Source organism: Fontimonas sp. FW305-C-3 (assembly GCF_058783185.1).
Genome location: NZ_JBYSYK010000001.1, coordinates 112,784 through 225,681 on the forward strand (window position 1 = coordinate 112,784; position 112,898 = coordinate 225,681).

General features: G+C 65.6%; 109 protein-coding genes (2 of these 109 running past the window's edge). 57 read left to right on the top strand and 52 right to left on the bottom strand.

What is annotated here, in order from left to right; all coding sequences use genetic code 11:
• Both AC3WUF_RS00540 and AC3WUF_RS00545 read right to left on the bottom strand, forming a co-directional pair.
• On the bottom strand, positions 1-51 hold the 5' portion of the coding sequence (locus AC3WUF_RS00540) for a hypothetical protein (protein WP_492421337.1). It extends 540 nt beyond the left edge of the window; 51 of the gene's 591 nt are visible here — the first part of the coding sequence; the start codon lies at positions 49-51; the stop codon falls past the left edge of the window.
• A gap of 8 nt (positions 52-59) precedes the next feature.
• Positions 60-2,450, bottom strand: coding sequence for a penicillin-binding protein 1A (locus AC3WUF_RS00545; RefSeq protein ID WP_492421339.1), 2,391 nt, complete (start codon positions 2,448-2,450; stop codon positions 60-62).
• 180 nt (positions 2,451-2,630) lie between these two features.
• Between AC3WUF_RS00545 and AC3WUF_RS00550 the strand changes: the two genes are divergently transcribed.
• The 8 genes from AC3WUF_RS00550 (at position 2,631) to AC3WUF_RS00585 (ending at position 10,562) form a co-directional block, all read left to right on the top strand.
• Positions 2,631-3,710 carry a pilus assembly protein PilM gene (locus AC3WUF_RS00550; RefSeq protein ID WP_492423509.1) on the top strand — a complete coding sequence of 360 codons (1,080 nt, stop codon included), beginning with the start codon at positions 2,631-2,633 and terminating at the stop codon, positions 3,708-3,710.
• A gap of 31 nt (positions 3,711-3,741) precedes the next feature.
• The gene (locus AC3WUF_RS00555) at positions 3,742-4,350 is read left to right on the top strand and encodes a PilN domain-containing protein (RefSeq protein ID WP_492421341.1); all 609 of its coding nucleotides are present in this window, start codon (positions 3,742-3,744) and stop codon (positions 4,348-4,350) included.
• Positions 4,347-5,030 (top strand): type IV pilus inner membrane component PilO, encoded by a 684-nt coding sequence (locus AC3WUF_RS00560; protein WP_492421343.1) that lies wholly within the window; start codon positions 4,347-4,349, stop codon positions 5,028-5,030. Before AC3WUF_RS00555 ends, AC3WUF_RS00560 begins: the two co-directional genes overlap by 4 nt.
• On the top strand, positions 5,030-5,533 hold the full coding sequence (locus tag AC3WUF_RS00565; protein ID WP_492421345.1) for a pilus assembly protein PilP: 504 nt from the start codon (positions 5,030-5,032) through the stop codon (positions 5,531-5,533). The genes AC3WUF_RS00560 and AC3WUF_RS00565 overlap by 1 nt, the downstream gene beginning before the upstream one ends.
• A 35-nt stretch (positions 5,534-5,568) precedes the next feature.
• Positions 5,569-7,656 (top strand): type IV pilus secretin PilQ, encoded by a 2,088-nt coding sequence (locus AC3WUF_RS00570; RefSeq protein WP_492421347.1) that lies wholly within the window; start codon positions 5,569-5,571, stop codon positions 7,654-7,656.
• A gap of 103 nt (positions 7,657-7,759) precedes the next feature.
• Complete coding sequence (gene aroK / locus AC3WUF_RS00575; RefSeq protein ID WP_492421349.1) at positions 7,760-8,290, top strand: shikimate kinase AroK; 531 nt, start codon at positions 7,760-7,762, stop codon at positions 8,288-8,290.
• 27 nt (positions 8,291-8,317) lie between these two features.
• Positions 8,318-9,394 carry a 3-dehydroquinate synthase gene (aroB, locus tag AC3WUF_RS00580; RefSeq protein WP_492421351.1) on the top strand — a complete coding sequence of 359 codons (1,077 nt, stop codon included), beginning with the start codon at positions 8,318-8,320 and terminating at the stop codon, positions 9,392-9,394.
• Positions 9,378-10,562 carry a deoxyguanosinetriphosphate triphosphohydrolase gene (locus AC3WUF_RS00585; protein WP_492423511.1) on the top strand — a complete coding sequence of 395 codons (1,185 nt, stop codon included), beginning with the start codon at positions 9,378-9,380 and terminating at the stop codon, positions 10,560-10,562. Before aroB ends, AC3WUF_RS00585 begins: the two co-directional genes overlap by 17 nt.
• Here AC3WUF_RS00585 and AC3WUF_RS00590 read toward each other — a convergent pair.
• Positions 10,559-10,984 carry a PIN domain-containing protein gene (locus AC3WUF_RS00590; RefSeq protein ID WP_492421353.1) on the bottom strand — a complete coding sequence of 142 codons (426 nt, stop codon included), beginning with the start codon at positions 10,982-10,984 and terminating at the stop codon, positions 10,559-10,561. The two genes, AC3WUF_RS00585 and AC3WUF_RS00590, sit on opposite strands and share 4 nt — an antisense overlap.
• Entirely contained in the window at positions 10,984-11,328 is a 345-nt protein-coding gene (locus tag AC3WUF_RS00595) for a type II toxin-antitoxin system Phd/YefM family antitoxin (RefSeq protein WP_492421355.1), read from the bottom strand. The genes AC3WUF_RS00590 and AC3WUF_RS00595 overlap by 1 nt, the downstream gene beginning before the upstream one ends.
• Before the next feature lie 123 nt (positions 11,329-11,451).
• On the opposite strand from AC3WUF_RS00595, the gene gltB reads away from it, so the two are divergent.
• From gltB to hrpA, 8 genes are all read left to right on the top strand, one after another.
• The gene (gene gltB / locus AC3WUF_RS00600; protein ID WP_492421357.1) at positions 11,452-16,014 is read left to right on the top strand and encodes a glutamate synthase large subunit; all 4,563 of its coding nucleotides are present in this window, start codon (positions 11,452-11,454) and stop codon (positions 16,012-16,014) included.
• A gap of 38 nt (positions 16,015-16,052) precedes the next feature.
• Positions 16,053-17,495 carry an FAD-dependent oxidoreductase gene (locus tag AC3WUF_RS00605; RefSeq protein ID WP_492421359.1) on the top strand — a complete coding sequence of 481 codons (1,443 nt, stop codon included), beginning with the start codon at positions 16,053-16,055 and terminating at the stop codon, positions 17,493-17,495.
• 21 nt (positions 17,496-17,516) lie between these two features.
• Positions 17,517-17,891 carry a group II truncated hemoglobin gene (locus AC3WUF_RS00610; RefSeq protein ID WP_492423513.1) on the top strand — a complete coding sequence of 125 codons (375 nt, stop codon included), beginning with the start codon at positions 17,517-17,519 and terminating at the stop codon, positions 17,889-17,891.
• Between the two features lie 152 nt (positions 17,892-18,043).
• Complete coding sequence (locus AC3WUF_RS00615; protein WP_492421361.1) at positions 18,044-19,435, top strand: ethanolamine ammonia-lyase subunit EutB; 1,392 nt, start codon at positions 18,044-18,046, stop codon at positions 19,433-19,435.
• Entirely contained in the window at positions 19,432-20,187 is a 756-nt protein-coding gene (gene eutC, locus AC3WUF_RS00620; protein ID WP_492421363.1) for an ethanolamine ammonia-lyase subunit EutC, read from the top strand. Before AC3WUF_RS00615 ends, eutC begins: the two co-directional genes overlap by 4 nt.
• 37 nt (positions 20,188-20,224) lie before the next feature.
• Positions 20,225-21,358 carry a PQQ-dependent sugar dehydrogenase gene (locus AC3WUF_RS00625; protein WP_492421365.1) on the top strand — a complete coding sequence of 378 codons (1,134 nt, stop codon included), beginning with the start codon at positions 20,225-20,227 and terminating at the stop codon, positions 21,356-21,358.
• Between the two features lie 32 nt (positions 21,359-21,390).
• Positions 21,391-22,044, top strand: coding sequence for a YceH family protein (locus tag AC3WUF_RS00630; RefSeq protein WP_492421367.1), 654 nt, complete (start codon positions 21,391-21,393; stop codon positions 22,042-22,044).
• 54 nt (positions 22,045-22,098) lie between these two features.
• Entirely contained in the window at positions 22,099-25,914 is a 3,816-nt protein-coding gene (gene hrpA, locus AC3WUF_RS00635) for an ATP-dependent RNA helicase HrpA (protein WP_492421369.1), read from the top strand.
• Here the strand turns inward: hrpA and AC3WUF_RS00640 are convergent.
• Positions 25,858-26,913, bottom strand: a complete 1,056-nt coding sequence (locus tag AC3WUF_RS00640) for a DUF6492 family protein (RefSeq protein WP_492421371.1) — start codon at positions 26,911-26,913, stop codon at positions 25,858-25,860. The two genes, hrpA and AC3WUF_RS00640, sit on opposite strands and share 57 nt — an antisense overlap.
• Positions 26,914-27,058: 145 nt before the next feature.
• Between AC3WUF_RS00640 and AC3WUF_RS00645 the strand changes: the two genes are divergently transcribed.
• Genes AC3WUF_RS00645 through yihG form a run of 5 tightly spaced genes read left to right on the top strand, consistent with a single transcriptional unit; the run spans position 27,059 to position 30,395 of the window.
• Positions 27,059-27,331, top strand: a complete 273-nt coding sequence (locus tag AC3WUF_RS00645) for a type II toxin-antitoxin system CcdA family antitoxin (RefSeq protein WP_492421373.1) — start codon at positions 27,059-27,061, stop codon at positions 27,329-27,331.
• A complete protein-coding gene (locus AC3WUF_RS00650) occupies positions 27,331-27,642 on the top strand; it encodes a CcdB family protein (protein WP_492421375.1) in 312 nt (103 codons plus the stop codon). The genes AC3WUF_RS00645 and AC3WUF_RS00650 overlap by 1 nt, the downstream gene beginning before the upstream one ends.
• A complete protein-coding gene (gene pyrF / locus AC3WUF_RS00655; protein WP_492421377.1) occupies positions 27,599-28,363 on the top strand; it encodes an orotidine-5'-phosphate decarboxylase in 765 nt (254 codons plus the stop codon). Before AC3WUF_RS00650 ends, pyrF begins: the two co-directional genes overlap by 44 nt.
• A gap of 16 nt (positions 28,364-28,379) precedes the next feature.
• Complete coding sequence (hemE, locus tag AC3WUF_RS00660) at positions 28,380-29,435, top strand: uroporphyrinogen decarboxylase (protein ID WP_492421379.1); 1,056 nt, start codon at positions 28,380-28,382, stop codon at positions 29,433-29,435.
• Positions 29,436-29,462: 27 nt separating this feature from the next.
• Positions 29,463-30,395, top strand: coding sequence for a 1-acylglycerol-3-phosphate O-acyltransferase, YihG family (gene yihG / locus AC3WUF_RS00665; RefSeq protein WP_492421381.1), 933 nt, complete (start codon positions 29,463-29,465; stop codon positions 30,393-30,395).
• Here the strand turns inward: yihG and AC3WUF_RS00670 are convergent.
• The 3 genes from AC3WUF_RS00670 to AC3WUF_RS00680 form a co-directional block, all read right to left on the bottom strand.
• On the bottom strand, positions 30,304-31,497 hold the full coding sequence (locus tag AC3WUF_RS00670) for an energy transducer TonB (protein WP_492421383.1): 1,194 nt from the start codon (positions 31,495-31,497) through the stop codon (positions 30,304-30,306). The genes yihG and AC3WUF_RS00670 overlap by 92 nt on opposite strands.
• A 97-nt stretch (positions 31,498-31,594) precedes the next feature.
• Positions 31,595-32,512 (bottom strand): bile acid:sodium symporter family protein, encoded by a 918-nt coding sequence (locus AC3WUF_RS00675; protein ID WP_492421385.1) that lies wholly within the window; start codon positions 32,510-32,512, stop codon positions 31,595-31,597.
• The gene (locus AC3WUF_RS00680; protein WP_492421387.1) at positions 32,509-33,240 is read right to left on the bottom strand and encodes a sulfite exporter TauE/SafE family protein; all 732 of its coding nucleotides are present in this window, start codon (positions 33,238-33,240) and stop codon (positions 32,509-32,511) included. The genes AC3WUF_RS00675 and AC3WUF_RS00680 overlap by 4 nt, the downstream gene beginning before the upstream one ends.
• Positions 33,241-33,387: 147 nt before the next feature.
• Between AC3WUF_RS00680 and AC3WUF_RS00685 the strand changes: the two genes are divergently transcribed.
• Both AC3WUF_RS00685 and AC3WUF_RS00690 read left to right on the top strand, forming a co-directional pair.
• Positions 33,388-34,392: a chorismate transformation FkbO/Hyg5 family protein gene (locus AC3WUF_RS00685; RefSeq protein ID WP_492421389.1), complete on the top strand. Its 1,005-nt coding sequence runs from the start codon at positions 33,388-33,390 to the stop codon at positions 34,390-34,392.
• Between the two features lie 79 nt (positions 34,393-34,471).
• Positions 34,472-35,011 (top strand): hypothetical protein, encoded by a 540-nt coding sequence (locus AC3WUF_RS00690; protein WP_492421391.1) that lies wholly within the window; start codon positions 34,472-34,474, stop codon positions 35,009-35,011.
• Here AC3WUF_RS00690 and glpK read toward each other — a convergent pair whose 3' ends face one another.
• A complete protein-coding gene (glpK, locus tag AC3WUF_RS00695) occupies positions 35,012-36,481 on the bottom strand; it encodes a glycerol kinase GlpK (protein ID WP_492421393.1) in 1,470 nt (489 codons plus the stop codon).
• A gap of 88 nt (positions 36,482-36,569) precedes the next feature.
• Between glpK and AC3WUF_RS00700 the strand changes: the two genes are divergently transcribed.
• Complete coding sequence (locus AC3WUF_RS00700; RefSeq protein ID WP_492421395.1) at positions 36,570-37,499, top strand: alpha/beta fold hydrolase; 930 nt, start codon at positions 36,570-36,572, stop codon at positions 37,497-37,499.
• Here AC3WUF_RS00700 and AC3WUF_RS00705 read toward each other — a convergent pair.
• Positions 37,489-40,062, bottom strand: a complete 2,574-nt coding sequence (locus AC3WUF_RS00705; protein WP_492421397.1) for a TonB-dependent receptor — start codon at positions 40,060-40,062, stop codon at positions 37,489-37,491. The genes AC3WUF_RS00700 and AC3WUF_RS00705 overlap by 11 nt on opposite strands.
• A gap of 202 nt (positions 40,063-40,264) precedes the next feature.
• On the opposite strand from AC3WUF_RS00705, the gene AC3WUF_RS00710 reads away from it, so the two are divergent.
• The 4 genes from AC3WUF_RS00710 to AC3WUF_RS00725 all read left to right on the top strand — a co-directional run bounded on the left by AC3WUF_RS00710 (position 40,265) and on the right by AC3WUF_RS00725 (position 44,585).
• Complete coding sequence (locus AC3WUF_RS00710; RefSeq protein WP_492421399.1) at positions 40,265-40,621, top strand: c-type cytochrome; 357 nt, start codon at positions 40,265-40,267, stop codon at positions 40,619-40,621.
• A 7-nt stretch (positions 40,622-40,628) separates the two neighbouring features.
• Entirely contained in the window at positions 40,629-42,044 is a 1,416-nt protein-coding gene (locus AC3WUF_RS00715) for a D-arabinono-1,4-lactone oxidase (RefSeq protein ID WP_492421401.1), read from the top strand.
• A 5-nt stretch (positions 42,045-42,049) separates the two neighbouring features.
• Positions 42,050-43,345, top strand: a complete 1,296-nt coding sequence (locus AC3WUF_RS00720) for a DSD1 family PLP-dependent enzyme (protein ID WP_492421403.1) — start codon at positions 42,050-42,052, stop codon at positions 43,343-43,345.
• A 244-nt stretch (positions 43,346-43,589) separates the two neighbouring features.
• Positions 43,590-44,585, top strand: coding sequence for a sensor domain-containing diguanylate cyclase (locus tag AC3WUF_RS00725; RefSeq protein WP_492421405.1), 996 nt, complete (start codon positions 43,590-43,592; stop codon positions 44,583-44,585).
• Positions 44,586-44,615: 30 nt separating this feature from the next.
• Here AC3WUF_RS00725 and AC3WUF_RS00730 read toward each other — a convergent pair whose 3' ends face one another.
• Positions 44,616-45,365, bottom strand: a complete 750-nt coding sequence (locus tag AC3WUF_RS00730; RefSeq protein ID WP_492421407.1) for an anti-sigma factor — start codon at positions 45,363-45,365, stop codon at positions 44,616-44,618.
• Positions 45,362-45,922, bottom strand: a complete 561-nt coding sequence (locus tag AC3WUF_RS00735; RefSeq protein WP_492421409.1) for a sigma-70 family RNA polymerase sigma factor — start codon at positions 45,920-45,922, stop codon at positions 45,362-45,364. Before AC3WUF_RS00735 ends, AC3WUF_RS00730 begins: the two co-directional genes overlap by 4 nt.
• A 235-nt stretch (positions 45,923-46,157) precedes the next feature.
• Here AC3WUF_RS00735 and hemB point away from each other — a divergent pair, with 235 nt between their 5' ends.
• Both hemB and aroE read left to right on the top strand, forming a co-directional pair.
• Positions 46,158-47,165 (top strand): porphobilinogen synthase, encoded by a 1,008-nt coding sequence (gene hemB / locus AC3WUF_RS00740; protein ID WP_492421411.1) that lies wholly within the window; start codon positions 46,158-46,160, stop codon positions 47,163-47,165.
• The gene (gene aroE / locus AC3WUF_RS00745) at positions 47,162-47,971 is read left to right on the top strand and encodes a shikimate dehydrogenase (RefSeq protein ID WP_492421413.1); all 810 of its coding nucleotides are present in this window, start codon (positions 47,162-47,164) and stop codon (positions 47,969-47,971) included. The genes hemB and aroE overlap by 4 nt, the downstream gene beginning before the upstream one ends.
• A 150-nt stretch (positions 47,972-48,121) precedes the next feature.
• Here aroE and AC3WUF_RS00750 read toward each other — a convergent pair whose 3' ends face one another.
• The 13 genes from AC3WUF_RS00750 to dtd all read right to left on the bottom strand — a co-directional run bounded on the left by AC3WUF_RS00750 (position 48,122) and on the right by dtd (position 57,574).
• Positions 48,122-49,552 carry a M20 family metallopeptidase gene (locus tag AC3WUF_RS00750; protein WP_492421415.1) on the bottom strand — a complete coding sequence of 477 codons (1,431 nt, stop codon included), beginning with the start codon at positions 49,550-49,552 and terminating at the stop codon, positions 48,122-48,124.
• Between the two features lie 42 nt (positions 49,553-49,594).
• Positions 49,595-50,410, bottom strand: coding sequence for an SDR family NAD(P)-dependent oxidoreductase (locus tag AC3WUF_RS00755; RefSeq protein ID WP_492421417.1), 816 nt, complete (start codon positions 50,408-50,410; stop codon positions 49,595-49,597).
• Positions 50,411-50,471: 61 nt separating this feature from the next.
• Entirely contained in the window at positions 50,472-51,836 is a 1,365-nt protein-coding gene (locus tag AC3WUF_RS00760) for a lysyl oxidase family protein (RefSeq protein ID WP_492421419.1), read from the bottom strand.
• 30 nt (positions 51,837-51,866) lie between these two features.
• Positions 51,867-52,034: a hypothetical protein gene (locus AC3WUF_RS00765; RefSeq protein ID WP_492421421.1), complete on the bottom strand. Its 168-nt coding sequence runs from the start codon at positions 52,032-52,034 to the stop codon at positions 51,867-51,869.
• Positions 52,035-52,097: 63 nt separating this feature from the next.
• Positions 52,098-52,901 (bottom strand): twin-arginine translocase subunit TatC, encoded by an 804-nt coding sequence (gene tatC / locus AC3WUF_RS00770; protein ID WP_492421423.1) that lies wholly within the window; start codon positions 52,899-52,901, stop codon positions 52,098-52,100.
• Positions 52,898-53,206, bottom strand: coding sequence for a Sec-independent protein translocase protein TatB (gene tatB, locus AC3WUF_RS00775; RefSeq protein WP_492421425.1), 309 nt, complete (start codon positions 53,204-53,206; stop codon positions 52,898-52,900). Before tatB ends, tatC begins: the two co-directional genes overlap by 4 nt.
• Positions 53,207-53,250: 44 nt before the next feature.
• Entirely contained in the window at positions 53,251-53,454 is a 204-nt protein-coding gene (tatA, locus tag AC3WUF_RS00780; RefSeq protein WP_492421427.1) for a Sec-independent protein translocase subunit TatA, read from the bottom strand.
• A gap of 9 nt (positions 53,455-53,463) precedes the next feature.
• On the bottom strand, positions 53,464-53,796 hold the full coding sequence (locus tag AC3WUF_RS00785) for a phosphoribosyl-ATP diphosphatase (RefSeq protein ID WP_492421429.1): 333 nt from the start codon (positions 53,794-53,796) through the stop codon (positions 53,464-53,466).
• A 55-nt stretch (positions 53,797-53,851) separates the two neighbouring features.
• On the bottom strand, positions 53,852-54,649 hold the full coding sequence (gene hisF, locus AC3WUF_RS00790) for an imidazole glycerol phosphate synthase subunit HisF (protein ID WP_492421431.1): 798 nt from the start codon (positions 54,647-54,649) through the stop codon (positions 53,852-53,854).
• Positions 54,650-54,715: 66 nt separating this feature from the next.
• Positions 54,716-55,441 (bottom strand): 1-(5-phosphoribosyl)-5-[(5-phosphoribosylamino)methylideneamino]imidazole-4-carboxamide isomerase, encoded by a 726-nt coding sequence (gene hisA, locus AC3WUF_RS00795; RefSeq protein WP_492421433.1) that lies wholly within the window; start codon positions 55,439-55,441, stop codon positions 54,716-54,718.
• A gap of 138 nt (positions 55,442-55,579) precedes the next feature.
• Positions 55,580-56,227 (bottom strand): imidazole glycerol phosphate synthase subunit HisH, encoded by a 648-nt coding sequence (hisH, locus tag AC3WUF_RS00800; RefSeq protein WP_492421435.1) that lies wholly within the window; start codon positions 56,225-56,227, stop codon positions 55,580-55,582.
• A gap of 123 nt (positions 56,228-56,350) precedes the next feature.
• Positions 56,351-56,944 (bottom strand): imidazoleglycerol-phosphate dehydratase HisB, encoded by a 594-nt coding sequence (hisB, locus tag AC3WUF_RS00805; protein WP_492421437.1) that lies wholly within the window; start codon positions 56,942-56,944, stop codon positions 56,351-56,353.
• Between the two features lie 189 nt (positions 56,945-57,133).
• Positions 57,134-57,574, bottom strand: coding sequence for a D-aminoacyl-tRNA deacylase (dtd, locus tag AC3WUF_RS00810; RefSeq protein WP_492421439.1), 441 nt, complete (start codon positions 57,572-57,574; stop codon positions 57,134-57,136).
• A gap of 260 nt (positions 57,575-57,834) precedes the next feature.
• Between dtd and AC3WUF_RS00815 the strand changes: the two genes are divergently transcribed.
• The 9 genes from AC3WUF_RS00815 to AC3WUF_RS00855 all read left to right on the top strand — a co-directional run bounded on the left by AC3WUF_RS00815 (position 57,835) and on the right by AC3WUF_RS00855 (position 66,311).
• A complete protein-coding gene (locus AC3WUF_RS00815) occupies positions 57,835-58,698 on the top strand; it encodes a lysophospholipid acyltransferase family protein (RefSeq protein ID WP_492421441.1) in 864 nt (287 codons plus the stop codon).
• Between the two features lie 104 nt (positions 58,699-58,802).
• On the top strand, positions 58,803-59,744 hold the full coding sequence (locus tag AC3WUF_RS00820; RefSeq protein ID WP_492421443.1) for an ABC transporter ATP-binding protein: 942 nt from the start codon (positions 58,803-58,805) through the stop codon (positions 59,742-59,744).
• Positions 59,741-60,484 (top strand): ABC transporter permease, encoded by a 744-nt coding sequence (locus tag AC3WUF_RS00825; protein ID WP_492421445.1) that lies wholly within the window; start codon positions 59,741-59,743, stop codon positions 60,482-60,484. The genes AC3WUF_RS00820 and AC3WUF_RS00825 overlap by 4 nt, the downstream gene beginning before the upstream one ends.
• Positions 60,485-60,487: 3 nt before the next feature.
• Positions 60,488-61,876, top strand: a complete 1,389-nt coding sequence (locus AC3WUF_RS00830) for a GldG family protein (RefSeq protein WP_492421447.1) — start codon at positions 60,488-60,490, stop codon at positions 61,874-61,876.
• Between the two features lie 10 nt (positions 61,877-61,886).
• Positions 61,887-62,783, top strand: coding sequence for a DUF4340 domain-containing protein (locus AC3WUF_RS00835; RefSeq protein WP_492421449.1), 897 nt, complete (start codon positions 61,887-61,889; stop codon positions 62,781-62,783).
• Between the two features lie 28 nt (positions 62,784-62,811).
• Positions 62,812-63,630 (top strand): bifunctional DNA-formamidopyrimidine glycosylase/DNA-(apurinic or apyrimidinic site) lyase, encoded by an 819-nt coding sequence (mutM, locus tag AC3WUF_RS00840; RefSeq protein WP_492421451.1) that lies wholly within the window; start codon positions 62,812-62,814, stop codon positions 63,628-63,630.
• Between the two features lie 3 nt (positions 63,631-63,633).
• On the top strand, positions 63,634-64,026 hold the full coding sequence (locus tag AC3WUF_RS00845; protein ID WP_492421453.1) for a hypothetical protein: 393 nt from the start codon (positions 63,634-63,636) through the stop codon (positions 64,024-64,026).
• A 2-nt stretch (positions 64,027-64,028) separates the two neighbouring features.
• Positions 64,029-64,832 carry a DODA-type extradiol aromatic ring-opening family dioxygenase gene (locus AC3WUF_RS00850; protein ID WP_492423515.1) on the top strand — a complete coding sequence of 268 codons (804 nt, stop codon included), beginning with the start codon at positions 64,029-64,031 and terminating at the stop codon, positions 64,830-64,832.
• Positions 64,833-64,967: 135 nt separating this feature from the next.
• Positions 64,968-66,311 (top strand): NADH:flavin oxidoreductase/NADH oxidase family protein, encoded by a 1,344-nt coding sequence (locus tag AC3WUF_RS00855; RefSeq protein ID WP_492421455.1) that lies wholly within the window; start codon positions 64,968-64,970, stop codon positions 66,309-66,311.
• Positions 66,312-66,440: 129 nt separating this feature from the next.
• On the opposite strand, the gene AC3WUF_RS00860 is transcribed toward AC3WUF_RS00855, so the two are convergent.
• From AC3WUF_RS00860 to sufT, 9 genes are all read right to left on the bottom strand, one after another.
• Positions 66,441-67,748, bottom strand: a complete 1,308-nt coding sequence (locus tag AC3WUF_RS00860; RefSeq protein ID WP_492421457.1) for a sensor histidine kinase — start codon at positions 67,746-67,748, stop codon at positions 66,441-66,443.
• 27 nt (positions 67,749-67,775) lie between these two features.
• Positions 67,776-69,116, bottom strand: a complete 1,341-nt coding sequence (locus tag AC3WUF_RS00865; protein WP_492421459.1) for a sigma-54-dependent transcriptional regulator — start codon at positions 69,114-69,116, stop codon at positions 67,776-67,778.
• A gap of 65 nt (positions 69,117-69,181) precedes the next feature.
• Entirely contained in the window at positions 69,182-70,396 is a 1,215-nt protein-coding gene (locus AC3WUF_RS00870; protein WP_492421461.1) for an ABC transporter permease, read from the bottom strand.
• A gap of 10 nt (positions 70,397-70,406) precedes the next feature.
• Positions 70,407-71,702, bottom strand: coding sequence for an ABC transporter permease (locus tag AC3WUF_RS00875; RefSeq protein WP_492421463.1), 1,296 nt, complete (start codon positions 71,700-71,702; stop codon positions 70,407-70,409).
• Positions 71,703-71,719: 17 nt separating this feature from the next.
• Entirely contained in the window at positions 71,720-72,430 is a 711-nt protein-coding gene (locus AC3WUF_RS00880) for an ABC transporter ATP-binding protein (protein WP_492421465.1), read from the bottom strand.
• Positions 72,431-72,453: 23 nt separating this feature from the next.
• Positions 72,454-73,755 carry an efflux RND transporter periplasmic adaptor subunit gene (locus AC3WUF_RS00885; RefSeq protein ID WP_492421467.1) on the bottom strand — a complete coding sequence of 434 codons (1,302 nt, stop codon included), beginning with the start codon at positions 73,753-73,755 and terminating at the stop codon, positions 72,454-72,456.
• Positions 73,752-75,125: a TolC family outer membrane protein gene (locus AC3WUF_RS00890; protein WP_492421469.1), complete on the bottom strand. Its 1,374-nt coding sequence runs from the start codon at positions 75,123-75,125 to the stop codon at positions 73,752-73,754. Before AC3WUF_RS00890 ends, AC3WUF_RS00885 begins: the two co-directional genes overlap by 4 nt.
• A 133-nt stretch (positions 75,126-75,258) precedes the next feature.
• Complete coding sequence (apaG, locus tag AC3WUF_RS00895) at positions 75,259-75,645, bottom strand: Co2+/Mg2+ efflux protein ApaG (RefSeq protein ID WP_492421471.1); 387 nt, start codon at positions 75,643-75,645, stop codon at positions 75,259-75,261.
• A complete protein-coding gene (gene sufT, locus AC3WUF_RS00900) occupies positions 75,645-76,193 on the bottom strand; it encodes a putative Fe-S cluster assembly protein SufT (protein WP_492421473.1) in 549 nt (182 codons plus the stop codon). Before sufT ends, apaG begins: the two co-directional genes overlap by 1 nt.
• 196 nt (positions 76,194-76,389) lie before the next feature.
• Between sufT and AC3WUF_RS00905 the strand changes: the two genes are divergently transcribed.
• The 5 genes from AC3WUF_RS00905 (at position 76,390) to AC3WUF_RS00925 (ending at position 83,156) form a co-directional block, all read left to right on the top strand.
• Positions 76,390-79,488 (top strand): efflux RND transporter permease subunit, encoded by a 3,099-nt coding sequence (locus AC3WUF_RS00905; RefSeq protein WP_492421475.1) that lies wholly within the window; start codon positions 76,390-76,392, stop codon positions 79,486-79,488.
• A gap of 32 nt (positions 79,489-79,520) precedes the next feature.
• Complete coding sequence (locus AC3WUF_RS00910) at positions 79,521-80,576, top strand: efflux RND transporter periplasmic adaptor subunit (protein ID WP_492421477.1); 1,056 nt, start codon at positions 79,521-79,523, stop codon at positions 80,574-80,576.
• Positions 80,573-81,304 (top strand): SIMPL domain-containing protein, encoded by a 732-nt coding sequence (locus AC3WUF_RS00915; RefSeq protein WP_492421479.1) that lies wholly within the window; start codon positions 80,573-80,575, stop codon positions 81,302-81,304. Before AC3WUF_RS00910 ends, AC3WUF_RS00915 begins: the two co-directional genes overlap by 4 nt.
• A 233-nt stretch (positions 81,305-81,537) precedes the next feature.
• Positions 81,538-82,041: a 5-(carboxyamino)imidazole ribonucleotide mutase gene (gene purE / locus AC3WUF_RS00920; RefSeq protein WP_492421481.1), complete on the top strand. Its 504-nt coding sequence runs from the start codon at positions 81,538-81,540 to the stop codon at positions 82,039-82,041.
• Complete coding sequence (locus AC3WUF_RS00925; RefSeq protein WP_492421483.1) at positions 82,038-83,156, top strand: 5-(carboxyamino)imidazole ribonucleotide synthase; 1,119 nt, start codon at positions 82,038-82,040, stop codon at positions 83,154-83,156. Before purE ends, AC3WUF_RS00925 begins: the two co-directional genes overlap by 4 nt.
• A gap of 23 nt (positions 83,157-83,179) precedes the next feature.
• On the opposite strand, the gene AC3WUF_RS00930 is transcribed toward AC3WUF_RS00925, so the two are convergent.
• The 8 genes from AC3WUF_RS00930 to dnaA all read right to left on the bottom strand — a co-directional run bounded on the left by AC3WUF_RS00930 (position 83,180) and on the right by dnaA (position 93,154).
• Complete coding sequence (locus tag AC3WUF_RS00930) at positions 83,180-83,926, bottom strand: ParA family protein (protein ID WP_492421485.1); 747 nt, start codon at positions 83,924-83,926, stop codon at positions 83,180-83,182.
• Between the two features lie 39 nt (positions 83,927-83,965).
• Complete coding sequence (locus AC3WUF_RS00935; RefSeq protein ID WP_492421487.1) at positions 83,966-84,919, bottom strand: DegV family protein; 954 nt, start codon at positions 84,917-84,919, stop codon at positions 83,966-83,968.
• A 57-nt stretch (positions 84,920-84,976) separates the two neighbouring features.
• Entirely contained in the window at positions 84,977-85,807 is an 831-nt protein-coding gene (locus AC3WUF_RS00940) for an SDR family oxidoreductase (RefSeq protein WP_492421489.1), read from the bottom strand.
• A 4-nt stretch (positions 85,808-85,811) separates the two neighbouring features.
• Complete coding sequence (locus AC3WUF_RS00945) at positions 85,812-86,672, bottom strand: phytanoyl-CoA dioxygenase family protein (RefSeq protein WP_492421491.1); 861 nt, start codon at positions 86,670-86,672, stop codon at positions 85,812-85,814.
• 78 nt (positions 86,673-86,750) lie between these two features.
• Positions 86,751-89,228 carry a DNA topoisomerase (ATP-hydrolyzing) subunit B gene (gene gyrB, locus AC3WUF_RS00950; protein ID WP_492421493.1) on the bottom strand — a complete coding sequence of 826 codons (2,478 nt, stop codon included), beginning with the start codon at positions 89,226-89,228 and terminating at the stop codon, positions 86,751-86,753.
• 105 nt (positions 89,229-89,333) lie between these two features.
• Positions 89,334-90,407 (bottom strand): DNA replication/repair protein RecF, encoded by a 1,074-nt coding sequence (recF, locus tag AC3WUF_RS00955; RefSeq protein WP_492421495.1) that lies wholly within the window; start codon positions 90,405-90,407, stop codon positions 89,334-89,336.
• A 23-nt stretch (positions 90,408-90,430) separates the two neighbouring features.
• Entirely contained in the window at positions 90,431-91,531 is a 1,101-nt protein-coding gene (gene dnaN, locus AC3WUF_RS00960; RefSeq protein WP_492421497.1) for a DNA polymerase III subunit beta, read from the bottom strand.
• 273 nt (positions 91,532-91,804) lie between these two features.
• Entirely contained in the window at positions 91,805-93,154 is a 1,350-nt protein-coding gene (dnaA, locus tag AC3WUF_RS00965) for a chromosomal replication initiator protein DnaA (RefSeq protein WP_492421499.1), read from the bottom strand.
• Positions 93,155-93,365: 211 nt separating this feature from the next.
• Here dnaA and rpmH point away from each other — a divergent pair, with 211 nt between their 5' ends.
• The 8 genes from rpmH to AC3WUF_RS01005 all read left to right on the top strand — a co-directional run bounded on the left by rpmH (position 93,366) and on the right by AC3WUF_RS01005 (position 98,716).
• Positions 93,366-93,503, top strand: coding sequence for a 50S ribosomal protein L34 (gene rpmH / locus AC3WUF_RS00970; RefSeq protein WP_492421501.1), 138 nt, complete (start codon positions 93,366-93,368; stop codon positions 93,501-93,503).
• A 19-nt stretch (positions 93,504-93,522) separates the two neighbouring features.
• The gene (gene rnpA, locus AC3WUF_RS00975; protein WP_492421503.1) at positions 93,523-93,909 is read left to right on the top strand and encodes a ribonuclease P protein component; all 387 of its coding nucleotides are present in this window, start codon (positions 93,523-93,525) and stop codon (positions 93,907-93,909) included.
• Positions 93,858-94,163, top strand: coding sequence for a membrane protein insertion efficiency factor YidD (gene yidD, locus AC3WUF_RS00980; RefSeq protein WP_492423517.1), 306 nt, complete (start codon positions 93,858-93,860; stop codon positions 94,161-94,163). The genes rnpA and yidD overlap by 52 nt, the downstream gene beginning before the upstream one ends.
• Positions 94,164-94,165: 2 nt before the next feature.
• Positions 94,166-95,869 (top strand): membrane protein insertase YidC, encoded by a 1,704-nt coding sequence (gene yidC, locus AC3WUF_RS00985; RefSeq protein WP_492421505.1) that lies wholly within the window; start codon positions 94,166-94,168, stop codon positions 95,867-95,869.
• Between the two features lie 43 nt (positions 95,870-95,912).
• Positions 95,913-97,262, top strand: coding sequence for a tRNA uridine-5-carboxymethylaminomethyl(34) synthesis GTPase MnmE (gene mnmE, locus AC3WUF_RS00990; RefSeq protein WP_492421507.1), 1,350 nt, complete (start codon positions 95,913-95,915; stop codon positions 97,260-97,262).
• A gap of 8 nt (positions 97,263-97,270) precedes the next feature.
• Positions 97,271-97,729, top strand: a complete 459-nt coding sequence (locus AC3WUF_RS00995; protein ID WP_492421508.1) for a YiiD C-terminal domain-containing protein — start codon at positions 97,271-97,273, stop codon at positions 97,727-97,729.
• A 60-nt stretch (positions 97,730-97,789) separates the two neighbouring features.
• Positions 97,790-98,320 (top strand): NUDIX domain-containing protein, encoded by a 531-nt coding sequence (locus tag AC3WUF_RS01000; protein WP_492421510.1) that lies wholly within the window; start codon positions 97,790-97,792, stop codon positions 98,318-98,320.
• Between the two features lie 81 nt (positions 98,321-98,401).
• Positions 98,402-98,716, top strand: coding sequence for a DMT family transporter (locus AC3WUF_RS01005; RefSeq protein WP_492421512.1), 315 nt, complete (start codon positions 98,402-98,404; stop codon positions 98,714-98,716).
• 45 nt (positions 98,717-98,761) lie between these two features.
• Here AC3WUF_RS01005 and AC3WUF_RS01010 read toward each other — a convergent pair whose 3' ends face one another.
• From AC3WUF_RS01010 to AC3WUF_RS01025, 4 genes are all read right to left on the bottom strand, one after another.
• The gene (locus tag AC3WUF_RS01010; protein ID WP_492421514.1) at positions 98,762-100,924 is read right to left on the bottom strand and encodes a beta-propeller domain-containing protein; all 2,163 of its coding nucleotides are present in this window, start codon (positions 100,922-100,924) and stop codon (positions 98,762-98,764) included.
• A gap of 99 nt (positions 100,925-101,023) precedes the next feature.
• Positions 101,024-101,392 (bottom strand): MGMT family protein, encoded by a 369-nt coding sequence (locus AC3WUF_RS01015; RefSeq protein WP_492421516.1) that lies wholly within the window; start codon positions 101,390-101,392, stop codon positions 101,024-101,026.
• 6 nt (positions 101,393-101,398) lie between these two features.
• Positions 101,399-102,295, bottom strand: a complete 897-nt coding sequence (locus AC3WUF_RS01020) for a PhzF family phenazine biosynthesis protein (protein ID WP_492421518.1) — start codon at positions 102,293-102,295, stop codon at positions 101,399-101,401.
• A 25-nt stretch (positions 102,296-102,320) separates the two neighbouring features.
• Complete coding sequence (locus AC3WUF_RS01025) at positions 102,321-103,646, bottom strand: hypothetical protein (protein ID WP_492421520.1); 1,326 nt, start codon at positions 103,644-103,646, stop codon at positions 102,321-102,323.
• A 175-nt stretch (positions 103,647-103,821) separates the two neighbouring features.
• On the opposite strand from AC3WUF_RS01025, the gene AC3WUF_RS01030 reads away from it, so the two are divergent.
• The 3 genes from AC3WUF_RS01030 to AC3WUF_RS01040 are packed head-to-tail and all read left to right on the top strand — an operon-like array spanning position 103,822 to position 105,590.
• Complete coding sequence (locus AC3WUF_RS01030) at positions 103,822-104,403, top strand: cytochrome b (protein WP_492421522.1); 582 nt, start codon at positions 103,822-103,824, stop codon at positions 104,401-104,403.
• A complete protein-coding gene (locus AC3WUF_RS01035; protein WP_492421524.1) occupies positions 104,400-104,966 on the top strand; it encodes a YceI family protein in 567 nt (188 codons plus the stop codon). Before AC3WUF_RS01030 ends, AC3WUF_RS01035 begins: the two co-directional genes overlap by 4 nt.
• 54 nt (positions 104,967-105,020) lie before the next feature.
• On the top strand, positions 105,021-105,590 hold the full coding sequence (locus tag AC3WUF_RS01040; RefSeq protein WP_492421526.1) for a YceI family protein: 570 nt from the start codon (positions 105,021-105,023) through the stop codon (positions 105,588-105,590).
• Positions 105,591-105,682: 92 nt separating this feature from the next.
• On the opposite strand, the gene AC3WUF_RS01045 is transcribed toward AC3WUF_RS01040, so the two are convergent.
• The gene (locus AC3WUF_RS01045; protein WP_492421528.1) at positions 105,683-105,910 is read right to left on the bottom strand and encodes a hypothetical protein; all 228 of its coding nucleotides are present in this window, start codon (positions 105,908-105,910) and stop codon (positions 105,683-105,685) included.
• Positions 105,911-106,132: 222 nt separating this feature from the next.
• On the opposite strand from AC3WUF_RS01045, the gene AC3WUF_RS01050 reads away from it, so the two are divergent.
• Positions 106,133-108,031: a M1 family metallopeptidase gene (locus AC3WUF_RS01050; RefSeq protein WP_492421530.1), complete on the top strand. Its 1,899-nt coding sequence runs from the start codon at positions 106,133-106,135 to the stop codon at positions 108,029-108,031.
• A gap of 113 nt (positions 108,032-108,144) precedes the next feature.
• Entirely contained in the window at positions 108,145-108,639 is a 495-nt protein-coding gene (locus AC3WUF_RS01055; RefSeq protein ID WP_492421532.1) for a hypothetical protein, read from the top strand.
• On the opposite strand, the gene AC3WUF_RS01060 is transcribed toward AC3WUF_RS01055, so the two are convergent.
• The 5 genes from AC3WUF_RS01060 to aceE all read right to left on the bottom strand — a co-directional run.
• Positions 108,631-109,620 (bottom strand): MBL fold metallo-hydrolase, encoded by a 990-nt coding sequence (locus tag AC3WUF_RS01060; RefSeq protein WP_492421534.1) that lies wholly within the window; start codon positions 109,618-109,620, stop codon positions 108,631-108,633. The genes AC3WUF_RS01055 and AC3WUF_RS01060 overlap by 9 nt on opposite strands.
• A 27-nt stretch (positions 109,621-109,647) precedes the next feature.
• Positions 109,648-110,238, bottom strand: coding sequence for a TIGR04211 family SH3 domain-containing protein (locus tag AC3WUF_RS01065; RefSeq protein WP_492421536.1), 591 nt, complete (start codon positions 110,236-110,238; stop codon positions 109,648-109,650).
• Between the two features lie 138 nt (positions 110,239-110,376).
• Positions 110,377-111,102: a hypothetical protein gene (locus tag AC3WUF_RS01070; RefSeq protein ID WP_492421538.1), complete on the bottom strand. Its 726-nt coding sequence runs from the start codon at positions 111,100-111,102 to the stop codon at positions 110,377-110,379.
• A gap of 43 nt (positions 111,103-111,145) precedes the next feature.
• On the bottom strand, positions 111,146-112,831 hold the full coding sequence (gene aceF, locus AC3WUF_RS01075) for a dihydrolipoyllysine-residue acetyltransferase (protein WP_492421540.1): 1,686 nt from the start codon (positions 112,829-112,831) through the stop codon (positions 111,146-111,148).
• A gap of 3 nt (positions 112,832-112,834) precedes the next feature.
• On the bottom strand, positions 112,835-112,898 hold the 3' end of the coding sequence (gene aceE / locus AC3WUF_RS01080) for a pyruvate dehydrogenase (acetyl-transferring), homodimeric type (protein ID WP_492421542.1). Its footprint extends 2,606 nt past the window's final position; 64 of the gene's 2,670 nt are visible here — the last part of the coding sequence; its start codon lies off the right edge, out of view; it ends in the stop codon at positions 112,835-112,837.

Genomic DNA, 112,898 nt, shown 5'->3' on the forward strand with positions numbered 1-112,898 from the left:
GCAGACGATGCGGGCGATTTCCTGCACTACCGCGGGGTCGCGATTCGACACGGTCTTCTCTAGAAGAGATCCTGCAGCCCGGTGTTCTGGTCGCGCTGCTGCTGCAACTGCGTATCTTCCGCCTCGGGGATGTGTTCCTGCGCCACCGATTCGAAGATCGCATCCGGATCACCGACCGCTGCGAGCTTGCCGGTCTCCGGATTGATGCGCACGCTAACCAGGCCCTGCGGCCGCGGCAACACTTCGCTGGCGACATCCTTCAGCGAGTAGCGCATGTAGTCCATCCAGATCGGCAACGCGGCGCGGCCGCCGACTTCGCCGCGGCCGAGCGGCGCCGGCTGATCGAAGCCGACCCAGGCCACCGCGACGAGATGGCGCTGGAATCCGTTGAACCAGGCGTCGGTTTCGTCGTTGGTCGTGCCGGTCTTGCCGCGCAGATCGTTGCGGCCGAGTTCGGCCACCTTGGCGGCCGTGCCGCGCACCGTCACGTCGTGAAGAATGTCGGTGATCATCCAGATCGTCCGCGGATCGATCGCGCGCGGCGCCGGCACCCAGTCACGCTGTGCGGCGTCCGGCGGCGGCAGCTCTGAGCCCTCGGCTTCGCGCAGGCTCTGTTCGAGACATTCGGCGCAGGCCCGTTTCGGGCGCGCCTTGAACAGTACCGCGCCGCTGGCGTCGCGGATCTCCGAGATCACGTACGGATCGACGAGGAAGCCGCCGTTGGCGATCGTTGCATAACCGCGCGCCATTTCCAGCGGCGTGTACGAGGCGCTTCCCAGCGCCATCGTCAGATCTCGCGGCAGGCGGTCCTGCGCAAGGCCGAAGCGCGGAATGAACTCGCGCGCGTAGTCGACGCCGATCGCCTGCAGCAGGCGGATCGACACCAGGTTGCGCGACTGCACGAGCGCTTCGCGCAGGCGCATCGGCCCTTTGAAATCGCCGCCGTAGTTTTCCGGCCGCCAGGTCGATTCGAGCTTGTCGTCGTCGAACACGACCGGCGCGTCGAGGATGATCGATGCCGGCGTGAATCCCGAATCCAGCGCGGCCGAGTACAGGAAGGGCTTGAAGCCGGAACCGGCCTGACGCCGGCCCTGCGTTGCGCGGTTGAACTTGCCGGCGAAGAAATCGAAGCCGCCGACCAGCGATTCGATCGCACCGTCGTCCGGCGCGATCGCCACCAGCGCGGCCTGCGCCAGCGGAATCTGCGCGAGCTGATAACCGCCTTTCTCCAGCGGCCGCAGGCGGATCACGTCGCCTGGCTTGAGCGCGGTCTTGCCGCCCAGCTTGGCCCACTCGAAGGCCGGCTTTTCGAGCGTCACGTTGCCGGACAGGGCCAGCACGACCAACTTGTCCGCGGCAAAACTGACGACCACTGCCGGCAGCAGCCCGCCGACAACCGGATGCGTTGCGAACACCTGCTCTAGCGCGCCATCCCCGCCTTCCTTGAGCAGGGCTTCTTCGACCACCGCTTCCGGCCCGCGCCAACCGTGCCGCTGGTCGTATTCGTGCAGCGCATCGCGCAGGGCGGCATTGGCGGCGGCCTGTCGACCCGAGTCGATCGTCGTGATGACCGTCAGACCGCGGCTGTAGGCATCTTCGCCGTACTCGGCAACCAGCTCGGCGCGCGCCATTTCGGCGACATAGTCGGCCTCGGCTTCGACCTTGGCCCGATAGGGATGGACGATCACCGGCTCGGCCAGTGCGGCTTCGTATTCCAGTTCGGAGATGAAATCGAGGTCGCGCATCCGGTGCAGCACGTAATCGCGCCGTTCCTTGGCCCGCTGCGGATTGGATACCGGGTTGTCGCGCGACGGCGCCTTCGGCAGGCCGGCAATGACGGCGATCTCGCCCATGCTCAGCTCGCCAACGTCCTTGTCGAAATACACCCTTGCGGCCGCGCCGACCCCGTAGGCACGCTCGCCAAGGAAAATCTTGTTCAGATAGGTCTCGAGAATCTCTTCCTTGCTCAGCTCGCGCTCCATGCGCAGCGCCAGCAGGATTTCCTTGAACTTGCGGTCGAAAGTCCGCTCGCTCGAAAGGAACACATTGCGCGCCAGCTGCATGGTGATCGTGCTGCCGCCCTGCGCCTTTTCGCCGGTGGCGGCGAACTTCAGGCTGGCGCGGACCAGACCCTGCCAGTCGACCCCGGGATGTTCGAAAAAGCGGTCGTCCTCGGCCGCCAGGAAGGCGTGCACGAGCTGCGGCGGCAGGTCCTTGTAGGCGAGCAGCGCCCTGCGCTCCGCTCCGTATTCGCCGATGAGCTTGCTGTCTCGGCTATAAATCCTCAGCGGAACAGAGAGTTGCAGCTGTCGCAGGCTGTCCACCGAAGGCAGGCCGCGGCTGTAGTAGTGGGCAACACCGTAGACCGTCGCGACGCCAGCTGCGGCAAGCACCAACAGGGCCCCCAGCAGCCACCACAGCACCCGCCCACCCTGCTTTTTTTGTGTCATCTGGGATCGTCGCGGTGGGAGATAAGTAACTTGAATGTTTGCAGCTTGATCAGTTAGTTGCCGCATTTACTTCCAGTTGCGTAGCAGCAGTATTAAGTTATAGTACGAAGCGACGTGGGAAAGAGTCTTGATGTCCCGCGGGGGAATGTCAACGAGGCGGCCTGGGGCGCTATGTCCATACTGCAATCGCTGTTAGGCAAGGAGAGTCCGCAACTGATCGGACTGGACATCAGTTCCAGTTCGGTAAAGCTGCTGGAGCTCTCGCGCAAGGGCACGCGCTATCACGTAGAAGCCTATTCAATTGAGCCGTTGCCGCCCAATGCGGTGACCGACAAGCAAATTACGGATCCGAAGGCCGTCGGTGAGGCCATTGGCCGCGCCGTGAGCAAGGCCGGCACGCGCACGCGCCAGGCAGCCGTGGCGGTCTCCGGGGCGTCCGTCATCACCAAGATCGTCGATTTTCCCGGCTCGATCGCGGGAGACGCGCTCGAGGAGCAGATTCGCGCCGAAGCGGATCAGTACATTCCCTATCCGATCGATGAAGTCAGTCTCGACTTCGAAGTCATCGGGCCCAGCGCCAAGGGCGGAGATGCCGTCGACGTGATTCTCGCCGCATGCCGGCGCGAGCAGGTTGAGCAGATCTGCGCAGCGGTGGAACTCGCCGGCCTGACGCCGAAAGTCGTCGACGTCGAATCCTATGCGCTCGAAAACGCCTGCCAGTTTCTTCAGCACCAGATGCCCGATGGGGGCCGCGGCAAGGTCATCGCGCTCGTCGACGTCGGCGCCACGACCACGTCGGTGATGGTGCTGCACGACGGCAAGACCGTATACACCCGCGAACAAAGCTTCGGCGGACGTCAGCTCACCGAAGACATCATGCGCACCTACGGCATGTCAATGGAAGAGGCGGCGGCGGCGAAGAAGTCGCGCAAGCTGCCGGATGGTTATGAATCGGAGGTGCTCTCGCACTTCATCTCCGACATGGCGCAGCAGATCGATCGATCGCTGCAGTTCTTCTTCTCCGCAGTGACTCAGTACAACTCGATCGACCAGATCATCCTTGCCGGCGGCTGCGCGCAGATCGCCGGGATCGAGCACACGATTCAGGATCGCCTGCAGATCCCCACCGTCGTCGCGCGGCCCTTCGCCAACATGGGCGTCGCCACGCGTGCCAAGCCGTCGAGCCTGGCGCAGGAAGAGGCCGCGCTGCTGATCGCCTGCGGCCTGGCGTTCCGGGCCTTCGACGGAGAGAAAGCATGATCGCAGCCAAGCTCTCCGTGCGGAGGTCGCCTTGACTATCCACATCAACCTGCTCGACTGGCGCAAAGCCCGTCGCGAGCGGCTCAAGAAAGAATTCACCTCCAAGCTGGGTCTGGGCATGGTCGCTGCCGGCGGTGTCATTGTCGCCGGCTGGCTGGTGGTCAACGGTCAGCTCGAGCATCAGAAGTCGCGCAACCAGTATCTCCAGACGCAGATCAAGGAGATGGAGGTCAAGATCACCGAGATCGACGAGCTTGAGCGCGTGCGCACCAACCTGCTCGCGCGCATGCAGGTCATCGAAGATCTTCAGGCCAGCCGCACTGCGTCGGTTCATTTCTTCGACGAGCTAGTCAATACGCTCCCCGAGGGAGTCAATCTCACCGGACTCAAGCAGGCGGGCGCACAGGTCACTCTGGATGGCGTTGCCGAGTCCAACGGCCGCATCTCGACCTACATGAAGAATCTGGACGCCTCGCCTTGGTTCGCCGAGCCCAAGCTCGTCGTGATCAAGACGGTCGACAAGGGCGCGCGCCGCAAGGCGGAGTTCCAGTTGCAGGTCAAGAAGCTCATTCAACCGAAGCAGCCACGCCCCGCGGATGCACCCGCCAGTGAGACTGAGAGCGGCGAGGTGATGGAATGAACGTGCAGGAAGCTTTTGCACAGCTGCAAACACTGGACATGCAGAACCCGGGAGCCTGGCCTCCCTGGGTGCGGACAGCGGCTGTCATCTTCGTCGCCATCGCCTTGGTCGCAGCCGGAACCTGGTTCCTGCTGAAGCCGATCTACGAAGAGGTCGGCCAGGCGGAGGCGCAGGAACAGACCCTGCGCAAGGATTTCGAGGACAAGCAAAGGAAGGTCGCTTCGCTGGATGCGTATCGCGAGCAGCTGGCGGAAATGGAGCGCTCATTCGGCGCGATGCTCAAGCAGCTGCCGAGCAAGGCCGAGGTCGCGAACCTGCTGAACGACATTTCGCAGACTCGTGTCGCCGCGAGCCTTGAAGAAGAGCTGTTTCAGCCGCAGGCCGAAATACCGAAGGACTTCTATGCCGCGATTCCGAACCGGCTGATCCTGCTGGGTTCGTATCACGAGATGGGCGACTTCGCGAGCCAGATCGCCGCACTGCCGCGCATCGTCACGATCGAAAATGTCGAGATCAAGCCGGCCGGCGCTGGCGGCAAGGGCGCAAAGACCACCGCAACTCGCCTGCGCATGACCGCCAATGCGCAGACTTATCGCTATCTGGACGACGACGAGATCGCCGCGACCAAGCCGAAGAAGGACGCGAAAGGTGGCAAGGGCAAGAAGGGGGCCAAGAAGTGATGAAACCCGCCCATCTAGTTTTCGCCACATTGGCGCTGGCACTGAGCGCCTGCGGCAGCGGCATGTCCGATCTCGAGCAATATGCCGCCGAGGTCAAGGCGCGCAAGTCGACGGCGATTCCACCGATTCCGCAGCTCAAGCAGTTCGAAAGTTTCGCTTACATCCCCGGCGATCGCCGCGATCCCTTCGTCGAACCGCAGCCGCAATCGGCAAGCGCCGCGACCGGACCGCGTCCGGACCTGAATCGCAATCGCGAACCTCTCGAAGAGTTTCCGCTCGACGGCCTGCGCATGGCTGGAACGATCAAGACGCCTGCCGGTTTGTTCGCGCTGATCAAGGCGCCTGATGGCGTCATCCATCGCGTCTCGACAAGAAACTACATGGGGCAGAACTACGGGCAGATTGTTGCGATCAGCAGTTCTGAGATCAAGCTGCAGGAGCTGGTCCCCGATGGGTTCGGTGGCTGGACACAACGCGACGCCAGTCTGACCTTGTCCGATTAACGGACGACTGACCAGGCTCCAGGGAGTTACACAACATGTACACGCGCATGGCCAAAAACAACATCAAGGTCCTCTGGGGCCTGCTGCTCGCTGCGGTCGCGACAACGGCGGTTGCTCAGGATTCGGGTCGCTCGCTGGATGGGCTGGATCTCGTCTCGCTGGACGGCGGCCGGATACTGATGACCCTGCAGCTGTCGGGCGACGCCCCGCAGCCTTCGGTTTTCTCCGTCGACAAGCCAGCCCGCCTGTCGCTGGACCTTCCCGATACGCGGATGAATCTCACGGAACGCTATCGGCGCGTCGATATCGGCAATGTTCTCGCCGTCGCTGCGGGTGAGTCTCGCGGTCGCACGCGTCTGGTGGTCGAACTCAACAAGTCGGCGCCCTACACCGTTCGCGTCGACGGCAACAAGATTCTGCTGCAGATCGATGGCGCCGCTTCGGCGGCTCGTGCGGCCAGCGCAGCCAGCGTGTCGCCGCGCTCTTCGCTCAGCGCGGGCAGTATCAGCAGCGTCGACTTCCGCCGTGGCGAAAAGGGCGAAGGACGCATATTGGTCAAGCTCAGCGACCCGAAAACCATCGTCGACGTCAAGGAAGAAGGCGGCAAGGTCGTTGCACGCTTCCGCAATACGCGCCTGCAGCCGGAACTGGCCAAGCGCCTCGATGTACTCGATTTCGCAACGCCGGCGAAGTTCGTCGATATCGCCAGCGATGGCGGTGACAGCGTCGTCACGGTGATCCCGATCTCCGGCAAGGATTTCGAGCAGGCCGCCTATCAGTCCGGCGAACTGTTCACGCTGGAACTGCAGCCTTTGACGGTCGCCGAAGTCGAAGAACTGAAAAAGTCGCAGCCGCAGTTCTCCGGCGAGCGCATTAGCCTGTCGTTCCAGAACGTGGAAGTCCGTTCTCTGCTGCAGATCATTGCCGATGTCGCCGGCACCAACATGGTGATCAGCGATTCGGTCAAGGGCCAGATGGCAATGCGCCTGGAGAATGTGCCTTGGGATCAGGCACTGGACATCATTCTGCGTTCGAAAGGCCTTGGCATGCGCCAGGTTGGCAATGTGATGCAGATTGCGCCGGTTGAGGAAATCTCGACGCGGGAGAAGCTCGAGTTGGAGGCCGAGAAGCAGAAGACGGAACTGTCCCCGCTGCGCTCGGAGATCGTCCAGGTCAATTATGCGAAGGCGTCGGATATGAAGGCGCTGTTGTCCACTGGCGACAACTCGCTGCTCAGCGAACGTGGCCGCGTCACCGTCGACGACCGAACCAACACGCTGCTGGTGCTTGAAACTCGCGACAAGCTGGACGAGATCCGCTCGCTGATCACGCGCCTGGATATCCCGGTGCGGCAGGTTCTGATCGAATCGCGCATCGTCATTGCAAACGACGATTTTGCCCGCGACCTCGGCACTCGCTTCGGTGTCAGTTCGGTGGGCTCGATCAACGGCCGGCCTGTCGGTCAATCGGGCTCCAATGGCGGTTCGCGCAATGTCCTGAACGGCACGATCCCGAGCGCCTCCGATGGGTATCTGGTGAACCTGCCCGCCGCAGGCAATGCCAGTCGCATCGCTTGGACGATCCTCGGCGCCGATTTCCTCGTCGATCTCGAGCTGAGCGCGCTGCAGACCGAGAATCGCGGCGAAGTGATTTCGACGCCGCGCGTCGTGACTGCCAACGGCAAGCAGGCTGTCATCGAGCAAGGTCGCGAAATTCCCTACTTGTCCTCCAGTGGCAATACCGGTGCACAGACCCAGTTCAAGAAAGCAGTGCTTTCGCTGACGGTCTCCCCGCAGATCACACCGGACAATCGGGTCGTCATGGACCTGGCGGTGACCAACGACTCTCAGGGCGAAGACGTCAACACCGGTCAAGGTGGCTCTGCGCCGGCCATCGACACCCGCCGTCTGGAGACCCAGGTTCTGATCAAGAGCGGCGAAACCATCGTGCTGGGCGGCGTCTTCCAGGAAGAGTCGTCCAAGTCGGCATCGAAGGTTCCGCTGCTCGGCGACATCCCGCTGCTCGGTTCGCTGTTCCGCAGCGACTCGATTTCGCGCAATAAGCGCGAGCTGCTGATCTTCGTCACCCCGCGGGTGCTGCAGGAAGGCCTGGCCGTCAATTGATGGGCTTCCGTCAGGGCCGTTCCCCGCGGAACGGCCCTGACGGGGCTCTCCTGCCGGATCGGTATACTGCGCGGACGCCGGTTGACGGCTTGACGCGGTAGCGATGGCACAGCAATCCAATATTTTCCTGGTTGGCCCCATGGGGGCCGGCAAGACGACGGTGGGGCGGCGCTTGGCCGAGACCCGGGGGTTGGGCTTTGTCGATTCCGACCACGAAATCGAGCAGCGCACCGGCGTCGATATTCCTTTCATTTTCGAGAAGGAAGGCGAAGACGGCTTCCGCAAGCGCGAGAAGCAGGTCATCGAGTCGTTGACCCAGCAGAGCGGCATTGTCCTCGCCACAGGCGGCGGCGCGATTCTCGACCGCGACAACCGCCTCTGGCTGTCTTCGCGCGGACTGGTCGTTTATCTGCATGCCAGTATCGAGCAGCAGGTCATGCGCACCGAGCGTGCCGACAACCGCCCGCTGCTGAAGGCGGTGGACGATCGCCAGGCCGTGCTGGAAAACCTCTTCAGCATCCGCGATCCGCTGTATCGGGAAATCGCCGACCTGGTCGTCGTCACCGATCGCCGCAACGCGCGGGCCGTCGTTCGCGACATCGAAGATTTTCTGGACCGGCCAATGACGGCGTAACGCACGCCTCCATCTCCCTCACGCGCCATGCCTTCACTTGATGTCTCCCTCGGAGACCGTAGCTATCCCATTCATATCGGCCCCGGCCTGATCGGCGACGCCGCGCATTGGCGCGCCTATAAGTCCCGCCCGCTGCGCCTGATCACCGACAGCATCGTGGCGCCGCACTACCTGAAAACCGTGCAGAGCGTCCTCGGGCTCGGTGACGACGCCGTATATATCTTCAAGGCCGGCGAATCGCAGAAGAGCTGGGACAGCGCCGCGGAAATCCTCGGCTGGCTGTTGCAGACCCGCCTGCCGCGCGATGGCTGCCTCATCGCACTCGGCGGTGGCGTGGTCGGCGATCTGGTCGGTTTCTGCGCGGCCATCTACCAGCGCGGCGTGGACTTCGTTCAGGTGCCGACGACCTTGCTGTCGCAGGTCGATTCCTCGGTCGGCGGCAAGACCGGCATCAACCATGCGCTCGGCAAGAACATGATCGGCGCGTTTCATCAGCCGCAGCTCGTGCTCGCCGATACCGACACCCTCCGCACCTTGCCGAAGCGCGAGCTGCTCGCCGGTCTCGCCGAAGTCATCAAGTACGGGATGCTCGGCGATGTCGCGTTTCTGGGCTGGATCGAAAGTCATCTCGATCAGCTGCTGGCACTCGACGACGGCGTCGTCGCGCAAACCATCCTGCGCTGCTGCGAGATGAAGGCCGATATCGTCGCCCGCGACGAGCGCGAGGGCGGTCCGCGCGCGCTGCTCAATCTTGGCCACACCTTCGCGCACGCAATCGAAACCCATGCCGGCTACGGCGAGTGGCTGCATGGCGAGGCCGTTGCGACCGGCCTGTGCATGGCGGCCGATCTGTCGAACCGGCTGGGCTGGATCAACTCGGCTGACGCGGAACGCTGCATTGCGCTGATCGCACGCAGCGGTCTGCCGACGCGTCCGCCCGCGGCGATGACGCCGGCGGATTTCCGCAAGCTGATGGCGCTCGACAAGAAGGTGGCCTCGGGTCAGCTGCGCCTGATTCTGCTGCGCGCGCTGGGCGACGCCGTCGTCACCGGCGACTTCGCGCCGCAAGCCCTGCAGGCTACGCTGGATCACTACTGCAGCTGACACCGATCCCGCCGTGGCCAACGATCTCGCTCCCTACGCCGCACATGACCGCCGCTCGAAGGGGCGGCGTCATCCCGAGCCGGGGCCGGGGCATCGCAGCGAGTACCAGCGCGATCGCGACCGCATCATTCATTCCGGCGCGTTCCGCCGTCTCGAGTACAAGACCCAGGTTTTCGTCAATCACGAAGGCGATCTGTTCCGCACGCGGCTGACCCATTCGATCGAGGTCGCGCAGATTGCGCGGACCATGGCGCGCACGCTGCGGCTCAACGAAGAGCTCTGCGAAGCAGTGTCGCTGGCGCACGACCTCGGCCATACGCCGTTCGGCCACGCCGGCCAGGAAGCCCTCAACGATTGCATGAAGCCTTACGGCGGCTTCGAGCACAACGCGCAATCGCTGCGCGTCGTCGATGAGCTGGAGGACAAGTACGCCGAGTTCCGCGGCTTGAACCTGATGTTCGATACCCGCGAAGGCATTCTCAAGCACTGCTCGGCCACACGTGCGCGCACCTTGGGCGACATCGGCGAACGCTTCCTCCACCGTCAGCAGCCGAGCCTGGAAGCCCAGCTCGCCAACCGCGCCGACGAGATCGCCTACAACAATCACGACATCGACGACGGCCTGCGCGCGCGCCTGTTGATGATCGAACAGCTGCGCGAGGTCGGTCTGTTCCGCCGCCATCACGATGAGGTGATCGCGCGCTACGGCGCGATCAGCGAGAAGCAGCAGCGCCATGAAACGACCCGCCGCATCATCAACACGCTGGTCGTCGATCTGACCCAGGCCTCGCAGCGCGCGCTCGATGCCGCCAGGCTGACGAGCATCGAGGATGTCCGCGCGCGGCCCGCGCCGCTGATCAGCTTCAGCGACGAGATCGAAGCGGAAAATCTGGAGCTGAAGCGCTTCCTGCGCGACCAGCTGTATCACCATCACCAGGTCTACCGGATCATGGTCAAGGCCAAGCGTGTCGTGCGCGAGCTGTTTGGCGCCCTGTTCGAAGACCCGCGCCTGCTGCCGCCGGACTTTCACGCCGCGGCGAAACAGATGGAGGCGCAGGACGGCGTCGAGGGCCGCGCCCGCGCGGTGTCCGACTACATCGCCGGCATGACTGACCGCTTCGCGCTGGACGAGTACGAGCGCTTGTTCGATCCGCGCCGCTTGCGCTAAGGCCTGAACCAGTCTTCCGTCTTCAAGCCGCTCGCCCCCGCATAGATCGTCGGCGAACGGGTCACCAGTGTCATCTCCTGCACCGACGCAATCGCCGCCTGCTCGCCTTCGAGGCTGGTCCAGGCTCTGCCCTGACGCTGCCGCCGGGGAGCGGCGCGAGCGAGCCAGATGGCGGCTTCCCGATCAAATGCGAGAACTTGAGGCCCACTTCGCAGAAGTTCCTGCACGAAGCCGCTCAAACGAGTTCGACGCGGACCTTCCGGCAGGGTCTCCACGCCCCGCAGCAGCGCGCTCATGACCGAGGCGGCGATCGCGCTGCTGTGCTGATGCTGGCTGAAGCGGGTCAGCACCTGGCGGTTCGCACCGGGCCGGGTCAGTTCGGCCAGAACTGGAAGATCCAGCAAATAGATCGGCCGGGCCATCAGTGCTCCCCCGACCAGCGCGCGGCTTCGTCGGCGCTGATGCCTTCAAATTCGGGATCAAGCCGGCCGCGCCAGGTCTGCAGCCAGGCGGCGAAATCGGCGGCCGCCCCGGCGGCCTTCAAACGCTCGTACTCGGCCTCCGACAGCAGCACGGCGACACTCTGACCACGGCGGGAAATGCGGATCGGCCGGCCGCTTTCGACCTCCCGCAACAGCTCGGTCAGCGTGTTTTTCGCCTCGGCAACGGAAACCGCTTTCATGGAGCGCTGGGCGCGAGTCTGCGCGAGATGGCCATTTAGATGGCCATTTGTAGCAAATCCAAGTGCTTGAATCAATTGCTGCATTGCGGTCGCACCTCGATCCGGGCGAATAGCGATTTGCGGCCCCCCAGGGCCCGGCACACACTCTGCGGCCGCCGATCTCGGTGTGCTGCGCGCGTGAGTGCGCAGATATAAGGAGCCCGCAAGATGTCAGACCGCCAGCCCGACCAGACCCCCGTCCCGGTCATGGACGCCGCCCCCGCCGCCAGCTCGACCGCCCTGTCCAACAGCGGCCCGACGAACTACGGTTACAAGGAAGTCGGCCTGTATCGCGAATCCTTCGAGCGCGACAGCTGCGGTTTCGGCCTGATTGCGCACATGGACGACCAGCCCAGCCACAAGCTGGTGCAGACCGCCGTGACCGCCCTGCATCGCATGACCCACCGCGGCGCCGTGGCGGCCGACGGCAAGACCGGCGACGGCTGCGGCCTGTTGATGAAGAAGCCGGACGCCTTCCTGCGCCGCGAGGCCGAGAAGCTCGGTTTCGACATCGGCGAGCTGTACTGCGTCGGCAACATCTTCTTCTCGCCGGACGAAAAGCTCCGCGCGCGCGCCAAGGTCGTGCTGGCGGAAAGCCTCGCGCTGCACGAACTGATCCTCGCCGGTTACCGCGAAGTGCCGACCGACGAGTCGGCGCTCGGCGAAGAGGCGCACAAGACCCTGCCGAAGATCGAACAGGCGTTCATCGCCGCGCCCAAGGGCATGCACAAGTTCGCGTTCGAACTGAAGCTGTTCCGCGCGCGCCGTCGCACCGAGAAGATTCTGGAAACCGAGAAGGATCCGGACTTCTACATCACGCATCTGTCCTGCCGCGTCATCGTCTACAAGGGCCTGGTGATGCCGGAGCTGCTGCCGGTGTTCTATCCGGACCTCGCGGATCCGATGCTGGAATCGTCGATGTGCGTGTTCCACCAGCGCTTCTCGACCAACACCCTGCCGCGCTGGCGCCTCTGCCATCCTTTCCGCTACTTGGCGCACAACGGCGAGATCAACACGATCTCCGGCAACCGCAAGTGGGCACTGGCACGCGCGAAGAAGTTCGTCACGCCGGAAATTCCCGACATCGAAGAGATCGCGCCGCTGGTCGGCATGACCGGCTCGGACTCGCAGTCGCTCGACAACATGCTCGAAGTGCTGCTCGCCGGCGGCATGGACGTGTTTGCCTCACTGCGCGCGCTGATCCCGCCGGCCTGGCAGAACGCCGAAGACCTCGACCCCGATGTCCGCGCGTTCTACGAATACAACTCGGTGAACATGGAGCCCTGGGACGGTCCGGCCGGCGTCGTCGTCACCGACGGCCGCTATGCGGCCTGCTGCCTCGACCGCAACGGCCTGCGTCCGGCGCGCTACGTCATCACCGCCGATCGTCACATCGTGCTCGCGTCGGAAATCGGCGTGCATGATTTCCGCCAGATGGATGTCGTCGAGAAGGGCCGCCTGCGTCCGGGCGAGATCCTCGCGGTCGACACCGAGACCGGCGCGCTGCTGCGTCCGGAAGACATCGACCGCATGCTCGCCGCGCGCAAGCCGTACAAGCAGTGGTTGAAGAGCAACATGAAGCGGCTTGAGGCTTCGCTGTCGGACGATCCGCACACGCTCGAAGTGATGCCGCCGGACACGGTCGCGACCTATCACAAGATGTTCCAGCTGACCTTCGAAGAGCGCGACCAGGTGCTGCGTCCGCTGTCGGAGTCCGGCCAGGAAGCGGTCGGCTCGATGGGCGACGACACGCCGTTCGCGGTGCTGTCGGAACAGCCGCGCTCGGTCTACGACTTCTTCCGCCAGATGTTCGCGCAGGTCACCAACCCGCCGATCGATCCGCTGCGCGAGCAGATCGTCATGTCGCTCGAATGCCAGCTCGGCGCCGAGAAGAACATGTTCGAGGAAACGCCGGAGCGCGCCGCGCGCCTGCTGATCGACTCGCCGGTGCTGTCGGAGGCCAAGTTCAAGAAGCTGATGGCGATCGGCGGGACCGATCCGGGCTACGCGCACCAGCTCGTCGATCTCAACTACGACCCGGAGCAGTTCACGCTCGCGGCGGCGCTTGAACACGCCTGCGACGAAGCGGTCGCGGCGGTGCGCAGCGGCAAGGTCGTCATCGTCCTCACCGACCGTGCGATTGAGCGCGGCAAGCTGCCGATCCACGCGCTGCTCGCGGTTGGCGCGGTCAACGATCGCTTGATCCGCGAAGGCGTGCGCTGCGATTGCAACATCGTCGTCGAGACCGCGACCGCGCGCGATCCGCATCATTTCGCCTGCCTCGTCGGCTACGGGGCTTCGGCAATCTACCCGTACCTGGCCTACGCCACGCTGTATGAAATGGTCCGCTCGGGCCAGATCAAGAACAAGGCGCCGGAGCAGCTCGCGCAGTCGTATCGCAAGGGCATCAACAAGGGCCTGTACAAGATCATCTCGAAGATGGGCATCGCGACGATCTCGTCGTACCGCGCCGCGCAGCTGTTCGAGATCGTCGGCCTGCACGACGAAGTCGTCGACACCTGCTTCGAAGGCACCGTGTCGCGCATCGGCGGCGCGAAGTTCCAGCAGATCCAGGACGACCAGGAACGCCTGGCCGACATGGCCTGGAGCATGCGCAAGCCGATCGAGCAGGGCGGTCTGTACAAGTACATCCACGGCGGCGAATACCACGCCTACAACCCGGACGTCATCGGCACGCTGCAGCGCGCCGTGAAGAGCGGCCAGTACGAGGACTACCAGCTGTTCGCCGAGATGGTGAACCAGCGGCCGGTCGCGACGATCCGCGATCTGTTCAAGCTGAAGGCCTCCGAGGCGATTCCGGTCGAGGAAGTCGAGTCGGTCGAATCCATCCTCAAACGCTTCGACTCCGCCGGCATGTCGCTCGGCGCGCTGTCGCCGGAGGCGCACGAAGCGCTGGCGATCGCGATGAACCGTCTCGGCGGCCGCAGCAACTCGGGCGAGGGCGGTGAAGATCCGGCGCGCTACGGCACCGAGAAGATGTCGAAGATCAAGCAGGTCGCGTCCGGCCGCTTCGGCGTCACGCCGCATTACCTGGTCAATGCCGAAGTGCTGCAGATCAAGGTCGCGCAGGGCGCCAAGCCCGGCGAAGGCGGCCAGCTGCCCGGCGACAAGGTCAACGACATGATCGCGCGGCTGCGTTACTCGAAGCCGGGCGTCGCACTGATCTCGCCGCCGCCGCATCACGACATCTATTCGATCGAGGATCTTGCGCAGCTGATCTTCGACTTGAAGCAGGTCAATCCGCAGGCGCTGGTGTCGGTCAAGCTGGTGTCCGGTCCGGGCGTCGGCACGATCGCGGCCGGCGTTGCGAAGGCTTACGCGGATCTCATCACGATCTCCGGCTACGACGGCGGCACGGGCGCTTCGCCGCTGACTTCGGTCAAGTACGCCGGCACGCCGTGGGAACTGGGCCTGTCGGAAACCCACCAGACCCTGCGCATGAACAATCTGCGCGACAAGGTTCGCGTGCAGACCGACGGCGGCCTCAAGACCGGCCTCGACGTCATCAAGGCCGCGATCCTCGGCGCCGAGTCCTTCGGCTTCGGCACCGCGCCGATGGTGGCGCTGGGCTGCAAGTACCTGCGCATCTGCCATCTGAACAACTGCGCGACCGGCGTCGCGACGCAGAACCATGTGCTGCGCCTCGAGCACTTCGTCGGCCTGCCGGAAATGGTCATGAACTATTTCCGCTTCGTCGCGATCGAGACGCGCGAATGGATGGCGACGCTGGGCATCCGCACGATTGCCGAACTGATCGGCCGCACCGATCTGCTCGAGATCGAGGAGCAGCGCAGCGCCAAGGCGCAGAACCTCGACCTCACGCCGATTCTCGAATCCTCGGGCATGGTGCTGCCGAGCGCGCAGTACTGCATGTTCAACAACGAACCCTTCGACAAGGGCGAGTTGGCGGAGGCGATGCTCGAGGACTGCCTGCCGGCGATCGGCCACAAGACCGGCGGCATCTTCCACTACACCGTCAGCAACCGTCACCGTTCGATCGGCGCGCGCCTGTCGGGCGAGATCGCCCGCCGTCACGGCAATCTCGGCATGAGCGACAAGCCGATCACGGTGAAGCTGAAGGGCACCGCGGGTCAGTCGCTCGGCGTCTGGAACGCCGGCGGCCTGCATCTCGAGCTCGAGGGTGATGCCAACGACTACGTCGGCAAGGGCATGGCCGGCGGCCGCATCGTCGTCAAGCCGCCGAAGAACGTCCGTTACGAAACCCGTGACGCAGCAATCATCGGCAACACCTGCCTGTACGGCGCGACCGGCGGTCTGCTGTACGCCGCAGGCATGGCCGGCGAACGTTTCGCGGTACGCAACTCCGGCGCGCATGCGGTCGTCGAAGGCTGCGGCGATCACGGCTGCGAGTACATGACCGGCGGTGTCGTCGTTGTGCTGGGCCGCACGGGCGTCAACTTCGGTGCCGGCATGACCGGCGGTTTCGCCTACGTGCTCGACGAGAAGCGCAGCTTCGTCGATCGCTATAACCATGAGCTGATCGACATCCATCGCGTCGTGTCGGAATCGATGGAGGCGCACGAAAACTACCTGCGCACCCTGATCGCCGACTACGCGACAGTGACCGGTTCGCGCTGGGCGCAGCAGATCCTCGCCGACTGGGCCGACTTCGTCGGCAAGTTCTGGCTGGTCAAGCCGCGCGCCGCCGAGATCGGTTCGCTGATCGACTCCGTCCGCGCAGCCGCTTAAGCCCCCCTTCCAGCATTCAGTAAGCACCGAGCCAGAACATGGGCGCCAAGAACGCAAACCAGTTTCTCGACCTGCCGCGCCACGATCCGGCGAAGAAGGCCGTCGAGGTCCGCATCCACGACTTCCGCGAAATCTACGGTCAGTTCCAGCCGGAGCAGGCCAAGGCGCAGTCCGGCCGCTGCCTCGCCTGCGGCAATCCGTACTGCGAATGGAAGTGCCCGGTGCACAACTTCATCCCGAACTGGCTGAAGCTGATCGAGGAGGGCAACCTGTTTGCCGCTGCCGAGCTGTCGCACCGCACGAACTCGCTGCCGGAAGTCTGCGGCCGCGTCTGCCCGCAGGATCGTCTCTGCGAAGGTGCCTGCACGCTCAATGAAGGCTTTGGCGCCGTCACGATCGGCAGCATCGAGAAATACATCACCGACGAAGCCGTCAAGCAGGGCTGGCGTCCGGACATGTCGAAGGTCAAGTGGACGCGCAAGCGTGTCGCGATCGTCGGCGCCGGCCCGGCCGGCCTGGGTTGCGCCGACATCCTCGCACGCAACGGCGTCAAGCCGATCGTGTTCGACAAGTACAACGAGATCGGCGGCCTGCTGACCTACGGCATCCCGCCGTTCAAGCTGGAAAAGGACGTCGTCAAGACGCGCCGCATGCTGCTTGAAGGCATGGGTGTCGAGTTCCGCCTCGGCGTCGAGATTGGCAAGGACATCAGCGTCGACCAGCTGCTCAAGGACTATGACGCTGTATTCCTCGGCATGGGCACCTACAACTACATGAAGGGCGGCTTCCCCGGCGAAGATCTGCCGGGCGTGTTCGAAGCGCTGCCGTTCCTGATCGCCAACATCAATCCGCTGCTCGGCGAAGCCAAGCCCGGCGATGCCGCCTATCACGCCAAGGACCAGCGCGTCGTCGTGCTCGGCGGCGGCGACACGGCGATGGACTGCGTGCGCACCTCGATCCGCCAGGGCGCGGAAAGCGTGCACTGCGCTTATCGCCGCGATGAAGAAAACATGCCGGGTTCGCGCCGCGAAGTTGCCAACGCCAAGGAAGAGGGCGTCGAGTTCCTGTGGAACCGTCAGCCGGTCGCCATCGTCGGCAACGGCAAGGTCGAGGGCGTCAAGCTCGTCACGACCCAGCTCGGCAAGCCCGATGCGAAGGGCCGCCGCAAGCCGGAGATCGTCGAAGGTTCGGAAGAGATCATCGAGTGCGATCGTGTCATCGTCGCCTTCGGCTTCCGCCCGAGTCCGGCGCCCTGGTTCGGCGAGCACAACCTGCAGCTGCACGACGATGGCCGCATGATCGTCCACGGCGGCCTCGGCAAGAGCGGCAAGGTCGAAGCGTTTGCCAAGCACAAGTTCCAGACCTCGAACCCGAAGATCTTTGCCGGCGGCGACATGGTGCGCGGTTCGGATCTCGTCGTCACGGCGGTGTTCGAAGGTCGCGAAGCGGCCGAAGGCATCCTCGACTACCTCGGCGTTTAAGCCGAAGTGAGCGCAGCGACGATGTTCGAGGCGCTCGGCGGCGAGCCGGGCGTGCGCGGACTGGTCGATGCGTTCTACGACCGCATGGACGCGGAGCCGGCCTACGCCGGCATCCGCGCACTGCATCCGCCGAGTCTCGCCGGCTCGCGCGACAAGCTGTTCTGGTATCTGTGCGGCTGGAGCGGCGGCCCGCAGCATTTCGTCGAGCGCTTCGGTCATCCGCGCCTGCGCGCCCGCCATCTGCCATTCACCATCGGCGAATCCGAACGCGATCAGTGGTTGCACTGCATGAACGCGGCGATCAGGGAACGCGCGCTCGCACCGCCGCTGGTGCAAGCCCTGCTGGAAGCGCTGGTGCCGCTGGCTGATTGGATGCGCAACCAGACAGGTCCCTGATGTAGCCCGGGTGCAACCCGGAATTGCTCTCTCCACAAGCTGCCGCCCCGGATTTCATCCGGGCTACGCGACTGGAGCAATCAGGCCGGTTGAGCCGAACTGGCAAGGACCGTGCTTGAATAACCGGGCGCTCACCCGGTTGCATCCCAGGCATGAACTACCGTTGTCGGCTTGGCGTCCGTGAATACCGCTTCGACACGCTCGCGGCATTGCTTGCCTGCGCATCGCCACGTCGCTCCGGCGACGAGCTGGCCGGCCTCGCGGCCACCAGCGACGAGGAGCGCATCGCCGCCCGATATGTGCTGGCGGATTTGCCGCTGCGGCATTTCCTCGACGTTGCGCTGATCCCCTATGAAGACGACGAAATCAGTCGTCTGATTCTCGACAGGCACGATGAATCCGCGTTCGCCACAGTGGCATCGCTGAGCGTTGGCGAGTTCCGCGACTGGTTGCTGTCGTACGCGGCGACGCCCGATGCGCTGCGCCTGCTCGCACCGGGGCTGACGCCCGAAATGGTTGCCGCGGTCTCCAAGCTGATGCGCAATCAGGATCTGATCGCGGTCGCGGCCAAGTGCAATGTCGTCACCTCGTTCCGGACGACGCTCGGCCTGCCCGGCCGTCTCGGCAGCCGCCTGCAGCCGAATCATCCGACCGACGATCCGGCCGGCATCGCGGCGTCGACACTCGACGGCCTGCTGTTCGGCATCGGCGATGCGGTGATCGGCGTCAATCCGGCAAGCGACAAGCTTGGCGATACCGTTCAGCTATTGCAGATGCTCGACTCGCTGCGCGAGCGCTTCGAGATTCCGCTGCAGACCTGCGTGCTCGCTCACGTGACGACGACGCTGCGCGCGATCAATGCCGGTGCGCCTGTGGATCTGGTGTTCCAGTCCATCGCCGGCTCGGAGGCGGCCAATCGCAGCTTCGGCGTCGATCTCGCCATGCTGCGCGAAGCGCACGCCGCGGGGCTCGAACTGCAACGCGGCACTGTCGGCAACAATCTGATGTATTTCGAAACCGGCCAGGGCAGCGCACTGTCGGCGAACGCGCATCACGGCATCGATCAGCAGACGATGGAAGTACGCGCCTACGCGGTGGCCCGCGAGTTCTCGCCGCTGCTGGTGAATACGGTCGTCGGCTTCATCGGTCCCGAGTATCTCTACGACGCCAAGCAGATCATCCGCGCCGGGCTCGAAGATCATTTCTGCGGCAAGCTGCTCGGCCTGCCGATGGGCGTGGACGTCTGCTACACCAACCATGCCGAAGCCGACCAGGACGACATGGACAATCTCGCGCTGCTGCTCGGCAACGCCGGCGTGAACTTCCTGATCGCGGTGCCCGGTGCGGACGACGTCATGCTCGGCTATCAGAGCCTGTCGTACCACGACATCGTCGCCGTGCGGCATCTGCTGCAGCGGCGGCCCGCACCGGAGTTCGAAGCCTGGCTGCAGCGCATCGGCCTCGCCGATATCGACGGCCGCCTGGCACCGCCGGACCCGCGCCATCCGGCGGTGCAACGCATGCTCACGCAGATTCAGCCATGAGCACGACGCTTGATCCCTTTGCCGCCCTGCGCCGCATCACGCCGGCACGCATCGGCATTGGCCGCGCCGGCGATGCACAACCGACCTCGGCGCTGCTGGAATTCCAGCTCGCTCACAGCCGCGCGCGCGACGCGGTGCATGGCCAGGTCGATTTTGTGGCGCTGGCCGCAGAGCTTGCGCCGCTGCCAAGCCTGTCGGTGCGCTCGCAGGTCAGCGACCGGTTGAACTATCTGCAGCGCCCTGACCTGGGCCGACGCCTGCGTGGCGAAGATCTGCCGCTGCTGACGGCCGAGTGCGGCGACTGGGATGCCGCGATCGTCGTCGCCGATGGTCTCTCCGCCGCCGCGGTCGAGACGCATGCCGCGGCCGTTGTTCGAGAGACGCTCGCCCGGCTGCCGGGCTGGCGCTTCGCGCCGATCGTTCTCGCGACCGGCGCACGCGTCGCGCTCGGTGACGAGATCGGCTCGGCATTGGGTGTGCGCCTGGTCGCCGTGCTGATCGGCGAGCGCCCCGGTCTTTCGGCCGCCGACAGTCTCGGCATCTATCTGACCTGGGCGCCCCGCATCGGACGCAGCGACGCGGAACGCAACTGCATCTCGAACATCCACGGCAATGGTCTGAGCGCGGCCGCAGCGGCGGATCTGCTGACCTGGCTGATGAACGCCGCGCGCGAGCGCCGGATCAGCGGCGTCGATCTCAAGCTCGAGTACGCCGGCGCCGTGACGCCACCGATCGCCGATCAATCGTTGTAGCCTGTGGCACCGGGCCTTGCCCGTCATCGAGCCGCTCATGAAATTCCGCAGCCTTGGTTTCGTCGTCGTGCTGGTTTTGAGCACCGCGGCCTGCGCGCAACCTCCGCAGTTCGGCAGCGAGCATGGCGCGCTCAGCATCAGCGAGGTCGCTAGAGGCCTCGCGAATCCCTGGTCGCTGGCCTTCCTGCCGGATGGCCGGATGCTGGTCACCGAGCGGCCCGGCCAGATGCGCATCGTGTCGGCGAAAGGGGTCGTGTCGGCGCCGCTGGAGAACGTCCCCGCTGTCGCCGCGCGCGGTCAGGGCGGCTTGCTGGATGTTGTGCTCGCTCCGGATTTCGCGACCTCGAAGCAGATCGTCTTCAGCTATTCCGAACCGCGCGGCAAGGAGAACGGCACCGCGATTGCGCGCGCAAAGCTGGGCGACACCGCGCTGAGCGATGTAAAGGTCATCTTTCGCCAACAGCCGTCATGGGATTCGGCCCAGCACTTCGGCAGCCGTCTCGCTTTCGCGGCGGACGGCACCCTGTTCGCGACACTCGGCGAACGCAACAAGGCCCGCGACCTGGCACAAGCGCGCGACAACCACATCGGCAAGGTCATCCGCATCCGCCTCGACGGCAGCGTGCCGAAGGACAATCCTTATGCCGACGGCAAGCAGGGCGCCGCGGAAGTCTGGTCGTATGGCCACCGCAATCCGCAGGGCGCGGCGATCCATCCGCAGACCGGCAAGCTGTGGACCAACGAGCACGGACCCAAGGGCGGCGACGAGATCAATGTGCCGCTGGCGGGGCGCAACTACGGCTGGCCGGTGATCACCTACGGCCGCGAGTACTCCGGACTTGAGGTGGGTGACGGCATTTCCAGCGCACCGGGCATGGAGCAACCGATCCATTACTGGGTTCCGTCGATCGCCCCCAGCGGCATGGCGTTCTACACCGCGGATCGTTTCCCCGCCTGGCGCGGCAATCTGTTTGTCGGCTCGCTGAAGTTCGGCCAGCTGGTGCGCCTGCAGCTCGACGGCGAAAAGGTCGTTCACGAGGAGCGCCTGCTCGACGGCATGAAGCAGCGCATCCGCGATGTGCGCCAGGGACCGGACGGCTACCTGTACCTGCTGACCGACAGTACCGAGGGCGCGATCCTGCGCGTGGGGCTGGTGCCGAAGGAACGCTAAACTGGCGGCCCACCAAGGATCACTTCGCCCGCATGTCCGAACTGCAGCTGTCCGCCGCCGAAGCCCGCGTCGTCGCCGTCATGGTCGAGAAATCGATCACGACGCCGCAGTACTACCCGATGACGGTCAACGCCATCATGCTCGCGGCGAACCAGAAGTCTTCGCGGCATCCGGTCATGAACCTGACCGAGGGCGATGTCAGCGGCGCACTGAACCGGCTCGAAGAGATGAAGCTCGTCGTCCGCGACAGCTTCAGCGGCCGCGTGCAGAAATGGCGCCAGCAGTTCATGCACCAGCTGATGCTCAAGCCGCAGACGATGGCGCTGCTGACGACATTGGTTCTACGCTCCTCGCAGACCGCCGCCGAGCTGCGCGCCAACGCGCTGCCGCTGAACGGCCCCGGCGATGCCGAGGCATTCTCGACCGCGCTCGCCGATCTCGCCGACCGCGCAACGCCACTGGTCGTGCAGCTGCCGCGCGCCCCGGGTCAGGCCGCAACGCGCTATGGCCACACGCTCAGTGGTGCACCGGAGTCCGTAGCCTTCGAGGCCCCTTCCGCGGAGCCGGCTTCGGGGACTGAACGCATCAACCTTGCCGAGCTGCTGGCTCGCGTGCAGGCCCTGGAAGGCCGCGTCGGCGAGCTGGAAAGCCAGCTCGGCATCACAGCGGCGCCGACCACGGATTGATGGCTCCGATCGAGAGACCGGTATCATGCGCGGCCCTGGGAATGCGCCGCTGCTGTGACTGAACTGAGTACCCTGCGTTCGCAGTTCGCGAGCGCTGCCGACAAGCTGCTGATCCGTGATGCCGCGCGCTTGCGCGCTCAGCTGGATCGCGCGCGGCCGGAACGTTTCGATGGCGCGCGCTTTCTGCAGGATCTGCAGCAGGCCCGGCAACGCGCCGAGAATCGCCAGCGCCTGCGGCCCCCGCAGATCGACTTCCCCGCGGAACTGCCGGTCGTCCAGGCGCGCGAGGAACTGCTGATGGCGATCCGCGATCATCAGGTCGTCGTCGTCTGCGGCGAGACCGGTTCCGGCAAGACCACGCAGTTGCCAAAGCTGTGTCTGGAGCTCGGCCGCGGTACGCGCGGGCTGATCGGCCACACGCAGCCGCGGCGCCTCGCCGCACGCAGCGTCGCGCAACGCATCGCCTCGGAGCTGAAGACCCATCTCGGCGCGCTGGTCGGCTACGAAACCCGCTTCGATCGGCGCACTTCCGAACAGACGCTGGTGAAGCTGATGACCGACGGCATCCTGCTCGCCGAGCTGGCGCGCGATCATCTGCTGAGCCAGTACGACACGATCATCATCGACGAGGCGCATGAGCGCAGCCTCAACATCGATTTCCTGCTCGGCTGGCTCAAGCGCATCCTGCCGCAGCGGCCGGACCTGAAGCTCATCGTCACGTCCGCGACGCTCGATCCGGAGCGCCTGTCGGCACACTTCAACGGCGCACCGATCATCAGCGTTTCGGGCCGCACCTATCCGGTCGAGCAGCGCTATCAGGAGATCTCCGAGGACGCCGATCTGGAGGATGCGATCGCCAACGCGGTCGACACCCTGTGGCGAGGCGGGCGCGGCGATGGCGACATCCTCGTGTTCCTGCCCGGCGAGCGCGAGATCCGCGACACCGCGCGCGTGCTCGGCGGTCGTTATCAGCGCGCCGAGATTCTGCCGCTGTACTCGCGCCTCGCGGCGGCGGCGCAGGACAAGGTCTTCAGCACCGGCCGCGCGCCGCGCATCGTGCTCGCGACGAACGTCGCCGAAACCTCGCTGACGGTACCCGGTATCCGCTATGTCATCGACAGCGGCCTTGCGCGATTGAATCGCTATGCACCGCGCACCGGTGTGCAGCAGCTGCAGATCGAGCCGGTGTCGCAGGCCGCGGCGAATCAGCGCGCCGGTCGTTGCGGCCGTCTGGGGCCGGGCATCTGCGTGCGGCTGTACGCGGAGGAGGATTTTCTCCAGCGCCCGCTGTTCACCGATCCCGAGATCAAGCGCGCCAATCTGGCGGGCGTGCTGCTGCAGATGGCCTCGCTGGGGCTCGGTCAGGTCGACGAGTTTCCCTGGGTCGATCCACCGGACGGTCGCCATGTCGCCGAAGCTTCGCGCGTGCTGCAGATTCTCGGTGCCTTCGACGAGCAGGGCCGGCTGACATCGCAGGGTCGCGAGCTGGCGCGGCTGCCGCTCGATCCGCGCATCGCGCGCATCGCGATGGCCGGACGCGGCAGCATCGCGCGCGAGGCAATCTTCGTGCTCGCGGCGGCGCTGTCGGTGCAGGACCCGCACGAGGTACCGCCGGAGGCCAAGGACGCCGCGCGCGCGGTTCATGCGCAGTGGCGCCACCGGCGCTCGGACTTCCTGTCGCTGCTGCTGCTCTGGCAGCGTTGGCAGGAATGGAGTGCTGCGTCCAACAACCGCCAGCTGCGCAAGCTGTGCCGCGAGCATTTCGTGTCCTTCCTGCGCATGGAGGAATGGGAGGCGGTGCATCGGCAGATCGTCGATCTGCTCGGCAAGGGCGAGGAGCGCAACACGACCGCATGGACGGTCGAGTCTTTGGAAGCGCTCTACGCGCCCATTCATCAGGCCCTGCTCGCCGGCCTGATCGATCACATCGGCCAGAAGCTGCCGGAGGCGCCGGAGTATCAGGGGCCGAAGGGACGCCGTTTCCACATGCATCCGGGTTCGGCGCTGTCGAAGAAGACGCCGGCCTGGGTCATGAGCGCGCAGCTCGCGCAGACTTCGCGTCTGTACGCGCGCACCAACGCGGCGATCGAACCCGAATGGCTGGAGCAGGTCGGCGGCCATCTGGTGAAACGCACGCTGCTGCATCCGACCTGGAACGTGCAGCGCGGCGAGGTCAATGCGATCGAGCATGTCAGCCTGCTCGGCATGCCGTTGACGACGCGGCCGCGTCACTACGGCTCTTCGCATCCCAAGGAAGCGCGCGAGATTTTCATCCGCGAGGCGCTGGTCGGCGGCCAGATGCAGAAGAAGCCGGCCTTCCTCGAACACAATCTTGAAGTGATCGCGGTCATCCGCGACAAGGAAGTGCGCCTGCGCCGGCCCGATCTGCTCGCCGACGATGCGCAGTTCGAGCGCTGGTACGCGGAGCGCCTGCCGGAGACCGTCTTCACCAGCGTCGCGCTGAAGCGCTGGCTGCAGGATCCGAAGCAGCGCGCCGAGATCGCGCGCCTGCAGATGACGGAAGCCGATGCCTTGCGGCCCGGCGTCAGCGCCGATGTCGAGTCGCTGTTCCCGGATCACCTGGATATCGGCGACGTCAGCATCGCGCTGTCGTATCACTACGATCCGGGCGCCGAGCATGACGGCGTGACCTTCCACATTCCGCTCGCGCAGGCGCACGCGCTGCCTGCCGAGATCTTCGAATGGCTGGTGCCGGGCCTGCGCGCACCGAAGGTCGAGGCGCTGATCCGCAGTCTGCCGAACCGGGTGCGGCGCGCGTTCACGCCGGCCGCCGAGTTCGCCAGCGCCGCCGCCGCGCGCATGGAGCCGCCCGGTTCGATGCTCGATCAGTTGTGCAAGGCATTGACCGCGATGACGGGCGTGCCGGTGACGCCGGAGGAGTTCGATCCGCAACGGCTCGACGCACATCTCAAGCCGCGTTTCCAGCTGGAGGACGAGCACGGCAAGCTGCTCGGCGCCGGCGATACGCTCGAAGCGCTGCAGGGTCGCTACAGCGGCGCCGCGCGCACCGCGCTCAATGCGGCAGCGACGCGTGACGAGACGCTGGCGCACTGGAGCCGGCAGAGCCTTGCCGACTGGGACTTCGATGACCTGCCGGCCCACGTCGCCTTGGCGACCGGCGCCCGCGCCTGGCCGGCACTGGATGTGCGGGACGACCGCGTCGACCTGCGTCTGTTCGAATCCGCGGAGGCCGCCGCGATCGCGCATCGCAAGGGCGTGCGCGAACTGCTGCTGATGCGCATGCCGGAGCGCATGCGCGATGTTCACAAGGCGGTGCGCAACAAGCTCGCGCTGTTGCTCGCTTCGTTCGCGCTCGATGTCGACAGCGTGACCGCCGCCGTCGGCCAGCGCAGCGCCGAGAAGGTCTTCGACCTCGACGCGATCCGTACGCGCGGTGCTTTCCAGGCGGCACTCGAGCAGCGCGGTGCGTTCTCGGTGGATGCCTTGCAGCGCATCGAGACGATTGCCAGCTGGCTGGTCAAGGCACGCGATCTTCGCGCGCGCCTGAAGACGCTCAGCGAACGCTGGCCGGACTCGATCAACGACATGCGGCAGCAGCTCGACAGCCTGTTCGGGCCGGGCTTCATCACGGCGATACCGGACGCGCAGTGGCCGCGCGTCGCGCTGTACATCCGCGCGATCGACATTCGTCTTGAGCGTCTCGCCAACAAGCCGGCACGCGATGAGGACCTCACGCGCCAGATCACGCCGCTGGTTCGCAAGCTGCCGACGCCGCTGCATGCGGCGCGCTGGATTCTCGAAGAATGGCGGATCGCGCTGTTTGCGCAGGAACTACGCGCGGTCGGCGGCCCCGGCGCGGGCAAGATCGAAGCGGCGATCAAGGACTAGCGGCACCATCGGCGCGGCTTGCGCCGGCTTGGCCGGAGCGCGCTGCTTGCCGTGTATCGCTTCGTTCATGCAGCCGCGCACGATCCTGCTGAAACGATCGAGCGTCCACACGCCATGGTCGTCGGCCTGCAGACACAGGAAATGCATTTCCGGATCGGCGAAGGACTGGCGGATCAGTGCCTCGGCGTCGCGGAACTGCTCCGGATGTTCGATCCAGTACGTGTTGGCACGCACCGGCCGACGGAACACGCCTTCATAGTTGAGCCGGCTGCGGACGAACTCGCCGTAGATCATGAACTCCGACCAGCCGCACAGCGGCAGATCGAGAATCGTGCGCCACCAGGGTTGCTGGAAGCGCTGCTCGAGCCAGGCATGCAGCGCCTGCGCATGACTTTTTTCGAACACGAACGGCAGGGCCACGTAGTCCGCGGTCTCGTCGCCCGGGTTCACCGGCACCGGCTGGTCGGACAGCATGCAGGCCAGACCGTGCCAGCTCGTCGGCTTTCTCGGCTTCTCCAGCGGGAAGCGCCGCTCGTACAGCGCGACCTTGCCGTCGCGGACAAAGTCATCCAGGCCGAAATGACCGCAGACGATCATGTCGGAGTCGAAGCTGACGAACACGCGCTCGGGCAACAGCGCCGGCGCCGCCAGCTTCAGCAACTGCTGGGTCTGCCAGCCGTAGTAGCGCGCGTTCGGAAACCAGCCGAAGCGCTTGTGCAGGCTGCGCTGCCAGCGCTTGAACATGCGCCCACCGCTGTTGTTGTACGCCACGCGGCCGGCTTCGATCTCCGGCGCCAGCAGCTCGGCGATCGTGACCGGCACGACGTTCGGCAGGTTCATCTGCTGCAGCAATTCCAGATCTTCGCCGCCGATCAGGGCGTAATGCCGGACATGCCCCTGGCCGAAGGCAGTGATCGACTCGCGCAGCAGCTGGAAGCGATCGAAATCCTGGCGATAAGTGGGCGTGATGAAACAGATTTCGTCGGCGGAAAGGGTCACGGCGCGCTCGGGTCGGGCATCGGACTCCGCACCTTAATGAGGCAAGTCTTCAGGACAGAGACAACGGCGTGACGCCTGGATGTCGGTTGCATTGCGCAGGAATGCGCATGACAATGCGCATTCCTGATTCGCATGGAATACGCATATGAGCGCGATATCCTCACGGTCGAAGGCGGTCGGCGGCGTGGAGCCTGGCGCCACAAAGCAGCGTATCAACCTCACCGTGGATGCCGGCCTGATCGAACGCGCACGCGCGGCGGGCCTGAATGTTTCGCAGATTGCAGAGGCGGCGCTGGTGCAGCGGCTGCGCGAGGAAGACGGCCGGCGCTGGCTGGAGGAAAACCGCGAGGCGATTGCCGTCTATAACGACTTCGTGCGCCGCAACGGGATGTGGAGCGACGGCGTGCGCAAATTCTGATGACCCAGTTTTGCGTCTATCGCAACCGCGGCCCGGATCCCGAAACGGCGCCGTATCTGCTGGATTTGCAGTCCGACACCCTCAGCGTTCTGGAGGGGCGTGTCGTCGCGCCGCTCCGGCCAGTGGCATTGATGGCTACCGAATTGCGCGCCCTGCATCCGCGCGTAACCATCGACAGCGAAACCTATTTCGTTTCCATGGGCGAACTTGCCGGCGTCCCGAGCAGCTTGTTGGGCACGCAGGTCATGGACCTGCGCACGCGCCGCAATGACTTCATCAACGCGCTCGACCTTCTGTTTACCGGATACTGAAACCTTGATCCCGACCCAAGACCGCCTGATCGCCGCCCTCGACGTCCCGACTGCAACGGAGGCCCGCAAGCTGGTGCATGTGCTCGGCGGCAGCGTGAGCTTCTACAAGATCGGCATGGAACTGCTGATGGCGCCGGGCTTCTTCGACTTGCTCGACTGGCTCAAGGCGGAGCAGAAGAAAGTCTTCGTCGACCTGAAGTTCTTCGACATTCCGGAAACCGTTGCGCGCGCGGTGCGCAACCTGGCCGAGCGCGGCGCGGACTTCTGCACGATTCACGGCAACCAGTCGATCATGGAAGCGGCGGCGAAAGCCAAGCTCGGCTCGCTGAAGGTGCTGGCCGTCACCGCGCTGACCAGCCTCGACCAGGGCGATCTCGATGACCTGGGCTTCGGCTGCAACATCGCCGACCTCGTGCTGTCGCGCGCGCGCCGTGCCCTCGCCGCCGGCTGCGACGGCGTGGTGTCCTCCGGCCTCGAAGTCGAACGCCTGCGCCGCGAAGCACCGCACGAGCTCATCTGCGTGACGCCGGGCATCCGGCCGGTCGAGAATCGCGTAGAGGCAGACCAGAAGCGCATCATGACGCCGTCCGCCGCGATTGCCGCCGGCGCCGATTATCTTGTCATTGGCCGGCCGATCCGCGATGCGGCGGATCCGCGCGCAATGGCACTATCCGTGCAAGCCGAGATCGCCGCGGCTGTTCAATCGCGATCCATTCGCTAAACCTAGATTACCGACGATGAAACTCCAGAACGACCGCTTTCTGCGCGCGCTCAAGCGCCAACCGGTGGACCGCACGCCGGTGTGGATGATGCGCCAGGCCGGTCGCTATCTGCCGGAGTATCGCGTCTCGCGTGCCAAGGCCGGCGACTTCATGAGCCTGTGCCGCAACGCCGAGCTGTGCTGCGAAGTCACGCTGCAGCCGCTCGCGCGCTACGACCTCGACGCCGCGATCCTGTTCTCCGACATCCTGACGATTCCCGACGCGATGGGCCTGGGCCTGCGCTTCGTCGAGGGCGAAGGCCCGGTGTTCGACCGCCCGGTGCGCGACGCGCGCAGCATCGAGGCGCTCGGCGTGCCGGACCCGGAAGGTGAGTTGAAGTACGTCATGAACGCCGTGCGGACGATCCGCGCCGCGCTCGGCGACCGCCTGCCGCTGATCGGCTTCTCCGGCAGCCCCTGGACGCTGGCGACCTACATGGTCGAAGGCGCCGGCGGCTCCGACTACACGCTGATCAAGCGCATGGCCTACGACGCACCGGAAATGCTCGACAGCCTGCTCGCCAAGCTGTCGGCATCGGTGAGCCTGTATCTCGAAGCCCAGCTGCGCGCCGGCGCCGATGCGCTGATGATCTTCGATACCTGGGGCGGCATCCTCGCGCCGCACGACTATCTGAGATTTTCCCTGGAACCGATGGCGCGCATCGTCGCGCACCTCAAGCGCATCGCGCCCGACGTGCCGGTGATCATGTTCACCAAGAACGGCGGCCAGCATCTGGAAGCGATGGCGGAAACCGGCTGCGATGCGCTCGGCCTCGACTGGACCACCGACATCGCGGGTGCCCGTGCGCGCGTCGGGCACAAGGTCGCGCTGCAAGGCAATCTCGACCCGACGCTGCTGCTGGCACAACCCGACAAGATTGAAGCCGCTGTCGCGCGCGTGCTGTCGTCCTTCGGTGCAGGCAACGGCCACATCTTCAACCTGGGTCACGGGATATTGCAGCAGACGCCGCCGGAACACGCCGGCGTTATGATCGAGGCCGTCAAAGCCTTGAGTCCGGCGTTCCACAAATAGTAGGGACCTGCGCAGCAGGAGGTATCCATGCTTTCGGTGATCTTTCCCCCCGCGATCATCTGTCTGCTGACCAGCATTGCGTTGATCGCAACCACGCTCGGCGCGTTCCTGCTGCAATCGCCGGCGGCGCTGCTCAAGCTGATCCCGTACCAGCCACTGCAACGCGCCTGCAGTCATTACTGCATCTGGATCGCGACCAACTGGGTGCGCAACAACCGCCTGGTCTTCCGCCTGCTGCACACCGTGCAATGGGACGTCGACATCCGTACGCAAATCGATCCGAACAAGAGCTACCTGCTGATCGCCAACCATCAGTCCTGGGCCGATATCGTCCTGCTGTTCGACCTGTTCCATGGCCGTGCGCCGTTCCCGCGCTTCTTCCTGAAGTGGGAACTGATCTACGTGCCGGCGATCGGCATCGGCTGCTGGGCCATGGACTTCCCGTTCATGCGCCGCCACAGCAAGAGCGCGCTCAAAGCCAATCCCGAGCTGCGCAATCAGGATCTCGAAACCACGCGGCGCGCCTGCGAGCTGTATCGCAGCGAGCCGGTCACGGTGATCAACTTTCTCGAGGGCACGCGCTTCAGTGAAGAGAAGCGGGTGAAGGGACAGTCGCCGTATCGCCATCTGCTGCGACCGAAAGCCGGCGGCATGAGCTTCGCGCTCAATGCGATGGGCGACCAGTTCGCCGGCATCATCGACGTCACGATCTCCTATCAGCCGACCCGCAAGACAAAGCTGTGGAGCTTCGCCGGCGGCGAGCAGGACCAGCTGTCGGTGTTCATCGACGTGCTGCCGATCCCGCAGGACATGCTCAGCGGCGACTACGAAGCAGACCCCGAATACCGCAAGCGCTTCCAGGCCTGGATCAACGGCATCTGGGCGCGGAAGGACGCTCGTCTGGAGCGGATGCAGTCGCGGCGTCCTGCGATGCAGACTCAGCGGCCTGCTCACGGCTAGCTACCATGCGGTAGTTGATCGTGTACTGGCCTTCGGTGATTTGCGGCTGACCGTTGACGAACCGTGGCTTGAAGGTACTTTTCATCGCGGCCTTGATCGACGCAGCTTCAAAAACTCCTGGCGGCGCGGCATCCATCGGCAGTGCTTCTAGCACACTGCCATCGGCCGCTACCCGCAGCTTCAGGACCACGAACCCTGACTGTCTGGCAAACGCTGCGGCGGCTGGATACTCGGGCACGACTCGATCCACGGGCACCATTTCCTCGATCTGCGGCATGTCTGTCGCAATGATCCGATAGTCAGCGCTCAACCGGCCCAAATTCCGTGCTTCATCAAGATAGCGCCTGGCATCCGCTACGGTCTGTAGCTGAGACAGCGCGGCGTCGAGCATCTGACTCAGCTCGGTACTGGGCGCTGGCTCTGCTGCGTAATCCAGGATGCGCCGAACACAAGCCTCCGACCCGTTGAGCCGGCAGTCGATCTCCAAAGCCGAGCGCATCCAATGCAACTCTTCGGGTTCATCAACCATGCAGATGCGATCAAGCTGGATCAAGGCCGCCGGATATCGCTCGCCGCGGATGCTCGCAATTGCCAGCAGTTTGCGCGCTGCATCGGGGATCGGCCGGCACTCTGCATCGGTCATTGGCTGCAGCAATGCAGTGACCGTCTTCCAGTCGGCTTCGTCGGCATATGATTGGGCAAGCAGCAGTCTCAGACGGTCGCCGACGTTGCCGACGAGGTAGGGACTTTCGAGGCCTCGCCGAGCGACTCTGCGCAAATCTTGCGGCCTGCCCAGCTTCTGATAGCGCCAGGCCAGTGCATACGGAATCTGCACGTTGCCGATCGACACCGACGACAGCCTGTCCAGCAGCTCCTCCAGGACGGCAACAGCCTCCAAATCCGGCATCGTCTCTGTCGCGTCGAAGCGCCGGATCATCTTGTCCGGCATGCGCAGCCCTTTTCCTTCGCGGGGGGCATGGCATTGATAGTCCGGCCAAGACAGCGGGCCGCCCGCAACTGCAGCGTTGGATGCCTGCGCGAAGAGCGGGCTGCAGAATGCCCACAGCGCAGCAACTGCAATCGCCTTTCCGATTTCCTTCACGATCTGCCCAATGTCCGACCCGCCGAGTTGGCCGTGAAGCTACCCGGCACGCTGGCTGGCTTCAATCCTCGCAGGCGCAGCAGGTATCGCGCGGCTGCTAAACGGTTTCCGCCGCATTCGCCGGCCGCTTCGCCCAGTACCGCGCCAGCAAACCGCCGGTGATCAGATCCCAGACGCCCCACCAGGCCAGCACGAGGGCCATGCCGCCGAGGCCCGGGTAGTAGAGGAAGACCAGCGTCAGGCCGAGCGCGGTGTTGTGGACGCCGGTCTCGAAGGTGATCGCGCGGCGTTCGGCGGGGCCGGCACGGGCGAGGCGGGCGAGGCCGTACCCGCTGGCGAGCGCCAGCGCGTTGTGAATCGCCACCAGCACGAAGATCGTCGTCAGTGCCTGCCAGAAGATCGCGTAGTTGGCGGCAACCGCCAGCACGATGAACAGGGCGAACACCGCGAGGCCGAAACGCTTGAGCGGCTTGCGCAGTTTTGCCGCGAGCTGCGGCCAGCGTTCGACCAGCAGCATGCCGAGCACCAGCGGCGTCACCAGCGCGACGAGGATCGTTCCGACAAGCTCGCTGTAGGGCACCGAGACCGCCTGCATCGCGCTGCGTGTTGCCGGATGCAGCCCACCGAGCACGCCGAAGATCAGCGGCGTTGTCACCGGCGAGATCAGGCTGGAGATCGAGGTCATCGTCATCGCCAGGCTGGTGCGGCCGCCGGCCCAGTGTGTCAGCACGTTGCTCATGTTGCCGCCGGGGCAGGCGGCGGTCAGCATCAGGCCGAGTGCGATGCTCGGCGCCGGATCGGTCACGAACACCAGCGCCAGTGTCAGCAGCGGCAGCACGACCAGTTGCGACAGCAGACCGACCAGCACGATGCGCGGTTCGCGCAGCAGGCGCACGAAGTCGGCAAGGCGCAGTTCCAGTGCGACGCCGAAGATCACCAGTGCGAGCACGCATTGCAGCGCCAGCGCGGCGGTCGGGCTGAACTGCAGATCGACGCTGTCGATGGCGCCGTTCATCGCAGCAACAGTCCGAGGCCGGCAACCAGAAGAAGCACGTCGATCAGCAGGCGGAACTGACGTTCGTCGATACGCTCGTGCAGATGATTGCCGATCAGCAGGCCAAGCATCGTCAATGGGAACAACCAGGCGGAAGTCACCTGCAGCTCCTGCGTGTAATGGCCTTTGATGAACAGCCAGATCGTCAGCGCCGTATTGATCGTGAACCACACCATGATCATGGTGGCTCGCGACGCGGCCTTGCTCAGGCCGCTGCCGGCCATCGCCGCTGCCAGCAGCGGTCCGCCGGATCCGTACAGACCCTGCGCGACGCCGGAGCCGAAGGTCATCGCGAGTCGCGTCGGCATCGCGAAGCGGTGCATGTGCTGCCGGCGCAGGCGCCAGAGATCGAGCAGCGACAGCGCGATGATCAGCGCGCCATAGAGGTGTTTCATCGTGCCGCTCGCGGCCAGCAGCGGAATCAGCGCGACGCCGATGGCGGCGCCGACGATCATCAACGGCATGATCTCGCGCGCCAGCAAGCGCCACTGCGCATGCGCACGCTCCTGCCAGAGCAGCCAGCCTGAGAACGGCACGTTGAGCAGCAGCGAGATCGGCAGGATGTCGGTGATCGGCAGCCAGAGGGCCGCCAGCGTCACCGTGATGACGGTGCTGCCGAAACCGGAGATCGCCTGCGTCGTGTAGGCCAGCAGGACGATCAGCGCGAGCGCGAAGTCGGAGATGCTCATGCCCGGTCCGGGCCGGCGCAGGTCAGGGTGGGCCACCTGTCGTTCTGATCTGCCACAGAGGCTTCCCTTGGTTTAGTCGTCTTGCCGAGTGCCCCCGTATAATCGCCGAATCAGCTTGCGCTTGCCGCAAGCGGCTCTATCTCCGTCATGAATCTTCCCCTGTTCAACAGCGCCAGCTTCCGCGGCGAGTTCGTCCCTCGCGGCAGCGCCGTACCCGAGCGCCTGCTCGGACGGGTCGACTTCGGCCTCGGCCTGCAGCGCGGGGAAGACCCGCGGCGCGTCGTCGTCGGCATCGATTCGATGGCCGCGCCGCACTGGTCGGAGCAGTGGGTCAGCAGCTTGCCGGTCCAGCATGGCTGGGATCTGGGCTTCGGCTACAGCCACAACGGCGAAGTGCTGTTCGGCAGCATCTACCTGCCGGAGGCCGAACTGGCCGACATGAACGAGGCGATGCTCAAGACCTATAGCGGCCTTGAGCAGCTGCTGCAGCGCCAGGGCTACCCGCATTGCCTGCGCATCTGGAATTTCATCTCCGGCATCAATGTCGGCGACGGCGACGACGAGCGCTATCGGCAGTTCAGCGTCGGCCGCGGCCGGGCGCTCGCCTTGAAGCCGGATTTCGAGAAGCAGCTGCCGGCGGCCACGGCGATCGGCATGCAAGAGCCCGGCACGGTGATTTACTTCCTCGCCGGCAAGGCGCCGGGGACACCGGTGGAGAATCCGCGCCAGGTCAGTGCCTACCAGTACCCGCGCCAGTACGGCCCGCAGAGTCCGAGCTTTTCGCGCGCGACGCTGATCGGCAACGGCAACGACGCCTGTCTGCTCGTATCCGGCACCGCCAGCGTCGTCGGTCACGCCACCGCCCATCCGGACGATCCGCTGCGCCAGCTTGACGAGACCCTGGCCAATCTCGAAGCCGTGGTCGCCAACGCGGTGCAACGACACTTCGCCGATACGCCGGAGGCGACGGCGCAGGTCGAGTCGATCAAGCTCTACCTGCGCGACGAACGCTGCCTCGAATTGCTGCGCCCGCAGTTCCCGCGCCTGCGCGGGCCGTATCACGCGCCGCTGATGGTGCTGCACGGCGACATCTGCCGCCATGACCTGATCCTCGAAGCCGAAGCGGTATTCCGCATCAGCGATCGCGCTTGAGCGGGTAGCGTCACCCATTCCCGACGCTTGCTAGGATGGGGCCGCCAGCCATCGCCAGCCGTCAACCGGGAGTATCCAGGTGCAGATCGAAACCCAGATCCCGCTGCTCGAGGACATCCTCGGCCAATGGCGCGAACAGCTCGGGCCGGACTTCCTGCCGTACCGCAATCACGTCTACCGCATGGCGCATTTCTGCTTCGCGCTGCGCGACTGCAGCGAGGAAGAGCGGCGCAAGATCGTCATCGCCGGCGCCTTCCACGATCTCGGCATCTGGTCCGACAGCACGGTCGACTACTTGCCGCCTTCAGTGCTGCGCGCACGCGAGTATCTGGCCGCGAACGGTCTGCAAGCCTGGAGCGAAGAGATCGAACTGATGGTCGACCAGCATCACAAGCTGCGCGCCTGGACCGACCAGCGTTACCCGCTGGTTGAAGTGTTCCGCAAGGCGGACCTGGTCGATGTTTCGCTGGGCATGGTTCGCCTCGGCGTGCCGAAGCGCATCGTCCGCGAAGTCCGCGCCGCGTTTCCCAACAGCGGCTTTCACAAGCGGCTGATGCGGCTCGCGGGAGAGTGGTTCGGCGCGCACCCGCTGAGCGCGCCGCCGTTCTTCAAGTGGTGATCAGCTGCGTACGCGTTTCACCGCGTTGACCCAACCTTCGTAAAGCGCGTCCGCGCGCTCGACCGCCATCTTCGGCTCGAAGCGTCGGTCGCTGCGCCACAGTGCGGCGATGTCGTCGAGAGAGGCGTAGACACCAACCTGCAGTCCCGCCAGGAACGCCGCACCGAGCGCCGTCGTCTCGACGGTCTGCGGACGGACGACCGGAATCTGCAGCGTGTCGGCGAGACACTGGGTCAGCCAGTCGTTGACGACCATGCCGCCGTCGACGCGCAGCTCGGTCGGCGCGACGGCGTCCTGCGCCATCGCACGCATCAGGTCCGAGGTCTGATAGCAGACCGACTCCAGCGCGGCGCGCACGATATGCGCGATGCCGGTGTCGCGGGTCAGGCCGAAGATCGCGCCGCGCGCCTCTGGATCCCAGTACGGCGCGCCGAGGCCGGTGAAGGCCGGCACCAGATAGACGCCCTGCGTATCGGCAATCGATTTCGCGAGACCTTCGGTTTCGCCGGCGGCGCCGATCAGATGCACCGCATCGCGCAACCACTGCACCGCGGCGCCGGCGACGAAGATGCTGCCTTCGAGCGCGTACGTCGTCTTGCCGCCGAGCCGATAGGCGACGGTGCTGAGCAGGCGGTTCTTCGACAGCTTCAGCTCGTCGCCGGTGTTCAGCACCATGAAGCAGCCGGTGCCGTAGGTGGACTTGATCATGCCCGGCGCGAAGCAGGCCTGGCCGACGGTCGCCGCCTGCTGGTCGCCCGCGACGCCGCCGATCTGGATCGCGCCGCCGAACAGCGACGGCTCGGTCTTGCCGAAGTCGGCCGCCGAGTCGAGCACTTCCGGCAGCATTGCGCGCGGCACCTTGAAGAACGCCAGCAGCTCGTCATCCCATTGCTGGGTACGGATGTTGAACAGCGCGGTGCGCGAGGCATTGGTCGCGTCGGTGACATGCCGCTGACCGCCGCTGAGTTTCCACAGCAGCCAGCTGTCGATCGTGCCGAAGGCCAGCTCGCCGGCTTCGGCGCGCTGACGGGCGCCGGGAACCTGGTCGAGGATCCACGCAATCTTGGTTGCCGAAAAGTAAGGATCCAGCAGCAGCCCGGTGCGTTCGTTGAGCCAGGGCGAGCGATCCTGGTGCTGCTGACAGAACGCACTCGTGCGGCGGTCCTGCCAGACGATGGCGCGGTGGATCGGCTTTCCGCTGGCGCGGTCCCAGACCACGGTCGTCTCACGCTGATTGGTGATGCCTATCGCAGCGACCGCCGAAGCCTCCAGGCCCGCGGTCTTCAATGCTTCGCGCACACAGGCGAGCGTGTCGTCCCAAATGCGCTCGGCGTCGTGCTCGACCTGGCCGGGCTGCGGAAAGTGTTGCGGCAGCTCGCGCTGCGCGGTTGCCCGTTTGCCGCCATTGCGGTCGAAGACGATCGCACGGGTACTGGTTGTGCCCTGGTCTATCGCCAGTAAAGCCGTCATGGCCTGCTCCTCGGGGTATGCGACACTTCGGTCATCTGCGCGGGCAGCGACCGGCCACCTCGCGCGCATGTTCTCGGGGACGTTACACGTGGGCAGCAGTCAATTCCAGCTGAAGCTGGGCCGCAATCAATCCGCCTATCTGTACGGCTGGACGCCGGACGGGCCGGTGCGCGGCTGCGTGCAGATCGTGCACGGCATGGCCGAGCATGGCGGCCGCTATGCGCGCGTCGGTACCGCACTTGCCGGGGCCGGTTACGCCGTCTATGCGCAGGATCTGCCGGGTCACGGCCGCAGCGTGCGCAGCGCCGATGAATTGGGCCACGTCGCCGATTCCGGCGGCTGGAAGATGACGCTGTCGGCCGTCAACCAGGTGCGCGCCGAGATTGAACGCCGCCATCCGGACACGCCGGTGTTCGTGCTCGGCCACAGCCGCGGCTCGTTCCTGACCCAGGATTACATCGTCGAACATGGCAGCGGACTCGCGGGCGCCATTCTGTCCGCCAGCTGCGCCGATCTCGGTCCGATGCGCCTGGTCGGGCTTGCGCTGCTGCGAGGCGAGGCGCTGTGGCAGGGACGCCGGCAGCGCAGCGCACTCGCCGATGCACTGACGTTCAAGGACTTCAATCGCAAGTTCAGACCCAATCGCACCGATTTCGACTGGTTGTCGCGCGACACCGATGAGGTCGATCGCTACGTGACCGACCCGCTCTGCGGTTTCCGCTGCTCGACCGCGATGTGGATCGAGCTGCTGGAGGCCGCGGCGCTGCTGACCGATTCGCAGCGGCTCGCGCGCATCCCCAAGAGCCTGCCGATCCTGCTGATCAATGGGACCAAGGACCCGGCCTGCCGTGGCGAACGCGGCGCGCGTGGGCTGGAAAAGACCTACCGCGGCGCGCAGCTCGGCGACGTCACGCTCAAGCTGTATGCCGATGCGCGCCATGAGCTGCTCAACGAAACCTGCCGCGACGCGGTGACGCAGGACCTGATCGCCTGGCTGAATCCGCGCGCTAGAAGTTGACTGACACCGCCGCAAACAGCTGCCGCCCGCTGGCCTGCTGTGCAAAGTAGCTGCCGGGGAAGAACGTCGCGTCGATCACCTGGTTGAGCACGCGCTTGTCGCCGAGGTTGGTACCGCCGAGCGTCAGCGACCAGCGGTCCTGCGAATCGGACAGCACCAAGCGCGCGCCGTATTTCACGTAGGCATCGACGTGGGTGTTCTCGTCGAGATCGGTGTCGGTGTACTGACCGCCCTGGTAGATCACGTCGGCGGCGAGTTTCGCCATCAGGCCGAACAGCGGGAAGTTCAGCATCGGCGTCAGCGTGCCAGTGGTGCGCGGTGCGAAGGCGATGCGCTTGTCCGCCAGATCCTGCGTCGCGCCGAGCTGCAGTTCACCGCTCTGCGGATTGCGCACCGGCGCCGGCGCGGTCGAGTATTCGTCGTAACGCGCGTCGAGCAGGCCGAACGACGCCATGATGCTCAGCGGCTCCCAGGGCGTCAGCCACAGCATGTCGGCTTCGAGGCCGGATGAGCGCGCGGCGGCGGCGTTGCTGACATCGAAGAAGATGCCGTTGAAGGCGAGCACCTGCAGGTTGTCGAAGCGCGTCGCGTAGAGCGTTGCATTGATGCGCAGCGTGCGATCGAACCACTGCGACTTGACGCCCAGTTCGGTGGTCTGCGCTTCTTCCGGTTCGTACTCGAGGCCTTCGCCGGTCAGCGAGATCGCATTGATGCCGCCGCTCTTGAAGCCCTTGGCCCACGAGGTATAGAAGTTGAGCTCGTCGGTGGCGAAATACTGCACCGTGAACTTCGGCGACAGATCGGATTCGCTGCGCTCCAGACCTGGCTGGTTGTAGGCATTGCCTTCGAGCAGCGTCGTCATGATGCAGGGCCGGATGGCGGACAGCGCGCAGACCGGCTGGCCGGAAGTATCGACCTGCTTGCTCTCGTGGCTGTAACGCAGGCCCGGCGTGATGGCCCACTGTTCGTTGAGGTTCCAGGTCAGCTGACCGAACAGCGCGAAGGACTGCACGTCCTGCTTGTAGTCGAACGTGTACCTGTCGTTGCCGACAACGCCGGCGAGCAGATCGCCGATGATCGGAATGCCGGGGATCGACTGGCCGTCGGAGCACAGCAGCGGATTGAGTAGCGCGCCGAGTTCCGGCACCGCGTTGCAGGTTGCCAGCTGGCGGAAGTCAGAAGTGAGCAGGAAGGAACCGAGATCCTGGCCGGCGAGGATGCTCGCATCGAGCGTGTAGTTGGAGTCGTACCAGAACGCGCCGCTGACGAACTCGACGCCGGTGCCGAGCCCGAACAGGCTGTCGGCATTGCCGCTAAAGCGCAGTTCGCCGGTCAGCTGCTTGTGATCTTCATGGCTGTCCAGGCGCGCGATGTCGGCTGGCGACACGTCGAGCTCGTTGAGCTGATCGATGTAGAAATCCGAGTAGCCGACGATCAGCGTCGACGTCAGTTCGTTCAGGCCGCCGACTTCGCCCATCTGCCACTGCGTGTTCAGTGCGACCGTGTTCGAGCCCTTTTCGATATAGCCCGGCGTGTCGGTCGAGGTGCGGAAGTTGAGCGGATCGTCCTCGATGTTCGGATCGAAGGACTGCAGATAGGCGCGTGTGTCGGCATCCAGCGCCATCAGCTGGTACGGCCAGAACGGCGCCTTGGTCTCCGAGGTCTGCAGCAACAGCTCGCTCTGCACGCCGAGCGTCGGGTAGAAACGCAGCTTCACGCGCCCGGCGGTCTGTTCGAGGCTCTCCTCGTCGCGGTTCTGGAACTGGTTGTACAGCTCGCCGTCGTCCTTGCGGTACAGGCCCGCCACGCGGATGCCCATCCAGTCGGTCAGGTCGCCACCGGCAGCGGCCTCGAAATGATGCGAGTTGTTCTCGCCGTAGCTGTAGCGTGCCGTCGTCGAGAAGTCGCCTCTGGGTTCGACGGTCGACACATTGAACACGCCGGCGATGGTGTTTTTGCCGAACAGCGTGCCCTGCGGACCGCGCAGCACTTCGACGCGATCGATGTCGAACATCGACTCGGTGAAGTAGCCCGGGCGGCCGTAGAAGATTTCGTCCTGCACGAAGCCGACCGAACCTTCGAAGCTCGGATTGAACGCGTTGGTGCCGAAGCCGCGGATGAAGATCTGCGGCGACCCGAGGTCGTCGGCGTCGACGCGCACGTTCGGCACGTACAGCGAGACGTCGGCCAGATCGACCGAGCCGGTTTCCTGGATGAAGTCGCCGGCGACCGCGGTCACCGACACCGGCACCTGCTGCAGCGACTGCTTGGTCTTCTGCGCGGTGACGACGATCTCCTCGATCTGCCGCGGTGCTTCCTCATCGCTGCTCGCCACCGGCGCACTGGGCGGCGCGCGCAGCGGCTCGACCTCGATCTCGTTCAGTGCATCGCTCGCGCTCGGCGGCGGCGCGGTGTCTGGCGCAGCGGCCGGCGCAGTGTCGGTCGCCGGCGCGGTCGTGCTCTCGGGCGCGGTTGTCGAATCCTTGGCCGGCTCCGCGAACAGCGCATCCAGTTCGTCGCTGGTCGGAGCGTCCTGCGCCCGCAGGTCGGGACTGGCAAGCAAGATCGCCGCAACGCACGACGAGGCAAGGAGCAAGAATCTGATCTGCGACATGCAACCCCCAAATGCTCGAGACCGAATGCGATCAATGACCGCTGTCCCATCTGAGTTGAAAATACCCTCGGCCCGACGACTATGACAGAGGTAAGATCGACTCCAGCCACAGCTGCTGACAAAGAAGTCCTTCAACGATTGGGGATGCTCAATGATGCTCCGCCGCTCCGCCGTACTGCTCGTCGTGCTCGCCGCAAGCTCGATCGGCGCCTGCAGTAAATCCGAATCGCCAGCGCCGGTGGCATCCGCTGCGACCATCGTCGCCGCCGATCCCGGCGTGCAGCGGCTCTACGATCAGACCTGCAAGTCCTGCCACAGCGTGCCGGGCACCGGTGCACCACAAGCGGGCGACCGCGCCGCCTGGGAGCCGCGCGTCGCGCAGGGCATGGAGACCCTGCTCAATCACACGATCGGCGGTTTCCGCGGCATGCCGCCGCTCGGCTCCTGCGGCGATTGCAGCGAGGCCGACTTCGCCGCGCTGATCCGCTACATGGCGCAGACTCCGTAAGCCCGTCATGACGATGAACCGCCGCGAGTTCCTGACCGCATCGCTGGGCGCACTCGCCGCCGGCGCACTGACTGCCTGCGACGATCACGGCGAGGCCAACATGCCGAAGGCGCCGGCAGCCGGCGTCGGTGCCAACGGCGAGCGCCTGATTCCCTGGCAGAACTGGTCGGGCTATCGCCACAGCGTGCCGCAGCAGCGTGCAGCGCCGGCGGACATCGATCAGCTGGTGGAGTTGCTGAAGAATGGCGCGACGCCGATCCGTCCGGTCGGCGCCGGCCACTCGTTCACCGAGCTGGTGCCGACCGACGGCACGCTGCTGTCGCTGCGCGAGTTCAGCGGCCTGCTCGTTCACGATGCGAACGCACTGACGGCGACGATCGGTGCCGGCACCAAGCTCGGCGACATCGGCCCGATGTTCGATGCGATCGGCCAGGCGATGCCGAACATGCCGGACATCGACGAGCAATCGTTCGCCGGCGCGATCGGCACCGGCACGCACGGCACCGGCGCCAAGCTCGGTGCGCTGCATTCGATGGTGACCGGCCTGCGCTTGGTCACGCCGCGTGGCGATGTGCTCGACTGCAGCCGCGACAGCAATCCGGAAATCTTCGATGCCGCGCGCGTCTCGCTCGGCAGCCTCGGCGTCATCACCCAGGTCACGGTGCAGAACGTCGCGACGCATACGCTCAAGCGCAAGACCTGGATCGAGGACTTCGACGTTCTGCTCGAGCAGTTCGACGAGCTGGCGGCGAAGCACCACAGTTTCGAGATGTACTACATCCCGTTCAGCAAGCGCGGCCTGGCGATCGCAATCGATCCGACCTTTGATCCGATCAAGCCGCGCGGCGCCGAGCAGGACAACGACTCGGTGATGCAGCTCAAGCAGCTGCGCGACTACACCAGCTGGTGGAGCGGCCTGCGCGGCCGCCTGCTCGACCTGGCGATGTCCGGCGTGCAGACCGAGGAAGCGGTCGACACCTGGTACAAGATCTTCCCGTCGAGCCGCGAAGTGCGCTTCAACGAGATGGAATACCACCTGCCGCGCGAGGCGCTGCTGCCGGCGCTCAAGCAGGTGCGCGCGCGCATCGAGTCGCATCATGCGGAAGAGTTCTTCCCGATCGAAGTCCGCGTGGTCCGCGGCGACGATGCCTGGCTGTCGCCGTTCCATGGCCATGAAACTTCCGGCTCGATCGCGGTGCATCGCTATCACCGCGAAGATCCGCTGCCTTATTTCGCCGACATCGAACCGATCTATCAGCCCTACGGCGGCCGGCCGCACTGGGGCAAGATGAACACGCTGGAAGCCGCGGTCTTCGCGGAACGCTATCCGCGCTGGAAGGATTTTCTCGCGGTCCGCGCCGAGCTCGACCCGCAGGGGCGCATGCTCAATCCCTATCTGAAAAAGGTATTCGGCCTTGGGTAATTGCCGTGGTTGATCGCACCCGCAGACTGCTGCTCGCCGCTGCCGTCGCAGCGCCGGTTGCCGCCGTTGTCGCCGCCAAGCCGGGAAAGAAGCACGGCGCGCACGACAGCTATTTCCGCACGCTGCAGGGTGCCTTGCAGCGCGCCGGGCTTATGCGGCCGACGCTGGTGATCGACCAGGCCCGGCTCGATCACAACATCGGCCGGCTCAAGACGCATCTGCCGGCCAACAAGGCGTATCGCATCGTCGCCAAGTCGCTGCCGAGCATGGGCCTGATCGATACGATCCGCGCCGCGACCGGCACGAATCGGCTGATGAGTTTTCACCAGCCTTTCCTGAATTACATCGGCGCCCATTTCAACGACGCGCAGGTTCTGCTCGGCAAGCCGATGCCGGTCGGTGCGGCGCAGACTTTCTTCGCCGGCCACAAGAACGGCGCCTTCAATCCGGCGGCGCAGATCGAGTGGCTGGTCGATACACCGCGGCGCCTGCGCGAGTACGCCGAACTGGCGCGCGCACGGCAGTCCGAAGGTCTCGGCCCGCTGCAGGTCAATCTGGAACTCGATGTCGGCCTGCATCGCGGCGGACTGCGGACGACGCAGGATGTCGCCGAGGTACTCAAGCTGATCCAGGCCGAACCGGCGCTGCGCTTCTCCGGTTACATGGGCTACGAAGCCCACGCCTCGAAGATCCCGGACATTCTCGGCGGCCCGCGCGGGGCGCTGGCGAAGTCGATGGCCTACTACGCGGATTGCGTCGCCACCGCTCGTGAGCTGTACGGCGAGGCTTTCGATCCCGCCGCGCTGACGCTGAATGCCGGCGGCAGCTCGACGTACGAGCTGTATGACGAGTCGGCCCCCTGCAACGAACTGGCGATGGGCTCCGGCCTCGTCATGCCGACCGACTTCGACAAGCCGACGCTGGCCGATCACGTACCGGCCTGCTTCATTGCGACGCCGGTGCTGAAGAAGCTCGACCGCACCGATCTGCCCGGCCTGGAATCGATGACCGGTCTGCTGCGCGCCTGGGACCCGAACACCGCGCGCGCCTTCTACATCTACGGCGGCTACTGGCACGCGAATCTGGAATCGCCGCCGGGCCTGCAGCACAACGCGATCTGGGGCCACTCGACGAACCAGGAGCTGCTCAACGGCTCCGCCGATGTCGCGCTCGAGGTCGGCGATCACGTCTTCCTGCGCCCGCATCAGAGCGAGGCGGTGTTCCTGCAGTTCGGCGACATCGCGGTGTACCGCGACGGCGAGATCATCGGCAGCTGGCCGGTCTTCAGCCAGGGCGCCTGAAGCGGGGGTCGGCGGCGTTCATGCCCGCTGAGCAGGTCGACCAGCCGCTTCGCCGCCTCCGTTTCAGCGCCGCCACGCGACCGGCCCAGTACGGCTGATCCGCGATCAGCGGCACCGTCCGGCGGATGGAACGCGACGCACAGCCCGTCGGCTGGAAACCCGATTCCAGGATGCGTTAGGGTGCGGGTTCATCAAGGTGCGGCCCCACCGCACACCGGTTAAGGCCAAGCGCAGGCTCAATGACATGGATCAATCGCTGGAGCATCTGATCGGCGCGCAGTCCGCTGCCGATTCCCTGGAAAGCCTGACGCGGCCGATGCTGGAGCTGCTCGAGGAAGTCACCGGACTCGAATCGACGTACCTGACGACGATCGACGAAGGCGCCGGCGTCCAGCGCATTCTGTTTTCGCGCAACTCCAGGGCGCTGAACATTCCGGAGGGCCTGTCGGTTCCCTGGGGCGATACGCTCTGCAAGCGCGCGCTCGAAGAAGGCCGCGCCTATACGGACGATGTCGCCGCTTGCTGGGGCGATTCCGAAGCGGCCCGCGCGCTGGGCATCAACACCTATCTGAGCCAGCCGGTGCGCATGCAGGACGGCGATCTGTTCGGCACCCTGTGCGCCGCCAGCGCCAACCGCGTCGCCCTGGAGGCCGGCACGATCAACGTGCTCGCCAAGTTTGCCAAGCTCATCGCCCAGCAGGTCGAGCGCGAGCGGGCGATGCAGCAGATGCAGGTCACCAACACCGAGTTGTCGCAGCATGCCCTGACCGACCCGCTGACCGGCCTGGCCAACAGGCGCCGCATGGAGCAGGAGCTGCGCCGGATGCTCGCCCACGTGCAACGGCGCAGCGAGCCCTTGCTGGTGGGCTTTGTCGATCTCGATGGGTTCAAGGCGATCAACGACCAGTACGGACATGACGTCGGCGACCGCTTTCTCGCCCACATCGCGAGGAAGCTGACCGCCGCGGTGCGTGTCGAAGATTTAGTGGCGCGTACCGGCGGCGACGAGTTCGTCGTGCTGGCGCAGGGCACCCCGCCGGGCGCGCTTGCCGACCGCCTGGAGAAGGCGACCGCCGGTGTCTTCGCCCATGGCGGCTGCACGATCGATTACGCGGGCGCCAGCGTCGGCGTCGTCCAGTCGACCGCCGCGGACGGCGACATCAACGATCTGCTGCGGCGCGCGGATGCCGCGATGTACGCCGTCAAGCGCACCCGAAAATCCGCGGTGACGACGCACTGAGGCGTCGGTCCCGCAGTCGACGAAATCGCGTCAGCTCGCGCGCTGTGCCGGCGTGACCAGAATCACCGGGCCGGTCGGCTGACCGGTCGGCGAGCCGCCCGCCGGTTCGCGCGAGACGGCGAGCATCGGCTTCTGCGGCATCGGCACGCCCTGCGGCAACACCATGTCGCCCTGCTCACCGTCCGGCAGCAGGCCGAGCGACGCCGGTTTGCCGTCGTCGCCGATCACCCACAGTTCCAGGCTCTCGCGCTGGCGGTCCATCGCGTACTTGCCGGCGGCGGAGACCCGGATCAGATGCCGCTCGGGCGACACCGTCACCAGCCACTGCGCATCGCTGTTGCTCGGCTTGAGCATGGCGACGTAGGGCATCGGCTGGATCACCGGCACTTCGATGCGGACGATCTGCGTCGCCGGCGGCGGCTTCTGCATTTCCTGGTACAGGCCGAAGGCGAGCAGCACCGAAGCGGCGGTCGCGATGCCCGACCAGGCCTGGAAGAACACCAGCTTGCCGCGCGGTGCCGGCGCCGCGACCGGCAGCGCGGTCACGTTCGGCGTGTTGATGGTCTTCTCGATCGCCGCCCAGACCACGGCGCGCGGCGTCTGCGGCGTGAAGCCGCGCTGCAGGCCGCTGAGGCGCTGCTCCCAGTACTGCACTTCCTTGCGCAGATCCGCACGCGTTTGCAGCAGGCGCGCAAAACGCTTGCGCGCGCGGCCGGTCAGCGTGCCGAGCACGTACTCGGCGGACAACATCTGCTTGAGCCTGGTCTGTTCGATCTTCATTCGCCCAAGCACTCCCGGAGCTTCTGCAGGCCACGGCGGACCCAGCTTTTGACGGTACCCAGCGGCGCGCCGACGACCTCGGTCAGCTCCTGGTGGGTGTAACCCTCGTAATACGCCAGCATGACGCAGCGGCGCTGCTCTTCCTGCAGGCCTTCCATGCACAGGCTCAGGCGGCCGATGCCTTCGCTGGCCACCGCTTCCGATTCCGGGTCCACCCCGCTGCTTTCATCCGCGAACACCATCGACGAATCTTCACCTTCTTCCGGCATCTCGACTTCCGGCCGCTTCACGCGCAACAGATCGAGCGCGCGATAACGGGCCACTGTCATCAACCAGGTCAGCGGCGCGCCCTTTTCCGGTGCGTAGGTATCCGCTTTCTGCCAGATCTTCAGGAAGCAATCCTGCAGCGCTTCTTCAGCCCAGTCCCGACGTTTGAGAATACGCAGCAACAGCCCGAACAGATGCGGGCTGGCGGCGTCGTACAGCGCACGGAACGCCGCTTGCTCGTGACGAGCCGTGCGTTCCAGAAGCTGTGCCAGATGCGTAGGGTCAGCCATCGTTGTCGTTCTTCAGTCCGGCAGCGGTGTGTGAAGCGGTCCGATCAAATCCAGCGGCCGCCGCGCTGGCAGAGCGCCAGCGCCGATGGCCATACGTAAGTGATCGATCCGCGGATGCATCGAGCCGTCCCCTGGCCAGCGATGCCGCCACGGTAGCGCGAAACCGGTTCCGGCGTCGGCGGACGGGCCGGCGCCGCTATAATTCCGGCCTTGCTCCCCTGACCTGGAAATTGTGGTGGCTATCGGCTCACTGATCGGTACTTTTCCCGCGACGCGCCTGCGGCGCACGCGCCAAGCCGCGTTCATCCGCGACATGGTGCGCGAAACCCGCCTCGCCCCGGCCCAACTGATCCAGCCACTGTTCGTCGCCGAAGGTGCGCTGCGCGGCCCGGTCGGCGCAATGCCCGGCGTCGTCCGCCATGACCTCGATGCGCTGGTCAAGGAGTGCCAGGCGCTGTACTCGCTGGGCATCCGCTCGGTCGCGCTGTTCCCGGTCACGCCGGCCGAGCGCAAGACGCCGGGCGGCGACGAAGCCTTGAACCCGGACAGCCTGATGTGCCGCTCGATCAAGGCGATCAAGCAGGTCGTACCGCAGCTCGGCGTGATTGCCGATGTCGCGCTCGATCCGTACACCAGCCACGGCCAGGACGGCGTGCTCGACGACGACGGCGATGTCGCCAACGACGCCACCTGTGAAATCTTGCGTCGCCAGGCGCTGCTCTACGCGCGCTGCGGCGTCGATATCGTCGCGCCGTCGGACATGATGGACGGCCGCGTCGGCCACATCCGCCAGGTGCTCGAGCGCGACAGCTTCAGCAACACCCTGATCATGTCCTATGCCGCCAAGTACGCCTCGGCGTTCTATGGCCCGTTCCGCGATGCGGTCGGCTCCGCCGGCAACCTCGGCAAGAGCGGCAAGCAGACCTACCAGATGGACCCGGCGAACACCGACGAGGCGCTGCGCGAAGTCGCGCTCGATCTCGCCGAGGGCGCGGACATCGTCATGGTCAAGCCGGGCCTGCCATATCTCGACATCATCCGCCGCGTGAAGGACCAGTTCGGCGTGCCGGTGGCCGCATACCAGGTCAGCGGCGAATACAGCATGATCAAGGCCGCCGCCGCGAACGGCTGGCTCGACGAGAAGGCCGCCGTGCTCGAAGCACTGACCTGCCTGCGCCGCGCCGGTGCCGACATGGTGCTCAGCTATCACGCGCGCGCTGCCGCCGAGTGGCTGCAGGCATGAGCGATCGTTACGCGGTCATGGGCCAGCCGATTTCGCACAGCAAGTCGCCGGCGATTCACGCGCAGTTCGCGCAGCAGACCGCGCAGGCGCTGAGCTACGAGGCCATCGAGATCGCACCCGCCGATCTTGCCGAGCGGCTCAAGGCGCTGCATGCCGAGGGGTACGCCGGACTCAACGTCACGCTGCCGCACAAGATCGCCGTGATGGCGCTGTGCGAGGCGGTCAGCGATCGCGCGAAGCTCGCCGGCGCGGTCAACACGCTGATCCGCACCGACGGCGGATGGCGCGGCGACAATACCGACGGCGAAGGTTTCATCGCCGACCTGCAGCGCCTCGGCATTCACGTCGCCGGCCGCCGCGTGCTCGTGCTCGGTGCCGGCGGCGCAGTGCGCGGCATCCTCGAACCGCTGCTGCGTGCAAAGCCGGCCGAGCTGGTCGTCTCCAACCGCAATCCCTGGAAGCCGGAGACCCTCGCCGAGGATTTCGCCAGCGTCGGCAAGCTGCTGCCGCGCACGCATCTGTCGCTGAAGGGCGATCAGTACGATCTGATCGTCAACGCGACCTCGGCCGGCCACAGCGGCCAGATGCCCGCGCTGCCGCCGGAGCTGCTGGCGAAGGGCGGCGACTGTTACGACCTATCGTACGGCAAGGCGTTTGCGCCGTTTGCCGCGTGGGCGAAGACGCATAATGCGGCGCGCGTCGAGGACGGACTGGGGATGCTCGTCGGTCAGGCGGCGGCGGCGTTTGCGCTGTGGCGTGGGGTTGTGCCGGAGACGGCGGCAGTGATCGAGGCGCTGCGCGGCTAGTCGCGCACGGTCAGAAATACCCGTTCGCATCGAGTGCCGCGCGCGAGGCGCGCGGTGTATCGAGATGCCACAACCGTCGCTCAGGTGTCTCGATACACCGGCTTCGCCGGCACTCGACACGAACGGAATTCAGATCATCCGCGGCAGACGCTATTTCGACTGCACCGCGTGCTTCGCCACTACATCCGCAACCACCATCGTCACCCGCTTGCCCATCGGAATGTGCAGGAATTCGTTCGGCCCATGCGCATTCGAATGCGGACCGAGCACGCCGGTGATCAAGAACTGCGCCTGCGGAAACTTCTCACCGAGCATGCCCATGAACGGGATCGTGCCGCCTTCGCCCATGTAGGCCGGCGCCTTGCCGAAGTAGGTCTTTGACGCGGCATCGACCGCCTGCTCCAGCCACGCCGACAGCTGCGGCGCATTCCAGCCGGTGCCGGACTTCTCGACTTCCAGCGTGACCTTCGCGCCGTACGGCGGATCGGCTTCGATGATCTTCTTCAGCGCGTCGGTCGCGCGCTTGCCGTCGAGTGTCGGCGGCAGGCGCAGCGACACCTTCACGCTGGTCTGCGGACGCAGAACATTGCCAGCGTTGCCGAGCGGCGGCAGGCCTTCGGCGCCGGTGATCGACAGCTGCGCGCGCCAGGTGCGGTTGAGCACCAGCTCCGCCGGCTCGCTCAGCGTCGGCCGCATGCCTTTGACGAACGGAAACTTGCTGTAGACCTCGTCGCCGAGCATCGCCGCGGCGACCTTGGCCTGCTCGATGCGCTGCGGAGGTATCTCGACCTGGAATTCCTTCGCGGTGATTTCGCCGGTCTCGAGATCCTCGATCCGCGTCAGCAGCTGACGCAGGATGCGGAAGCTCGACGGCACGACGCCGGACGCGTCGCCCGAATGCACGCCTTCCTCAAGCACCTGCACGCGCAGGTTGCCGCCAGCGAGGCCGCGCAGGCTGGTCGTCAGCCACAGCTGGTCGTAGTTCGCACAGCCGGAGTCGAGGCAGATGACGAGTGAAGGTTTGCCGAGCCGGTCGATCAGATGATCGACGTAGAACGGCAGGTCGTAGCTGCCGGATTCCTCACAGGCTTCGATCAGGATCACGCAGCGCGCCTGCGGCAGCTTCTGTTCGCGCAGCGCAAGCAGCGCGGCGAGAGAGCCGAACAGCGCGTAGCCATCGTCCGCGCCGCCGCGGCCGTAGAGCTTGTCGCCCTTGAGTACCGGAATCCAGGGTCCGAGGCCTTCGGCCCAGCCGGTCATTTCCGGCTGCTTGTCGAGATGGCCGTAGAGCAGCACGCAGTCGTCCTGCGAGCCGCCATTGGCAGCCGGGATGTCGACATAGATCAGCGGCGTGCGGCCCGGAAGCTGCACGACTTCAAGCGTCGCGCCCGGCAGCGCCGGCAGCTTGCTGCGTGCCCAGTCGGCAAGCAGCTTGACCGCCGCATCCATGTAGCCGTGTTCCTTCCATTGCGGATCGAACAACGGCGACTTGTTCGGAATGCGGATGTACTCGATCAGCTGCGGCACGATCTCGTCGTCCCACAGCTTGCTGACGGTCTGCTGAATCTGTTCGTTGTTCATGAGCCTAGCTCACTGTTCCGTGCGGGCGTCGATTTTATGGCGCTACTTACTGACCAGCCTGAGTAATGTCCGCAGCGCGGCCGGATAGCTGACCGGCATCCAGCGCTGGATGCGATCCATCAGTTTCGCATCGCTGCCAATCAGAACCCGGGGCTGGCGCCGCTCGATGCCGTCGATGATCGTCTGCGCAGCCTGTTCGGACGAGGTGCGCGCCATCTTCTCGAAGCGCTTGGCCATCAGCGCCTGATCGGTGATGCCGTCGTTCGACACGTAGTGGCGCGAGTTGCGGACGATGTTGGTGCGGATGCCGCCCGGATGCACGCAGACCGCGAACACACCGCTGCCTTCCAGTTCCTGACGCAGCGTCTCGGTGAAGCCGCGCACCGCGAACTTCGCGGCGTGATAGGCGCCCTGCGTCGGCACTGCAATGATGCCGAAGATGCTCGACAGATTGACGATGACGCCGTCGTCCTGCGCGCGCAGCATCGGCAGGAACGCCTTGGTGCCGTGGACGACGCCCCAGAAATTGATGTTCATCAGCCACTCGAAGTCTTCGTAGCTCATGTCTTCGATGGTCTGCGACAGCGCGACGCCGGCGTTGTTGATGACGACGTGCGCGGTGCCGAGTTCGCTCTTCACCGCGGCGGCGAAATCGGAGACCGCATCGCGGCTCGCCACATCGAAGGCGCGGCTGTATACCGGCGCGCCGATCAGCGAAACCGTCTCGGCCAATGCGGCGGCGTTGACGTCCGACAGCGCGAGCCGGCAGCCCTTCTTGTGCAGCTCGATCGCCAGCGCGCGGCCGATGCCCGAACCGGCGCCGGTGACGACTGCAACCTTGTCCCTGAGTGCGTACACGTTCCATCCTCCCCATGCGATGCGCGCATGGTAGGCGATACGCCAAGGCTTGAGTGCGCCGTCAGTGCACGCGTCGACGGCGCAGCGCCAGCGCGGCAAACGCCATCAGGGTCAGGCCCGGCATCGCACCGCCGCCACCGCCGGCGTTGCCTCCCGGAACCACGCCGGGCGCCGCGCCTTCGCTGGTCGGCGAGCTGCCGCTGACTTCGCGGTACATCGGCCCCGGGCCGTTGAAGGCCAGCTTGTCCGGGTCCCAGGGATCCTTGCCCCAGCCGCGCTCGAGAATCTCGATCGTGTCGCCTTGCACGTCGATATAGGCGTAGGAGACGTTGTCGCCGTTATTGGTCTCGAGCACGCGATCTTCGGAATCGACGATCGAGCGCACGACATAGCGACCGTTCGGCTGATCGGCGAACTCGACGTACATGCCCGGCCGCTGCCAGCGGTAGACGTCTCCCCAGCCAACCGAAAGACCCAGCACGCCATTGATCGGCGACGAGCAGTTGTCGAGCGGCGTGTCGCCGCCCGGCGTCTCGTAACCCTGGTTGAAGGCGGACCAGTCGCCGAACAGCTGATCCGCCGGACAGAACCCGGACTTGGTGCCGATGCCCGCCTTGGTCATGCCGCCGTGCGCGGGATCGGTGACGGCGTACAGCTCGAAGGCCAGCACGTAGTCGTCGTGAAAATGGAAATGGATCGGATGGAAGGAGTAGGTGCCGGCCGAGACCAGTTCCTCCGTGCCGTCGCTGTAGTGCACTGCCTGCAGCTTCGGCCCGACGACGGTTCGAGACAGCGCTTCCTGCGGATTCAGATAGGCCGTGCCGGCGATCGCGTCCTCGATCAGACTGAAACGCATGTCGTAGATGCCGGGGCCGAGGTTGATCGGTCCGGACGTGAAGCGCAGACAACGCCGCGCACCGCCGCCGCCCAGTGCCGGCGGCGCCATCTCATCGACGGTGCAGGATAGCGGCGCGATGTCGCCGACCTGCAAGGGTGGATTGATCGTGTCCGGCGGATACAGGCCGTTGAGCGGATTCGCCGGCGCGACGAAGGTAAATTCCAGCGGTGGCACGGTGCGCAGGTTCGGCAGCAGCGCCTTGCGCTCGCCGCTGTTCAGGCGATCTTCCGGCAGTTCCGATTCGAGTTTGGCGCGCAGCCGGAACGATGCATTCGTCACGCTTTCCGGACGCACGCGCAAGGTCCAGCTGCCGGCGGCCGGACTGCTGATCAGCACTTCCGAATTGAACTGGTTGGAATTCGAATCCGAACCGGCGAGATTGCCGTCGGGATCGATCAGGTCGACGACAAAGGTATCGGTGCGCTCCGGTGTGTCGATGCCGACCCGCAGCCGCGCAGCCCCGGCGGCCACCGGAAAGCTGTAGGTCGGACAGGGCGCCATGACGTCGCACCAGCTCGCGGAACGCACCGAGCCGTCCAGCGTCGTACCGTCCCAGAACTAGGCCTCATCGAGATCTAGCACGCCGTTGGCCTGTGCGGTTTCATGCACCGCGAAATCCAGCTTGGCGCTGCTGCCGCTGGCGTGTCCACCATGCGCCTGAACCAATGGAGTGATGCCGAGCGCGCACAACGCGATGGCGGTGCGACTTGCGCAGATCCTGAACATGCCAGCCCCTGATTTCCCCGAACAACAGGGACGGAGCAAGGACCGTGCCGTTTGGAACCCGCGTCAGCTCTTTGCGTTCTCGCGTTGCTGCGCTTCGACTTCGCGGCTGCCGGGCACCATCACGCGCGCGGCAATGATGCCGATTTCGTAAAGCAGATAGACCGGCACCGCGAGCATGAACTGCGACAGGATGTCCGGTGGCGTGAAGATCGCGCCGACGACGAAGGCGCCGACGAACACGTACTCGCGATTCTTCGTCAGCTGCGCCGGCGTGACGAAGCCGGTCCATACCAGCAGCACCAGCGCGACGGGCGTCTCGAACGCGAAGCCGAACGCGAGGAACATGCCGAGCACGAAGTCGAGGTACTTGCTGATGTCGGTCATCACCGACACGCCCTCGGGGGCGATGCCTAGCATGAACTTGAACACCGTCGGCAGCACCAGGAAGTACGCGAAGGCGACGCCACCGTAGAACAGCAGCGTGCTCGATGCCATCAGCGGCAGCACGAGGCGGCGTTCGCTCTTGTAGAGACCGGGCGCGACGAAGGCCCAGACCTGATACAGCACCCAGGGAATCGCGACGATGAAGCCGAGCAGCGCGGCGAATTTCATCGGCGTGATGAACGGTGAGGCGACTTCGGTCGCGATCATCGTCGCGCCGGCCGGCATCTTGTCGATCAGCGGCTTGGCCAGCCAGCCGTAGAGCTCCTTGGCGTAGACCATCATCGGCAGCGCGACGACGAGCACGCCGATGATCGCCTTGAGCAGGCGGTCGCGCAGTTCCAGCAGATGCGCGATCAGCGGTTGTTCCTTGTGCTCCTGCTCCGGCGTGCGCTGCGGCACGACCGGTTCGTCGTCGAGACTCATGGCTGGCTGTCGTCTTTCTTCGGCTCAGCCGGCGCCGACTTCACTTCGGTCGCGACATTCTCGACGGCCTTGTTGAAGGCCTGGTTGTGCATCTGCGCGGCCTTCTTGGCTTCCTCGAGCTGGCGCTGCAGCTCGGAGAAGCGCGTCTCGCGTTCGAGCTCGTTGGTCAGGTTGCGCATGTAGCCGCGCGCCTGGCCGGTCCAGCGGCCGATCGCACGCGCCACCGCCGGCAGGCGCTCGGGGCCGAGCACGATCAGCGCGATGATGAAGCAGACGACCAGTTCGGAAAAACCAACGTCGAACATAGCGGGGAGCTCAGGCCGGGCAGCGCGATGCGCCGCGCGTACGCCTAGCCCTTGTTCTCGTCCTGCTTGCTGGCGTCGATGATCTTGGCGGAAGACTTGTCGGCATCGTCTTCGCCTTCCTTCATCGCGCTCTTGAAGTTCTTGATCGCGCCACCGACGTCGCCGCCCATGTTGCGCAGTTTCTTGGTGCCGAAGATCAGCAGAACGATGACCAGCAGTACCAGCAGGTGTCCAATGCTCAGACCCATGACTTCACCTCATTTTGCAGGGTTGCGGGCTGCCTTTTCGGCATGTCCCGATGTACCAAAACGGCGCGCCAGTTCGGTCGTCAGGCTATCCAGCGGCAAACCCCGCTGCACCATCAGCACCAGCGTGTGAAACCACAGGTCCGCGACTTCGTGAACCAGATCGGCATCGTCCGGGTTCTTCGCGGCAATCAGGGTCTCGGCGGCTTCCTCGCCGACTTTCTTCAGGATCGCGTCCGTACCCTTGGCGTACAGGCTGGCCACGTACGAGCTGCCGGGGTCCGCGGATTTGCGGTCCTCGAGCACGCGGTACAGCTCAGCAAGAACATCGCTAGGGGGTCTCAATGCTGCAGTCCTGAGGTTGCGATCTGAAGACAGCGAACAGTGTACGCCTTGAGCCTTACAGGCGAATGCAGACGCCCTGGTCAGCGAGATGGCGCTTGGCCTGTCCGACGGTGAACGTGCCCTGGTGGAAGATGCTCGCGGCCAGCACCGCGTCCGCACCGCCTTTGACCAGGCCATCATGCAGATGTTCCAGCGAGCCGACACCACCCGAGGCAATGACCGGCACGGTGACCGCGTCGGTGATCGCGCGCAGCAGCTCGACGTCGTAGCCGGCCTTGGTGCCGTCGCGGTCCATGCTCGTCACCAGCAGTTCGCCGGCGCCGTGCTTGACCATGTTCTGCGCCCATTCGACCGCATCGAGCCCGGTGGACTTGCGGCCGCCGTGGGTGAAGATCTCCCAGCGCGGCGCCTCCTCCTGGCCCTTACGGCCGAGCACGCCTTTCTTGGCGGCGACACGCTTGGCGTCGATCGCGACGACGATGCACTGCACGCCGTAACGGTCACCGGCCTCGGTGACGAACTTCGGATTCTCGACCGCCGCGGTGTTGATGCTGACCTTGTCGGCCCCGGCCGACAGCAACGCGCGGACATCGGCGCAGGTGCGCACGCCGCCGCCGACGGTCAGCGGGATGTAGATCTCGCGGGCCACCTGCTCGACGGTCTGGAACAGCGTCGGCCGGTCCTGCGCGCTGGCGGTGATGTCGAGGAAGATCAGCTCGTCGGCACCCTGGTAGTCGTACTTGCGCGCGACTTCCACCGGATCGCCGGCATCCTGGATGTCCTCGAACTTGACGCCCTTGACGACGCGGCCGCGGTCGATGTCGAGGCAGGGAATGATGCGTTTGGCGAGCATGGGGAGCTACCGATGAAAGCTGGGGGCGCGCAGCGCGGGTGCCGGGATCTCCCGGCGCGCAGCGGCTTAACCCAGCGCGATCTTGTTCGCGGCCTTGAAGTCGAGGTCGCCCTGATAGAGGGCGCGGCCGATGACGGCGCCGGCAACCCCTTCGCTCTCGAGTTCCTTGAGCTTGTGGATGTCGTCGAGCGAGCTGACGCCGCCCGAAGCGATGACCGGCGTCTTCAGCGCGCGCGCGAGGTTGCGCGTCGACTCGACGTTGAAGCCCTGCATCATGCCGTCCTTGGCGATATCGGTGTAGATGATCGCCTCGACGCCGTCGCGCTCGCAGTGCAGCGCGGTCTCGACGACATCATGGCCAGTCAGCTTGGCCCAGCCGTTGAGCGCGACACGGCCGTCCTTGGCATCGAGGCCGACGATGATGTGGCGCGGGAATTCGAGACAGAGATCGTGCAGGAAGTGCGGTGCATTGACCGCCTTGGTGCCGATGATCACGTACTGCACGCCAGCGTTGAGATAACGCTGCACGGTTTCTTCGTCGCGGATGCCGCCGCCAACCTGCACCGGCACCTTGACCGCCGCGGTCATCGCCTCGACCACCGCGATGTTGATCGGCGAGCCCTTGACCGCACCGTCGAGGTCGACGATGTGGATACGCGCGGCACCTTCGTCCTCCCAGCGCTTGGCCATCGTGACCGGGTCATCCGAGAACACGGTGACGTCGTCCATCCGGCCCTGGCGCAAACGCACGCACTGGCCGCCTTTCAGATCAATTGCGGGGATCAACAACATGGGATTGAGGTCAGGTGAGTGCGGTCTTTTGCGAGCAGCGGCCCGTAGTGAGGCCCGAAGGGTTGGGGATTGGCACGGGATAGTCCTGACGTTGGATGAACTGTGCCCAAATCGTCGGACGCTGGCAAGCCGCCCGGTCTACGGCGTCCACTGCGTGAAGTTGGCGAGCAGCATCATCCCGATGTTCTGCGACTTTTCCGGGTGAAACTGCACGGCAACGATATTGTCGCGGGCGACCGCGCAGGCGAACTCGCGCCCGTAGTCGGAAACACCCAGCACATGCTCCGGCTGGGTCGGCGCCGCGTAGTAGCTGTGCACGAAGTACACCCAGGATTCGTCCGGAATGCCTTCCCACAGCGGGTGCGCGCGCATCTGGCGGACGCGGTTCCAACCCATGTGCGGCACCTTCAGGCGTTCCGCATGGCTGGCATCGACCGGATCCGGATCGGGAAAACGTTCGACGCGGCCGGGGAACAGGCCCAGCGCCGGCACGCCGCCGTTCTCCTCGCTCCACTCAAGCATGACCTGCATGCCCAGGCAGATGCCGAGCATCGGCTTGGTGCGCGCGGCCTCAACGACCAGCTCGTTCAGCTCCAGCCGGCGCAGCTCCTGCATGCAGGCCTTGACCCCGCCGACGCCGGGCAGCACCAGGCGGTCGCAGGCCAGCAGCTCTTCCGGATCGTAGCTGATGACCACGCGGCTGTTGCCCGACACCCGCTGCAGCGCCTTGCCGAGCGAATGCAGGTTGCCCATGCCGTAGTCGATGACGCCGATGGACTCTGCCATGCGTCAGCCTTGCGAAATTCGCAACGCGAGCACGTGACTCGGCCGCAGCTGCTGAGATTTGGGGAGGTTCATGAAGCGGTCTTTAGAAGTTGCTGAATCCGCAAGACGCGGACCTGGCTGCCTTTAGAGAGTGCCCTTGGTCGACGGCATGACGCCGCTCATGCGCGGATCGGCCGTCGCCGCCATGCGCAGGGCACGGCCGAAGGCCTTGAAGATGGTTTCGACGATGTGATGCGCGTTGCGGCCGCGCAGATTGTCGATGTGCAGCGTCACCTTGGCGTGGTTGACGAAGCCCTGGAAGAATTCGCGGAACAGGTCGACGTCGAAATCGCCGATGCGCGCGCGCGGGTACTCGACGATGTATTCCAGACCAGGACGGCCGGACAGGTCGACGACGACGCGCGACAGCGCCTCGTCGAGCGGCACGTAGCTGTGGCCGTAGCGGACCACGCCCTTCTTGTCGCCGACCGCCTGGTCGAAGGCCATGCCGAGCGTGATGCCGATGTCCTCGACCGTGTGGTGATCGTCGATCTCGCGGTCGCCCTTGGCGACGATGTCGAGGTCGATCAGCCCGTGGCGGGCGACCTGATCGAGCATGTGGTCGAGGAACGGAATGCCGGTCTCGAAGCGCGAAGCCCCGGAACCGTCGAGGTTCAGGCTGACGCGGATCTGGGTCTCGCGCGTGTTGCGTTCTACGCTGGCGGTGCGGGCGGCCATGGGCCTAGCTGGCTCAAAAGGGCGCTCATGGTACTCCCGGCCCCGGCAGAATTGAACTACATCAACTGGGTAGGGTCGATTTTCCGCCCGACGCGGCCCTTGTCGGCTTTTGTAGCCTGGTATGGAATCCAGGGTTCTGCCGGCCGGCGCTCGCCCCATCCCGGATTTCATCCGGGCTACGTCCGGGTCCTAATCAACCTCCAGCCAGAACGTCACCGGGCCGTCATTGACCAGGCTGACCTGCATGTCCGCGCCGAACACCCCGGCGGCGGTCTGCGGCCACGCTGCCCGCGCCTGCGCCACCAGATACTCGAACAGCGCGCGCGCCTGCTCCGGCGGCGCGGCCGTCGAGAAGCCGGCGCGGTTGCCTTGCCGGGTGTCGGCGGCCAGCGTGAACTGCGGCACCAGCAGCAGGCCGCCGCCGCTGTCGCGCAGACTGCGATTCATCCGCCCCTGTTCGTCGGCGAAGACCCGGTACGCCAGCAGGCGCTGCAGCAGGCGATCGGCCTGGAGCTGGCTGTCCGCCGGCACCACGCCGACCAGCACCAGCAGTCCCGCGCCGATTTCGCCGGCAAGCTGCCCGTCGATCCGCACGCTGGCGGTGCTCACTCTCTGTAGCAATCCGATCATGCTGCCTTGTTCCTAAAGCTTGTGTCGTCAATTTCCTACAACGCCGATGCGGATTTGACCGACACCCCGAATCGCATCCGCTCTGCACACTCTGACGGTGCGCCGGGTTCCCCAAACTGCCCGGCGTATCACATGGTTTTACCTCCCTTTATTTAACCCGGTCCTTTGGCCGGGTTTTTTCTTTTGCAACAACAATGGCTTGCCGGCAGGGACCAAGCCGCTTTTGCGCCGACGCGGCGCTGCCCGCAGAATGCGCCGCCATGCGTATCCTGTTCCATATTCTGTCTATCCTGCCGTTGCGCGTCCTGCATGCGCTCGGTGATCTGCTCGGCTGGCTGCTGTGGGCGGTGCCCAATGGCCGGCGCAACACCTCGCTGCGCAATCTGGAGCTGTGCTTTCCGCAGATGAGCGTTGCCGAGCGCCGCCGGCTGGCGCGGATCTCGGTGCAGAACGAGGTCAAGACCATTCTCGAAATGCCGGTCACCTGGCTCGGCGACGAGCAGCGCGTGCTCGGCATGGTCAAGGAATGGCGCGGCGGCGAAGTCATCGATCAGGCGCTCGCCCAGGGCAAGGGCATGCTGCTGCTGACCCTGCACCAGGGCAACTGGGAGGCCTGCGCGATTCCGTTCTCGAAGAAGTACACGGCAACCGGCCTCTACAAACCGCAGGGCGGCGTGCTCGACGAGCTCTCGCTGCAAGGCCGCTGCCGCTTCGGCGGCAAGATGCTGCCGGCCGAAGGCGGTGTTGGCCGCGAAATCGTCAAGGTGCTGGCGCGCAACGAGACGATCTATTTCATGCCGGACCAGGACCCGCCGCCGGGGCGCGGCGTGTTCGCGCCGTTCTTCGGCGTACCGGCGCATACGCCGACGCTGGTCTCCAAGCTGGCGCAGAAGCACGGCACGCCGGTGGTGTTCTTCTACGGCGAGCGCCTGCCGCGCGGCCAGGGCTTCATCGCCCACTGGTTCGCCGCCGACCCGGCGATCTACAGCGAAGACCTCGTCACCTCGGTGGCGGCGATGAATGCCGGTCTCGAGCGCTGCGCGCGGGCGAGCCTGGAACAGTACTGGTGGGGTTACAAGCGCTTCCGCCGTCGGCCCGAAGGCGAGCCGAAGCTTTATAACTAGCCGCGCCTCGACCGGAACTTGGCTGCGGGTTCAGCAGTCAGAACCCACGCCGGCGCTACCGGCACCGATCTATAACCGTTTCAACAGACAACAGACCGGGACACATGGACAACGAAATCCTGATTGAGGCGCGCGCATTGACGCGCCGCTACGGACCGACCGTCGCCGTCGAGAATCTGAATCTCACGCTGCGCAAGGGTGAAATTCTCGGCCTGCTGGGCCCCAACGGCGCCGGCAAGTCGACGACGATGAAGATGCTGACCGGCAATCTGGCACCGAGCGCCGGCGAGATCTTCGTCAAGGGCGTCTCGCTGCATGCGCAGGCCAAGGCCGCCAAGCAGTCGCTCGGCTACCTGCCGGAGCAGCCGCCGGTGTATCCGGAGCTGACCGTCGACGAATACCTGCGCTACTGCGCGAGCCTGCATGGCATCGCCAAGGGCGCACAGAATGCGGCGGTCGAATCGGCGAAGCGCGACTGCGGCCTCGCCGATGTCGGCCGGCGCCTGGTCGGCAATCTGTCCAAGGGTTACCAGCAGCGCGTCGGCATCGCGCAGGCGATCATCCACCGGCCGCCGGTTGTGATCCTCGACGAGCCGACTGTCGGCCTCGACCCGATCCAGATCCGCGAGATCCGCAAGCTGATCGCCGATCTCGGCCAGAACCACAGCGTCATCGTCTCCAGCCACATCCTGTCGGAGATCGAGGCAGTGTGTTCGCGCGTGATGATCATTGCGCGCGGCCAGGTCGTCTACAACGAATCGCTGGACGCGACGCGCGCCGGCATCTTCGTCACGGTCGTCGCCGGCTTCCGGCAGCCGCCGGAGCAATCCGCGCTGGCGGCGCTCGCCGGCGTCAAGAGCGTCAACCACCTCGGCGACGGCACGTTCCGCATCACCCGCGACGGCGCGCTCGATCCGCGTGAAGCGATCGCCGACGCCGCCGCGCGCGGCAACTGGGGCCTGTACGAGCTGAGCGCGCAACGCCACACGCTGGAAGACATCTTCGTTGAACTGACGCTGCGCGATGCGGCGAGGGCCGCAGCATGAGTATCTTGACCATTGCGCGTTACGAATCGCGCCGCATCTTCCTGTCGCCGCTGGCCTGGGCGGTGCTCGCGATCATCCAGTTCATCATGGGCTTCGTGTTCATCAACCTGATGGCCGAGTACGCCGCGACCGCCGGCGTCACCGAACAGGAGTTCGGCGTGTCCGACTACATCGGCGGCCAGCTCTACGGCTTCGCGACAATCCTGCTGCTGCTGATCATGCCGCTGATGACGATGCGCCTGTTCGCCGAGGAGCGGAAGTCGAACAGCATCACGCTGCTGTTCTCGGCGCCGGTCTCGCTGACCGAGATCGTGCTCGGCAAATTCGTCGGCCTGCTCGGTTTCGTTGCGGTGATCGTGCTGCTGATGACGCTGATGCCGCTGTCGCTGAACTGGTCGACCGATCTCGACTGGGGCCGTCTCGCCGCCGGCCTGTTCGGCCTGTTCCTGATGATGATGGCCTTCGGTGCCGCCGGCCTGTTCGTGTCGTCGCTGACGCGCGAACCGACGATTGCCGCGGTCGGCAGCTTCGGCCTGCTGCTGGTGCTGTGGCTGGTCAACATCCTCGCCTACAACGACAGCGTGCCGTTCAAGGAACTGTTCAGCTACCTGTCGCTGATCGATCACTTCGAAAGCCTGCGCCGCGGCGTGTTCAACACCGCCGACGCGATCTACTACGTCCTGTTCTCCGCATTCTTCCTGTGGATGACGGTGCTGCGTCTGGATATCGAGCGTAACTGAGCCATGAACAAGAAACAGACCTATATCCAGCAGGCGATCAACGGCGCGCTGGTGCTCGCCGTCATCATCGTGCTCGGCGTGTTGTCGCTGCGCTTCAAGACCGAGCTCGACTGGACCGCAAACCAGCGCAACACGCTGACCGAAGCGAGCGTCAAGCAACTCGCGGCGATGCCCGATCCGCTGATATTCCATGTCTTCGCCCCCAATGGCGCCGAGACGCGCCGCGCGGTCGAGGAGGATCTCGGCAAGTATCTGCGCGAGAAGGCCAACATCCAGATCGACTTCATCGATCCGAGCGCCTCGCCGCAGAAGGTGCGCGAGTTCAATATCAACGCGATCGGCGAAGTCGTCGTCGAGTACCAGGGCCGCCGTGAGAACCTGCGCGCGACGACCGAGCAGGCGGTGACGACTGCGCTGCAGCGCCTGGCGTTCTCCGGCGAGCAGTTCGTCGTCTTCGTCGAAGGCCATGGCGAGCGCAGCACGAACGGCGAAGGCCCCGACAGCCTTGGCCGCTTCGCGCAGGCGCTGCGCGACAAGGGCCTCAAGGTGCAGGGTCTGAACCTGATCCAGACGCCGCGGATTCCGGACAACACCAGCGCGCTGGTGCTCGCCTCGCCAAGCTCGAAACTGTTCGACGGCGAGATCGCGCTGATCCGCGATTACGTCAAGAACGGCGGCAATCTGCTGTGGCTGGCCGATCCCGATTTTCCGGCTGGCCTAGACGATCTTGCGAAGGATCTCGGCATCGAATGGCAGAACGGCTACGCGATCCTGCCGGAGTACCAGGTGCTCGGCACCGGCCATCCCGGCTTCTTCGCCGCGGTCGCCTATCCGCCGAACCTCGTGACGCAGGGCCTCGAGATGGCGACGCTGTTCCCGCTCGTGCGCTCCCTGAAGCCGGCCGGTGAAGGCGCGATCAACGGCTGGACGCTGCAGCCGATGCTCGAATCCTCGCCCGAGTCCTGGCTGGAGACCGGCGACATGGCATCCGGTACCGTCGCGCTCGATCCCACCGACATTCCTGGGCCGCTGACGATCGGCGCGACACTGACGCGACCGTTCACGCCGGCTGCGCCCGCAGTGGTGGAAGGCGCCGCGCCCGCCGAGAAGCCGGCCACACGGCCGCAGCGCGTCGTGCTGGTCGGCGATGCCGACTTCCTGACCGACGCCTACGTCGGCGAACTCGGCAACCAGCAGCTCGGCCTCAACATCGTGCAGTGGCTGGCGTCGCGCGACGCGCAGCTCAACATCGACATCAAGAGCGCGCCGGATACCGCATTGTTCCTGCCGGGTTGGGCATTCACCAGCATCGCGCTGTGGTTCGTGCTCGTGCTGCCGCTAGTCCTGATCGCCTTCGGCGTCTCGCGCTGGATTCTGCGTCGCCGTCGCTGAGGAGTTCGCCATGTCCCGCGCAAAGCTGAATATCGCGATGGTCGGCGTGCTCGCCGGCCTCGGGGCGGTCGTCTGGTTCACCCGCGAAAAACCGGAAGTGCTGCCGCCGCTGACGACACTGACCGCCGAAATCTTGCAGCAGATTGCGATCGAACATCCGGGCGCGCCGGCGATCAAGCTGGAGAAGCAGGGCGAACAGTGGCAGCTGGTCGCACCGGTCAAGGCGCCGGCCGATCCGCTCGAAGTCGCCGGCATCGTCGCGCTGGCGAGCAGCAGCGTCGAACGCAGCCTGCCGCTTACCGACGTGAAGCTCGCAGAGCTGGGCCTGGAGCCGCCGGAATACACGGTCACGTTCAACGATCAGGTGCTGGGCGTCGGTGCCGACGAGCCGATCCAGGCGCGCCGCTACATCAAGACTGCCGATCACGTCGCGCTGATCCCCGATCCGCCGAAGGAAACCCTCGACGCCGATTTCAGCGAACTCGTCGCCAAGACGCTGCTGCCGGAAGGCGCGAAGATCGTGCGCATCGAAGTGCCGGGTCTGACGGTCTCGCGCAATGCCGAAGGGCAATGGACCGCCGACACGCAGCCGGACGCCAGCGTCGAAAAGCTGCAGGCCTTCGTCGACAGCTGGAGCAAGGCGCGCGCAATGTGGAATGCGGCGATTCCGGACGGCGGCAAGGACCTCGGCGAGGCCGGTGGCCAGCCGATCCGCATCGTGCTGGAGGACGGCGAAGTGCAGCTGCGCCTCGCCGCACACGAGCCGCAGCTGCTGATCGACCGGCCGGATTTCGGCGTACGCTATTCGGTGTCGAAGGCGGAAGAAGCGAGCCTGCTGACGCTGGCGGCAGCGGCCGTGCCGGAAACCCCGGACACAGCCGGCGAGGCGATGCCCGCGGCCGAGTGAGTCCTGCGGTGGGATGTGGAGTGAGTCGGTGCCCGAACTACCCGAGGTCGAAACCGTTCGTCGCGGCCTGCTGCCGCATCTGAACGGCCAGCGTATCCGCAGCGTCACCGTGCGCGATGCGCGCCTGCGCTGGCCGGTGCCGGCCAACCTCGCGCAGAAGCTGCGCGGCCGCACGGTCACGGCCATCGACCGCCGCGGCAAGTATCTGATCGTCACGCTCGACTCGGCCGATCGCGTCATCGTCCATCTGGGCATGTCGGGCCGCGTCGTCGTCGTTGCCGCCGATACACCGCTGCGCAAGCACGATCACGTCGACTGGCTGCTCGACAGCGGTTGGGTCATCCGCTATCACGATCCGCGCCGCTTCGGCGCGATGCTGCTGTGGCCGGCGCGCGAGACCCGGCATGTGCTGCTCGACAGCATGGGCCCCGAGCCCTTTGACGACGTCTTCAACGGCGACTATCTGTTCGAACGCTCGCGCGGCAAGAGCGTCGCGGTGAAGAACTTCGTCATGGACGGCCAGATCGTCGTCGGCGCCGGCAACATCTATGCGACCGAAGCGCTGTTCCGCAGCGGCATCCGGCCGACGCGGGCGGCACAGCGGCTGACCCGCGCCGAGTGCGTGACGCTGGCCGCGAACATTCGCGAGGTGCTGTCCGACGCCATCGTCCAGGGCGGCACGACGCTGAAGGATTTCGCCGGCGCCGATGGCGAGTCTGGCTACTTCCAGCAGAAGCTCTACGCCTACGGCCGCGACGGCGAGCCCTGTCTCGACTGCGGCACGACGATCAAGCGCCTGGTCATCGGCCAGCGCGCGTCGTTCTACTGCACACGCTGCCAGAGGTAGCGCATGCTCGGCGCAAAACTCGACCGCTGGCTGAGCTGGATCGCCGGGCTGCATGTCGCCGGCGGCCTCGGCCTGCCGTTTCTGCTGCTGCGCACGGACTGGCTCGATCGCTGGCTGCCGCTGCAGGGCGACGACGCGCGGCTCGCGTTCGCGCTGTTCGGCCCGACCGTCGCGAGCTGGGGCGCGATGATGTTCTTCCTCGTCCAGCAGGGCTTGCGCAGGCAGCAGCGCTGGGCAGCGGACGCACTGATTGTCGGCATCCTGGTCTGGGCGCCGCTGGACGCCGCGCTGTGCTGGAAGTACGGACTCACCGCCGGCCTGTGGCTCGATGCGATCGCCGCGCCGGCGATCCTGATTCCGGCGCTGATTCGCCGCTGGCAATTGAACGGAGCATGAGCATGCGACTGCCGACCTATTTCATCCCGCATGGCGGCGGTCCCTGCTTCTTCATGGACTGGACCTACGGCCCGGCGGATACCTGGGACGGCATGGAAGCCTTCCTGCGCGGCCTGATCGCCGATCTGCCGCAACGCCCGCACGCGATCCTCGTCGTGTCGGCGCACTGGGAAGCGCCGCTGTTCACCGTCAATGCCGCGGCGAATCCGTCGCTGCTGTACGACTACAACGGCTTTCCGCCGCATACCTACGAGCTGCAATACCCGGCGCCCGGAGCACCGGCGCTCGCGGAGCGTGTCGCCGCGCTGTTGAAGGACGCCGGCATCGCCAGTGCCGCGACGCAGAGCCGCGGTTACGACCATGGCGTCTTCATTCCCTTGATGCTGATCAATCCGCCGGCGGACATCCCGGTGCTGCAGCTGTCGCTGCGCGCCGGCCTCGATCCGGCCGAGCACCTGCGCCTGGGTCAGGCGCTCGCGCCGCTGCGCGACGAAGACGTGCTGATCATCGGCAGCGGCATGAGCTTCCACAATCTGCAGGCGATGTTCTCGAACGGCGGCGTTGAAGACGCCCGGCAGTTCGACGACTGGCTGAGCGGCGCTGTCGCCGCGCCACCTGCGGACCGCGACACTGCGCTGGCCCGCTGGTCGCAGGCGCCTCGCGCACGCGCGTCGCATCCGCGCGAGGAGCATCTGATCCCGCTGATGGTCGCCGCCGGTGCGGCGGGCGAAGACGTCGGCAGCCGCATCTACAACGAAGCCATCCTCGGCAACGTCGTTTCCGGGTATCGCTTCGGCGCCGTTTAACCACGTAGGATGGGCCGCCAGGCCCATCGACTCGACGATTCTGCTCGACGGTGATGGGCCTTGCGGCCCATCCTACGGTTGTTGTTGCGGATATCGCGACACATACTCCGCGCAAATCCTCTGCCGGCTGTTCCCATGTCCGCCGTACTGTCGCAAGCCTTTCCGCTGCCCTGCGGCGCCAGCCTGCCGAATCGCCTGTGCAAGGCCGCGATGACCGAAGGTCTCGCCGACCCCTGGCTGCGCGCGACCGAGCGTCACGTCACGCTGTACCGGCGCTGGAGCGAAGGCGGCGCCGGCCTGCTGATCAGCGGCAATGTCATGATCGACCGGCGCGTGCTGGAACGTCCGGGCAATGTCGCGATCGACCGCAATGGCGGCTTCGCGCAGCTCAAGGACTGGGCGCAGGCCGGCACCGTGGCGGGCAATCATCTGTGGATGCAGATCTCGCATGCCGGCCGGCAATCGCCGCGCTACGTTACCGGCGAGCCGATGGGCCCATCGGACGTGCAGCTCGACATGCTCGGCAACTACGCGAAGCCGCGCGCGCTGCGCGAAGAAGAGATCCTCGACTTCATCCAGCGCTTCGCCAACGTCGCCGTCACGGCGCGCGAAGCCGGCTTCACGGGTGTACAGATCCACTCGGCGCACGGCTATCTGCTCAGCGCCTTCCTGTCGCCGGTCACCAACCAGCGCACCGATGCCTGGGGCGGCAGCATCGAGAACCGCGCGCGCTTCCTGATCGAGGCGGTGCGGATGACGCGCAAGCAGGTCGGCAATGATTATCCGATCGGCATCAAGCTCAACTCCGACGACTTCCGCAAGGGCGGTTTCTCCAATGAAGACTGCCTGCGTGTCGTTGAACTGCTGAACAGCGAACGCGTCGATCTGCTGGAGATTTCCGGCGGTACCTACGAGCAGCCGCGCCTGCTCGGCTTTTCCGGGCGCGAAGAATCGAAGATCAATGCCTCGCCGCGCGACGAGGAAGTGCAGCGCCAGACGACGCAGCTGCGCGAGGCCTACTTCCTCGACTATGCGGCGAAGATCCGCAGTGTCGCGAAGATGCCGCTGATGGTGACTGGCGGCTTCCGCTCGCGCGACGGCATGGAAGCGGCAATCCGCGACGGCGAGTGCGATGTCATCGGTCTGGCGCGCCCGCTGTGCACCGATACCGATTTCCCGAAGCAGCTGCTCAATGGATCGGTCGATCGCGCGCCAAGCTACGAGAAGACCGTGCGCCTGAGCGGCAAACGCTGGCTGTCCGGCGCCTCGCCGATCTTCTTCATCAAGCTGCTCAACGTGCTGGGCCAGCAAGGTTGGTACTACCAGCAGATCTTCCGCCTGGCCGACGGCAAGAACGCCCAACTCGACCGCGGCGTGCTGCGTTCGTTCTTCAGCTATCTGTGGAACGAGCAGACCGTCGCCGCGAAGATGCGTGCGGCGCGGCGCCGGCTCAATGCCGGTCAACAGCCGCCCAACTAACCGGCGCGCACCGCGGCGTCAGTTCGTAGCCCGGGTGAAACCAGGGGCTCTGTCCCTGCGGAGAATGCGCGACCCCGGATTGCATCCGGGCTACGGGGCTGGGGGAATGACGGATCGCTGGCCGCAACCCTAGCCCGCGCGCACCGGCAGCGTCAGCATCACGCGCAGCCCGCCGCCGTCGCGGTTGGCAAGCTGGATGCGCCCGCCGTGCGCTTCGATGATCTCGCGCGCCAGCGCCAGGCCCAGGCCGCTGCCGCTGCGCTTGGTCGAGTAGAACGGCAGCAGCGCATTGGCGAGCACGGTCTCGCTCATGCCGGCGCCGCGGTCGCGGATCTCGATGCGCCAGCTGTCGGCGACGCGCAGCACTTCCAGTTCGACCGGCGCGGTGCCGCCGGCCTCGTGCGCGTTCTTCAGCAGGTTGATCAACACCTGCTCGAACTGCGCGACGTCGACCTGCAGCGAGGCCTCCGGCATGCGGCCGACCAGCTCGAAGACGTACTGCGCCTTGAGCCCTTCGAGCAGCACGCTCCACGCGACGATCTGCAGACGCGGGGCCGGCAGACGTGCGAAGGTCGCGTAGCTTTCGATGAACTGCTGCAGATGCCGCGCGCGCGTGCCAATGCCGCTGAACACTTCCGGCAGGCGCGCGGTCTGGCCGCGCTGCGCCAGTTCGGCGCCAGAATGGGCGAGCGAGGAGATCGGCGCCAGCGAGTTGTTCAGCTCGTGGCTCATCACGCGGATGACCTTCTTCCAGGTCGCGACTTCCTGGCGCGACAGCTCGCGGGTCATGCGGCGGAACAGATACAGGCGGTTCGCACGGCCCTGCAGGCGGAAGCCGCGCTGCGACAGATGAAAGGTCTCTTCGCCTTCCGCGAAGTCGACGGTGAACAGCGCGTCGCCGCCATCGGCCAACGCAGTCCTCAGCGCTTCGGGCGCGGCGCCGACCATGCCGTCGAAGGACAGGCCGGCGAGACTGCGGCTGTCGTTGAACAGCTGGCGGGCCGCGAGATTCGCATACGTGATGCGCCCCGCATCGTCGACGAGGATCAATGCGACCGGCGTGTTCTGCACGACGGTGTCGAGCAGCAGCTCGCGCTGCGCGAGATGCTGGCGCTGCTCGCGCAGCACCTGGCTCAGTTCGTTGTGCAGCTGGGCCAGATCGCCTAGTGCATCGCGACGGTCGCTGGACACCGCGAAGCTGTAGTCGCCATCGCGGTAGCTCGCGACCGCGCCTTCCAGCGCGCGCAGCAGACGCAGCGTCGGCGCGTTGTGGCGCCGCGCCGCGAATGGCGCCGCGAGTGCGATGACGATCAGGGCGAGCGCGGTGGCGAGCAGCAGCGAACCCGAGATCTGCATCGCCAGCAGCGCCGTTGCCGCGGCCAGCGCCGCGACGCCGGCAAGCAGCAGGGCGAGGCGCGCGTCCAGAGAAAGAGTCATTCGCATGGCAGGCCGCAGCAGCCTAGCTCAGTTGGAAGCGCTGGTCAGTCCGAACCGTTCCAAGCGGCGATACAGCGCCTGGCGCGACAGGCCCAGCGCCTGCGCGGTGCGGCTGATGTTGCCGCCGCTGGCGGCCAACGCGGCGGCAATCGCATCGCGATCCGGTTCCTCGCTGCCGCGCGCTGCGCCGCTGCGGGTCGGCAGGTTCAGGTCGGCGGCGCGGATGATGCCGTCGCTGCACAGCAGGCGTGCACGCTCCAGCGCATTGCGCAGCTCACGCACGTTGCCGGGCCAGTTGTGGTCGAGCAATGCCTCGCGTGCATCCTCGGCGAGCTGGGTCTGTGCATCGAGGAAGCTTTCGGCAATCGGCAGGATGTCGTCGCTGCGCTCGGCCAGCGGTGGCAAGGCCAGCTCGATCAGGTTCAGACGATAGAACAGGTCCTGGCGGAAGCGGCCGTCGGCGATCATCGCCGGCAGGTCCGAGTTGGTGGCCGACAGCACGCGGACCTTGACCTGGCGCGTCCGCGAGGAACCGAGTCGTTCGAACTGGCCGGTCTCGAGCACGCGCAGCAGCTTGATCTGGCCGGACAGCGGCAGGTTGCCGATTTCGTCGAGGAACAGCGTGCCACGGTCGGCGGAATCGAAGCGGCCCTCGCGTGCCTTGTTGGCGCCGGTGTAGGCACCCGCCTCGGCACCGAACAGCTCGGCCTCGATCAGCTCCGCCGGCAACGCGCCGCAGTTGACCGCAATGAACGGCCCGCTGCTGACCGCGGAGTTGGCATGCACGATGCGCGCGATGCGCTCCTTGCCGGCGCCGTTGGGACCGGTGATCAGCACCGGCACTTCGGCGCGGGCGACCTTGCAGGCCAGCTCGACCAGGCGCTCCATCGCTTCTGAGCCGTAGACCAGTCCATCGAGGTTGTAACGGCGCGCCAGATCCTCGCGGCGGCGGCGGCGTTCGTGCTGCAGGCGCGACATCGCCCGATTGGTTTCCGACAGCTCGAGCAGGTTCTCGATCGTCGTCAGCAGCTTGGCGTCATCCCAGGGCTTGGACAGGTAATCGGCGGCGCCGGCCTTGACCAGGTCGACCGCGGTTTCCAGATGCGTCCAGGCGGTCAGCAGCATCACCGGCATGTCCGGATGACGTTCGCGGATCGCGCGGAACAGCGCGACGCCTTCCTCGCCGGACGTCGTATCGGCCTGGTAGTTCATGTCGGCGATGACCAGGTCGATGCGTTCGGCGCCGAGTACCGCCAGGCATTCCTCGGGCGTTGCCGCGCCGCGCGTCGCGATGTCGCGCAGCGACAGCAGCAGGCTCAGCGCCTCGCGCACGCCGGCGTTGTCATCCGCAATCAGTACCGTCGGCATGCAGCTCCGTGCTTCGCGTTGAACGATGATTCAGTCGTGGCCTTGATGATAGCGCCGGCAGGACCTCAGGCAGAACGAGTCGCGGTGGCCGGCGGCACGGACGCCGCACGCAGGGCCGGCGCCAGCACCGCGATCTGCCCGAGCAGCCACAGCACGGCCGCACCGACCGGCAGATACCAGAGCGGCAGCCGCGGCATCTCGTACTGCTGCATCAGCCAGCCGCTGATCGCGTAGGCGCCGGCCATGCCGACGGCGATGCCGAGCGTGACGATCAGGAAATTCTCGGTCTGGAAGTACAGCAGGATCTGCCGGCGCGTCGCGCCCAGCGCGCGGCGGATGCCGATCTGGCGGCGCCGGCGCTGCACCCAGAAGCTGGCGAGGCCAACAATGCCCAGCGCCGTGACGATCAGCAGCGAGACGACGACGGCGATCAGCAGGCCGGCCATCACGCGATCCTGCTTGAAGTAGGCCTTGCGCAGATCCTCGACGGTATCGGTCTTGAAGACGATGCGGTTCGGCGAGATCTCCTTGAGCTTGGCGCGCACCGCGTCGATGACCGCGGCGCGATCTTCGGGCTTGGTGCGAAGCAGGAAGAATCCGTAGCCGCCGCCCATGCGGATCGGCAGGATCATGCTCGATTCGCTGTAGCCGGCGTCCTCGCCGAGGCGCGGCCGGATCAGGCGGTCGACCACGCCGACGACGCGCACTGCGGTGTCGCTGGGAAAGAACTCGCGACCGAGCGGATCGGCATCGCCGTAGAGCCTCTTCGCCAGCGTCGTCGTGATGATGACGACATTCGGCTCATTGGCGTCGCCGCCGACCAGGGCATCGAAATCGACGAACTCGTCGTCGGTGAAGTCGCGGCCGGCGACGAGCCTCACGCCCAGGGTCTCCAGCAGCTGATCGTCGCCGTAGTAGGCACCGACGTCCGCGGCACTGTTCTTGTCGTCGTGCGCCAGGCGCACGCTGGTGTTCCACGAGGAATTGCCGAATGGCACCTGGTTGGTCAGCGTGGCGGTGACCACACCGGAAATGTCCCTGATGGCGGCGAGGTCGGCACGCAGACGCGCGGTCGCATCCTCGTCGCCGGTACCGGCGGTCGATATGCGGATCAGCTCGTTCTCCGCCACGCCGCTGGTCGTCGCGCTGCGCTCCAGGCGGTTCTCGATCAGGAACAGCGCGTTGCAGACGATTGCGCAGCACAGCGCGATCTCGATGGCGATCAGCGCGGCGGCGGTCTTCTGGCGCTTGAGCGCGGCAAGAATGGGCATCAGGTCCATGGTCGTCTTCCTAGTCCGTCTTCAGCTGCAGTGCGGGTGCGACATCGCAGGCGCGCCAGGCCGGCAGCAGGCCGGCGATCAGGCTCGTCGCGAGGGCGAGCAGCAGCGTCGTCGTCAGCATCGTCAAGTCGAGCTGGGCGAGGCTCGCGTAATCTCCCGGCTGCTGGCGCACGCCCCACAGTCCCAGCAACGTCAGTGCGACGCCGAGCACCGCGCCGGCGACACCGACGGCTCCCGCCTCGACGAGGAACTGGGTGAACACCTCGCGCTTCGACGCACCGATTGCGCGCCGCACGCCGATCTCGCCGGCGCGCCGCAGGAACTTGGCGAGCATCAGGCCGACCGTGTTGATCAGGCAGACCGCCAGGAAGCCGAACGCCAGCCAGACCTGCAGATGCACGTCGCGCGGGACCACGCGCTTGAAGTCGAGCCACTGCATCACGTCGAGCAGCCGGACATCGCTCGGCCGCGGGAAACGGTCCAGCGCGCGCTGCTCGGCGACGTAGCCGCGCAGGAAGTCGGTGTAAACATCGCGCTGCGCGGGCGTTTCCAGTTCGATCCAGAACTGCATCCACACGCAGTTCGGCGACGTCTCCGGAACCGGCGCGTCATCCCAGCAGTCCATCGAGCCGTTGCGCGCGAACTTGAGTTCCAGCGCGGTCTCGACCGGAATGAAGACGTCCTCGCCTTCGCTGTAGTTGCCGGTATTGAGATCGTAGAAATGCGGCGCCGGCCGCCAGGCGTCCAGCACGCCGACGATACGGAAGTCGACGCCGCGCAGCCGCAGCGTACGGCCGACGCTGTCATCGCCTTTGTAGAGCTTGTCGTTAAGCGCCTTGCTGACGACCGCGACGCGCGCATGCGCTTCGTCCTCGCTCGCGCTCCAGCCGCTGCCCGCGGCGAACGGCGTCTCGAACATCGCGAAGAAGTCCGCCGACGTGTAGCGCGCATCGGCGATGTATGGATCGATCGCGGCGTCTTCCGGCTGGACCACAACCGAGCCGCCCGACATCAGTGCCTGGTGCTTCGCGCGACGCGCCTTCAGCAGGTTGACGCCGTCCGGATAGGTCACTTGCTCGGACAGCGGCGCGCCGGGCTGGTAGTCGTTCATGTTGCGTGGATCCATCTGCACGATGAACAGTCGTTCGCTCTTGGTCGGGATCGGATCGCCGGACAGCGCGCGCAGCACCGTCAGCGTCGTGATGCAGGCGCCGATGCCCAGACCGATGGCGAGCACCATCAGCGCGGTCAGCGCCGGGTTGCGACGCAGGCTGCGCGCGGCCAGCCAGCTGTAGTACTTGAACATGCGGATTCTCCGTGGGCTCAGCCGCCGAGACGCGACAGGTTCAGATGCAGACGCGGCTCCTCGCCGACGTCGACCACCTGGCCGTCGATGACATGCACGTTGCGCTGCGCACGCGCTGCGAGTTCCGGATCGTGGGTGACCATGATGATGGTTGCGCCGTCGCGATGGATATCTTCCAGCAGCTGCATCACGGCGCGCGCCATCTGCGTGTCGAGATTGCCGGTCGGCTCGTCGGCGAGCAGCAGACGCGGCGAGCCAGCCAGCGCACGGGCGATCGCGACGCGCTGCTGCTGACCGCCGGACAGCTCGGCGGGGTAGTGGCGGAGACGCGCCGACAGGCCAACACGCTCAAGCGCTTCGGTGATGCGCTTCTTGCGCTCGGTGCCGGACATCGTGCGATAGCGCAGCGGCACGTCGACGTTGTCGAAGACGTTGAGATCCGGAATCAGGTTGAAGGCCTGGAAGATGAAGCCGATCTTCTGATTGCGGATGCGCGAACGACCGTCGTCGTCGAGGCGGCCGACGTCCTCGCCATCCAGTTCGTAGCGGCCACCGCTCGGCGTTTCAAGCAAACCGGCGATGTTGAGGAACGTGGTCTTGCCCGAACCCGACGGGCCAGTCACCGCGACGAACTCGCCTTCGCGGACATTGATCGAGAAATCGCGCAGCGCGTAGGTCTCGACCACTTCGGTGCGGAACGACTTCGACAGTTGCGTCATCTTGAGCATGGAGGTTCCCGTCTTGTTGGGTGTCAGCGGCTGAGCACGACGCGCTCGGCCTCGTTGAAGGTATCGGTACCGGCGACGACGATCTGTTCGCCCGGCTTGAGTCCGTCGAGGATCTCGACCTTGTCGAGGCTGACCGCGCCGGTCCGGATCTGCCGCCGCAGCGCCAGATCGCCGTCGACGACATAGGCCACCTGGCTGCGACCGATCTCGAGGAAGGGTCCACGCGCGACCATCGTCACATTCCGGCGCTCGTCGAGGACCACGCGGACCGACAGCCGCTGGTTCTGGCGCAGCCCCTGCGGCGTTTCGTCGGCGAAGCGCACGCGTGCGGTCACCTCGCTGTTGACGACTTCCGGCGCGACCGCGCTGACCGCGCCGATCCACTTGCGGCTGTTCGCACTGATCTGCGCCGGCATGCCGATCGCCAGATCGCGGGCAAAACTCTCAGGCACCTTCAGCTCGACTTCGAGCGCGCTGAGGTCGACGACGGTCATCAGCGCAGTGTCCTTGGCGACGGTCGCGCGATCGGCCACCATCAGTTGTCCGACCTGGCCGGCGACCGGCGCGCGCAGGGTCAGCGCATCGACTTGGCGCTGCAGTTCGTCGACCATCAGCTGCTGACGGTCGCGCGCGAGGCGCTTGGCGTCGATGTCGAAGCGCTGACCTTCGCGCTGCAGACCGTGATCGGTCTGCGCGCGCTTGAAGGCGATCTCGGCCTTCTGCAGCGCCGCGCGCGTGCGCAGCACTTCAATCTCCGGCGTGACGCCGAGATCGAAAGCCTGCTGGGTGCGGTCACGCTCGGTCTGCGCGGTTGCCAGATCAATGCGCGCCTGTTCGAGCGTCTGATCGGCTACGGTCGCCTGCTGGCGTGCGTCGAGCTGCGCGCGCGCATAGTCGACCTGCATGGCCTCGGCGTTCGCGCGTTCCTGCGCGAGCTGACTGCTGAGTTCCGGGCTCGAGAGCGTCCCCAGCGTTTCGCCTTCGGCAACGACGTGGCCTGCCTGGACAGTGAAGTGCACCGAACCGGTTGCGGCGGCATACAGCGTCGGACTTACGGCGGCGACGACGCGGCCATCGGCGGCGATGTCGCGCGTGAAGTCGCCCTGCTCCACCGTCGCGAAGCGCAGACGCTCGCGGCTGACCGAGCTGCCCGCGGACAGCAGCCGCAGCGTCGCGGGAACCAGCAGCGCGAGCAGCACGACGCACACGACGCCGATCACCAGCGGCTTGCGCCGGCGTTGCCAGGCACTTTCGCGACCGATCACCCGATCCTGCGCGCTGGTATCGCGGATGCCGTGAAGAGGACCGTTGTTGGGAGCGTTCATGGTGAGTCCGGCGGGCTCGGCAGGAAGTTGGAATCGACCGCGGCGACCGGCTCGGCCGGCAGTGCAATGACGCTGCCGTCACCGACCAGCATGGCGTCGACCGCGGCGAGATCGGCGGCGGACAGCCGGCCGGCCTGGGCCTTCAGGCGCAGGCTGTTGCGCAGATAGTCGTAACGCGACTGGTAATAGGCGCGCAGCGCGGCGTAGTAGTTGTTCTGCGCGTTGAGCAGATCGAATTCGGTGCGCGTGCCGGCTTCGACGCCGTTGCGGCTCGCGGTCAGCGCAGTCTGGTTGGCGTCGACCGCGCGCTGCGCGGCCTGAATGTTGCGCATGCCGGCGAGCACGCCGCGGTAGGCCGCGAGCGTTTCGCGCTCGGCGGTGCTCAGTTCGGCGGCGTAGTCGGCCTGGGCCGCGCGCGCCTGCGCCTCCGATTCGCGGTGCTGCGCGGCGACCAGGCCGCCCTGGAAGATCGGCCATTCGGCGACGACGCCGATGCTGTCGACGCGCTGGTCGCCGCCGAGCAGGGCCGGCGCATCGCTGCGGCCAAGCGAACCGCGCAGCGAGATCGTCGGACCATGGCGCGCCGCGACAGCGGCGCTTTCACGCGCCATCGCCTGCATGCGCAGCTGCGCGGCCTGCACGCTGTAGTTGTCGTCGCGCGCCGCGCTCAGCCAGGCACTGGCTTCGACCGGCTGCGGAGCGAGCAGCGGAATACTGTCGCGCAGCGCGGCGACCGGCAGCGCTGCACCGGTCAGCTGCTGCAGTGCGCGCTGCGCATCGAACAGCTGCAGTTCGGCATCGCTGACGGCTTGCTCGGTGAGGCTGTAGAAGGCCTGTGCCTCCTCGACGCCGATGCGCGCGCCCAGGCCGGTGCGCAGACGCTTCTGCGCCTGATCGACGAGGCCTGCGTAGGCATCGCGTTCCGCGCGGTTGGCGCTCAGCGCATCCGCCGCGCCGAGCACGCCGAAGTAGGCTTCGGCAACGCGCAGCATCAGCTGCTGTTCCGCGGCGCGCAGCGTGGCTTCGGCTTCGGCCTGCTTCAGGTTCGCGGCGCGCAGGCGCTGGAAGGCCTCCAGGTTCCACAAGGCCTGGCGTAGATCGAGCGCGTAGGTGTTGCGGGTGGCGCTGAGTTCGTAACGCTCGCGATCGCTGGCGGCGCTGGCGATCAGGCTCGGCAGCAGCGCGGCTCGCGCCAGCGGACCGGCTTCGACACTTGCGTCGTGCCGCGCCGTCGCAGTGCGGAACTGCGGATCATTGAGCTGCGCGGCCTGCAGCGCATCGAGCAGCCGCCCGGCCTGCGCACCGGTCACCGGCGCCAGCAGCAGAGCGGCGGCGAGGATCGCGGACAGACGGGCGGCGGGAGCATTCATGACAGGCTACAACGCAGCCGCCGTGCCAGAGCTGTTCGCAATGGCAAGTCATTGAAAGTGAATGCTTATGCGGCGGATAGCCGGCCGCCATGCGGTGTCCGCGGTCACCGTCGCGGACAGCAGCGGACAGTCCTCAGTTCAGCATCCGCGGCACCGCCAGCCGGAACGGCTGGATATGCGCGTCGAAAGCCTCGCGATTGTGTTGGACGATCATCTGGAATTCGCCGTGCATGGTGCCGATCGGCGTCGTCAGCGGACAGCCGCTGGTGTACTGGAATTCCTCGCCGGGCTGCAGGATCGGCTGGTAACCGACGACGCCGGGGCCGCGCACTTCCTCGACCTTGCCTTCGCCGTTGGTGATGACCCAGTGCCGCGACAGCAGCTGCACGGTCTCGCTGCCTTCGTTGCGGATCGTGATGTGGTACGCGAACAGGTACCGGCCGGCGGAGGCGTCCGACTGCTCGGGCACGTATTGCGGATTGACGATGATGCGGACGCCGCGGGTCGTGGTGTCGGACATCAGAACATTCCGGTCGCCAGACGCGCGGCGTCGGACATCATCGACTGGTTCCAGGGCGGGTCGAAGACCAGCTCGACATCGGCCTCGCTGATCGCCGGCAGGGCCAGCGCCTTGGTCTTGACGTCCTCGACGAGGATGTCGCCCATGCCGCAGCCGGGCGCGGTCAGCGTCATGCGGACCCGGGCGCGGCGCTTGCCGTCGTCGGCCGGCTCGACCTTGCATTCATAGACCAGGCCGAGTTCGACGATGTCGACCGGGATTTCCGGATCGAAGCAGGTATGTAGCTGTGCCCAAAGGGCTTTTTCCAGCTCTTCGTCGTTGGCGTCTTCCGGCACTTCCGGACCGCGGACGACTTCCTTGCCGATCGCGTCGGCATCCTTGCCGTCGATGCGGAACAGATGGCCCTGGACCTGGACGGTGAAGCTGCCGCCGAGCGCCTGGGTGATCGCGCCTTCCGCGCCTTCCGGCAGCTCGACCTTGGTGCCCTGAGGGATCAGGATGCCAATCACATCCCGACTCAGGGTGACAGGTTCGTAGAGGGCGCTCATCGTGGATTCTGGGGTTTGGCGTCGAAGCGACGCGCGGACCGGGTCTGGTGCGGGGAGCGAAGTTTAAACGCCTGAGGTCTGCCTCGCATCAAACCCTGTCGCATGGCGTTTCGACGGGAACTGCGACCGGATCGCCCGCAGCGGCATCCTTGCCTTATGCGGTTCTGGTTTTGAATCTGTTGCGGGGGGTCCGAACATGCGTATCACCGAGTTTTCCCAGGCCAATCCGCCCGCGGTCGCGGCGGCCGGGCTGATTGTCGTGCTGTTCGGCCTGCTGGCGCTGTTCAAGCTGCCGATCCAGCTGCTGCCGGACATGAAGCAGCCGCAGCTGTTCATCGAGGTCAACTGGCGCGAAGCGGCGCCGGCCGAGGTCGAGGAGTCGATGATCGAGCCGATCGAGGAGGTCATGCGCGGCCTGCCCGGCATGCTGCAGATGAGCTCGCGCGCCGGACGCGGCGGCGGTGGCGTCGCGCTCAAGTTCGAGATCGGCACCGACATGACGCGCGTCATGCTCGATGTCGTTTCGCGCCTCAACACCTTGCCGCCGTTGCCGCCGGACGCCGACGAGCCGCAGGTCTTCGGCGGCGACAACTGGCAGGGCAGCAACGCCGGTTCGATGCTGATCCGGCCGCTGCCGGGCAACACCACGCGCGACATCGCGGCGACCTATCAGAAGCTGATGGAGGAGGTCGTCGAGCCGCGCCTGGCGCGCGTGCCCGGCGTGTCGCGCGTCAACCTCGAAGGCGGCAGGCCGCGCGAAGTGCAGATCCGTTTCGATGCGTTCCGGCTCGCCGCGCTGGGCCTGACGCCGCAGCAGATTGCCGAGGCGGTCGTCGCCGCGCGCGACGCGTCGGCCGGCTTCGTCAACGTCGGCCGCCGTCAGTTCACGGTGCGCCTCGCCGGTCGCGAGCCGGTCGAAAGCATCGGCGATCTGATTGTCGGCTGGAACAACGAACGTCCGCTGTATCTGCGCGAAGTCGCCGACGTGCATATCGCCTACCAGGACGAGAACGCCTTCTCTTATCGCAACGGCCAGCCGGGCTACTACATCACGCTCCAGCGCAACAACGAGTCGAACACGGTGACGCTGATCGAAGGCGTCAAGGAGGCGATCGCCGAGCTCAACGCCGGGCCGCTCGCGCAGGAGAAGCTGCTCGCCGACCTGTCGTGGGATGCCAGCGTCTACGTCAAGCGCGCGATCGGTTTCGTCGAGGAGAGCCTGATCATCGGCATCTTCCTCGCCGTCATCGGCCTCTGGTATTTCCTGCGCGGGCCACGCGCGTTGCTGGTGCTGGGCCTGTCGATCCCGTTGTCGCTGTGCTTCGCGGTCATCACGCTGCACATGCTCGGTCGCACCCTCAATGTGATCTCGCTCGCCGGCCTCGCGTTCTCGACCGGCATCGTCATCGATGCCGCGCTGATCGTGCAGGGCAACATCATCCGCTACGTCGAGATGGGTCATTCGGCGCTGAAGGCGACGCTGGAAGGCACACATGAAGTCTTGCCGGCGCTGTTCGCTTCGGTGCTGACCAGCTGCGCGATCTTCCTGCCGATCCTGTTCATGACCGGCATCGAAGGCCAGCTGTTCAAGGATCTGGCGATCACGATGTCGGTCTCGCATGGCGCTTCGCTGCTCGTTGCGATGACGCTGATTCCGGCCGCCAACCGCTGGGCACTCGCCAACGGCATGCCGGCGGATCAGCACCAGCACTGGTGGCGCAACGCCAGCGACCTGGCGATGCGCGTGACACAGAACGCGCGCGCGCGCTGGGCGCTCATCGGCACCTTGGTCGGCGGTGCGGTCGCGTTCACGATATTGATGGCGCCGAAGGTCGACTATCTGCCGGTCGCGCAGACCGACCTGATCTGGAACAACTTCCGCCTGCCGCCCGGCGGCAATCTCGACACCGTGCGCAACGAGTTTGCGCCGACTGTGATCGAGCGCCTCAGGCCGCACCTGGAAGGCACCAAGCAACCGGCGGTGAAGTATTACAACCTGTCGTCCTGGCGCGGCCAGCAGGGTGTGGCGGTGGTTTACCCCAAAGACCCGCGCGAGATGGACGAGATGGTCCGCGTGCTGCGCGAAGAGATCATGGTTGGCTACCCGGATACGCAGGTGTATGTGCAGCGCGGTTCGCTGCTCAGCATCGACGGCGAGAATCAGCGCGAGGTGCAGCTGTATTTCCAGGGTCCGGATCTCAACGCGCTGATGAAGACCGCAGCGGTCGCGATGGAGGAGATCCCCAAGGCCATCCCGGATACGTTCCCGCAGCCGTTTCCGGACCTTGAACTCAACCAGCCGGAGATCCAGCTGGTGCCTGATGAATGGCGCATCTCGCGCGCCGGACTGGACCGCAACAATGTCGCGAGCGCGCTGCGTGCGTATACCGGCGGTCTGTGGGCCGGCGAGTACTTCGACGGCAACGAGCGCCTCGACATCATCATCAAGGGCAACGAATGGCATACGCCGGAAGCGCTGGCCGAGCTGCCGCTGATGACGCCGGGCGCCGGTATCCAGACGGTCGGCGATCTGGCGAAGATCGAACTGACCGTCGGTCCGTCGCAGCTGTCGCGCATCAACGGACGGCGCACGGTGCAGGTCAACTTCGAGCCGCCACCCGACATGTCGCTCGACGAAGCGATCCAGCGCGTCAAGACCGAAGTCGAGCCGAAGGTGCGTGCGGCGATGCCGGCCAACGCGCAGATGACCTACGCCGGTTCGGCGAACCAGCTCCACGAAGCACTGCGAGCGATGGCGCAGAACTTTGCGCTGGCGCTGGTGATCCTGTTCGCGCTGATGGCGGCAATGTTCCGCTCGGTGTGGGACAGCTTCCTGGTGATGCTGGTGCTGCCGATCTCGGTGGCCGGCGGCATCGCCGCGCTGCGTGTCATCGGCCTGTTCGCCTTCCAGGCGCTCGACCTGCTGACGATGATCGGCTTCATCATCCTGCTCGGTCTGGTCGTCAACGCGGCGATCCTGCTCGTCGACCAGACCCGCGCCCGCGAACAGGCCGGCGTGCCGCGCACACAGGCGGTACATGAAGCATTGGAGACACGTGCGCGGCCTATCCTGCTGTCGACACTGACCGCCGTGCTCGGCATGTTGCCGCTGATGGTGATGCCTGGCCTCGGTGCCGAGATTTATCGCGGTCTCGCGGCCGTTGTCGCCGGCGGCATGGTGCTCGGCACCGCGTTCACCTGGTTCCTGATGCCGGCCTTGCTGCGCATCGGCGAATCTTCCGTTGCCCACAGCCGGCAGACGATCGCCGCCAGCGATCTGGCCGCATCCAAATGAAACCGACAGAACTACAACGAGGAGTGTTCAACATGCTCAAAACGAGCATCGTTTGCTGGGCGGGCCTCAGTGCGCTCGCTTTCGGCGTCCAGGCGCTGGCGCAGCAGGCACCGCCGGCGCCCGCCGTCGAGGTCACGCCGGCCGAGATGCGCAAGATGTCGCCGTCGGTCACCGCGACGGGCGTCGTGCAATCGCGCGCCGGTGCGGATATCGCCACCGCCGTCGAAGGTCAGCTGCATTGGGTCGCCGAGCCCGGCACCTTCGTCGAGCAGGGCGATGTGATCGCGCGCATGCAGGTCGACGAGCTGCAGCTGCAGCGCCTCGAGCAGGCCGCGCGGCAAAGCCGCAGCAGCGTCGCGCTGCGTCAGGCGGATCGCGAGCTCGAGCGTCTGAAGGCTTCGGGCAATGCGGTGCCGCGCTACCAGCTCGATCAGGCGCAGAGCGCGCGCGATCTCGCCGCCGCCGATCTCGATATCGCCAAGGCGACGCTGAAGCAGACCGATGATCGTCTTTCAAAGGCGGAAATCCGCGCGCCGTTCGGCGGCGTGATTTCGGAGCGGGTGCGCAACGCCGGCGAGGAGCTGGCGCGCGGCGCCATCGTTGCGCGCCTGTTCAATACGGATGAGCTGGAGATCCGGCTCTATCTGCCGCTGCGTCACGTGCGGGCGATCCGTGCCGGCAGCACCGTCACTGTGCGCGCCGGTGACCAGCACGCGAATGCGCTGGTCCGCGCGATCGTGCCGGTCGGCGACGCGCGCACGCAGTCGTTCGAAGCCCTGATCGATGCGCCGGCGATGGTCAGTGAACTTGCGGTGGGGCACAGCGTCCAAGTGGACCTGCCGCTGTCCGCGGCGCGCGAAGCACTCGCCGTACCGCGCGATGCGCTGGTGATCCGCACCGACGGCACCAGCGTCTACCGCATCAAGGACGGCACCGCGCAGAAGGTCTCTGTAACCACCGGCGTTGCCGATGGCGACTGGGTCGCGGTCGAGGGCGCATTGGCGGCACGCGATGCCGTCGTCGTCCGCGGCGCGGAAACCCTGCATCATGGCGACGCCGTCACCATCATTGGAGAACGAAAAGTATGAAACCCACGACCCTCCCGCTCTGTGTCGCCGCTGTCGCCCTCGCGCTCAGCGCACCGTTTGCCAGCGCCGAGGACAACTATCCGCCGACGATCGCGGTCGGCGGTCACGGCGAGGTCAGCACCACGCCCGATCGCGCCCAGCTCGCGCTTGCGGTCGACAACGTCGACCAGGAACTCGCCAAGGCGCGCAGCAATGTCGATGGCGTGGTCCGCAAGTATCTTGAGTCGCTGACCAAGCTCGGCATCAAGCCGGCGGACATCTCGACCACCGGCGTTTCGCTGCAGCCGGAGTACGTCTGGGATGAAGCCGGCCGCAAGCAGACGCTGGTCGGCTATCGCGCACGTCGCGACATTCGCATCGTCGTCCACAATCTCGACCAGCTCGGCGATCTGATCCTGCGTGCGACCGATGCCGGCGTGAACCAGATCAATCCGCCGGTGCTCGAATCGAGCAAGGCCGAATCGCTGGGCCGCGAAGCGCTCGCGACGGCAGCCAAGGATGCGCAGATCAAGGCCGAGACCTTGGCGAAATCGCTGGGCGTGAAGCTCGGCAGCGCGCGCGTCGTCCGCGAATCGGGCGGCAATGCGCCGCCGATGATGGTCAAGGCAATGGCGATGCGCGGCGGCGAAGCCTTTGACAGCGGCAACCAGCAGATGGGCATGTCCACCGGCGAGATCCGCATCAGCGCGGATGTGCAGGTGGAGTTCGATCTGAAGTCCGGTTCGTAGCGGGTTCTGTGATTTATTATCGATCAATAAATTTATTGATCGATATACTGGCTCAGTCTAAGAAGTCAGAGTACGCCACGATTCGATGTGCCGTACTCTGGCTTTATTTTATTTAGTTGCATAAATAATCACATCTCTCCTGGCCCGCCATTCCGGCGTTGACGCGCTGACATGCGTTTGCCGGGATACGGTGAGATAATCCGCCGCTTTCCCGCTCGTCTGGGTTGGCCATCGTGTCAAAGAAAGCTGTTCCGCAGGTCGGCGTCATCATGGGTTCCCGGTCCGACTGGGAGACGATGATGCATGCGGTGCAAACGCTGGAAAGCCTCGGCGTTGCCTATGAAGCGCGTGTGGTTTCCGCGCATCGCACACCGGATCTCCTGTTCGAGTACGCCGACACTGCGCAGAAGCGCGGTCTCAAGGTCATCATTGCCGGCGCCGGCGGCGCCGCGCATCTGCCCGGCATGTGCGCGGCCAAGACCCAGGTTCCCGTGCTGGGCGTACCGGTGCAGTCGAAGGCGCTCAACGGCATGGACTCGCTGCTGTCGATCGCACAGATGCCGGCCGGCATTCCGGTCGGCACGCTCGCGATCGGCAAGGCTGGCGCGATCAACGCCGCACTGCTCGCCGCCGCGATCTGCGCCAATGGCGACGCCGCACTGGCGCGCCGTCTGGCGAAGTTCCGCAGCGAGCAGACTCGCAAAGTCCTCGACGATGAGCCGCTGAAACTTCCATGATCATCGGCATTCTCGGCGCCGGTCAGCTCGGACGCATGCTGGCCCTGGCGGGTTATCCGCTCGATCTGGATTTCGTGTTCCTCGATCCGGCCACCGAGGCCTGCGCCGCGCCGCTGGGCGAGCATCTGTTCGCCGATTACGGCGACGAACACGCACTGAGCGAGTTCTGCCGCCAGGTCGACGTCGCAACCTACGAGTTCGAGAACGTGCCTGCGAAGACCGCGGACTACGTCGCCGCGCGCGTGCCGTTGCTGCCGGCGCCGGTGGCGTTGACGGTCGGCCAGGACCGGCTGACCGAGAAGTCGCTGTTCGATCAGCTGAAGATTCCGGTACCGCGCTACATGCCGGTCGCGACGCGTGCCGCGCTCGATCTCGCGGTGCGCTCGGTCGGTCTGCCCGCCGTGCTGAAGACGCGCCGCCTCGGCTACGACGGCAAGGGCCAGGCCGTGCTGCGCACGCCGGAAGATCTCGACACGGCCTGGACGCGTCTGGCCGGCAGCGCCGATCAAGCGGCGAGCCTGATCCTCGAGGCCTTCGTGCCGTTCGAGCGCGAACTGTCCTGCCTCGCGGTTCGTGGCAAGCAGGGTGAGCTGGCGTTCTATCCGGTCGTCGCCAATGTGCATCGCGACGGCATCCTGCGCACCGCGATTCCGCAGCAGAACGATCCGCTGCAGGCCGAGGCCGAGCAGTACGCGCGCCGCGTCATCGAGCACCTCGACTACGTCGGTGTCATGGCTTTCGAGTTCTTCGTCGCGGCGTCAGCGGATGGTAGCCGTCTGCTCGCCAACGAGATTGCGCCGCGCGTGCACAACTCCGGGCATTGGACGATCGAAGGCGCGGAGTGCTCGCAGTTCGAGAATCATCTGCGCGCGATTACCGGCCTTCCGCTCGGATCGACCGCCTTGCGTGGTCACTCGGCGATGGTCAACTTCATCGGCGATACGCCGGCCAATTCCGATCTCGCCGCGATCTCCGGCGTGCATATCCATCACTACGGCAAGACGCCGAAGCCGCAGCGCAAGGTCGGCCACGCAACGGTGACGGCCAACTCCGCCGAGGCGCTGAGCGCGCGACTCAAACAGCTGCAGGTACTGGTCGACGCCGTCGGCGCTTGAAGTTGCGGCGATAGGTCGCTGAATTACAGCTTCAGCGCCGCCTTTAGCTCCAGCCACAGCTCAGCATAAGCCAGCAGCGCCGGATCCTCGCTCGGTGCGAACGCTGCCATCGGCGCGCGGCGTTCGCCCATCCGCTCGACCATCGACGAGTACGGAATCACCGACGTGAATCCATTCTTCATCGGCGCCGGCGGATTTTCGATCAGCTCGCGATGCAGCGTACGACGCCGGTCGGCCATCGAGTAAAACGGCCGGATCTTCTTCGTGTCGAAGCCCTGCTGCTTGAAGTACTGGCGCACTTGTTCCAGTGAACGCAGCGACAGATAGGTCGGCACCACCGGCACGACGATCAGATCCGCGGCATGAAAGACGTTGTCCGCCAGGTGCGACAGGCTCGGTGGACAGTCGAGTACCGTGAGCGCGTATTTTTCTGCAAACGGCTTGAGCAGGCGCGCCATTGCTTCGCCGGGCGGTTCGACCTTCTTCAGCATGATGTCGAGATAGCGGTAGGAAAAATCCGCCGGGATCAGCTGCAGGTTTTCGTAAGGCGACGGCGTCACCAGCCGCGATATCGCGGCACCGCCCTGCAGCGCATTCTTCGCACCGTCGTCCTTTGCCGCACCGTGGAAGTACCAGCTCGACGCGCCTTGCGGATCGAGATCCCACAGCAGCGTCTTCGCGTCGTTGGCCGCCGCGAGATAGGACAGGTTGACCGCTGCGGCCGTCTTGCCGACACCGCCTTTGAGGTTGTAGACCGCAACAGTTTTCATGATGCCATTCCCCAGTGTTCGCGGCGTTTTACCTCACCGCTAGGTTCCGAATCCCTGTAGCTCGCCACCGTAGGCAATCGCCACACAGCCGGCGCCGGTGTTGACCGCCGCCGTTGCCGACATGATGCCGATCAGCAGCTCGACGCCGCGCGCCAGTGCTGCCTGCTCAAGCTTCGCGTACCCAGGGAGCTGCGCCACCAGCGCGGGATCGCCGCCGTAGCTGATGCAGACGTGCTGGGTGTCGATGCCGCGTTCAATCTGCGCCGCGACGTGTTCGAACATGCGCTCGACCGCGCGCTCGTAGCTGCGCACTTTGGCAACCGCTTGTGTCTCGCTGCGGTAGCAGAGGATCACCGGTTTGATGTCGAGCGCATTGCCGATCGCATAAGTCAGCAGGCCGACGCTCTTCTCGCCTTTCTTGATCGCGCGATTGCGGATGTAGTACAGATCGCCCGGCACCATGTAGCCGCAGATGTGATCGCGCAGCTCGTCGAGGCGGCGGCGGATCTCGTTCGGACCGGCCTTGGCCTTGGCCATGCGCGCGGCTTCGGCAACCAGCACGCCGGTGCCGCAGAACAGATTGCGCGAATCGACGACGCGCAGCGCGAATGCGTCCTTGATGCCGGCCGCGCCGCGCACGCTCTTGTAGTCGCTGAGGATCGCGAACGATGCCTTCGTCGCGTTCTGGAAGATCGGGCTGCGCGAGGCGGTGATCGTGATGCAGAACACGTAGTCGTAGTCGAGCACCGTGCTCGCCAGGAAACGGTCGCGGATCTGTTCGGCGGTCTGTGGAAACGAGTCGGCGTCGGTGCCCTTGTCGCTCAGCTCCTTGTAGAAGTTGAGCGTGCATTGCGGATCGCGGTCGTCGGTCCATTCTTCTTCGCCCAGCCGGATCTTGACCGGCAGGATGCCGATCCGGTGATCGCTGTAGAACTGCGCGGGCAGGTCACAGGTGGAGTCGGTGACGACGCCAATCCGCATGCTGGGCCTCATGGACATTTCTTGAGCAGGCATCTTACCTGCACCAACCCGGGCCTGTGGCCCACCGCGCTACAGGTGGTGGAGACCGAAGCGCCGCGACAGGATGCGCTCGCGCAGGCCGGTCGGCAGCCAGCGCGCCAGCAGCGGCAAGGCGGTGCTGCCGCTGCCGATACGGATCACCGCCGCGGGGCGATGCGCCGTGACGGCCTTGATGAGCTGCGCCGCAAAGTCGGCCGTGGACGTCGCGTGCTGCTGGGACGCCCCGGCACGCGCCGCGATGCCTGCGGCCGCGGCGGCGTACAACGACTCGGCGGATCGGTGCTGCAGGCTGCCTTCGGCGCTGTGACCGAACTCGGACTGGATCGCGCCAGGCTGGATCGTGATGACGTCGATGCCGAACGGCTGGAGTTCCATGCGCAAGGCTTCCGACAGCCTATGCACCGCAGCCTTGCTGGCGCAGTACGCGCCCGCGAATGGTGTCGTGAGGATGCCGGAAACGCTGCCCAGGTTGACGATGCGCGGCTGCTTGCTGGCACGCATCAGCGGCAGCAGCGCGCGCGTGATCGCCATCAGGCCGATCACATTGGTTTCGAACTGAGAGCGCAGCGCGGCGCTGTCGAGATCGAGCAGCGGACCCATCTGGCCGTAGCCGGCATTGTTGATCAGTAGATCGATCACCGTGCCTTGCTGCCGCAGTTGCTGCTGCAAGGCGGCGATGCTCTCCGCGCTGCAGACATCGAGCTGCGCGGTCTGAATGCCGGACTGCGCGAGTTCCCCCAGGCTTTCGACCTTGCGTGCGGTCGCGATCACCGTGTCGCCGCGCGCATGGAACTGCTGCGCGAGCACGCGCCCGATGCCGCTGGAACAACCGGTGATGAGAACGACGCGCTGGATCTTCATTGAGCTAGTGATTGTCTGTTGCTGCCTGCGGTAGCGTACGTGCCGGATGCAGGCCGTTGACGTGACCCATGAACGGCGGATGGATGCTGTAACCGAGCAGTGACTGCACGCGTTGCGAATAGCCGGCGGCGATATCGGGCGGCACGGCGAGCGTCATGTTTTCCTGCTGACGGGCCCAGGCGATCGAGTATTGCGGCGTGATGCCCAGGCGCGGCTGCGCGCTGCGATTGCCGCCGCCGCGATGCCACAGGGTACCGAGGCAGACCATCAGCGATCCGCTGGGCATCACGGCCGGCTGCAGATCGGGATGATGTTCTTCAGGCGTCTTGCGGCCGACCTCGTCGAGGATGCCGACCACTGATCTGACGCTGTTCTCGTGCGGCCGCTCGTCGCCCCACAGATGGCTGCGCGGAATGATCTCGGTGGCACCGTTATCGTCAGTGAACGGATCGATCGCCCAGAACGTGCTGAGGCTGTAGGTGGGACGCGGACGCGGCACGGTATAGAAGCCGTCGTCGAAGTGCAGCGCCTGCGGCGTTTCACCGGGATGCAGATTGATCGCGAGGCACGCCGACAGCAGAAAACCGGGCCCCAGCACCGCTTCGCAGAGATCCATCACCAGCGGCTGCGATACGAGCTCGGCAAACAGCGGAGACTTTGCGAGCAGCGCGTAGACCCGCTCGGTCTGAAATCCCTCGAAGTCGTTGCGGCCCAGATGTCTGCTGCGCAGATAAGGAGACAAGGCCTGGCGGATCGCGGAGACCTGGGCCGGCGCCAGCAGCTCGGGGAAAATCAGATAGCCGTCGGCGTTGAGCTTCGCGAGCAAGGCCGCGCGCGGTTCGGACGCCGAAGAATGGGTGAGCATGCGCACGTCCTGCTGTGGCGACGCTCAACGATGCCACACGCCAGCCCGTGAGCAACAGCCACGGGCCAGCGATATCTTTTACAGGTCGAGATTGCCGACCAGCAGCGCGTTCTTCTCGATGAACTCGCGACGCGGTTCCACGTGTTCGCCCATCAGCGTGTTGAAGATCTGATCCGCGGCGACCACGTCGTCGACACCGACCTGGACGAGGATGCGGTTGGCCGGGATCAGCGTCGTCTCGCGCAGCTGCTCCGGGTTCATCTCGCCCAGACCCTTGTAACGCTGGATGTTCAGGCCGCGGCGCGCTTCGCTGAGCAGCCAGGCATAGGCAGCATCGAAATCGCCGACCGTGGCACTGCGTTCACCGCGCTTGATCAGGGTTTCGGCGGAGGTCAGTTCGGCCAGCTGCTGACGCAGCTTCGCGATCCGGCCGTATTCCGGTCCGGCGAAGAAATCACTATTGAAATTAAAGACTTGCTCGTTGCCGTGGACGATGCGGCTGACCTGCAGCAGCGGGCCTTCGGTACCCACCTGGGCCTTGACGACGAACTCGCCGCGCGTGCCGAGACCGTTGAGCTGATCGCGGTAGCGCTGCGACCAGGCGTCCAACGCGGCCGCTTCGTTCGGCACCGGCGCGAGGCGCGCCAGCGTCGCCAGCACGTGATGGTCGTAACGACGCGCCAGACGTTCGACCAGTTCGGCCACCGCGGCGTATTCACGCACGGCACCGATCAGCACGTCGTCCGTGACGGCACCACTCGCCGGCGTCAGCGTCGCGCCATCGAGCGCATTGCCGATCAGCCACTCGTTGAGCTCGTGATCGTCCTTCACATAGGTTTCGTGCTTGCCGGACTTCAGCTTGTACAGCGGCGGCTGCGCGATGTAGATGTGGCCGCGCTCGACCAGCGTGTACATGTGGCGGTAGAAGAACGTCAGCAGCAGCGTGCGGATGTGCGCGCCGTCGACGTCGGCGTCGGTCATGATGATGATGCGGTGATAGCGCAGCTTCTCGGGCTTGAAGTCGTCCTTGCCGATGCCGCAGCCGAGTGCGGTGATCAGCGTGACGACTTCCTGCGAGGACAGCATCTTCTCCAGGCGCGCGCGTTCGACGTTGAGGATCTTGCCCTTCAGCGGCAGGATCGCCTGGAACTGGCGATCGCGGCCCTGCTTGGCCGAGCCGCCTGCGGAGTCACCCTCGACCAGGAACAGTTCGGACTTGGCCGGATCCTTTTCCTGGCAGTCCGCCAGTTTGCCCGGCAGGCCGATACCGTCCATGACGCCCTTGCGGCGGGTCATCTCGCGCGCCTTGCGCGCCGCTTCGCGGGCGACGGCAGCCTCGACGATCTTGCCGCAGATCATGCGTGCTTCGTTCGGCTTTTCGAGCAGAAACTCGGTCAGCTTGGCGGCAACCACTTCCTCGACGGCCGGCCGCGCTTCCGACGACACCAGCTTCATCTTGGTCTGCGACGAGAACTTCGGATCCGGCATCTTCACCGACAGCACGCAGGCCAGGCCTTCGCGCATGTCGTCACCGCTGATGTCGACTTTCGCGCGCTTGGCGAAATCGTGTTCGTCGATGTACTTGTTGATGATGCGCGTCATCGCCGCGCGCAGGCCGGTCAGATGCGTACCGCCGTCGGACTGCGGAATGTTGTTGGTGAAGCACAGCACCTGCTCGCCGTAGCTATCGTTCCACTGCATGGCGACTTCGGCCTGCACCGCGACGCGGCTACCGCCGACATCGATCTCGGCCGTGCCGGTCGCGTGGAACACGGTCGGATGCAGCGTCGACTTGCCGCGGTTGATGTATTCGACGAAGCCCTGCACGCCGCCGGCAAAGGCGAAGTCTTCTTCCTTACCGATGCGCTCGTCGAGCAGGCGGATGCGCACGCCATTGTTGAGGAAGGACAGTTCGCGCAGACGCTTGGCGAGAATTTCGTAGTGGTACTCGATCTTGCCGAAGATCTGCTCGTCCGCGAGGAAGCGCACTTCGGTACCGCGCTTGTCGGTTTCGCCGACGACCCGCAACGGTGAGACCTCGATGCCGTTCTGCACTTCGACCAGACGGTCGACGACGGCGCCGCGCGCAAAATCGAGCTGGTACTTCTTGCCTTCGCGGCGGATCGTCAGACGCAGCGATTCCGACAACGCGTTGACGCAGGACACGCCGACGCCATGCAGACCGCCGGAGACCTTGTAGCTGTTCTGGTTGAACTTGCCGCCGGCATGCAGCACGCACATGACGATCTCGGCGGCACTGCGCTTGGGCTCGTGCTTGTCGTCGAGCTTGATGCCGACCGGAATGCCGCGGCCGTTGTCGGTGACCGAGATCGAGTTGTCGGTGTGGATCGTCACGACGATGTCGTCGCAGTGTCCGGCGAGGGCTTCATCGACGGCATTGTCGACGACCTCGAACACCATGTGATGCAGACCGGTGCCGTCGGATGTATCGCCGATGTACATGCCCGGGCGCTTGCGGACGGCTTCCAAACCTTCGAGCTGCTGGATGCTTGATTCGTCGTATTCGGCAGCGTTGATGTTCTGCTTGATGGTCATCGTCGGCAAGGAGCTCGGTGAATCCGCAATTTTAGCATTTGTACAGCCCTATTCCCCGCTCGCTTTTCAGCGGACATCAGCTTGCCGGCGCTTCTCGGATCGGTTTCAGGGCGTGTGTAGAACACCACGTTCCACGTGGAACGTTGACGCCTCTCCAGCCCGGGCCAGTACCGCCGTCCTTTCGAAAGCCGTCACGAAGACCTGGCCGGGATAGCGTTGCAGGGCTTCCAGCAGGGCCTGCTGATAACGATCGGCCAGTTCGGCCCCGAAGTCGTCGACCAGCAGCAAAGGATGTTCGCCGCTGATCTTGCCGATCTCCTCGCTCTGCGCCAGCAGCATCGCGGCAATCAGCAGCTTCTGCTGACCTCGGCTGATCCTGTGCTTGATCGCATGACTATCGGCCCGGATGCGCAACTCGGCCCGGTGCGGCCCGTATTGGGTCAGCCCCAGCCGACGATCGTTGCTGCGGTTCCTGATCAGGTTGTCCTTCAAGCTGCTGCCCCGCGGCCAGCCGGGTTGAAGATCGAAACTCCAATCGCCCTCGCCAAGCAAGGCCGACACATAGTCGATGCAGCGGTGCTTGATCTGCGCCAAGTGTTGCTCGCGCAAAACCGTCAGTGCCTCACCCGCCTCGGCGAGTTCGGGTTCCCAGGCGGCCAGATCGCGATCTGCGGCCTGATTGCGCAAGGCCTGATTGCGCTGCCTCAAGGCGCGGCGATACCGTCTCCAGATCGGCATGAACTGATGTTCCACGTGGAACACGCCCCAATCTAGGAAGCTGCGCCGGTAGGTCGGCCCATCCTGCAACACCCGATGCATGCCGGGTTCCAGAACCTGCACCGATAACCGCTGCAGCAGCTGCAGACTGTTGGCGGCCTGGTTGTCGATGCGGATGGACGTCTCGCTATTGGTCCAGCCCACGCCGAGCTTGTGCGCCAGCGCGTCGCTCTCGCCGCTGGAGGCTACCCGACCGAACAAGGTCCACAGCTTGCCCTGCACTCCGGCCAGATCCGCCGGGCTGCTGCCGCGAAAGGATTTGGCCCGGCCGAGCGTATAAATCGCCTCGAGCAGGCTGGTCTTGCCCGCCGCATTGGCGCCATAAAAGAAATTGAGCCTGCTGTGGGGCAGCAGGCTCAAGTCTTGAAACAGGCGGAAGTTGTCAGCCTTGAGCTGAAGCAACCGCATCGGATTCCTCGCCGGTACTACAGCCGCATCGGCATGACGACGTACTTGCTGGCCGCATTGTCGGCCGCATGGATCAAGCCGCTGGAATCCGAGTTCTTCAGTTCCATGATGAAGCGCTCGCCATCCAGTGCCGCCAGTGCGTCGAGCAGATAGTTGACGTTGAAACCAATCTCCAGCGCGCCGCCGTCGTAGCTGACTTCCAGATCTTCTTCGGCTTCTTCGTGTTCCGGATTGTGGGTCTGCAGGGTCAGCTTGTTGCCGTCCAGGGTCAGCCGCACGCCGCGGAATTTCTCGTTGGACAGAATCGCCGTACGCGCGAGTGCACGCTTGACCGTCTCGCGATCGCCCTCGACCCGCTTGTTGCCCGACTCCGGCACAACGCGCTCGTAATCCGGGAACCGGCCGTCGATCAGCTTCGAAGTCATGCGCACGGCATCCAGATCGACCTCGATCTGGCCGGCACCGATCTTCACGGTGACCTCTTCCTCGGTCGCTTCCAGCAGACGCTGCAGTTCCAGCACCGCCTTGCGCGGCACGATGACCTGGCTGGTCTCGGTGAAACCCGTGACCGCTTCGGCTTCGCTCATCGCCAGACGATGGCCGTCGGTGGCGACCGAACGGACCCGCTTGGCGGACACTTCGAGCAGCATGCCGTTGAGGTAGTAGCGCACATCCTGCTGCGCCATCGCGAACTGGGTCTTCTCGATCAGCGTCTTCAGCTGCTTGCGCTGCAGCTTCAGCTCGCGGCCTTCGGCGACCCGCCCCATGGCCGGGAATTCCTCGGCACGCAGACAGGCCAGCGAATAACGGCTGCGACCCGATTTCAGCTGAGCCTTGTCGGCGCTGATGTCCAGGCTGATCTCGGCGCCTTCCGGCAGACCGCGACAGATGTCGAACAGCTTGCGGGCCGGCACGGTTGCCCGGCCCGGCGCCAGGTTCTGCACCCGGGCACGCGCCTGCAACTCGATTTCCAGATCGGTACCTGTCACGACGAGTTCGTCGTCGCTCAACTCGAGCAGGAAGTTCGACAGCACCGGCAGCGTCTGGCGGCGTTCGACAACGCCGATCACTGCGGACAAAGCCGACAACAGCTCGTTTCTCCCCACTTGCAGTTTCATGGACTCACCACATTCATGTCTTGATTAATTAGATAAGAACTAACAGCAATAGGGCCGCGTCCCATCTCTTGATAACTCTGACAACTCTATTTAAATCAAACACTAAACATCAAAACTCAGCACTGCTTGCCGCTGAGTTCAGGGCCCCCGGGGCTGTGGATAAACTGCGCATCACTTTTATGCACAACTTATACCCCCGCTGGTCCTGCCCTTAATCCTGTCCTTCACCCACAAGTTCCGCCAACCCCGGCGGATTCAAAAACTGCTGTGCAATCAAATGCCCAGCTGTCTCTGCAGATTCTCATAATCCTCGCGGATTTTGTTGTCCTCGTCGCGCAATTCAACCACCTTGCGGCAGGCGTGCAACACCGTGGTGTGGTCCTTGCCGAAAGCCTCGCCGATCTCCGGCAGGCTGTGCTGGGTCAGTTCCTTGGCCAGTGCCATCGCAATCTGTCGCGGACGCGCCAGCGAGCGCGTGCGCCGCGGCGAGTTCAGATCCGCGACCCGGATGTTGTAGTAGTTGGCAACGGTGCGCTTGATGTTGTCGATCGTCACCATGCGCTCATAGGCCGCGAGCAGATCCTTCAGCGTATTGCGCGCGAACTCGACCGTCAGCGCCTCGCCGCGCAGGCGTGAACTGGCCGTCAGCCGCAGCAGCGCGCCTTCAAGCTCGCGGACGTTCGAGCGCACGCGCTGGGCGACGAACAGTGCGACTTCCTTGGGCAGCACGACCTTGTTGGCCTCGGCCTTGGCGATCAGGATCGCCATCCGCGTTTCGAGATCCGGCGGTTCGACCGCGACCGACAGACCCCAGGCGAAGCGCGACTTCAGGCGTTCGTCGATGCCGTCGACTTCCTTCGGATAGCGGTCCGAGGTCAGCACGATCTGCTTGCGCGCATCGATCAGCGCATTGAAGGTGTGGAAGAACTCTTCCTGCGTGCGTTCCTTGTGGGCGAAGAAATGCACGTCGTCGATCAGCAGTGCATCGACCGAGCGGTAGAGGTTCTTGAACTCGTCGGTCCGGCCATGGCGGATCGCCGCGGTGAAATGGTTCATCCACTGCTCGGCGCCCAGATAGGCAATACGCGCCCGCGGATTGACTGCGACGATCGCATTGCCGACCGCGTGCATCAGGTGGGTCTTGCCGAGGCCCGAACTGCCGTAGATCAGCATCGGGTTATAGGCACCGCCGGGCGTCTCGACGACATGCTGGGCGGCGGCCCGCGCCTGCGAGTTCGCCTTGCCCTCGATGAAGTTGACGAAGGTGTAGTCCGGGTTGAGCTTGCCGGAGACCGGCGCCTGCGGCGGTTCATCGGCGAAACTGGCGGTGGGGGCCGCAACGGCCACAACCGGCGCCGCGACGGGGATCCGGGTTTCGGCGGAACCGACGCCGAGCTCGACAGCCGGCGCGCGATCGCCGCCGATCACGCCGACCGCCCGCTGGATATGGACCAGCAAGTTATCGCGCACGCGCTCAAGCACCAGGCGGTTGGGGGCCAGCAGCAGCAGACGACCGTCGGCCATCACCGGATGCAGCGGCCGCAGCCAGGTGTTGATCTCGCGCTCCGGCAGCTCGGCTTCCAGCCAGCGCACGGACTGCGCCCAGATTTCCTCTTGCACCATGGTTCTATGGGGTGGTTTCAGCGGGTGACGATAAGGCGCAACTTAGGACGCCGGCCGAGCAGTCTAAGACCTCGCGCCCCGGTTATCCACAGGCTCCGATACATTCTTTCAGTCGCCGCTCCGCTGCAGTCATCGCTGCTTACCCCTTGATCACAAAGTAACCTGCCGCTAAACTCCGCGCCCTTTTGCGAAATTTAGACAGCGGTGACTTATGTCGAAGCGTACTTACCAGCCGAAGAAGCTGCGCCGCAAGCGCACCCACGGCTTCCGTGCACGTATGGCTACTGTGGGCGGTCGTCTGGTGCTGTCGCGTCGTCGCGCCAAGGGTCGCAAGCGTCTCGCTGTCTAAGCGGGACGTCTGGTGACCTATGGCGCGCTTTCCGCGGCGCGCCCGCCTGCTGAAGCCGGGCGAGTTTCAAAACGTATTCAAGCGCGGCAAGCGGATCAACGAACGCTGGCTGACGGCGGTGAGCGTCAGCACAGAACTCGGTTATCCGCGCCTGGGTCTGGCGATCGCGAAGAAATCGGTACCGCTGGCCACCGACCGCAATCGCATCAAGCGCAAAATCCGGGATCATTTCCGCCGTCAGCAGGAACAACTGCTGACGATGGACATTGTGCTGTTGGCCCGGCCGGGCTGCGGTAAAGCCCGCGCCGCCGAACTGGATCAAAACCTGGAACGCCTGTGGACCCGCATCGCGGCATCCTCGCCTCCCTTGCCAGCCGCGCCGTCAGTGCCGCCCTCGTCGGCCTGATCCGCGTCTATCAGATCCTGATCAGCCCGATCCTCGGGCCGCGCTGCCGTTTCTACCCGAGCTGCTCGCACTACGCGATCGACGCGCTCCGTCAGCATGGCGGCCTGCGTGGCAGCTGGCTCGCGCTGCGGCGTATCCTGCGCTGCCATCCCCTCAATCCCGGCGGTTACGATCCCGTACCCGCACCGACAGCGGCTGCCCGTCCCCGCGACGGCGCCGCCTGCTGCCACTCTGCTGATCACCGACACGCATAGACATGGAAAACCGTCGCTTCATCCTGATCGCCCTGCTCGGCGTCGTGCTGTTCTTCATGTACCAGGCCTGGCAGAAGGACCACGCGCCGTCGACCGCGATGTCGGCAGCGCCGACCGCTAACACCGCGGCGCTGGACGTCCCGAGTGCCGCCAACGATCAAGCCGATGTACCGAGCGCGGCGGTCACCGCGCCGGCTGCTGCTGCGTCAGGCGACGCCGCGCCGGCCGGCATCAGCGGCCAGCGCATCACGGTCGACACCGATCTGCTGCACGCCGAGATCGCGCTCGACGGCGGTGACCTGCGCCGCGTCGATCTGAAGAACTACGCCGTCTCGAAGGACCAGCCGAATGTGCCGCGCGCGCTGCTCGATGACCGCAACGGCCGCTTCTTTGTCCTGCAGAGCGGTCTGGCCGGCGCCAAGGCGCCGCTGCTGACGCATCGCACCAAGTTCTCGACGGCGCAAGCCGAATACAAGCTGGCCGACGGCAGCGACACGCTCGATGTCGCGCTTGAGTATCAGGACGCCAGCGGTGCCAGCGGACGCAAGATCTATCGCTTCACGCGCGGCAGCTATGGCGTCGAACTGATTCACGAGTTCCACAACGGCAGCAGCGAAGACGTTACCGCCAGCCCCTACGTGCGCTTGGTGCGGACCGCCTTCAATTACGGCGACGAACCGCCGTTCGTTGCGACGTTCACCGGCGTCGGCTTCTACGAGCAGAAAGTCGCCGGCGGCGACGCCTACAAGTTCGTCAAGACCAAGCTCGAGAAGCTCGGCGAAGACGGTTACGAGAAATCGCAAACGGGCGGCTGGATCACGATGCTGCAGCATCATTTCGTCGCCGCAATCCTGCCGACCGCCGGCGAAGCCGCAACGTTCACTGCCAAGCCCGCGGCCGCTGGGCAGGGCTACATGGCGCAGTACGTCGGCGCCGCGCAGAAGCTCGCCGCCGGCCAGGATGGCCGCTTCAGCACCGCGCTGTATCTGGGCCCCAAGCTGCAGGACCGCGTCGCCGGCATCGCGCCCGGCTTCGACCTGACGCTCGACTACGGCATCCTGACGCCGCTCTCCGAGCCGCTGTTCTGGGTGCTCAACAAGATGCACACGCTGACCGGCAACTGGGGCGTGGCGATCATCCTGCTGACGCTGCTGGTCAAGGCCGCGATGTACAAGCTGTCGGAAGCGCAGTACCGCTCGATGGCGAAGATGAAGAAGTTCGCGCCGAAGATCCAGGATCTCAAGGAGCGCTACGGCGACGATCGCGAGCGCATGCAGAAGGCGATGATGGAGCTGTATAAGAAGGAAGGCTTCAATCCGCTCGCCGGTTGCTGGCCGCTGCTCGTGCAGTTCCCGGTCTTCATCGCGCTGTACTGGGTGCTGCTCGAATCCGTCGAACTGCGCCAGGCGCCGTTCATGCTGTGGCTGCAGGACCTGACCTCGCCGGATCCGTTCTACGTGCTGCCGGTGCTGTTCGGCATCTCCATGTTCTTCCAGCAGAAGCTGTCCGGTCAGCAGATCGCCGATCCGATGCAGCAGAAGGTCATGCAGATCATGCCGATCATGCTGACGGCGTTCTTCACCTTCTTCCAGTCCGGCCTTGTGCTGTACTGGTTCGTCAGCAACCTGATCGGCATCGCGCAGCAGTGGGTCATCACCAAGCGTCTGGAAACGGCCGAGGCGACCAAGTCGCTCGCCAAGCGCTGATCCGGTCCCGCGGCTTGCGCGCAACACCGGCAGCGTGAGCCCGATGCAGAACACCGATACGATCGTCGCCGTCGCCACGCCCGCCGGGCGTGGCGCGGTCGGCATCGTGCGGCTGTCCGGGCCGCAGGCGCATCAGATCGCCGCGCGGCTTTGCGGCACGTTGCCGCAAGCCCGACACTCCGCGCTACGCCACTTCCGCGATGCCGATGGCACGGCGATCGATCAGGGCCTGGTGCTGAGCTTCTCCGCACCGCAATCGTTTACCGGCGAAGACGTCGTCGAACTGCAGGGTCATGGCGGCCCGGTCGTGCTGCAGGCACTGGTTGCCGCGGCCTGTGCGCACGGCGCGCGCATTGCGCGGCCCGGCGAATTTTCCGAACGCGCGTTTCTCAACAACCGCCTCGATCTCGCGCAGGCCGAGGCGATTGCCGATCTCATTGATGCCGGCACCCGTGACGCCGCGCGTGCCGCGCTGCGCTCGCTGGACGGTGCGCTGTCGCAGCGCGTGACCGCGCTGGTCGAAGAGCTGACATCGCTGCGCGTCTTCGTCGAAGGCGCGCTGGACTTTTCCGACGAAGACATCGACTGGCTCGCCGACGATGGCTTGCGCGCGCGCGTTGCGGCGCTGTCCGCCCATCTGCGTCTGCTGCTCGGCGAAGCCGGCCGCGGCCGGCGCCTGCGCGATGGCATGACGGTGGCGCTGACCGGCCAGCCGAACGTCGGCAAGTCGACCTTGCTCAATCGCCTCGCCGGCGCCGAAGTCGCGATCGTCACCGAGATCGCCGGTACCACCCGCGACGTGCTGCGCGAAAGCATCGACCTCGACGGCCTGCCGCTGACGCTGGTCGACACCGCGGGCCTGCGCGAATCGAACGACCCGGTCGAGCGCGAAGGCATCCGCCGCGCGCGACTCGCGCTGGAACAGGCGGAAGTCGCGCTGTTCATCGTCGAAGCCGAACACGGCCTGCGCGACGAAGATCGCAAACTGCTCGCGGCGCAACCGGCACAGCTGCCGGTGCTGATCGTCCACAACAAATGCGATCTCGCCGGCGACACGGCGGCGCGTTGGGAAGACAGCGGCCAGGTTCATCTGCGTCTGTCCGCAGCGACCGGCGCGGGCCTAGATCTGCTGATTGCCGAGCTGCGCCAACTCGCCGGCCTGGGCGACAGCACCGAGCGCAGCTTCTCCGCACGCACCCGCCATATCGACGCGCTGCGTCGTACGCTGGCCTTCGTCCATGACGCCGAACGCCGTCTGCTCGAAGGCGCCGACGCCGAGCTCGCCGCCGAAGAGCTGCGCCTCGCCCAGGATGCGCTCGGCGAAATCACCGGTCGCGTCAGCAGCGACGATCTGCTCGGCGAGATCTTCGCGCGCTTCTGCATCGGCAAATGATCCAGTCCATGTCATCGACCATGAATCCGCAGCAGTTCACCGAATTTCTTCATCGCAGTATTCCGCTCACCGCGGCGCTCGGCGCACGCGTGATCGAACTGGGCGATCAGCATGTGCGCCTCACCGCCCCTCTTGCGCCAAACCTCAATCACCACGGCACCGCCTTCGGCGGCAGCCTGGCGACGCTCGGCATCCTTGCCGGCTGGGTGGCTCTGCATTACGGCATGGAGCGCGCCGGTGTGACCGGCAGTCTGGTCGTGCGCCAGACGACGCTCGACTATCTGCAGCCGGTGACCGGCGAACTGCTCGCGGAAAGCCGTCTGCCGGAAGGAACCTGGCCGGAGTTCGTCACGGCCTTGCGCGCGGCGCGGCGCGCCCGCATCGAGGTCTGCAGCGTGCTGCGTTGTGGCGACGCCGACGCAGTGCGGCTACGCGGCAGCTACGTTGCACTGCCCGCATATCCCTGATGCCCCTGCGCCTCGAGCGCATTACACTCGCAGCATCCCTGACCCGTCTGTCTGCCCGCCATGTCCAGTGACTATCGCTACTGCCCGCGCTGCGCCGCGCCGCTGACCGATCGCGAGCAGGGCGGCTTTGCGCGTCGCGCCTGCACGGCGGACAAATGCGGTTTCATTTTCTGGGACAACCCGACGCCGGTCGTCGCAGCGGTCGTCGAACACGAGGGCGAGATCATCCTCGCGCGCAATGCGCTGTGGACGCATCGCTTCTTCGCGCTGATCACCGGCTTTCTCGAACGCAACGAAGACCCGGCCGAAGCGGTCCTGCGCGAAGTCGAAGAGGAAATCGGCCTGCAGGGCCGTGCCGCGAACTTCATCGGCCACTATCGCTTCGATCGCATGAATCAGCTGATCATTGCCTATCACGTCGAAGCCGAGGGCAAGATCCAGCTCGGCGACGAGATTTCCGAAATCATCCGGGTCGCGCCGCAGGAGGCGCGCTATTGGCCGGCGGCCACGGGGCTGGCGCTGCGCGACTGGCTGGCGTCGAAGGGCTATCCGGCCCTGCCGATGGAATTGCCGGAACGCAACAAGCCCTGAGCGGTCAAACCGGCGATCGGGACGACCCGGCCGCCTGCACGACAAACGGGGACGACCCCTCTTGCTGAAGAGGACATCGCAATGAGTTGGGTCTATCTGTTTCTCGCAGGTCTGTTCGAAATCGGCTGGGCGCTGGGCCTCAAGCTCAGCGAGGGTTTCACCAAGCCCTGGGCGAGCGGCTTCACGATCGTCTCGCTGGTCATCAGCATGAGCCTGCTCGGCCTCGCGTTGCGCACGCTGCCGATGGGCACCGCCTATGCGATCTGGACCGGCATCGGTGCGGTCGGCATCGCGATCATCGGCATGATCTGGTTCGGCGATGGCGTCAGTGCCGCGCGCATCGGCTGCATCGCGCTGATCGTCATCGGCATTGTCGGTCTCAAGCTCAGCGCCTGAAGAAGTGCGGCACTGCGCGGCTTTTCGCCGCGCAGTGCCTTGTTCTCACGGCGAATCGGTGGACCAGGCCTGGCTGCCGAAACTGGTTTGCGGTTGCGCGGCGTCGCTGGCAATCACGCCGGCCGACGAGATCGTCAGCAGATAGCGCCCGGCGTCGTCCTGCAGGAACACGCTGCGCAGCGGATCGGCGCTGTACTGATAGAAATAACACTCCGGCACGACGTCAGCGTCGCTGACACCGCCCGGCGGCGGCGCCTGGCAGTGGTCGCTCTGATCGACCAGCGGGCCGTGATCGATGCGGCCGAGTTCAAGCAAGGGCTCGTCGGCAGCAGCGTCGACACGCAGCACGAGGAAGCCGGAGAACGAGGTGCCGCGCTCGTCGTAGGTGCCGCTGTACAGCGGAATCGACAGCGTTCCCGGCAACGCGGCATTCGCGCTGTCGGCGAAGTAGCTGAACGCATGCGGATCGTATTCCGCCGCGCTGTAGCTGTAGCCGTTCGCGACCGAGGGCGAGCTCACCGCGAGCTGGCGAATGTTGCTCATGTCGCTGACATCGAACAGCTGCACCGCGACGCCGCCGCTCAGACCTTCGTCGGTGCCGGCGCGGCCGATCGTCAGCAGCTTGTCGTCGCCGAGCGGCATCAGGTAGCTGGAGAAGCCGGGAATCTTCAGCTCGTCGGTGACGACCGGCGCCGCCGGATTCGACAGATCGATCGCGAACAGCGGATCGACCTGACGGAACGTGACGACATAGCCGCGCGGACCGATGAAGCGGGTGCCCTGGATGACTTCGCCGGGCGCCAGATCAGTCTCGTCGACGCTGCCGAGCATGCTCATGGTGCCGGCGCTCGTCGCATCGAGCACGCTGACGTGGTTGTAGGTCGTGCTGGTTTGATCGCTGTTGCGCCGTTCGGTGCTGCTGACGCGCAGCGCACCCTCATATTCAGACAGCTGGTAGCTGGTATTGACGCTGCCGTCGATCTTGCCGATCGCGCGGTAGGCGGCCGGGCCGTCATCGGACAGCGCCAGGCGATAGATCACGCTTTCTTCGACCTGCTGCGGCGCGAAGAACCAGCCGAGGCTGGACTGCACGAGGTACAGATTGTCGGTAGAGCCGTAGACCAGATAGCTGTTGTTGACGATGCCGCTGAACGCGCTGTTGCCGCCGTCGTTGTCGAAGCTGTCGATGAGGGCCAGACCCATTGCCGTCGTCACTTCCGGATGCGAGATGCCGTCACAGGCCAGCGCCGTCTCGACGACACTGCCATTGGTTTCGGTGACGCGCCGGTGGGGCAGGAAATCTCCGGCCCCGGCGGAAAGGACGCGCTTGCCGATTTCCTCGCGGATCGCGGCGCGCGCTTCGGCGGCGCCGGCGTCGTCGCCATTCGACTGCGCCTGCTGATAGTCGTTGCGCAGCACGGTCAGTGAGTCCGAGCCGTCGTAGAACCAGCCCGGCACCGGTGCGTCGTAACGGCTGACCCGATGGATGCGGCCCTCGGTGCTGCGCACGGTCAGCGGATAGCCGTCGACGCTGATGCTGCGCAGCAGCTGCGGCGCGTTCGGCGTGCCGACGCCGATGATCTTCGCGACCGCGCGTCCGGCATTGCCGTTGTAGGTGCTGCCGAGCACGACGAGACGATCGTTGGCATCGTCGAGCAGCAGGTCACTGGGATAGAAGCTGCTGTCGTTCGCGGCCAGATCGAACGATGTGATCGCGCGCTGCGAAATGCCCGCCGGCGGGTAGCCGTCGAAGATGCGCAGCGTCTGTCCGGTCAGCACATACAGCCGGCCGGCGGCATCCGCCTTGACGATATCCGGCTCGTCGACGCCGGCTTCCTGCGTGTTGGTGTTGGAGACGCGGTCCGGACCGCCGGCCGAATCGCCGCCCGTGCCGCCACCGGTGCTCGCGCCGGGTGCCGGCGTTGCCATCGGCGGCGGCATGCCCTCGGCCGCGTAGATCGGGCAAGGGCCGTCGAAGGCGCAGAAGGTCGGTGTCAGGTACTGCTCGGTCAGCGCGTCGGCGGTGTAGTCCAGATAATCCACACAGTCGGCGTCGAACGTCTGCAGCGCCAGCTTTTCCAGCGGCGTGCGCTTGCTGCCGTCGGGTCCGGGATCGACAACGGGGCCACCGCTGTTGCCATTGCAGGCGCTGAGCAGCACGCCGCCGAACAACGAAAACACAAGGAGCCGCCGGGTCTGCTGGGACATGGCCAATCTACCGCTGGGTCTGGGCACCCAGCATAGCGGCGGCGCGTCCGTCGGCAACGGCCGTTCGTCTGCTGCCGCCGACCTGTAAGGCGCGGTTCTTCAGTCGACGACGGGCGCGAAGCTGCGCGGCTGCCAGCGGTAGACGTCGAGGTCGATGCGGTCGCGGACAAACTCGACGCCCTCGGCTTCCAGGCGTTCGCGCTGCTCCGCATGACCGCTGCTGCCTTTGGGAATCGCGATCTTGCCCTGTGCGTTGATGATGCGGAACCACGGCAGGCGCAGGCTATCCGGTGCGTGACGCAAGGCCTGCGCCGTCAGCCGCGGCCCCTTGGCGAAGCCGGCCTCGGCGGCGATCTGCCCATAAGTGGCGACCCGGCCCTTCGGCACGCGCTTGATCGTCGCCCAGATGCGCTGGTAGGCCTCGCTCAGAGGCGTCGCGGCGGGTTTGCTGGCGGGCTTGCGCGGCATCGCGGTTCAGATCAGCAGCTGGCCTTCGGCAACCCGCACCGCATGGCCGCCGACCCGCACCGCGGTCACCGCGCCGCCGGCGCGATCGGCCGAAATGTGCAGCTGGCTTGGCCGTCCCATCTCGACGCCCTGGTGGATGACCCAGTCGAGCCGTCCTTCGCCGATCGGCGATTCCATCGCCAGCGCGCCGGCCAGGGCAACCGCCGCGCCGCCGGTCGCCGGGTCTTCGGGAATGCCGAGATCCGGTGCGAACATGCGCGCGCGCAGCTCGCCTTCGTAGCCGCGCGTATAGACATACAGCTGCTGCGCCCACTGGCCGCTGAGGCCGCGCCGCATCAGCGTGGTGTCGAGCGTGATGGCACTCAGGAGCTCGGGCACTCGCAGCGGCACCAGCACGAAAGGCATGCCGCAGGACGCGGTGCGCACGGTTTCGCCTTCACTGACGAGATCGGCGGCTTCGAGCCCGAGCATGGCGGCGACGGCTTCGGTCGTCGGCCGCGTCGGCCCGTACTCCGGCGCGATGGCGGCGGTCAGTTCGGCATAGACCGGCCGGCCTTCGGCGCGCCGCAGACGGACCGACAGCGGGCCGATGCCGAGCTCCAGCATGATGCGTTGATCGTCGCCGGCCGGCGCCAGGCCCTCCTCGGCGAGGAAGCAGGCGGTGCCGACCGTCGGATGCCCGGCGAACGGCAGCTCGCGCATCGGCGTGAAGATCCGCACCTTGGCCAGCGCATTGGGCGCGTTCGAGGTCTGCAGGAAGACCGTCTCGGCCAGATTGAACTCGCGCGCAATCGACTGCATGCGCGCCGTCGTCAGGCCATCAGCGAGCTGCACGACGGCCAGCGGATTGCCGCTGAGCGGCCGGTCGGTGAAGACATCGAAGATCGCGTATGGCAGAGGCATGTCTGTGCTTGAACGATGGGAGCAGCTAAGGATTGTGCGGCTTCTTGCCGGCCGGAATCACCAGGTCGGACGGCAACGCGGGCGAGGCCAGCAGATCGGCGAACACCAGCCAGCGCGTCGTCGCATTGTTGCCGGCGAGCGCATCGACATAGCGCGCGACCATCTCCTCGCCGAGCGAGTAGTTGACGATGTAGCTGCGCAGGCTGCGGAAGAATGCCAGCCGCTGACGTGCCCGCTCCGGTGTTGCGAGCGCATTGTTCTGCAGGCTCAGCAGCGTCTGCTGCTCGTTTGCCCGGCCGTCGAGCCATTCACGCGCGGCGTCGATCGTCGCCAGGCCGGTGAAGCGCGCCGCATCGGCGATCTGCGCATAACGTCGCGCCTCGGACGGCTCGAAGCCGGCGAGCGGAAACAGCACTTCCTGATAGAACGCCGCGCGCTCGTCGCTGGAGAACGTCAGTTCGATCGCGAAGTCGGCGCTGCCCTCGGCAATCAGCGATTGCGGCGAGTACAGCGGGTAGACGCAGTACTCGAGCCAGCCGCGCTCGCGCACCAGCGCGCGTTCCAGCAGGCTGTTGTAGACGTGATGTCCGGGATAGCCCTCGTGCACCGCCAGTTCGATGATGCGCGATGCCGTCACCGGCAGGTCGGTGTTGATCTCGATGCGGCTGTGAAACTTGCCCTGGTACCAGTTGTAGGCGCTCCAGGGCTTGTCCGTCACCAGCGCAAGTTCGAACTGCTCGCCTTCGGGCAGCTTGATGCGGCGCGCGGTGCGCCGGCGCGCTTCGTCGATCGTCACGCGCATCACCGACTCCAGGCGCTCGACCGGAATGGCGAAACGCTGCAAATAAGCGTTGTAGCGCTCCGACAGGCTGCCCTTGCCTGCGGGCAGCAATGCCTCGAGCGCGTCCAGCTGGGTCTTCAGCTCCACTTTGTCCAGCGTCGGCGGCACGACGTCGTACAGCGCCTTGGCCTCGTCGTTGAACGCCGGCTTCTCGCCGCCGAGTATGCGGACCTGCGCGGCCAGCGCCTCGAGCTGACGTTTCAGGAAGCGCAGGCGCAGGCGCAGCATGGGCTCCTGCGCCGGCGGCAGCGCTTCCAGCTGGGCGATGGCGTCCTGCGCGTCGGCACCGATCTGCGCGAGCGTCGGCTGCAGCGTCCTGACGTCGTCGCGCCAGGATTCCGGACCGTAGTAGGCGTCGACATAAGCTTCGTCGTGAAGGCCGACCGCGAGCACGAGATGCACATAGCGCTCGGCGATCTGGTCCAGGCTCATCAGTTCGGCCAGCGCCGGCGGCGAGATCTCGGTCTCCACCGCCTGCGTCGATACGGACCCGGACTCTTTGCTCGGCATCCTCGCCTCCGCGATCGAGACGCCGCCGACCGCCAGCAGCGAAATGCTGCAGAGCAGAATGAAGCCTGTGCGGCGTTTGTGGGGGTTCGGGAAAAACATCGCATTCCTACCGATTGAACCGAACGTTCAGACAGATTAGCGTGTCGAACTCTCGTTCAGGCTGCCAGAGCGACGTATGACCCATGAGCCAGCACCGGCGACACCCCGCGAGCTTGCGCGTTATGGCGCAACGGCACAACTCGCGCACTGGCTGACCGCGCTGCTGCTGCTGGCTGTGTTCGCCCTGGGCTTCTACATGGTCGACCTCAAGATGTCACCGACCAAGCTCAAGCTGTTCGCGTATCACAAGTGGCTCGGCGTCAGCATCTTCGTGCTGATCGGCCTGCGCTTGAGCTGGCGCCTGTGGCATCCGCCGCCAGCGCTGCCGACGGCGCTGGCGCCGTGGGTGCAGCGCGCTTCCGAGGTGACGCATCGGCTGTTGTATCTTCTGGTCGTTCTCGTGCCGCTGTCCGGCTGGCTGATGAGTTCGGCCAAGGGCTTCCAGACCGTATTGTTCGGCGTGCTGCCGATCCCCGATCTGCTCGACAAGGATGCGGCGCTCGGTGCGGCGCTGGAACAGGTGCACTGGGCCTTGAACAAGATGCTGGTGGCGACGATCGCACTGCACGTCGCGGCCGCGCTCAAGCATGCGATCGTCGATCGCGACGGTGTCCTGCAGCGCATGCTGCCGAAGTTTTCAAGCCGGAGAGTCGGATGAAGTTTTCAAGTTTGAACCGCTACGCACTACTGGCGGCGCTGCTGTGTGGCAACGCCTTTGCCGCGCCGCGCGTTGTCGATCCCGCCGGCAGCGAGATCGCCTTCAAGGTCACGCAGATGGGCGTCGATGTCAGCGGTCGCTTCAGCCGCTTCGATGGCGCCGTCGAATTCGATCCGGCCAAGATCGACGCGGCATCGGCGCGCATCAACGTCGACATTGCGAGCTTGACGACCGGCGATGCCGATGCCGATGCGGTCGCACTGGAAGAAGCCTGGCTCAATCAGACCGGCTTTCCGAAGGCGAGCTTCGTCAGCAGCAAGCTCAAGGCACTCGGCGGCGATCGCTATGAAGCTGCCGGCACCCTGAGCCTGCGCGGCAAAACGCGACCATTGAGCGTACCGTTGACGATCACCACCGCCAAGGATGGTTCGCTCAATGCCGCTGGCACGCTGACCCTGAACCGTAGCGACTTCGGCATCGGCGGCGGCGAATGGAACGAAGGCGATCTGGTCGCCAATGCAGTGCCGGTGAACTTTCGCCTGCATCTGGTCAACAAACCCTGAAGCCCGATCCCCCATCGAAGCACTGAATCCCAACCCCCAAGGAGTGACCTCATCATGCAACGCCTGATCGCAGCCGCCGCAATGCTCGCCACCAGCTTCGGCGCCTACGCCGCTTCCGAAGTCTATGAACTCGAAGGCACGCACGTGCATCCGCAGTTCAGCATCCTGCACATGGGCTATTCGACGACCACCGGCGGCTTCACCAAGACCACCGGCACCGTCACGCTCGATCTTGCGAAGAAGACCGGCGCGGTCGACATCACGATCGATGCCAATTCGCTGCAGACCGCGGTGCCCAAGCTCGACGAGCATCTGAAGAAGGAGGATTTCTTCGATGTCGCCAAGTATCCGACGATCACCTACAAGTCGAGCAAGCTGAATTTCGAAGGCGACAAGCTGGTGTCTGTCGACGGCGACCTGACGCTGCACGGCGTGACCAAGCCGGTGCAGCTGACGGTGACCCATTTCGCCTGCGGCGAGCATCCGTTCTTCAAGAAGCCGCATTGCGGCGCCGATGCCGAAGCGACGATCAAGCGCAGCGAGTTCGGCATCTCCAAGTACTCGCCGACCGGCGCCAGCGAAGAGGTCAAGATCAACATCCAGATCGAGGCCACCAAGAAGTAGGACGGCACGTTGCCTGCGCAACAGGCTGCAAACAAAAAAGCCCGGCACAAGCCGGGCTTTTCTTTATCCTGCGGAAATCCCGCTCGAACGTGCTACTGGAACTTGCCGCCGGTGATGCGGCCCTGATCGTCCAGCGTCGCGAAGTAGCGGCTGTTGTTGCCGCGCAGTTCCTTGGTGGCCATCTGGCCCGGCATGACCAGGGTGACGTCCGGATACTTCATCTTGAACGCGGTCGGCGTCGGCTGGGTCGCGATGTACTGTTCGAAAGCCGGCACGTCGGTGACGAATCCGGCCACCGGGGTCGAAGCCGGCTCTGGCATGGCGGAACCTCCTTGGCAGGCACCGAGCAGGGTGCCGGCAGCGAGCATCAGGGCAAGACCGAATGTGCGGCGACGGTGGTTCTGTTGCACAGGCGACTCCGAAAATGAGATGCCGGCATCATGAACCGGATTCAGAGCGGACGCCATCGCAACCAAGCCCGGCCAGTAGTGTCTGAACTGAGGCTTAAGTACCATCGGCACTCTTGAATCGGGGGACTGGGAATGATCCGCAAATTACTGACCGCGGCACTGGCTGTGTCGCTGGCCGGCTGTGCCGCAATCGATCTGAAGTCCCCTCCGGTTCCGATGCGGCTGGGCGTTGTCGACGACCCGCATTCCTACGCGAATACCGCAGCCTTCCGTACCCGTCATCTGGCGCTCGACCTGAGCGTCGATTTCACCGAACGCACCCTCGCCGGCGCCGTCGAACTGCAGCTCGAACGGCTTGATCCGAACGCGACGACGCTGGTCCTCGACACCCGCGATCTCGATATCCGCGGGGTGGCCGCCGCCGAGGGCGATGGCGCCTTCGTGCCCACGGCCTTCACGCTCGACAAGGCCGACCCCATCCTCGGCAGCGCGCTGCGCATCGAGATGCCGGCCGGCGCCGATCGCGTTCGCATGCGCTACGTGACGAGCCCCAAGGCGTCGGGCCTGCAGTGGCTGACGGCGGCGCAGACCAGCGACCGCAAGCATCCGTTCCTCTTCACGCAGTCGCAGGCGATTCACGCGCGCAGCTGGATCCCGCTGCAGGACAGCCCGCAGATTCGGGCGACCTATGAGGCGCGCATCCACACGCCGGCGGACCTGGTGGCGGTGATGAGCGCGGAGTTCGATCTCGAAGCGCCGCGCAGCGGCGACTACGAGTTCCGCATGCCGCAGCCGATTCCCTCGTACCTGATCGCGCTGGCGGTCGGCGATCTGCGCTTCAAGGCAATGAGCGAACGCACGGGCATCTTCGCCGAGCCGTCGATGCTCGATCGCGCGGCGAAGGAGTTCGAAGACACCGAACAGATGATGCAACGCAGCGAGGCGATCTATGGACCGTATCGCTGGGGCCGCTACGACGTGCTGATCCTGCCGCCGGCCTTCCCTTATGGCGGCATGGAGAATCCGCGCCTGACTTTCGCGACGCCGACCGTCATTGCGGGCGACAAATCGCTGGTGTCGCTCGTTGCCCATGAGCTGGCGCATTCCTGGTCCGGCAACCTGGTGACCAATGCGCGCTGGAACGACTTCTGGCTCAACGAAGGCTTCACCATGCATCTGACCTACCGGATCATGGAAGAGGTCTACGGTGTCGATCTCGCCAACGAGGAGCGCGCACTCGGCGCCAACGACCTGAAGGAAACGCTGGCGCGTATCGAGCTGCCCGCCGACAGGACGTTGATGCCGGACCTCAGCGGCCGCGATCCCGACGACGGTGTCTCCGATGTGCCCTATGAACGCGGCGGGCTGTTCCTCGCCTTCCTGGAGTCGCGCTTCGGGCGCGAGCGCTTCGACGCATTTCTGCGCGGCTGGTTCGATCGCTACGCTTTCCAGAGCGTGACGACGCCGCAATTCCTTGCCCACCTCGACAGCCATCTGCGCAAGTACTTTCCCGATGCGGTCAGCGACGTCGAGCTCACCGCCTGGCTCAGTTCGCCGCAGATGCCGGCAAGCACCGTGTGGCCGCAGTCCGATGCCTTTGCCCAGGTCGACGCGCAGCGCGGCGTGTGGCTGGCCGGCACCACCAAGGCCGCGGATCTGCAGACCAAGGGCTGGTCGCCGCACCAGTGGCGCTATTTCCTCGACAACATGCCGGCAAAGCTCAGCGCGAAGCAGATGGCGGAGCTGGATCGCAGCTTCAAGTTGTCGGAATCGACCAATGCCGAAATCGCGGCGCGCTGGTTCCGGCTGGTTGCGCAGCAGCGCTACCAGCCGGCATACCCGGCGATGCGTCAGCACCTGCTGACGATCGGCCGCATGAAACTGATCACGCCGGCGTATCGCGAACTGGCAAAACACCCTGCCGATCGCGCGCTTGCGGCGCAGATCTTCCAGGAAGCCAAGGCGGGCTATCACCCGATCGCGCAGGACGCCGTTCAGCGCCTGCTGGACAGCAACGGCAAGGGCGGCTGACGGCGGTTTGCTGCGGCGCGGCGTGATTTTCGCCGCGCCGATGTGAGGACTACCGCACAAACCCCCCTGTTTCGGGGGAAGCGCGGGCCTGGGACTTGGCCCATGCTGCCCACATGTCGCGGGATCACCTCGAGTCTGGTCGCAACGCCGCGCTGCAGCTACGCAGCGAGTACCTGCTGTATCTGCGCGACGTCGTCGACTGCATCACCGATGCGATGACCGGTTTGCCCGCCGGTCCACGGCGCCTGTTCGTCTCGATCGAAGCCTTCTGGGAAGCCTGCTATCAGCGCCGCGCCGATCGCCTGCGCATGCTCGAGGCCGCCGAACAGACGCAGACGCAAACCCATCTCGATGCACTCGCCGAGATATTCACGCGCATGCTGGAAGTGGAGCTGCGCGCCTGTGGCGCACTGCGCCCCGAGGAGCTGGCGACCAGCTTGCTGTCGGAGGTTCGCGATGTGGCCAGGGCGGAACTGTTCGCCGGTCATCGCCTGCCCTGGGAACGGCGCCGTCTGATGGGCTTCATCGAAAGCCGCGTCGGCTTTGCCTCGGGCGTCGGGCTGGCCGTGGTGCCAAGCCCCGTCGTCGCGGTGTCGAACCTAAGGTAGCGTCCCGCCGACACGGATCGGCAGCCCCAGCGGCGCAATCCCGGCGTGCAGATCGCTGCGCGCAGACAGCGCTTCGCCGAATTTCGCCAGATTGACGACGACCGGCATCGGTCGCAGCGGCTCATCCAGCGAGCGCGTGAAATCGTCCCAGTGCGTCAGCACGACCTGCTTGGCGCCAACCGCATCGACGATCTGCTGCAGATACTCCGCAGGCTCGCTGACCAATGCGGCGCCGAGGAACACGACGTCAGCCTGCACGCCTTTCAAGGCGCCGTCGACGTGGCCGGCGCTGCCATGCAGCAGCAGCCGATCCTCGCCGTGTTCGACGAGGATCGAGTAGGTGCCGCCTTGCCGATAGTCGCTGTAGCGCGCCGGCGGTGGCAGCGGTTCGTCGATGTCACCGGTCGGTGCGCCACCGGTGGCGCCGGCATGCGCGCTGGCGAGGAAGGTCACGCGGAACGCGCCGACCGTGACCGGCTGTCCGAGCGACAGCGTGTCGGTCGCGACGATGATCTGCTCGGCCGGCAGGCCGGCACCGAGGCCGATGTTCGCCGTGCTCTGCGAGCCGATCAGCAGCGCGCCGGTCTGCGTGGCGACGATACCGGCGTCCATCGCATGGTCGTAGTGCGAGTGCGAGACCAGCACGCCGCGCAGCTGCTTGACGCCGGCGCGGGCAAGCCAGGCGGCGATCCGCTTTTCATCCGGCGCGATTCGCGCATTGCGCAGGATCGGCAACAGGCCCTGCGGCCGGCTGAAGAACGGGTCGACGAAGATGGCTTCGTCGCCGGCCTGCAGCAGCACCGCGGTCGTTCCGTACCAGCGCGCGGTCAGCATCGCCGGGTCGGCGGATGCGGTGGGCGCCAGCATATGTGCGTCGATCCAGCGCTGATCGGCGGCGGGGCGCAATACCAGCAACCACAGCGCGGCACCGCCGGCAGCAAGCACCACAGCCGACGCCAGTACCGCAGTGAGTCGCCACATCAGCAGGCTCCGGGAAGAACGCGCGTCTTAGAAATCGCCCCAGCGACGGCGTTTGCGCGTGCCGCCGAGCCAGGGCAGCACGAGGCCGAGGAAAATGCCGGCGCCGACCAGCGAGCCGCCGGTCACCATCGTGCGGCGTGAAGCCTTCTGCACGTCGTAGCGCTGCTCGGCTTCCTGCGCCTGTTGTTCAAGCGCGGTGATCTGCGCGCGCAGTTGATCGTTCTCGCGCGCCATCTCCAGCGCCGGGCGGGCCTGGGCGAGGTTGCCCTGGGCGGAATTGAGATCGCCTTCCAGCTCGGCGATGCGCGTCTGTGCCGTCTTCAGATCGCGCTGCACGGTGTTCAGCGCTTCGCGCGCGGCCGGACGGTCGGTCAGATAGCGTGCGGTGATCCAGCCTTCCTTGCCGTTCGATGTGCGCACCTTGGCAAAGCTGGCGTCGCCGAGCGACTCCAGCACCGTGACGCGGTCACCGCTCGTGAGCGTGCCCAGATAGGTCGCGTCGTTGCGCGGGGCGTCGCGAACCGTGACGGTGATCTCGTCGTTGATGTACTGCTGCTTGTCTTGAGCGTAAGCGGGGGGGATGAGTGCAGCTGCGAGGATAATGACTTTGAGTTTCATAGCGCAGCGAGTCTAACAACCTCGTTGCGCCGGCAACACCGGCGCTGTCCGACAAATCGCGTCGACGCTTCAGCGAACGGTCAGCTAAAGCACGCGGCCCGGATCGAGTCCGGGCCGCGTCGATCGGCAAACGAGTACTCAGTGCACCTTGCGCGAGATTCCCGCCAGACGTTCCGCATCCGGACGCGCCTTGGCGTCGCCCGCAGGCCCGAAGCGCGGACTGCGGCCGCCGAAGGTCCAGGGTTCCGGTTTGGGCAGCGGCAGATTCTTGATCGCCGGCTTGCGCTCGACGGCCGGAGCGCGGACCTTCTTGGGTCGCTTCGGAGTCGTCGCTGGCTTCGGTGCGGGCTTGGGCGGCGCAACGCGCGCAACAACGGGCTTGCCGACGGGTGCCGGTGCAGCCGCGACGGGCTTCGCAGCCGTCGCCGGCCGTTGCGGCGGCGCTGCGGCGACCAGCTTGGCCGAGGGTTTGGGCGCCACCTTCGCAGCGGGCTTGGCAGGCGCCTTCTTCGCCTTGGTCACCGTGACCGGTTTGACGATCTTCTTCGCGACCTTCGGTTTGCTGGGCGCCCGTGCAGGCGTTTTCGCCTTTGATTTCGGACTCGCCTTTGGCTTCGGCTTCGCCGCCGGTTTCGCAGCGGCCTTGGCCGGCTTCACCTTGGCTTTGACCGGCGCGGCCGCCTTCTTCAGCGGCTTGGCTTTCGTGGTCTTGCTCGCCGGCTTCTTGGAAGGCGCCTTCTTTACCGCTTTGGCGACTTTCTTAACGGCCTTCTTCACGACCTTCTTGACAGCTTTTACAGCTTTCTTCGCGACTTTCTTCGCAGCGGGCTTCTTGCTGTTCTTCGCGATCTTCTTCGCAGGCATGGAGGCTCCTCTTGGATTATCGAGAATGATACGTCGGCATCGACTACAGCGTCAGGCGGCGGATATCTCCGATCAGCTCGACAAGATGCACGGTGAAGCGCGCGGCGTAGGCGCCGTCGATCACACGATGATCGTAAGACAGCGACAGCGGACACATCAAACGCGGCTGGAAAGCGGCGCCGTCCCAGACCGGCTTCATCTGCGCCTTCGACACGCCGAGGATCGCGACCTCGGGTGCGTTGACGACCGGCGTGAAATGACTGCCGCCGATACCGCCGAGGCTGGAGATCGAGAAGCAGCCGCCTTGCATCTGATCCGGCTTGAGCTTGCCGTCGCGCGCGATCTTGGCGAGCGCTGCGCTTTCCTCGGCGAGCTGCGCGATGCCCTTGCTCCAGACGTCCTTGATGACCGGCACGACCAGCCCGTTCGGCGTATCGGCGGCGAAGCCGATATTGCAGTAGCCCTTCATGATCAGGCTCTCGCCGTCCGGCGCGAGCGATGAATTGAACTCCGGATACTTCTTCATCGCCAGCGCGACGGCCTTGACGATGAACGGCAGCAGGGTCAGCTTCGGCCCGCCGTTGGCGACCAGCTCGGCCGACATCGACTTGCGAAAATCCTCCAGCGACGTGATGTCGGCTTCATCGGTCTGCGTGACATGCGGGATGTTGACCCAGCTGCGGTGGAGGAACTGCGCCGACAGCTTGCGGATGCGCGCGAGCGGCTTGTTCTCGACCGGGCCGAACTTGGAGAAGTCGACCGCCGGAATCGGCGGAATGCCGCTGCCGCCGCTAGCGGTCGCTGCAGTCGACGGCGCCGCGGCGAGCTTCTGCTTGACGTAGGTCTGCACGTCTTCGATGACGATGCGTCCACGCGTGCCGCTGCCCTTGACGAGCGCGAGATCAACGCCGAGCTTGCGGGCGTACTGACGCGTCGCCGGACCGGCGTACGGCACGCTGCCCGCGGTCTTCGGCGCTTCCGCAGCGACCGGCGCTGCGGCCTTTGCCGGGGCCGGTTCGGGCTTCGCGGATTCGGCTTCGGTCTTGGTCTCGGCCTTGGCCGCGGGAGCCTCTTGCTTTGCCGGCGCGGCTTTCGCCGCCGGTGCCGCGGCATCGCCGGCAGTCAGCAGGAAACCGACGAGATCGCCCTGCGACACCTTGGCACCGACCTTCAGCGCCAGTCCTTCGATCTTGCCGGCGGCCGGCGCCGGCACTTCCATCGTCGCCTTGTCCGACTCGAGCACGATCAGCGGCTGGTCCTTGTCGACGCTGTCGCCGTCGGCGACCAGCACGTCGATGACCGGAATGCCGCTGTAGTTGCCGATGTCCGGCACGCGGACTTCGACTTTCTCGCTTCCGGTCCCGCTTGCGGGAGAGGGTTGGGGAGCGGGCGCCGCCGCGGGCGGCGGGGTTGGCGCTGCGCTCTTGGCCGCTGGCGCCGGTTTCTGCGCGGCAGGTTTAGCCGCAGCAGCAGGCTTCTCTTCCGCGGCCGCCGTCTCCAGCAGGCAGATCACCTGGCCTTCCGACAGCTTGTCGCCAAGCTTGGCCTTGAGCTCGCGGATCACGCCAGCGGCGGGCGCCGGCACTTCCATCGTCGCCTTGTCCGACTCCAGCACCAGCAGCGGCTGGTCTTTCTCGACGCTGTCGCCGACCGCGACGAGCACATCGATGACCGGCACGCCGTCGTAGTCGCCGATGTCGGGAACCTTCACCTCGATCGTGTTTGCCATGACTTATACGGTCCAGGGTGCGGGGCGGTTCGGCTTGATGCCGTAGATCTTGATCGCCTGATCGACC

Bases quoted from the DNA above. Each gene is read 5' to 3' on its own strand.
- hemE (WP_492421379.1), top strand. From the start codon at position 28,380: ATGAAACTCCAGAACGACCGCTTTCTGCGCGCGCTCAAGCGCCAACCG.
- AC3WUF_RS00825 (WP_492421445.1), top strand. From the start codon at position 59,741: ATGAGTATCTTGACCATTGCGCGTTACGAATCGCGCCGCATCTTCCTG.
- dtd (WP_492421439.1), bottom strand. From the start codon at position 57,574: ATGATCGGATTGCTACAGAGAGTGAGCACCGCCAGCGTGCGGATCGAC.
- AC3WUF_RS00595 (WP_492421355.1), bottom strand. From the start codon at position 11,328: ATGCAGCAATTGATTCAAGCACTTGGATTTGCTACAAATGGCCATCTA.
- sufT (WP_492421473.1), bottom strand. From the start codon at position 76,193: ATGAGCGCCCTCTACGAACCTGTCACCCTGAGTCGGGATGTGATTGGC.
- AC3WUF_RS01060 (WP_492421534.1), bottom strand. From the start codon at position 109,620: ATGTGGCGACTCACTGCGGTACTGGCGTCGGCTGTGGTGCTTGCTGCC.
- AC3WUF_RS00945 (WP_492421491.1), bottom strand. From the start codon at position 86,672: ATGCTCACCCATTCTTCGGCGTCCGAACCGCGCGCGGCCTTGCTCGCG.
- AC3WUF_RS01000 (WP_492421510.1), top strand. From the start codon at position 97,790: ATGTCCAGTGACTATCGCTACTGCCCGCGCTGCGCCGCGCCGCTGACC.
- AC3WUF_RS01010 (WP_492421514.1), bottom strand. From the start codon at position 100,924: ATGTCCCAGCAGACCCGGCGGCTCCTTGTGTTTTCGTTGTTCGGCGGC.
- AC3WUF_RS01030 (WP_492421522.1), top strand. From the start codon at position 103,822: ATGACCCATGAGCCAGCACCGGCGACACCCCGCGAGCTTGCGCGTTAT.
- AC3WUF_RS00625 (WP_492421365.1), top strand. From the start codon at position 20,225: ATGAAATTCCGCAGCCTTGGTTTCGTCGTCGTGCTGGTTTTGAGCACC.
- AC3WUF_RS00710 (WP_492421399.1), top strand. From the start codon at position 40,265: ATGATGCTCCGCCGCTCCGCCGTACTGCTCGTCGTGCTCGCCGCAAGC.
- AC3WUF_RS00850 (WP_492423515.1), top strand. From the start codon at position 64,029: ATGCGACTGCCGACCTATTTCATCCCGCATGGCGGCGGTCCCTGCTTC.
- AC3WUF_RS00675 (WP_492421385.1), bottom strand. From the start codon at position 32,512: ATGAACGGCGCCATCGACAGCGTCGATCTGCAGTTCAGCCCGACCGCC.
- AC3WUF_RS00855 (WP_492421455.1), top strand. From the start codon at position 64,968: ATGTCCGCCGTACTGTCGCAAGCCTTTCCGCTGCCCTGCGGCGCCAGC.
- hisB (WP_492421437.1), bottom strand. From the start codon at position 56,944: ATGGCCGCCCGCACCGCCAGCGTAGAACGCAACACGCGCGAGACCCAG.
- AC3WUF_RS00715 (WP_492421401.1), top strand. From the start codon at position 40,629: ATGACGATGAACCGCCGCGAGTTCCTGACCGCATCGCTGGGCGCACTC.
- AC3WUF_RS00935 (WP_492421487.1), bottom strand. From the start codon at position 84,919: ATGAGGCCCAGCATGCGGATTGGCGTCGTCACCGACTCCACCTGTGAC.
- tatB (WP_492421425.1), bottom strand. From the start codon at position 53,206: ATGTTCGACGTTGGTTTTTCCGAACTGGTCGTCTGCTTCATCATCGCG.
- AC3WUF_RS01070 (WP_492421538.1), bottom strand. From the start codon at position 111,102: ATGCCTGCGAAGAAGATCGCGAAGAACAGCAAGAAGCCCGCTGCGAAG.
- AC3WUF_RS00610 (WP_492423513.1), top strand. From the start codon at position 17,517: ATGTTCGAGGCGCTCGGCGGCGAGCCGGGCGTGCGCGGACTGGTCGAT.
- AC3WUF_RS01035 (WP_492421524.1), top strand. From the start codon at position 104,400: ATGAAGTTTTCAAGTTTGAACCGCTACGCACTACTGGCGGCGCTGCTG.
- gyrB (WP_492421493.1), bottom strand. From the start codon at position 89,228: ATGACCATCAAGCAGAACATCAACGCTGCCGAATACGACGAATCAAGC.
- AC3WUF_RS01040 (WP_492421526.1), top strand. From the start codon at position 105,021: ATGCAACGCCTGATCGCAGCCGCCGCAATGCTCGCCACCAGCTTCGGC.
- yidC (WP_492421505.1), top strand. From the start codon at position 94,166: ATGGAAAACCGTCGCTTCATCCTGATCGCCCTGCTCGGCGTCGTGCTG.
- apaG (WP_492421471.1), bottom strand. From the start codon at position 75,645: ATGTCCGACACCACGACCCGCGGCGTCCGCATCATCGTCAATCCGCAA.
- AC3WUF_RS00545 (WP_492421339.1), bottom strand. From the start codon at position 2,450: ATGACACAAAAAAAGCAGGGTGGGCGGGTGCTGTGGTGGCTGCTGGGG.
- eutC (WP_492421363.1), top strand. From the start codon at position 19,432: ATGAGCACGACGCTTGATCCCTTTGCCGCCCTGCGCCGCATCACGCCG.
- AC3WUF_RS00735 (WP_492421409.1), bottom strand. From the start codon at position 45,922: ATGGCTGACCCTACGCATCTGGCACAGCTTCTGGAACGCACGGCTCGT.
- hisA (WP_492421433.1), bottom strand. From the start codon at position 55,441: ATGTTGTTGATCCCCGCAATTGATCTGAAAGGCGGCCAGTGCGTGCGT.
- glpK (WP_492421393.1), bottom strand. From the start codon at position 36,481: ATGACGGCTTTACTGGCGATAGACCAGGGCACAACCAGTACCCGTGCG.
- tatA (WP_492421427.1), bottom strand. From the start codon at position 53,454: ATGGGTCTGAGCATTGGACACCTGCTGGTACTGCTGGTCATCGTTCTG.
- AC3WUF_RS00605 (WP_492421359.1), top strand. From the start codon at position 16,053: ATGGGCGCCAAGAACGCAAACCAGTTTCTCGACCTGCCGCGCCACGAT.
- rnpA (WP_492421503.1), top strand. From the start codon at position 93,523: ATGGCGCGCTTTCCGCGGCGCGCCCGCCTGCTGAAGCCGGGCGAGTTT.
- aroK (WP_492421349.1), top strand. From the start codon at position 7,760: ATGGCACAGCAATCCAATATTTTCCTGGTTGGCCCCATGGGGGCCGGC.
- AC3WUF_RS00930 (WP_492421485.1), bottom strand. From the start codon at position 83,926: ATGAAAACTGTTGCGGTCTACAACCTCAAAGGCGGTGTCGGCAAGACG.
- AC3WUF_RS00830 (WP_492421447.1), top strand. From the start codon at position 60,488: ATGAACAAGAAACAGACCTATATCCAGCAGGCGATCAACGGCGCGCTG.
- AC3WUF_RS00835 (WP_492421449.1), top strand. From the start codon at position 61,887: ATGTCCCGCGCAAAGCTGAATATCGCGATGGTCGGCGTGCTCGCCGGC.
- AC3WUF_RS00815 (WP_492421441.1), top strand. From the start codon at position 57,835: ATGCGTATCCTGTTCCATATTCTGTCTATCCTGCCGTTGCGCGTCCTG.
- AC3WUF_RS00725 (WP_492421405.1), top strand. From the start codon at position 43,590: ATGGATCAATCGCTGGAGCATCTGATCGGCGCGCAGTCCGCTGCCGAT.
- AC3WUF_RS01025 (WP_492421520.1), bottom strand. From the start codon at position 103,646: ATGCCGAGCAAAGAGTCCGGGTCCGTATCGACGCAGGCGGTGGAGACC.
- rpmH (WP_492421501.1), top strand. From the start codon at position 93,366: ATGTCGAAGCGTACTTACCAGCCGAAGAAGCTGCGCCGCAAGCGCACC.
- AC3WUF_RS00820 (WP_492421443.1), top strand. From the start codon at position 58,803: ATGGACAACGAAATCCTGATTGAGGCGCGCGCATTGACGCGCCGCTAC.
- AC3WUF_RS00730 (WP_492421407.1), bottom strand. From the start codon at position 45,365: ATGAAGATCGAACAGACCAGGCTCAAGCAGATGTTGTCCGCCGAGTAC.
- hisF (WP_492421431.1), bottom strand. From the start codon at position 54,649: ATGCTCGCCAAACGCATCATTCCCTGCCTCGACATCGACCGCGGCCGC.
- AC3WUF_RS00565 (WP_492421345.1), top strand. From the start codon at position 5,030: ATGAAACCCGCCCATCTAGTTTTCGCCACATTGGCGCTGGCACTGAGC.
- AC3WUF_RS01020 (WP_492421518.1), bottom strand. From the start codon at position 102,295: ATGCCTCTGCCATACGCGATCTTCGATGTCTTCACCGACCGGCCGCTC.
- AC3WUF_RS00885 (WP_492421467.1), bottom strand. From the start codon at position 73,755: ATGAACGCTCCCAACAACGGTCCTCTTCACGGCATCCGCGATACCAGC.
- AC3WUF_RS00590 (WP_492421353.1), bottom strand. From the start codon at position 10,984: ATGGCCCGGCCGATCTATTTGCTGGATCTTCCAGTTCTGGCCGAACTG.
- yihG (WP_492421381.1), top strand. From the start codon at position 29,463: ATGCTTTCGGTGATCTTTCCCCCCGCGATCATCTGTCTGCTGACCAGC.
- aceF (WP_492421540.1), bottom strand. From the start codon at position 112,831: ATGGCAAACACGATCGAGGTGAAGGTTCCCGACATCGGCGACTACGAC.
- dnaN (WP_492421497.1), bottom strand. From the start codon at position 91,531: ATGAAACTGCAAGTGGGGAGAAACGAGCTGTTGTCGGCTTTGTCCGCA.
- AC3WUF_RS00570 (WP_492421347.1), top strand. From the start codon at position 5,569: ATGTACACGCGCATGGCCAAAAACAACATCAAGGTCCTCTGGGGCCTG.
- AC3WUF_RS00995 (WP_492421508.1), top strand. From the start codon at position 97,271: ATGTCATCGACCATGAATCCGCAGCAGTTCACCGAATTTCTTCATCGC.
- AC3WUF_RS00870 (WP_492421461.1), bottom strand. From the start codon at position 70,396: ATGGACCTGATGCCCATTCTTGCCGCGCTCAAGCGCCAGAAGACCGCC.
- tatC (WP_492421423.1), bottom strand. From the start codon at position 52,901: ATGAGTCTCGACGACGAACCGGTCGTGCCGCAGCGCACGCCGGAGCAG.
- AC3WUF_RS00865 (WP_492421459.1), bottom strand. From the start codon at position 69,116: ATGCCGACGGTACTGATTGCGGATGACAACGCCGGCGTGCGCGAGGCG.
- dnaA (WP_492421499.1), bottom strand. From the start codon at position 93,154: ATGGTGCAAGAGGAAATCTGGGCGCAGTCCGTGCGCTGGCTGGAAGCC.
- AC3WUF_RS00910 (WP_492421477.1), top strand. From the start codon at position 79,521: ATGCTCAAAACGAGCATCGTTTGCTGGGCGGGCCTCAGTGCGCTCGCT.
- aroE (WP_492421413.1), top strand. From the start codon at position 47,162: ATGAGCGATCGTTACGCGGTCATGGGCCAGCCGATTTCGCACAGCAAG.
- AC3WUF_RS01050 (WP_492421530.1), top strand. From the start codon at position 106,133: ATGATCCGCAAATTACTGACCGCGGCACTGGCTGTGTCGCTGGCCGGC.
- AC3WUF_RS00905 (WP_492421475.1), top strand. From the start codon at position 76,390: ATGCGTATCACCGAGTTTTCCCAGGCCAATCCGCCCGCGGTCGCGGCG.
- AC3WUF_RS00680 (WP_492421387.1), bottom strand. From the start codon at position 33,240: ATGAGCATCTCCGACTTCGCGCTCGCGCTGATCGTCCTGCTGGCCTAC.
- AC3WUF_RS00875 (WP_492421463.1), bottom strand. From the start codon at position 71,702: ATGTTCAAGTACTACAGCTGGCTGGCCGCGCGCAGCCTGCGTCGCAAC.
- AC3WUF_RS00645 (WP_492421373.1), top strand. From the start codon at position 27,059: ATGAGCGCGATATCCTCACGGTCGAAGGCGGTCGGCGGCGTGGAGCCT.
- AC3WUF_RS01005 (WP_492421512.1), top strand. From the start codon at position 98,402: ATGAGTTGGGTCTATCTGTTTCTCGCAGGTCTGTTCGAAATCGGCTGG.
- AC3WUF_RS00750 (WP_492421415.1), bottom strand. From the start codon at position 49,552: ATGAACAACGAACAGATTCAGCAGACCGTCAGCAAGCTGTGGGACGAC.
- AC3WUF_RS00890 (WP_492421469.1), bottom strand. From the start codon at position 75,125: ATGAATGCTCCCGCCGCCCGTCTGTCCGCGATCCTCGCCGCCGCTCTG.
- AC3WUF_RS00880 (WP_492421465.1), bottom strand. From the start codon at position 72,430: ATGCTCAAGATGACGCAACTGTCGAAGTCGTTCCGCACCGAAGTGGTC.
- AC3WUF_RS00560 (WP_492421343.1), top strand. From the start codon at position 4,347: ATGAACGTGCAGGAAGCTTTTGCACAGCTGCAAACACTGGACATGCAG.
- AC3WUF_RS00685 (WP_492421389.1), top strand. From the start codon at position 33,388: ATGAATCTTCCCCTGTTCAACAGCGCCAGCTTCCGCGGCGAGTTCGTC.
- AC3WUF_RS00765 (WP_492421421.1), bottom strand. From the start codon at position 52,034: ATGTTCAGGATCTGCGCAAGTCGCACCGCCATCGCGTTGTGCGCGCTC.
- gltB (WP_492421357.1), top strand. From the start codon at position 11,452: ATGTCAGACCGCCAGCCCGACCAGACCCCCGTCCCGGTCATGGACGCC.
- AC3WUF_RS00940 (WP_492421489.1), bottom strand. From the start codon at position 85,807: ATGAAGATCCAGCGCGTCGTTCTCATCACCGGTTGTTCCAGCGGCATC.
- hisH (WP_492421435.1), bottom strand. From the start codon at position 56,227: ATGGCAGAGTCCATCGGCGTCATCGACTACGGCATGGGCAACCTGCAT.
- AC3WUF_RS01065 (WP_492421536.1), bottom strand. From the start codon at position 110,238: ATGAAACTCAAAGTCATTATCCTCGCAGCTGCACTCATCCCCCCCGCT.
- AC3WUF_RS00845 (WP_492421453.1), top strand. From the start codon at position 63,634: ATGCTCGGCGCAAAACTCGACCGCTGGCTGAGCTGGATCGCCGGGCTG.
- aroB (WP_492421351.1), top strand. From the start codon at position 8,318: ATGCCTTCACTTGATGTCTCCCTCGGAGACCGTAGCTATCCCATTCAT.
- mnmE (WP_492421507.1), top strand. From the start codon at position 95,913: ATGCAGAACACCGATACGATCGTCGCCGTCGCCACGCCCGCCGGGCGT.
- AC3WUF_RS00860 (WP_492421457.1), bottom strand. From the start codon at position 67,748: ATGACTCTTTCTCTGGACGCGCGCCTCGCCCTGCTGCTTGCCGGCGTC.
- AC3WUF_RS00630 (WP_492421367.1), top strand. From the start codon at position 21,391: ATGTCCGAACTGCAGCTGTCCGCCGCCGAAGCCCGCGTCGTCGCCGTC.
- AC3WUF_RS00650 (WP_492421375.1), top strand. From the start codon at position 27,331: ATGACCCAGTTTTGCGTCTATCGCAACCGCGGCCCGGATCCCGAAACG.
- pyrF (WP_492421377.1), top strand. From the start codon at position 27,599: ATGACTTCATCAACGCGCTCGACCTTCTGTTTACCGGATACTGAAACC.
- AC3WUF_RS01045 (WP_492421528.1), bottom strand. From the start codon at position 105,910: ATGCCAGAGCCGGCTTCGACCCCGGTGGCCGGATTCGTCACCGACGTG.
- AC3WUF_RS00915 (WP_492421479.1), top strand. From the start codon at position 80,573: ATGAAACCCACGACCCTCCCGCTCTGTGTCGCCGCTGTCGCCCTCGCG.
- AC3WUF_RS00615 (WP_492421361.1), top strand. From the start codon at position 18,044: ATGAACTACCGTTGTCGGCTTGGCGTCCGTGAATACCGCTTCGACACG.
- AC3WUF_RS01055 (WP_492421532.1), top strand. From the start codon at position 108,145: ATGTCGCGGGATCACCTCGAGTCTGGTCGCAACGCCGCGCTGCAGCTA.
- AC3WUF_RS01015 (WP_492421516.1), bottom strand. From the start codon at position 101,392: ATGCCGCGCAAGCCCGCCAGCAAACCCGCCGCGACGCCTCTGAGCGAG.
- AC3WUF_RS00925 (WP_492421483.1), top strand. From the start codon at position 82,038: ATGATCATCGGCATTCTCGGCGCCGGTCAGCTCGGACGCATGCTGGCC.